The organism is Alkalihalophilus pseudofirmus (genome assembly GCF_029094545.1).
In the GTDB taxonomy this organism is placed as follows: domain Bacteria; phylum Bacillota; class Bacilli; order Bacillales; family Bacillaceae_D; genus Alkalihalophilus; species Alkalihalophilus pseudofirmus.
Window position 1 is genome coordinate 403,700 of record NZ_CP117835.1, and the last position, 115,343, is coordinate 519,042.

Sequence of the window (115,343 nt, forward strand, 5' to 3'; positions counted from 1 at the left end):
CCGAAGAAATCGTTTGAAGCATTAAATGAAGCGAAAAGCGAGGCGGGGGAAGAGAAATTTGCTAACCCTCGTAACGCAGCGGCCGGATCTTTGCGCCAATTAGATCCTAAAATTGCGGCGAAAAGGAACTTGTCGATCTTTATTTATGCGATCGGTAACGCAGAAGGCCAAGACCTTGCTTCTCATCACGAAGGCCTCGCTTACCTAAAAGAGCTTGGATTTAAAGTCAATAATGAAAGCAAGCACTGTCCGACAATTGAAGAAGTCATTGAGTATACAAATGAGTGGTTAGATAAACGTGCAGATCTCCCTTATGAAATTGACGGGATTGTCATCAAGGTTGATTCCATCGAACAACAAAAAGAGCTTGGATTTACAGCGAAAAGCCCTAGATGGGCAACTGCGTTTAAATTTCCAGCAGAAGAAGTCGTAACAATTCTTCGTGATATCGAGCTTAGTGTAGGCAGAACAGGGGTTGTGACACCGACGGCTATTCTTGATCCGGTTGTTGTAGCTGGTACAACAGTTAAGCGCGCATCCTTACATAATGAGGACTTGATCCGTGAGAAGGATGTGAAGCTTGGAGATACAGTGATCGTGAAAAAAGCAGGCGACATTATTCCTGAAGTAGTGAATGTGCTGACGGACCGCCGTGACGGCAGAGAGAGGGACTTCAGCATGCCTACTCATTGCCCGGAATGTGAAAGCGAGCTAGTTCGTTTAGAAGGGGAAGTGGCACTTCGCTGCATTAATCCTGAATGTCCGGCACAAATTCGTGAAGGCTTAATTCATTTTGTTTCAAGACAAGCGATGAATATTGATGGATTGGGAGAAAAGGTCATTGCTCAATTATTTGATCATAAATTAATTCACACCGTCGCAGATCTCTATCAATTAGATCGTTCTGAGCTGTTAAAGCTTGAACGTATGGGGGAGAAGTCTGTTGATAATTTACTGAAGGCGATCGAAGCTTCAAAAGAGAACTCGCTTGAAAAGCTGTTGTTTGGCCTGGGGGTTCGTTTTGTCGGCTCAAAGGCAGCAAAGACGCTTGCGATGGAATTTGAATCAATTGAAGCGATTATCGAAGCAGATGAAGCGGCCCTGGTCGCTGTAAACGAAATCGGCGAGAAAATGGCGGCATCCATTGTGCGCTTTTTTGAAACAGATGAAGTAAAAGAGTTAATCAAACGTTTGCAATCATATGGGGTAAATACGAGTTATAAGGGACCTAAGCCAGTTAGTGGTACGGAGGCTGCTGAAAGCCCGTTTGCCAATAAAACAGTTGTATTAACAGGGAAGCTTTATGAGATGACACGTGATGAAGCGAAAGAAAAAATTGAAACACTTGGTGGAAAAGTCACTGGCAGTGTTAGTAAGAAGACTGATATAGTGATTGCAGGCGAAGATGCCGGCTCAAAGAAAAAGAAAGCCGAAGAGCTAGGAATTGAGATTTGGGATGAGGCTGCATTGTTAAAAGGGCTTACGTAGTCTTTTTTAGTGCAGGTGTAGAGGAGGAAAGTTACAATGGTAAGACGTTTGGGGCTGGTCTCCTTAACGGGACTATTGTTTTTAACGGGGTGTTTCCCGATGTTTCAGCAAGAACCCGATGAAGTCGTTGTAGAAGAATCGCAGCAAGAAGAACAGGTGGTAGATATTGTTCCACGTGTGTCAACACCTGAGAATTACTACCAAAGTGTGCTTTATGATGGATCATATTTACACGGCCAGTCTAGAGGTTTTGGTAATGCGGTCGTTTACAACCGCTTAGACCTTGATAACTTAGAAATGGGGCTTACGCAAATTGCGAAAGAGCAGTTTGATCCAGAAAACTATTTCTTTCGTGAAGGACAGTTTATTAATAGAAATGAGATTAACAGCTGGTTAATGCGTTATGACCAAGTAGAAAATCAACAAGGGTTAAACCCAGAGCTTGGCGAAGGGGAGACCTTACGTGAACAAGAGGAGAATCAGCCTCGTTATTTATCACATATTTTAGAGCATAATTATTTAGTTAGAAGTGAACAGGGGAATTATGAACTTGGCGGTATCGTTATTGGCCTATCTATGAATAGTGTTTATAACTTCAGGGTAGAAGATGAGCAAGGGCGCTACTATTTCTATGAAACACCAATCAGCCAGGAGAAAATGGAAGAAGAGGGGCAGCGTATCGCTGACTTAATCGTGCAAAGGCTGCGTGATCCTAACCGCGAAGATGGCGTGTTTGACAGGGTACCGATTACAGTAGCGTTATTCCGCGAGCAGCCTCGTCAATCCACCATTCCAGGAAACTATTTTATGCAGGCAACGGCACAGCCAGGGGAAGGCCTTGAGCGGTGGCAGCGCATGAATGAACGGTATTATTTGTTCCCATCAAGTGCTGCTAATGAAGATGTAAGCAATGATGCAGCTTCTTTCGGTCAAATTAAAGATGATATACAAAGCTTCTTTGATACGTATGTCGGGGTAGTTGGCCGCGGCTACTACGTGGATAATCAATTGCAGGAATTAACGATTGAGGTGCCGCTGCGTTTTCAAGGGAAGGCTGAGATTGTAGCATTAACTCAATATGCGGCAGATGTGATCAACCAGCGTATTAACAATCAAAATGTAAAAGTGAATTTATATGTGACCTCAGTTGGCGGACAGCAAGAAAGTATGGTTGTCCGAAATCCGGGTGAGGAACCATTTATTCATGTATTTGAGTAAATCGTGTATAAATGAATCATTCGAAGACTCCTTATGTAAGGGGTCTTTTTTTACTATAAAGACACTCTATATCTATTTATTACCATATAGATAACACATTGAATTCGCTTTCTCGGATAAAGTGTGTCAAAAACCTGTGAACAATGAAAAAAAGTATTTATTATTGTCTAAGATCATGATATATTTATGACGTTTGGTGATGGTTGTTCACAGAGATAAGAAGTCTGATGTCTTACCAACGCCAAGCCTGCAAGATAGCGCTTACAAAATAGATGGACAAGCAGGGTGAAAGCGGGTATGATCGTTCTTAGGTCATGGCTAAATAATCCTGTTAATATGCCATACTAATTTGTGTGCTCTCATGCAAACATTTATAAGGGGGAAATAAAATGAAAAAGTGGTTACGTACATTATCACTGTCTGTTGCTGCCGCTGTTGCTCTTGCTGCTTGTGGATCAGGTGATACTGCAGAAGAAACACCTGCTGATGGTGGGGATGACTCATCTGAAGAAGCAGTTGAAGCTGGAGATTTTAAAGTAGCAATGGTTACAGATGTTGGGGGAATTGATGATAAATCATTTAACCAATCAGCTTGGGAAGGTTTATCTGCATTTGGTGAAGAAGTTGGACTTGAAGAAGGAACTGGCTACCGTTACCTTCAATCACAAACAATGGATGATTTCGAGCCAAACTTACGTAACTTAGTTCGTGAAGATGCTGACCTTGTATGGGGTATTGGTTTCTTAATGGAAGATGCGATTCGTACAATTGCTGAGCAAGTTGAAGATGCGCAGCTTGCTATTGTAGATACAGTGGTTCTTGATGCTGAAGAAAAGACGTATGACAACATTGCTAACGTAACATTTAAAGAGCATGAAGGTTCTTTCCTTGTTGGTGTTATTGCTGGTCTTCAAACAGAAGGCGATAAAGTAGGTTTCATCGGCGGAGTTGAAAGTGGTCTAATCAAGAAGTTCGAAAATGGATTCAAAGCTGGTGTTAAAGCAGTAAATCCAGATGCTGAAATCCTAGTTCAATATGCAGAGAGCTTTAACGATGCATCTCGTGGTTCTCAAATCGCAAACACAATGTACAGCCAAGGCGCTGACATCATCTATCACGCTGCAGGCGGAACTGGTAACGGATTATTCACAGAAGCAATCAACCGTGCACGTAACGGAGAAAATGTTTGGGCAATCGGTGTTGACCGTGACCAACACGAAGAAGGCGAATACGGCGATGGTCAATCTGTCACTCTTACTTCAATGGTTAAACGTGTAGATACTGCTGTTGCAATCGTTTCTGAGCAAACAATGAATGGAGACTTCCCTGGCGGCGAAATTCTAGAGTATGGTCTTGAAGAAGATGCTGTAGGTATTGCTCCTTCTACAGATAACGTTTCTGAAGAAGCTTTATCTGCTGTTGAAGATTACAAAGGACAAATTCAATCAGGTGATATCAGCGTACCTCAAACAGATGATGAGTACGAAGAGTACCTAAACGGCTTAGAATAAGCAACGATATAGTTATACAGAAGCAAAGGCTAGTATTACACTAGCCTTTGTTTTACCTTAAAGAGTCAGATGGTATGAAATGACAATCTCTTAGTACGAAGGGACAATGACGGATTGCTGTTTGCCCAATCCATCATTGCCTCTTTTTTGGCTAAACGATCAAACATGCAATCAGCGATTAACATACCTTCTCTTAAATATGTAAGGAGTGAATCCAATGAGTTATGTTATTGAGATGAATAACATCCGTAAAGAGTTTCCTGGCATTGTAGCCAATGATAATATTACACTCCAGCTTAAAAAGGGTGAGATTCATGCCTTACTTGGTGAAAATGGAGCTGGAAAATCAACACTGATGAACGTGCTGTTCGGCTTATATCAACCTGAGCGCGGGGAAATTCGCGTACATGGTGAAAAAGTTGAAATTACAGACCCTAACATTGCCAATCGTCTTGGAATTGGAATGGTGCATCAGCACTTTATGTTAGTAGATAAATTTACAGTTACTGAAAATATTGTGATGGGAAATGAACCGACTAAATTTGGAGTCGTTAATATTAAAAAGGCTGCAAAAGAAGTTAAAGCGATCTCAGAGCGTTATGGTCTTTCGGTCGATCCTCATGCGAAGATTGAAGACATTTCAGTCGGAATGCAGCAGCGTGTAGAAATTTTGAAAACGCTGTACCGCGGCGCTGATATCCTTATCTTTGATGAGCCGACAGCTGTCTTGACCCCTCAAGAAATTCAAGAGCTGATTGGAATTATGAAGACCCTTGTAGCAGAAGGGAAGTCAATTATTTTAATTACTCATAAGCTTAAAGAAATTATGGCTGTATGTGATCGTTGTACGGTTATCCGCCGTGGTAAGGGGATTGGAACAGTTGAAGTAAGTGAAACAGATCAGGATAAGCTTGCTGCTATGATGGTAGGACGCGAAGTTAATTTTAAAGTGGATAAAACACCAGCAGCTCCTAAAGAAACAGTGCTTTCTGTAACAGACTTAACTGTTAAAGATTCACGCGGTGTGGATGCTGTAAAATCCCTTAACCTTGAAATTAAAGCTGGAGAGATTGTCGGTCTTGCCGGGGTAGATGGAAACGGGCAATCTGAATTTATTGAAGCCATTGCGGGCTTGCGTAAAGCCGATAAGGGCTCAATCAAATTGAACAACAAAGAGTTAGTTGGCCTAAAACCACGTAAGGTAACAGAGTCTGGAATCGGGCATATTCCTGAAGATCGCCATAAGCACGGGTTAGTCCTTGATTTTGCGATTGGTGAAAATATTGTTTTGCAAACATATTACCAAAAGCCTTACTCAAAAAATACCGTATTAAATTATCCAGAAATTTATAAGAAGGCGAAAGAATTAATTGAAGACTTTGATGTTAGAACGCCTTCAGAATACACACCGGCACGTGCGCTTTCGGGCGGTAATCAGCAAAAAGCAATTATTGCTCGTGAAGTAGACCGTTCGCCTGACTTCTTAATTGCGGCACAGCCGACACGTGGTCTTGATGTAGGGGCAATTGAATCTATTCATAAGCGGCTGATCTCAGAACGTGATAAGGGACGTGGAGTCTTATTAATGTCACTTGAGTTAGATGAAGTCCTAAATGTGAGTGACCGGATTGCGGTTATGTATGAAGGACAGATCGTCGCGATTGTTGATGCAGATAAAACAAATGAGAAAGAGCTCGGGCTGCTTATGGCAGGCGGGAAGAAAGAGAAAGCGGGTGAAGCACAGTGATGGCGAAGTTGCTTCCTAAAGGAAGGTTATTGTCATGGTCTGTCCCTTTGATTGCCGTTTTTCTAGGTATTTTTATTGGGGCAATCATTATGTTAGTAAGTGGTTACAATCCTATTACGGGCTACTCAGCGCTAATTAGAGGGATCTTCAGCGATACGTATTATCTTGGTGAAACGATTCGTATGATGACACCGCTCATTCTTGCAGGTTTAGCGGTAGCATTTGCCTTTAGAACTGGATTATTAAATATCGGGGTTGAAGGACAGCTGATTGTCGGATGGCTGGCGTCGGTTTATGTGGGGATTGCTTTTGATCTTCCGGCAGTGCTTCACCTGCCAATGGCGATTTTAGCTGGTGCCCTTGCTGGTGCACTTTGGGGCTTTATTCCAGGTTTGCTTAAAGCTAAATTTCAAGTGCATGAAGTTATTGTTACAATCATGATGAACTACATTGCGCTTTATACAGCGAATGCTATTATTCGTTCTTATTTACTTGTACCGGGTGAGAGAACTGAATCGATTAATCAGTCTGCTTCTCTTTCCTCTCCATTTTTACAATCACTAACAGACTTCTCACGTTTGCACTGGGGATTTGTTGTTGCGATCTTAGCGTGTGTAATCATGTGGTTTATTTTATGGAGAACTACAAAAGGATACGAACTGCGTGCGGTTGGACTTAACCAACATGCCTCCCAATATGCGGGAATGAATGTTCAACGCAATATTATTTTATCGATGTTAATCAGCGGCGGGTTCGCTGGTGTGGCTGGAGCTATGGAAGGACTTGGAACATACGGCTACATGAGTATCTTATCCGGCTTCTCAGGCTTAGGGTTTGACGGAATCGCTGTTGCCCTTCTTGGTGCAAATACAGCAATTGGTGTAGTACTTGCTTCTTTCTTGTTCGGTGGATTAAAAATTGGTGCCCTAAACATGCAATCACAGGCTGGTGTACCAACAGAGTTAGTTGAAATTGTTATTGCCTTAATTATTTTCTTTGTGGCATCAAGTTACATCATTCGCTGGGTCATGAACCGTGTGAAGAAGGAGGACATCTAATGGATATCATGCAAATTCTTGGGCTTGTTATACCAGCTGCCATTTTTGCAGCGGCCCCGCTTATTTTAACTGCATTAGGTGGACTATTCAGTGAACGTGCGGGTGTTGTAAACATCGGTCTTGAAGGACTGATGGTGATGGGGGCTTTCACAGCCATTATTACGACGTTAACGTTAGAAGGGATGGGAATGGGCGGCCCAGTCGTTATTCTCCTTGCTTTAGTTATTTCAATTTTAATTGGGTCACTTTTCTCTTTATTTCATGCAGTTGCATCCATTACATTCCGTGCGGACCAGATTGTCAGCGGGGTTGCACTGAACTTCCTTGCTGTAGGGTTAACGGTATTTATTGTTCGACTTCTTTATAACAAAGGACAAACGGATTATATTTCTAACCGTATTTACAGAATGGATGTCCCGCTTTTAAGTGATATTCCGTTTATTGGACCACTATTCTTCTCAAGTGCATATATGACTTCGTATGTCGCGATTCTTTTAGCGGTCATTGTGTATTTCGTTATTTTCTACACACCATTCGGTCTTCGCTTACGTTCTGTAGGGGAGCACCCGATGGCAGCTGACACGATGGGGATTAATGTCAATCGTATGCGTTATATCGGTGTTATGCTAAGTGGTGCGTTTGCAGGACTTGGCGGGGCAGTATTTGCTTTAACGGTTACAGGTAACTTCTCAGCAACGACCATCGTTGGACAAGGATTTATGGCGCTGGCAGCCCTGATCTTTGGTAAGTGGAATCCGCTTGGAGCACTTGGAGCGGCGTTATTCTTTGGTCTTGCTCAAGCTTTAAGTATAACTGGTCAGCAAATTCCTTTACTATCAGATGTTCCGCCAGTATTCTTATTGATTGCACCTTACGTGTTAACGATCTTAGCTCTTGCTGGATTTGTTGGACGTGCTGAAGGGCCAAAAGCGATTGGTAAACCGTATATTAAAGGATCGAGATAAGTGATTTGGGCCTGCCTTTTAAAAGGTAGGTCTTTTTTATATTATGTAAAGGTTTCAGGACATGAAAAACCTGCGGAATAAAGCCGGATAAAAGAGGAAAAATAAGATACAGCCTCGAATAATAATTGACAGCTTCTGTAGGATAATGGGAAATACTATAAGTCCTTTATCCTAATAAAGAAATTAATGATCATTTATTTTCATGAATATATATGTCTATATAGTGGATAAAACGGTTACATGAACAGTAATGTTGTATATTTATACATTTGGAGATTTTAAAAATAAAGAACTGAATGTTCTGAATAGGATAGTGTGTTATGATTGCTTTCGGAAATGCTGTTATGACCTTCGCGGGTTGTCAGCAGACGGGGCATGAACAAAATAATAAATGCATATTCATTGTATAAATGCTATTTATTAGAATGGAGGTGATTGGATGGATTACGGATTAACAACAGCTACTTGGTTGCTTTTGTATATCCCCATGCCATTATTAATTTTGTTTTCATTGGTTTCGTTACTGAATAGAAGGAGAGGATAACGTTGGAATTAGCTACGATTATTACATTTATCGTGTATTTAGTTGGTATGCTCGTTATTGGTTTAATAGCATACAAAATGACAAGTAATTTATCAGATTATGTTTTAGGTGGTCGTCGATTAGGCGGAAGTGTTGCTGCACTTAGTGCGGGGGCATCTGATATGAGTAGTTGGCTATTACTAGGTCTACCGGGCGCTATGTATGTTGGTGGTATGAGTGAAATATGGCTCGCGGTTGGTTTAGCAGTTGGTGCATATTTAAATTGGCAGTTTATGGCGGCACGTCTTCGTAAGTACACAAAGGTTGCGAATGATTCCATTACTCTACCAGATTTCTTAGAGCATCGTTTTAAAGATAGCTCTAAGTCGCTTCGTATTATTTCAGCACTCGTTATTTTAGTATTCTTCGCTTTCTACACGTCTTCAGGACTTGTAGGAGGGGCATTGTTATTTGAATCATCATTTGGAATGACGTATACTCAAGCACTTTGGATTGGTGCCATTGTTATTATTTCTTACACATTCCTTGGTGGTTTCTTAGCAGTCAGCTGGACAGACTTTTTCCAAGGGATCTTAATGTTCTTAGCATTAGTCATTGTTCCGATTGTCGCTATTTCTGAGATGGGCGGCTGGAATGAAACAGTTAATGCGGTAGGTGCCATTGATCCATCTTATCTTGATGCCTTTACAGGAGTTGGAATCATCTCGATTCTATCACTTCTTGCTTGGGGACTTGGTTACTTTGGCCAGCCCCATATTGTAACTCGCTTTATGGCGGTTAAATCCGTTGATGAAATTCCTAAAGCTCGTTTTGTAGGGATGACATGGATGGTCCTTGCACTATTCGGTGCAATCTTCACTGGTTTTATCGGTATTGCATACTTCTCTGTAAATGGTCCTGCTGGTGCAGCGATCGGAGAAGGAGCTCATGAGACGGTGTTTATCTTATTTACGCAAATTCTATTTAATCCATGGGTATCAGGTTTCTTATTAGCAGCGATTCTATCTGCAATCATGTCAACGATTGACTCACAGCTGCTTGTATCATCAAGTGCGCTTGCTGAGGATGTGTATAAAGGCTTCCTGCGTAAAGATGCATCTCAAACGGAGTTAGTTTGGGTCGGCCGTATCGGGGTCGTTGTGATTGCTTTAATCGCGATTGCATTAGCTTATAATCCTGAAAGCTCTGTTCTTGAACTGGTAGGATATGCGTGGGCTGGTTTCGGTGCTGCATTCGGTCCGGTTCTGCTTCTTGCATTGTTCTGGAAACGTATGACGCGTAACGGGGCACTTGCCGGTATGATTGTCGGTGGTGTGACTGTTATCGTTTGGGCAGAACTTGATCGCTGGTTTGGCTTAAGTGCTGATCAGTTCCCAATCCTAGGTCTATATGAAATCATCCCAGGTTTCATTTTTGCGTGGATTGCAGCAATGGTCTTCAGTATCCTTGATAAAGAACCATCTGAAGAGATTCAAGCTGAATTTGATCAAGTAAATGAAGAATTAAAATAATAGAATGACGAGAGGGCTGATCCGATGCAGATCAGCCCTTTTTTTTATTATCTAAATATAGTATATGAAGCTCCTTTAAAGTAATAAAGAGGCATTGATACTATTGGGCTTTGTTGCCTATAGGTATGTAATTTGGTATCATTATGAATATTGTCTACATGCACGAAAACTTAGTGGAGGTGATTGAGATGTCACGAATCTCAACGGATGAAGTAAAGCACGTTGCTAACCTAGCAAGGCTCGCTATTACTGAAGAAGAAGCGGAAATGTTTCAAGGACAGCTTGATGCTATTATCACATTTGCAGAACAGCTGAATGAACTCGATACAACAGGAGTAGAACCTACTTCTCACGTTCTTGATATGAAGAATGTATTACGCGAAGATAAGCCAGCTGAAGGATTGCCAATTAAAGATGTACTTAAAAATGCACCAGATCATGAAGATGGCCACATTAGAGTGCCGTCTATTATGGATTAGCAGGGAGGGTTCGCTTCATGTCATTATTTGATCATAAAATGAAAGATTTACATACGATGCTTCACAATAAAGAAGTCAAAGTTTCAGAGCTTGTTGACGAGTCGTACAAGCGTATTGCCCAAGTCGATGACAAAGTAGGTGCTTTTTTAGCGTTAGATGAGGAAAAAGCTCGTGCCTATGCAAAAGAGCTCGACGAGGCACTAGGAACGGAAACATCTCGCGGTTTATTATTCGGTATGCCGATCGGCGTTAAGGATAATATCGTCACAAGAGATTTACGTACGACTTGCTCAAGCCGTATTTTAGAAAATTTTGATCCAATCTATGATGCAACGGTTGTTCAGAAGCTAAGAGACGCGCAGTCTGTAACGATCGGTAAGTTAAACATGGATGAATTTGCGATGGGCTCATCAACAGAGAACTCTGCCTATAAAGAAACGAAAAATCCATGGAACCTTGACTACGTACCAGGCGGGTCAAGCGGTGGTTCAGCAGCAGCTGTTGCAGCAGGCGAAGTTCCTTTTACACTAGGTTCTGATACGGGCGGTTCGATTCGGCAGCCGGCAGCCTATTGCGGAGTCGTTGGATTAAAGCCTACATATGGACGAGTTTCACGATTTGGATTAGTAGCATTCGCTTCATCACTTGATCAAATCGGTCCTGTCACTCGTAATGTTGAAGATAATGCCTACTTACTGCAAGCAATATCAGGTGTCGATCCAATGGACGGCACATCTGCTCCAGTTGATGTACCTGACTTTTTATCAGCTCTTACAGGAGATGTTAAAGGGCTTAAAATTGCTGTGCCTAAAGAGTATTTAGGCGAAGGCGTAGATGAGAACGTCAAGCAGTCTGTTCTTGATTCCTTGAAGGTTCTTGAAGCCCAAGGTGCAACATGGGAAGAGGTATCTCTTCCGCATTCTAAATACGCTCTTGCAACGTATTACTTACTCTCTTCATCAGAGGCATCAGCGAACCTTTCTCGCTTTGACGGGGTACGTTATGGCTACCGTACCGATAATGCCGATAACTTAATTGATATGTATAAACAAACACGTGCAGAAGGCTTCGGTAACGAGGTGAAGCGCCGTATCATGCTTGGAACCTTTGCTCTAAGCTCTGGATACTATGATGCTTACTACAAAAAAGCCCAGCAGGTTCGTACGTTAATCAAGCAGGACTTTGATAAAATATTTGAAAATTACGATGTTATTATTGGACCGACAACACCGACGCCTGCTTTCAAGATCGGTGAGAAAACAGACGATCCGCTAACGATGTATGCCAACGATATTTTAACTATCCCAGTGAACTTAGCTGGTGTACCTGGTATCTCTGTGCCTTGTGGCTTCCAAGACGGTCTTCCTTTAGGCCTGCAAATTATCGGAAAGCACTTTGATGAGAGCACAATCTACCGTGTGGCGCATGTGTTTGAACAAGCAACGGACTATCATACAAAGAAACCAACATTGTAAGGGGTGAGATCAGCGATGAATTTTGAAACAATTATTGGTCTTGAAGTACACGTAGAATTAAAAACAGAATCAAAAATTTTCTCATCAAGCCCGAACCACTTCGGTTCAGAACCTAACACAAATACAAGTGTCATCGACCTAGGCTATCCTGGTGTGCTGCCTGTGTTAAATAAACGCGCAGTAGAGTATGCGATGAAAGCAGCAATGGCGCTAAACTGTGAAGTGGCAACAGACACTAAATTTGACCGTAAAAACTACTTCTACCCAGATAATCCGAAAGCCTATCAGATTTCGCAATTTGATAAACCGATTGGGGAAAACGGATATATTGATATCGAAGTAGACGGTAAAACAAAGCGTATCGGTATTACGCGACTGCATTTAGAAGAAGATGCTGGTAAGCTGACTCACTCGGGCAGCTATTCGCTTTGTGACTATAACCGTCAAGGAACACCTTTAATTGAAATTGTATCTGAGCCGGACATCCGCACACCAGAAGAAGCGTATGCGTACTTAGAAAAGCTGAAGTCCATTATTCAATATACAAGTGTATCTGATTGTAAAATGGAAGAGGGTTCTCTGCGTTGTGACGCCAATATCTCTCTGCGCCCGGTAGGACAAGAAAAGTTTGGAACTAAAGCAGAGCTGAAAAACTTAAACTCCTTTAACTTTGTACGCAAAGGACTGGAGTATGAAGAAAAACGTCAAGAGCAAGTGTTGCTCTCAGGCGGCATCATCGAACAGGAAACACGCCGCTTTGACGAAGCGACAGGAAAAACGCTTCTTATGCGTGTAAAGGAAGGTTCAGATGACTATCGTTACTTCCCAGAGCCAGACTTGATTCCGCTTTTCATTGATGATGAGTGGAAAGAGCGCATCCGTGCTGAAATTCCGGAGCTTCCTGATGCAAGAAAGAAGCGTTATGTAGAAGAGCTTGGGCTGCCAGAATACGATGCAGGCGTATTAACTGTAACGAAAGAAATGGCTGATTTCTTTGAAGCAACGGTTGAACAAGGCGGAGACGCCAAGCTTGCTTCAAACTGGCTGATGGGCTCAGTAAATGAGTACTTAAATGCCGAGCAGAAAGAGCTTGGAGACGTAGCTCTAACTCCAGATGGTCTTGCGAAAATGATCCAACTGATTGAGAAAGGCACCATTTCATCTAAGATAGCGAAAAAAGTCTTCAAGGATTTAATCGAAAAAGGCGGAGATCCTGAACAGATCGTTAAAGACAAAGGTCTTGTGCAAATCTCTGATGAAGGCGAGCTTCTTAAGATGGTAACTGAAGTTCTTGATAACAACGATCAATCCGTTGAAGATTTCAAAAACGGAAAAGAACGCGCGATCGGATTCCTAGTCGGCCAAATTATGAAAGCCTCAAAAGGAAAAGCCAACCCGCAAATGGTAAACAAGATCTTATTAGAAGAAATCAAAAAGCGCTAATCAGAGCGTTATATCAAAACGTTAATCTCCTGCAACGGGGACAAGCATAAAGCGAGTGGAGAACCTGTGCGGTTAGCCGCTCGCTTTTTTCTGAGAGGAAGTGGACGAATGATTTACGGCTATATTTTAGTCGGACTGTTAATTATCGTTGGCTGGGTGTATATCATTAAGAAAAATAAACAATAAAAAAGAGTTAAGGTGCTTGTCATGGACCTGATATTTGTTCATACAATGTAGGTAAGCAATATTAATTGTCCTTTTCTTCTTAATTAGGTTACAATACAAGCATAAATAAGCTGACAAATAGTGGATTTGGGTAAAGTTAATTTAATTAAAGTAGGGGATCTCAATGAAAAAAGCACGTCTTATCTACAACCCGACGTCTGGACGTGAACAGATTCGTAAAAATTTAGCCTACGTTCTAGAACGTTTAGAGAAGGCAGGGTATGAAACGTCTGCTCATGCGACAACAGGAGAGGGCTGTGCCAAAAGAGCAGCTAAGCTCGCGGCTGAACGGGGAACTGATCTCGTCATTGCGGCAGGCGGAGACGGGACAATATTTGAAGTGGTAAATGGATTGGCCGAACTAGATGAGCGTCCAATGATCGGTCTGATTCCAGCAGGGACGACCAATGATTTTGCACGGGCTCTTCATATTCCAAAAGAAATTGAAAAAGCATGCGATGTGCTGTGTGACGGCCATATTGAACCAATTGATATTGGACGAGTGAATGATAAATACTTTATTAATATCGCAGCAGGCGGAACACTGACTGAACTCACATATGAAGTGCCTAGTAAGATGAAGACAATGGTCGGCCAGCTTGCCTACTACATTAAAGGGCTCGAAAAGCTGCCGCAAATTGCACCGACTCACGTTAAGATTGAATATGATGGAAAGCTGTTTGAAGGAGAAATTATGATGTTTCTCGTTTCCAATACGAATTCTGTCGGAGGGTTTGAGCGTCTCGCACCAAAGGCTTCGCTGCAGGACGGGATGTTTGACTTTATCGTTGTTAAAAAGATCTCTTTCCCAGAATTTCTGCACCTGACCACACTTGCGATGCGAGGAGAACACCTCAACCATCCAAAAGTAATGTATGTTCAGGCAAACCGTATTAAAGTGCAAGTGGAAAGCGATATGCAGCTGAACCTAGACGGTGAATACGGAGGCGTCCTTCCAGCCGAATTCGTGAACCTCTATCAACATTTTCAGATGCTTACACCGAAAAACCGGAAAAAACGTACGTAATATGTGAAGGCTGCGGGATACCTGCAGCTTTTTTGTGTTGTCGGGGTGTGGTTATAGAGGTAATTCGAATGCAAAGAGCATTATTTCGAACAAAGTGGAGCATTTTTCAATCAAGTTATCAATTATTTCGAACACAAGCCTCATTTTTTCGAACAAATCCATCAAGAATATGGAAATTCATATCCGCGCAGAACTTCCATTTCGTAATCCAATCAAACCATGCTACAATCACAAAAGGAAGAAAAGTGAAAAGGACGGCTATATTATGAGCAAACAACAAGCACCAGTTGATAAAAATCAAATCATTGAGGTTAAAATAGAAGATCTTACCCATGACGGAGCAGGTGTCGCGAAAGTAGACGGCTATGCGTTGTTTATTCCAAAGGCGCTGCCAGGGGAGAAAATTAAAGCTAAAGTAGTGAAAGTTAAAAAAGGCTACGGCTTCGCCCGAGTGATGGAGACAATTGAAGAAAGCCCGCACCGCACAGAGCCGCCATGCCCGATCTACCATCAATGCGGAGGCTGTCAGCTGCAGCATATGAGCTACGAGGCGCAGCTTACCTATAAACAAAAGCAAGTGAAAGATGTGCTCGCGCGAATCGGACAAATCACCGACATTCCCGTTCATCCGACACTCGGCATGAATGATCCGTGGCGCTACCGCAATAAAGCGCAAGTGCCGGTAGGAGAAGAGGAAGGCGGACTGATTGCTGGATTCTATCAAGAGCGGAGCCACCGTATCATCGATATGGATGAATGCTTAATTCAACATCAGGAAAATGATGATGTGGTAAGTAAAGTGAAAGAAATAGCGAAGAAATACGGTATTCGCGGTTATGATGAGGACAAGCATAAAGGAACGCTCCGCCACGTCGTTGCACGCTACGGGAAACAAACTGGAGATATCATGGTTGTGCTCGTCACAAGAGGCAAGGAGCTTCCAAATAAAAAGAACATCATTGAAGAAATTAGAGAGTCGATTCCAAACGTAAAATCGATCGTACAAAACATCAATCCAAAACGCACTAATGTCATCTTCGGTGATCAAACGATTGTCTTATGGGGAGACGAATACATTTATGATTCAATCGGGGATATCCGATTTGCGATATCTGCCCGCTCATTCTATCAAGTCAACCCGGATCAAACGAAAGTGCTGTATGATAAAGCGTTAGAATACGCTGATTTAAAAGGTGACGAAACCGTGATCGACGCCTATTGCGGCATCGGAACGATTTCACTGTTCCTCGCTCAAAAAGCAAAGCATGTCTACGGCGTGGAAATAGTCCCAGAGGCGATTTCTGATGCTAAGAAAAATGCTGAGATTAACGGCTTTACGAATGTAGACTTTGCAGTAGGTGAAGCAGAAAACGTCATGCCATGGTGGTACGCACAAGGCATCCGTCCAGATGTTATCGTCGTCGACCCGCCGCGTAAAGGCTGTGATGAAAAGCTTCTAGAAACAATTTTAAGTATGAAGCCAAAACGCGTTGTCTATGTATCCTGTAACCCAGCCACTCTAGCGCGAGATTTGCGAGTGTTAGAAGACGGAGGATATAAGACGAAGGAAGTGCAGCCAGTGGATATGTTTCCGCATTCAACACATGTAGAGACTGTTGCGGTACTAGAAGTAAAGAATTAATTAAAAGAGCCCAAGCTGGGCTCTTTTTTGAGTTTGTAGGGTTTTTTGGTCTATAGCATTAGGTTTCTATTTAATGTAAAGAAGACTCCTACTGTGTATTGCTAATAAGCGTTATTGATAAACATATTGGGCATGAGAATGTGAAAGTAATAACTGCATCTTCTATTGGGGATAACTATCATGAAACTCAGGGAGCAGATCTTCTTCTGCTTATGTACTCCAAAAAGAAAGGTGATTAGATATATGGAGGTCTTAAAAGAGTCAAGTATTATATTAGTGAGAATTATTACGATTTTCCCTTTATTTTTATTAATCACCCAGTATATGGGGAAGCGTTCCATTGGGGAAATGCCTATTTTCGATTTTCTTATTATTATGACCTTAGCCAATGTGGTAGGAGCTGACATTGCTGATCCAAGTGTAGATCACATTTATACTTATTTAGCTATTATCGTTATTCCACTAATACAAAGGTTTACTGCCTACTTATCGATTACGCACCGGAAAATAGGGAAAAAAATCACGTTTGAACCTACGTTGGTTATTCAAGATGGTAAGCTTTTAGTGGAAAACTTAAAAGGTATTAGATATACCATCGACAACGTGCTGCAAATGTTACGACAAAAAAATATATTTGATATAAGTGAAGTGAAAATTGCCATTATTGAAGCGAATGGGCAAATAAGTGTGTTGAAAAAAGAAAATAAATTAGGAGTAACCATTGAGGACTTTAATATAAAAAAGAAAAGTAAAAGTTTGTCTTATCCCTTAATCGTTGAAGGGAAAATTTACGAAGATATCTTAACTTATTTAGGTTTAAATCGACAATGGTTAATTTCTGAATTGCAAAAAAGAAGGGTTGCACAAGTCAATCGTGTCTTTTTCGCTTCCATTAATGACGACCAAGAACTCCACGTTTCTCTAAAAAATGAACAGCAGCAAATGCCGCCTATTTACAACTAACGGAGGGTATAGGTTATAATTTATTATTTTCAACCTTGTACAAAGATAGGGTTAATAGGAGGGGACTATTAGAGAAACGATTGCTTTTAAGGCAATCGTTTTTCATAATGGGTTCCTATTCTGTACCAATGAATGAGATTGTAGTTCATATTGTTTGCTTAAATTAAAAAGGACCTACGAAAAGAAGGGTACGTTTTATAAAGACAAAACTACTTCGTATAAACGAATGATATATTATCATGACTAAAGAATTTTATCCTGCAAAATCGTGCACAGAATGTCGGATGTCTAGATTAAATTCCTGCTATTCTATTGATGAAAGGGGGCATATAAATGGATTTGCTTCACCACATGAATACTGCAATGAAGTATATCGAGGAAAACCTTACTCGTGAGATAGACTTCAAGGTGGTGGCAAGGTTAGCTCACTGTTCTGAATATCATTTTAAAAGAATGTTTTCTTTCCTTGCACGAATATCGTTATCAGAATATATACGTCGCAGAAGACTAACATTAGCAGCATTAGAATTTCAAAATCATAACGTAAAAGTAATTGATGTTGCGATGAAATATGGGTACAACTCACCGGACTCTTTTACTAGAGCGTTTCTTAATGTACATGGAATCACACCATCAGAAGCAAGAAAAAACGGTAGGCAATTAAAAGCATATCCACCCATGACCTTTCAATTATCAATAAAAGGAGGAACTGAAATGAATTATCGTATTGTTGAAAAAGAAGGGTTTAACGTGGTTGGTGTTAAATTTGAAGTTGTGATGATTAATGAGATTCTAACACCAACTTACGAAAGTATGATATCAGCTATCAGTGATACTGAAATGAAAGAGTTAGAAGCTAGTTCGAATATAGAACCTTATGGTGTCGTTCATGTATCAGTAAATTACTCTGAAAGTAAGGAAGGAAAGGCAACTTTTAATCAATATATTGGAGCCGCTACATCAAAAGAGCCGCTAGAAAAATACTCTGTTTTAGAAGTACCTAGCTTATTGTGGGCAGTCTTTGAAATTGATGGGAACTGGGAGCATGTTGAAGAACAGTGGCAACGCATATACTCAGAGTGGCTACCTTCATCCTTATATGAATTGGCAGAAGGACCAGAAATACTAGCTAGCAAAGACCAAAAAAGTGAGATATGGATCTCTATTAAGGAAAAATAGGTATTTCTTGCTTTTAAGTATAAACATTGAGAGAAGCTGGTGAAACGGCTTCTCTCTATAATTGTTGACCCTTCTGCTTTGTCTCACTTTATTTGTCATAGATAGAACGGATCTGTGACCTGATCTCACGTCCATTTGTTGTTTGAAGAGCAAAAAACTTCGGCGGGGCAGGAATGGAGAAGCGTACATGGGAATGTGACATCTCCATAAGAAGTGTACCGATCTCCTTATGCTGACTATTTTTTATCGTAAGCCAAAATACTCTCTTTTCGTTCGCAGGTGTGCCCCATTGTTCTTTTTCAAGAGATTGGCGGAACAGAAGGAAACCAGCAATCACAAAATCATCCGCTTTCACTTCGGCTGCAGAATAGAAACCTGAATCTTCCACTTGCCGCCAGATAGGTCCCAGTAATTTTTCTGCGTACATACCGTAGGTAGCATCTTCATACTCTGGAAATAAGGTTTCAAATTCCACATGGTTGTCTTCAAGGATTCTCTCCCAGTTAGCTTCAACTTCTTCATTCAACGTTTTCTCAATTTCAGTTATGCTCATGTTCTGGCTCAATAAAGTCATAGGTTAATCCCCCTTCTTTTTGATTCATCCTTATCGTACAACCTTAAAGCAAATTGCAAAGTTTGTTATAATGAATAAGGAAGGTTAGTTAGGTTTAGAGGTCAAACCTTGCAAGTAAATTGAAGGAGATCATGCAATGGAGATACTTAAACCTGCCGACATTGCGGCGAAATTAAACGTAAGTACAAACACACTGCGTAACTACGAAGCTAAAGGACTTGTCCCTTCACCAAAACGAACAGCAAGTGGGTACCGTATTTACTCGAGTGTTCATCTTATCTATTTTTCGTGTGTAAAATCACTTTCTGATGGGTTTGGGATGGATGTAGCAGTGAAAGTTATGAAGAGCATAAGGGGTATGAAAATCGATGAAGCTCTTTGGACTCTTAACGACGAGCTGATTCGTAGGGGAGAAGAAAAAAAGTTTGTAATAGAAGCGGTTAAACTAATTGAATACTCGGAGAAAAATTCTTGTCTCTGGTCGTTAGGGGAAGCAGCAGAAAGAATGAATGTTTCCCGAACAGCCATCAGATATTGGGATAAAGAAGGGTATATACGAGCTATCCGAGATTCAGACAGCGGCTACCGTACATTTGATGGTCTTCAATTGGCTAAAATAAGCCTGCTTAAAGCGATTAATCACCGATATTATACGGATGAAAATGCAAGGATGAAGGACAGGTTCGAGGGAACTGAGGGGGCAGAGGCATGTCGAAAGCTTGCTTCTGAGGTTCTAACATTGCTAGGCATACGGAATAGAAGACAGTTGAAAGCGATGGCCTATGTAGAAAAACTTCTGGAGGTAATTGAATTTGAATAAGCTCGTTGCAAAGGAAATGGAGATGATTTTATGGCGAAAAAAATAATATTAAATCAGACTGTGATTAAGGTGCAGAGTTTCAAAGAAAGGAAAGTAAATAATAACCATGAAATTTCAGTTGTCTTTCACGTTACGAGTGAAGAGTATCATGATATAGCAACGTTACTATATCAAGGGACATTTGATGTAAAAGTACCTGAGAGAAGCTTATCGTTTAGAGGAAGCATCGTGCAATATTCTACTTCAATTACAAATTTATACGAAAAAGGGCAAGTCGGGAACTATTCATTAACTTTGCTTGAAAACGCTAAAGAAACGGATGCAGCCATAAAGTGAAGTGTTTGCGTGTTTGAATCTAATAGAAATAATAAATATCACCTTTGGGTATATGAGAAGGTAAGGAGTGACATTAGCCAGATTCTATTAGATAACTAGAAACAGAAAGGATTAAAAATGACATTACAACAACTAAAATACGTAATTGAAGTAGCAAGATGCCGTTCCATTAACAAGGCTGCACAGAAGCTTTTTATTAGCCAACCCAGTCTATCAAATGCACTAAAAGAGCTGGAAGAAGAAATCGGAATCACGATTTTTTCACGAACTAATAAGGGAATTGTCGTTACTCATGAGGGTTCGGAGTTCTTAGGTTATGCAAGGCAGGTGGCAGAGCAAGCAGAACTTTTAGAAAACCGTTATACTAAAACTTCCTCAAAGCAACAAAGTTTCTCTGTGTCTGCCCAGCATTATGCCTTTGCCGTTAGTGCTTTTGTGAGGCTGCTTAAAGAGTATGACCGAGAGGAGTATGAGTTCACCTTACGAGAAACAAGAACATATGAAATTATTGATGATGTGAGGAACCTCCGCAGTGAAATCGGTATTTTATACCTGAATGATTTTAATCGAAATGTGCTTCGAAAATTTTTGAGAGAAGGAAATTTAACGTTTCATGAGCTTTTTATCGCAAAGCCTCATGTTTTCATTAGTTCCACCAATCCACTGTCTGAAAAGGACTTTGTTACATTAGATGACTTGATTCCTTATCCTTACCTTTCTTATGAGCAGGGGGACTATAATTCCTTTTATTTTTCAGAGGAGATTCTAAGCACGCTTTCGAGGCAAAAAAATATACGGGTGAGTGATCGCGCCACTTTATTTAACTTGCTGATAGGATTAAATGGCTATACCATTTCCACTGGTGTGATCAGTCATAAGTTAAATAGCAAAGATATTATTGCTGTTCCGTTAAGAGTAGAAGAACAGATACATGTCGGTTATATTACTCATAAACATTTGACAACGAGTACGTTAGGCAGGATCTATATTCAATATTTAAAGGAAACAATTGAAGAAGAATTACAGCAGTTATAGCTTGAAACTATAACAAGGAATAGATTTAATGTCTTACATTATAATAATCTCCCCATGCTACACTTATCCTAGATCAAGCATTGAGAATATTAAATCTTTTAGGAAGTGGGAGAATATTAATGACTAAAACTATTGTTCGAGCACCATTTAGAGCTGATCATGTGGGAAGCCTATTAAGACCAGAAAGAATACATACTGCAAGAAAAGATTTCCAAAGGGACAAGATTACCGCTCAAGAACTCCATCAAATTGAAACAGAAGAAATTAAAAGGATCGTTGACAAGCAAATCAAAGTAGGACTTCAAGCTGTAACAGATGGAGAGTTCCGCCGTAGATTTTGGCATACTGATTTCCTTGAGCATTTGAATGGCGTAGAAGGATACGTACCAGACTACGGATTTGCCTTCAAAGGGGAGGAGACAGAAAGATATGATGTACGTGTTACTGGAAAAGTCTCATTTAACCCAAACCATCCTCATATTAAAGACTTTATCGAATTTAAAGAAATTGTGGGCGGACGTGCTGTCGCAAAATTAACTATACCAAGTCCAAACCAAATGTTTAACGCAGGCATCCGCAATGTAGACATTTATCCAGATATCGAAGAATATACAAAGGATATTATTCAAACCTATCGCGAGGCAATTAAAGCCTTTTATGAAGCCGGATGTCGGTATTTACAATTAGATGATGTTTATATTGCTGGGCTGAACGCATCAGAAATTCCGTTTAATGACAGCGGGTATTCACGTGAGGAATTAATAGACTTAGCTTTACGTGTAGTAAACGGAGTATTAGAAGATAAACCGGAAGATTTAATCATCACCACACATCTTTGCCGTGGAAACTACCGCTCTAAATGGGCCTTTGAAGGGAGTTACGCACAAATTGCTCCAACCTTATTTGCAAAAGAAAAGGTAAACGGATTTTTCCTCGAATATGATGATGACCGTTCTGGTGATTTTGGTCCGTTGGAATACATTCCAACAGGCGGTCCACAAGTAGTGCTAGGCGTGTTCACATCAAAACATGGTCAATTAGAAGACAAGGAAACGATTAAAGCTCGTGTTGAAGAGGCTGCAAAATATGTGCCACTAGAACAATTATGTATTAGTCCTCAATGTGGCTTTGCCTCAACTCATCATGGAAACATTTTAACAGAGGAAGAGCAGTGGACGAAACTTAAATATATAGTAGACATTTCAAAAGAGATTTGGGAATAAGGGTTTTAACAAATTGCATTTTAAATACTAGGTGCATAACGATTAGGAGGTGAACCAGATATTATTGGTTCATCTTTTTTATGCAGGGTTAATGATATAAGTATTAGGATAGTACAAACTGGTTCATAGTGGATATAATAACTAAGTAATCTAACTTAAATTTGAAACGGCTGTATAAAAAGGAGAAGAACATGGACATTATTGATAAGTTAAAACTGGATAAATATCAAAATATGGTCGTGCTACATCAACCAAATGATTATGACATGTTTAAAGGATTTAATTCGGAAGTATCAGGAAAGCATGATGCTATCTTCATCTTTGTTGAAACCATTGAAGAAATAGTAAATGAAACTCAAACAATACTTAATGAGCAAAACTTACTAGATAAAGGATATTTATTTTTTGCTTATCCGAAAAAAGGGAACAAGAGATATAGTACGTTTGTTCATAGAGATGAAATTTTTCCCGCATTGAAAGTAGGGGAAGATGGATATGTGAAAAATAGTGATTTGAAATTTTCGCGAATGGTAAGTATGGACCACGTATTCACAGTGGTTGGATTAAAGCATGAAAAAAAACAACTTAAAAAGTCACCCTCTGCAAGTCAGTGTGTTGCAGATTATGAGGAGAATATTAAAGAGGTAGAAAAGTTATTAACCATGCATCCAACTGAACTTAAGTTTTATCAGAGTTTAACTCCAGGTTACCAAAGGGATTGGGCTCGCTACATCTTTTCTGCTAAGCAACAAAAAACTCGTGATAAACGCCACCTCCAAATGGTTGATATCTTATCTCAAGGATATAAGTCGATTGATTTGTTTAGACAAAAGAAGTAATTTACTGTAATGATGTAACGTAAAGTTACAGAGGGAGTGCTGAGGCCACTCCTTTTTTACTGAAAGAAACTCAGGTTTCTAAAGGAAAGGAAATTTCCTTTTCCTTGTTTATCAACATATAGAAGTAATGGATTGATGAACATAAAATTATAATACTGGTAATAACTTGAACATTCCTTTTTCCGTTTGATAAAAAATGCATAAGCATGGTATAAATTTAAAAGATACTTGGACATTCTACTTCTGAATTTTGGGGTCTCGGCTTGGTCTGATATTCCAACAGGAGAGAGTTTGACTATAAATATGGATGTGAAGAAAATGAACTTAAATATAAATAAGGGTTCCAACACAATGAAAGATAACTTCTGGGCTGATCTACCGCGTCCTTTCTTTATCCTGGCGCCAATGGAAGAAGTGACGGACGTTGTTTTTCGTCATGTAGTAAGTGAGGCGGCTAGACCGGATGTGTTTTTCACTGAGTTTACAAACAGCGAGAGCTATTGTCACCCGGATGGGATGAAAAGTGTCCGTGGGCGTTTGACTTTTACAGAGGATGAGCAGCCGATTGTCGCTCATATATGGGGGGACAAGCCTGAATACTTCCGTCAAATGAGTATTGGGATGGCGGAGCTTGGCTTTAAAGGCTTGGACATTAATATGGGCTGTCCTGTACCTAATGTGGTACAGAACGGGAAGGGAAGCGGCTTGATCCGCCGTCCTGAAGTGGCAGCCGAATTAATCCAAGCAGCCAAAGCTGGCGGGCTGCCTGTAAGTGTAAAGACAAGGATTGGTTTCGCCGAGGTAGACGAATGGCGGGACTGGCTGACTCACATTCTTAAGCAAGATATTGTGAACCTTTCTATTCATCTGCGTACAAGGAATGAAATGAGTAAAGTCGATGCTCATTGGGAGTTGATCCCTGAGATTAAGAAATTGCGTGACGAGGTGGCGCCTCATACACTTCTCACGATTAATGGAGATATCCCTGACCGTCAAACTGGCTTGAAGCTTGTTGAGCAATATGGGGTTGATGGTGTGATGATTGGGCGAGGTATTTTCCATAATCCATTTGCCTTTGAAAAGGAACCGAAAGATCACAGCAGTAAGGAGTTACTTGATCTCTTAAGATTGCATCTAGATCTCTATGATAAATACTCACATTTAGAGCTGCGTCCGTTCAAGGCTCTTCACCGCTTTTTTAAGATTTATGTCAAAGGATTTAGAGGTGCGGGTCAATTAAGAAACGAACTAATGAACACCGAATCAACAGATGAAGTACGTGACTTGCTTGATCAATTTGAATCGGTGAATTTGGAGAGAATGAAGGAAGAGTAGAAGGTCACATTCAAGTGAATAAAAAGCAGAAAGAGTCTTTCAAATGAAAAGGCTCTTTTTTTATGAATGAACATCAACACAATTGACGCAGAGTCTTACTAGTATGACTATGATCTTGAACTTAATATATAGCTTTATGTTTTAAATAGCTTTAGAGGAGAAATAGGCAGGCTAATCCTTTGGTGTGTAGGGGTTTTCGAGAAGTGTACGCTTCTTTAATTTTTCAAACAACGCTCCTTCAAAACACTTAGGTATCACCGTGGGAAAGTTACAATAATATAATCACGAAAAAGACCTAGTTGCTGCATGGTTTAACCCTCTCTAATAAAAAAGAGTATACTCAGCATAAATCATGAAAATAAAACCAGCAAAAAAGCAAAACGTAAAAATAAAAACGACGAAATGCGTGTTACAGCCTTATTAAAAGGGAAAAGCGACAAAATCTGAGCAGAAAAAAGAGGTGTTTTGTAAATACAAATGTTTTTAAAATCAACCATACTGTTTCCTGTTTTTATAGAGACCATTATTAAGAAAATGGTCTTTTTTGTATGGAGGGCATCTACAAAAGTTTGGAAAATAGACAATTGAATATTGGATATTTATGTTAAAATAGTAAGGTGTTGTTAGTTATATTTAGTAGTAGAAAGGATGATGGAACGTGGCTGTTTTCCAATGGCTCGACCAATGGTTAGCTAGTGACCCAACAAATTTTAATTTGTTTATTATGATTTCAACAATCATTGCACTTTCTTCGGTCATTGTCCTGACAGTAATGATTAAAAAGATAGGCATTGAGCACTTACATATCAAATTAAAGATCGATCGGGCGATGTTTGTATCCTTACTTATTTTAATTACCGGATTTGTCCTTTTTGTCCCTGTTGAAATGATTTTTTATAAACAATATGTAGGCTCAATGGTAGTCATTTCTATTCTTGTAGGTGCGGTCGTCAGCAGTTATTTCTATTTGAAGCAGAAGACTGTGTAGGAAAGAATGATGGAGATCTCATTGATCAGACATGGCAAATCACAATTTGATGATAAGAAGAGAGTAACCTGTGCAGAGTTTGAGAGTTGGGTAGATAACTATAATGCCAGCGGAGTCCATAGACAAGCAAATTATCCTTCTGAAACACTCTTGAAAAGCACCTCTTCCAATCTTTTAATCACTAGTGACTTAAAAAGATCGATTGACTCAGCAGCCATCCTCCACCCAGAAGGAATAACAATCACCCATTCTTTGTTTCGAGAAACGGAGCTTCCAACTCTACACGCGAAGCACTTCCCTATTAGATTAAAGCCAAGCACTTGGGCTGTATTGTTAAGGCTTTTATGGTTTGCAGGATATTCTAACGGTTGTGAATCAGTGAGTGAGGCAAAAGGAAGAGCAGTTATAGCGACCGATCAATTAATCGCCTATGCCAAGGAATCTCAATCCGTAGCAGTCGTGGGCCATGGTTTTTTTAATAGGTTCATCTCTAAAGAATTGCAAAGGCGAGGATGGACGGGGAAGAAGAGGGCAGGGACAAATCATTGGAGTTGTACGACCTATACGATAACTGATTAGATAGATGTATAAAAAGGTCATATGTTTAGAGTAGGAATTGCCAAATAGACAACTCCTATTAGCATATAAATCATCACAAAAATAGGAGGCCAGCTGATGGATAATCAATATGTTGTAGGCTGGGGTACATTGGCCTTGATTAATGCGGCACTGGCGCAAGGGAAAAATCGAACAGGGCTCAACTGGTTTCTGCTTTCGCTAGTATTAGGCCCTGCGGCAACATTTATTTTGTTATTTGTTGAAAAGAGAGAGTATAAAACGATTCGAGAAAATGAATAAACAATTGAAATTGCGAGGACTCATCCATGACCTTTAAACGTATTTTGTTATTTTGTAGTTTTACTTGGCTGTTCTTTTTAGCATCTGCTTGCAGCAACCAAACGATGGAAGAGGCTAAGAAAGAAGTGGCATCAACAGATCTATCAGATGAACATATTGATGGAATGAACGTTGGCATGTTCATGACGGACGATTCTTTTGGAAGACGATTCGAGGATATTGAACGGTATCCTGCAAATGACCAATACGCTGATCAAAGAAACTATGATCAATATAGGAATGAAGATTTCATATGGAGTGTAGATCGACATACAATGGAAGTTTTACAAATTAGTGTTTTAGAAGAAAATGATACGTCCGCAAGTTCAAAGGGTATTAAAAGAGGCTCACCTATTGAAGAAGTAATCACACGTTATGGGGAGCATTACTATACGTATGAAGATCATGAACAATCGATCTTTATGATAGGGTTTGTGGACCATCAAAATAACTTGGACCTATCATTTATACATGATGAGAAAAACGTAACAGGAATAAGTTTGAGCTATGCTTTTGACATAATGAAGTGGGAAACGGAAGAATAGTTTAAGAGAAATCTTACTGGGAATCTGGAGGTGTTCATATGAGTGAGAAGAAAGAGACTCCAGAAAGACAAAGAGAAAGGCTGAGACAAGAAGAGTTAAAAAGGAATAGATCCGGTTCTATGAGCGATGGTTTCAACCGAGCAAGCAGCGGAAGCTTGGTCGATTTGGTTAACAGCTTAGGATGGAAGGGAACAGGAATTCTTATTATCATCATCATCCTCTTATTTACAATAGGGTCGTTCGTATTTAACCGTTAATATGTAAAAGCTCCAGGAGCAACTCCTGGAGCTTTCCCTATTACAATGACATCTTAATCACTTTCTTATAATAAAGCACTGATAATATCCCGAAGATCGAGTAGAGTACTGCATATAATCCCATAACAATAATCATCGGTGTCCATAGCTCAGTGCCAAAGAAGAACCAGCCTGATTTGACAGCAAAGTAGCTGTGAACAAGTCCTACAATGAGAGGGATTCCGAAATTAAAGAGCTGTTTTCCGAGTATACCTTTTAGCAGGTCTTTTTCGGTAAAGCCTAGCTTGCGCAGGATCTTGTAATTTGGTTGTTCCTCGTCGCCTTCTTCTACTTGTTTGAAATAGAGGATACAGCCTGAGGTAATTAAGAAGGTGAGACCAAGGAATCCTACGATGAACATGATCAGTCCCATATTCTGTTTTTGGATACGTTCTTCCGTGTAATGAGAGCTATTGCCAAACTCATCTTTGAATGGCATGCTGTTAAACAATTCATCAGCAACTGCTGCAGTCGCTCTATCATCTAATGTGAAGCCAATATAAGTTGAGGATTCTAGTTGAATGTCTGGGTCTAAGTCTGCAGCAAGCTGGGTATAGATCGACTCATCCACGATAGCGGCAGTTAACCCGCCCGTAAAATAGAGTGGCAGCACGTTTTCTTTTGCTAACCCTAGATATTCTTGTTCAATAGTGGTCGTGAGGCCGTGAAAGGTAAGTGTGCCTGAATCCTGTAAGTTTAACAGCGTTTGCATCGCATCACTAAATCCTGCGAATGTCGTATCACCATCGCTTACATTGGTTTCCCTCACCTGATGATCACTAATGACAGCCATCCTCATTTTATTAGACTCAAATTGAAAGTTCTCCATATCTCTTCCTACAATCTGTTCTACATCAACTTCCACTTGAATGACATCAATTGCTTTTTCACTGTAACCAATTCCGCTATCTTGTAACACTTCACCGAACATTTCTGCATTCTCTGTGGTGATAAATGCAAAGTCGTCAGGAGCCGTGCTCTCTGCTGTTTTTTCAGCAGAATAATACGAAATATAGCTTAATGATAAGAGGCCAATTGCTAAGGCAGATACCGTTGTGATAATGGTAAGCAGCATCGCATTTGATTTCATGCGGAACATAATCGACGATAGCGACATGACTTCGTTAATATTTAAGTATCCACCTTTTTGTTTTCTAATTAGATTCGCAATAAACCGGACAGAACCTTTGTAGAGAAAATAAGTCCCGATAATAACGGAAGCCAAAATAAAGATCATCGCAATAAATAAATAGTTCGTAGTGACGAAGCTTCCATCAAAAAGCCTAGCAGATACGTAATAACCAGTGGCTATCAACGTGATACCTAAAATTCCCATCAAGATTTCGAGGATTGAAATCTTTCTTACTTGGCTTTCGGTTTTACTCTTTACTTGAAAAAGAGACAGGATGCTTTGATGTTTGATATACAGATAGTTCATCAGCATAATGAAAAGGTAAATGCCTCCGAACACGAGCAGTGTTTGAATAAATGCATTTCCTGAAAAGTAAAGAGAGGCAACAGCTTCCACACCCGTTATTTTAAATAAGATCATCGCGACTAATTTTGAAGCGGCAAAACCGATAAAGATCCCGATTACTAAGGACCCGAAATAAAGCATTAAATTTTCAGCACTTAGAATCATGAAGATACGGTTCTTCGTCATCCCAATCAGCTGAAACAACCCAATTTCTTTACTGCGTCTCTTAATAAATAAGTTATTTGCATAGATTAAAAACACAGTTACGATCGCAATAAGAAGCACGGATGCTGTCTGTATGGCTGCTAATCCTCTAAGTGACCCAGATGCCTCGTCCATTGCAGGGTCATACTGTAAAGTAACAAAGGCAAAGTAAAGAGCTGCACTAAACATCAAAGCAAATACATATAAATAATAGCTTTTGACATTCTTTTTAAAGCTGCGGAGAATTAACTGATTAATGCTCATAGTGCACCCCGCCTAAAACTCCTTGTGTCTTCATAATATCTTTTAAGAAGGTGTTGCGGCTCTCTTCTCCTTTATTCAACTGGGTATAGATTTGGCCGTCTTTTATAAAAATGACACGGCTGCTGTAACTCGCTGCCACTGGATCATGTGTCACCATGACAATCGTTGCTTTTCTTTTTTCGTTTAAGCTGCTTAATTTACCTAATAGGTCTGACGCTGCTTTAGAATCAAGAGCACCTGTCGGCTCATCGGCGAAAATAATGCTTGGCTCGTGAATAAATGCGCGTGCAGCAGACGTTCGCTGCTTTTGCCCTCCTGATATCTCATTAGGATATTTATCGGCAATTTCCGCAATACCTAGCTCTGCTGCCACTGATTTGAATTTCTCGAATGCTGCTTTTTTAGAAGTATTTGTGATGGAGAGCGGCAGCATAATATTTTCTTTGACGGTTAATGTATCAAGCAGGTTATAATCTTGGAAGATAAATCCTAAATGATGTTTTCGAAATTCTGCTAGCTTCTTTTCTTTGCTTTTCGTTAGTTCCTCACCATTAATTATCAGTGAACCGTGGCTTAGGCGGTCAATCGTTGACAAGACATTTAAAAGAGTGGTTTTCCCGGAGCCTGATGCCCCCATAATTGTTAGAAATTCTCCCTTTTCAATGCTAATATCAATTCCTTTTAATACCTCTTGTTTTGTGAATTTATTTCCATAGCTTTTATGGATTTTTCTAGCTTCAAGTATATTCATAACAAAATTCCTCCATCTATTAAGATACCCTTATTGTATAAACTCTTGCACTAAGAGTCCTTTGATTCTCCTAACAAAAAAGCAAAAGCGAGTGACATTTTTGTCACACGCCTTGAATCTGGAGAAATTGATTTTCTTGTGAAAAGGTGAGGGTAAAGGTTGTCCCGCTGCCAACAGTTGATTGAACGGAAATATGGATGCCAAGCGGAGCGGCAGCCTTTTTTGCTAAGTATAAACCCATGCCAGTTGCATGCTGATCTTGATGCTGACTAGTAGAGGTAAAACCTTTATCAAAAATTCTTGAAAGATCCCTTGGGTCGATTCCGCGGCCGTTATCTGCTACAGTTAGGGTCGTTTGTCCTTTTTGTACAGAGGATTGGATCCTAATTTCTGAGCCTTCTTCGCTGTATTTAACGGCATTAGTTAAGAGCTGGCGTAGAATAAAGGCCAGCCATTTCGCATCAGTGAGTACTTCTGATGAAGCTAATTCAACGTCAAAGCCAATTCCTTTCTTTACACACCACGAACGCAACGTGTGAATCTCGCTGTAAAGCAGCGGCTCAAGATCAACTTTTTCAATAAACAAATCATTTTCAATAAAAGGAATACGCTTTTGATGCAGTTGTTGATCGAGCAAAAAGTGAATTCGCAACCATTCATGCATAAGCTCTGATTTTAATGTTGGATCATTCGTGCGATCAATAATTAATCGCAAAGCAGTTAAAGGTGTTTTCACCTCATGGATCCAAGAAAGCAGCTCATCTTTCTCTTGTTCAAGCAATAATTGATTTATAGAGGCTTCTTTTTCTAATTGTTCAACCGGAGAGGTAATCTGTCCATAAACGAGCGCTTCAAAAGGACTGTTTGGCTGAGGTAGAGTGGTTATATCAGTTGTAGAATCACGAGCATCAAGCTCCTTAAAAAAAGCTGTTTCTCTAAAATACCGAATAATGACAAAGAGGCTTGAAATCACGAGTGAGAGAAACATGTAATAAAGCATTGACTCTAGCGAGAGAGAGGGATCTAGGTAAGCCATGAATAAACCAAGCAGCTGCAAAAGTACAATCAAAAAGATCCAGCTGATTCTCTCCTTAATGAATGTCCTGATCATTTTCTCACCTCTCTATCGCCATATATCCTTGACCGACTTTTGTCTCAATTCCTGCTCCGAGGCCAATTTCAGCTAACTTTTTACGAAGCCTGTTTACATTCACAGTTAACGTATTATCGCTAATAAAGCGCTGATCGTCCCATAAAAGGTTAATTAACTCCTCTCGGCTGACGATTTTATTCTTGCGCTCAACAAGCAGCTTTAAGATAAATATTTCATTTTTAGTAAGCTCGATCATTCCATCATCATTAGAGATACGGTTTCTCTCAAGATCAATCGTTGCACCCATCCATGTCTTTAGATCGGGTGCGGCCGTACTATAGTTATAAACACGGCGCAGAATGGCTTGGATTTTTGCAATTAATACTTCAAAATGAAACGGCTTTTGAACAAAATCATCAGCGCCTAAATTCATCGACATCACCATATCAGTAGGATGATCACGTGAAGATAAAAAGATAATCGGTACATTCGAATGCTCCCGAATCATTCGGCACCAATGAAATCCGTCATATTTTGGAAGCTGAATATCAATGATCACTAAATCGGGTTGAACCTCTGCAAAGCTCTCCATCACTTTTTGAAAGTCCCGCACCCCATACACTTCATACTCCCAAGCGGTAAGCCGCTCTTTGATCTCTTTAAAAAGAGAAGCATCATCTTCTATTAAAAAAATCTTAAACATTCAAATCACCATACCTTCCTTAAAAGTATAGCAAAATGTGATGAGAAAGGGGAATGATGGAAGTAACCTATGGTAAAATTTTACTTGAGTCATAAAAAGAATGGGGGATACGGAATGGGAATTGATTTTCACAGTAAGGAAAACCAACAAAGCTATACCACAAGAAATGTTCATTCTATATGGAGTGAGACGATACAGAGCTTAGTACCTTTCGATCACGTGTCGACTGCACTGGATGTTGGGTGCGGTGGGGGCATTTACTCCAAGGCTCTTTCTGATATGGGCGTAGATTCAATCATAGGAGTAGATTTTTCTCACGCCATGCTTGAAGGGGCAAAGGAAAATTGCAAGGGCTACCCGAGAATTTCATTTACACATGGTCATGCTTTTGACACTGGAGTGGAAGGGGAAAGTATCGATTTATTGCTGGAGAGAGCATTGATTCACCATCTCCAAGATCTTGCCTCCTGCTTTAAAGAAGGGCATCGAGTATTAAAGGAAGAAGGATGTTACATCATCCAAGACCGTACACCAGAAGATTGTTTAGTAGAAGGAAGCGACGAACATATAAGAGGATATTTCTTTAAGCTGTTCCCTAGATTAATTGACAAAGAAACGAGCCGCCGACATACTAGCCAAACAGTCATCCACCATCTAAAAGCGGCTGGCTTTAAAGAAATCGAGGAAAGAAAGCTGTGGGAGATCAGAAAAGTTTATAATCATAAAAATCAATTACTACAGGACCTTAAGGAGAGAGTAGGGAGAAGTATTTTACATGAGTTAGATGATAACGAATTACAGCATCTTATTCAGTTTATTGATAGAGCATTGCCATCTGAAGGTCAGATTGTTGAAAAAGATAGATGGACGATATGGAGGGTTGTTAAATAAGAGGAGATGGTAATTTATGGACGAACAGTTGTTAATTCGGGAAACTAGGATAGAGGATGTTGAAAAAGTGTCAGGGCTCTTAAATAAGGTAACCAAAGACTTAATTAAGAGAGGATTTAACCAATGGGAGTACCCCTTTGATAGGGAGCTGCTGTTAGAGCAAGCTAGACATCACCATTCATATGTCGTAACAACCGAAGAAAAAGAAATCATAGGGACCTTTTGTATAAAGGATATTGAACAGATCAATGATTTATCGTTGAAAGGTCTAAATAAATACCTTTACCAATTAGCTATCATACCTGATTATCAAGGAAAGAATGCAGGGGCTGTTGTATTGCGTTTCGCTTATAAGCTGGTTGAGAATTTGAATACGGCTCTCTATCTAGATTGTTGGGCAGGAAACGAAAAGTTAAAGAAATTTTATCTGAGAAATGGGATGTCTTATATAGGTGACTTTCAAGAAGAAGGCTATTTTATAAGTGTGTTTATCTATAACCATCCCCAAAAGGGTTAACGTGAGAGGAGAAAGCATGAAAGAATTATTATTACGATCACACTGCGTGTTCCCGACACCAAATATCATCAAAACAGCCAACTACTATGAGCAGAAAATGGGATTTAAAGCTGTACATTATCTGGACGCCAGTGAGCCGCATATTTGTCTGTATCGCGGCACAACAGAGATCATCTTAACGAAAACGAATGGGCAAAAGGTTATTCCGAATCGAACGCTGTATGGTTATGGGTATGATGCCTACTTCATTACAACGAATCAAGAAATGCTGGAAAAAGAGTTCAAGCAATCCGGCGTAAAAATCGTACGGCCCTTACAAAATACCGATTATCAAAATATAGAATTTGTTGCAGAAGACATTGATGGAAGGTGGGTAGGGTTTGGTGTAAAGGTGGATTCAGATAAAGAAAATATTGGTCTATTAGATAATTAGAAGTAAGCTGTGATTTGACAGCTTTTCTTTTTTACTACTATAATCGTAATGATTACGATTTAAAAGTAAAATTATGAATAATATATAAGAGAAAAGGATATGAATGGTTTATAAATCGTAATTATTACGTTTTGGAGGAGTGTTTTTATGGCTACTTGGGACCTTAGTCAAACGAAGCACCACGTACTGTTTTGTAATGGTGGGAGCTGTAATAAATGGGGCGCTGAAGAGGTTACGCAAGCAATTAGGAATGAGATTTCAAAAAGGAATTTAGATGATCAAATCCACACAACAAGGACGCGCTGTAATGGACGTTGTGATGACCGTTGTGTAGCAGTCGTTTACCCTTCTGGTGAATGGTACAAGGGATTAAACCCAGAGGATGCGGGCACCTTCGTTAATTCACTTGTGTTGAATCGAGATCTTACAGGGAAGGTGAGTCACACCTATACAGGAGATGGATTTATAAGAGAAGAGGGCATAGCGAAAGGAATCTCTAAAGATCCTCAAAAAGTGAAGAGAGTATCAAAACAATATTAAGAAAAGAAGTGATAAGATGGTTTTTGCGAAGCAGCCAAAGATTCCAGTTACCATATTAACAGGTTACCTAGGAGCAGGGAAAACAACGTTGCTCAATCGTATCCTTACTGAAAAGCATCAGAAAAAGATAGCTGTCATTGTAAATGAATATGGAGAAGTAGGAATTGATAATCAGCTAGTGGTGGATTCTGAAGAAGAGATAGTAGAGATGAACAATGGATGCATCTGTTGTACAGTACGGGGCGATCTAATTAAAATCTTACGAACCTTACACTATTCAATGGAGCAAGGCCGTATGCATTTTGATCAGGTGATTATTGAAACGACCGGATTAGCTGATCCAGCACCTGTAGCGCAGACATTTTTCGTTGATGAAGTATTAAGTGATGTCTTTGAGGTAGATAGTATCATTACAGTTGTTGACAGTAAACATATTACGAAGCACTTAGATAAAAAGGATGAAGCGCAGGAACAAATTGCCTTTGCAGACGTCATTATTTTTAATAAACAAGATTTAATCAGTAAAGATGAAATAAAGAAACTCGAAGCAAGAGTTAGTCAAATGAATCCAACAGCCAAACGACTTTATGCAGAAAATTGCCAAATCCCTTTAAATGATATTTTAAATATCCATACTTTTAATGTTGATCATAAGCTGAATGTAAACCCTCACTTTCTTGATGATCATCACCATCATCATGATGACCGCGTATCATCGATTGCCTTTACAGAAGAGAGGCCTCTTGATATGAGTAAAGTTGATCGTTGGATGAGTTACTTGGTTCAAGAAAAAGGAGAAGATTTACTTCGTTATAAAGGAATTCTTAATATCGAAGGAATGAAGGAACGAATAGTGTTTCAAGGGCTGCATATGTTGTTTACAGGCAAACCTGATAAGAAATGGAGTGAAGGGGAAAAAAGAAAAACAGAGCTCGTTTTTATTGGTCGGAACTTAGACAAAATAGAACTAGAGAATCAATTTAGAGAGTGTATTAGCAGCCGATAGGAGGCCGCTAATACATTGCCATTAGTATACTTGTTACATAGTTAACAGAAAAACAACCTTTAAATCGTAATGATTATGATTATCATCAAAGGGGGAGGGCGTATGGAAACTTGGTATAAAGAGCATTTTAATGAAGATTACTTACGAATATACAAGCATCGCAATGACAATCTAGCTCATCAAGAATTAACTCAATTGATGAAGTTTGTTCCGGTTGTTCAAGGTCAATCTTTACTAGATTTATGTTGTGGAAACGGTAGGCACAGCAGGTGGTTTGCTAAGCAGGGCTTTCGCGTAACAGGGGTTGATCTATCACCTGTATTATTGGGAGAAGCTCGAAAGGGTGAGCACGCTGAAGATATTCATTATGTTCGTTCTGATATGAGAGATCTCTCGTATAAGGATAATTTTGACCTGGTTGTTAATCTCTTTACGAGCTTCGGCTATTTTAAAGAGGATGAACAAAATAAGAAAGTATTACAGAATGCTTATGATGCATTAAAGCTGAATGGGTATTTTGTTTTTGACTATCTGAATCCATCCTTCCTTGAAAATAACCTTGTTCCTTTTTCAAAGGATATCATTGATGATCTTTCTATTCTTCAGTATCGGATGATTGTTAATAATACCGTTGTTAAGAAAATCAAGGTAGAAGATAATGGCGCATTAAGAGAGTATGAAGAACGAGTAAAATTATATGAACGAGCCACCCTGGATGTGATGTTAAAAGAAGCAGGGTTTACGATTATTCACACATTCGGGGACTATGATGGGAGCGAGTTTCAAAGTAGGGAGTCTTCTAGATTAATATATATTTGCCAAAAGAGAAGCGTTGCACCAGATAACCATGAAAACAATTGAGGTAACAAATCGTACGAATCACCTGCTAAAACTCGATTTCAAGTCTCCTGTTATTTTATCAGTGTCGATGTTACTAATTCTAGTCATATCTATGACTGCATCTGTGATGATAGGGGCAGTTTCTATTTCTCCTTTAACAGTATGGAAGGTCGTCTTCTCTCAACTTTCTTTCATCGAAGCCCATATGATAGCAGATTGGTCATTGGCTGAGCAGCAGATCATTTGGGAGATTCGGTTTCCACGAGTGATACTAGCAGCTGTAGTGGGGGCAGGGCTGGCTCTGGTTGGGGTTGTGATACAGGCACTTGTTAGAAATTCATTAGCCGACCCTTTTATATTAGGAGTCTCTTCAGGCGCATCGGTTGGGGCGACACTCGTAATCATCTTTGGGGCTTTTTCGGCTTTTGGACAATGGGCTTTATCAATAGCTGCTTTTGGGGGTGCCTTACTTTCGGTACTGCTTGTTTTCCTTTTATCACAGGTACAGGGCCGAATTTCAACCGTTCGACTTTTATTAGCCGGAATTGCTGTCTCAATGATGCTTTCAGCAATTACAAGCTATATTGTCATATCTGCCCCACGGGAAGAGGGGATTAGAGATGCGATGTTTTGGATGATGGGCAGTGTGGCCGGTGCAAAGTGGTCTCAGCTGCCTATTCCAGTAGTGAGTTTCCTTTTTGCATACATAATACTCATATTGCTTGCAAGGCCCCTTAATTTGATGCTGATGGGTGAGAGTACAGCAGCAACTTTAGGAGTAGATAGTCAACGTCTAAAAAAATGGCTCATATTAATAACTGCACTGCTGACAGGTGTGTTGGTTTCTGTTAGTGGAGCGATTGGGTTTATAGGACTGATGGTTCCTCATATGGTTCGTTTAGTTATAGGCTCGAATCATCGGTATGTTCTTCCGCTTAGTGCATTAACGGGTGCCGTTTTTTTGATCTGGGCTGACTTAATCGCACGAACAATCGTAGCACCGCAAGAGTTACCAATTGGCATTATAACGGCATTATGTGGTGGTCCTTTCTTTATATGGCTGCTAAGAAAAAGTACATACTCATTTGGTGGAGGTGAGGATCATTGAAATTAGTCGTGGATGAGATAGGTATGGAATTAAACAAAAAATCGCTTGTGAAGGACATTAGTTTTCATGTAAATGAAGGGGAATATGTCGGAATCATAGGACCAAACGGCAGTGGGAAATCAACACTCTTAAAAACAGTCTATCGGGTCTTGGATCCAACTTCTGGTGTGGTGATGCTTGATAATGAAATCCACACTTCTTATTCTAATAAAGATTTTGCCAGAAAAGTAGCAGTGGTAGGACAAGAGAGTTCAGTCCCTTTTGATTTTTCAGTTGAGGATATTGTTCTTATGGGAAGAAATCCACATAAACGGTTTCTTGAACATGAAACCCATATAGATAGGGAGATTGCTAGGGAAGCACTTGAAGATGTTGGGTTGCATGGATACGGGCAGCGAAGCTTTACTACCTTATCTGGGGGTGAAAAGCAGCGCGTTATTATTGCTAGAGTGATTGCTCAACAGCCTAGCTTTTTTATTTTAGATGAACCTACCAATCATTTAGACGTACACCACCAGCTTCATATTCTTGATGTATTAAAGCAGTCTAAGTTGACGGTGCTCACTGCATTGCATGATTTAAATCTAGCAGCCTCTTATTGTGATCGCCTCTTGGTAATGCAGGATGGTAAGTTAATAGCAAATGGATGTCCAAGCGAAATACTCACAAAGCAGTTATTAAAGGAAGTATTTCAAGTAGACGCTACGATATGGACACACCCCATCACAAATAAAGTACAAGTTATGTATGTCTCACAAGTGATGAGGCAGGAGGCATATGAGAAGGAATTGAAAAAATGGCTTCAAAGGTAAGAGAATTTTAAAAGTTATCGAATTAATAAAGTCTTTGCCGAGTGATTACTTAGGAAGGCAGGAAAAGAAATGAACAATATATTTATTAAAGTCATCGTAGGGTTGGTGTTAGCATTCATATTAACGGCTTGCACTGAAGCCGAAGAAGCAAATCAAGTCGGGAGTGCAAAAGAATCTTCGCAAAATGAAGTAGTTGAAATTGAAAATGGTGATCAGATATTAACCATTTCCGAAGTGCCCGAACGTGCAATAACTTTAAATCAACATGTAATGGAAGTAATGCTAGCTCTTGGGTTAGAGGATCATATGATTGGAACGGCGTACTTAGATGATGAGGTGATGCCTGAATGGAGAAAAGCGTATGATTCTATTCCGGTATTAGCAGACCAGTACCCCTCTCAAGAAGTGTTTTTGGATGCTGAGCCGGACTTTGCTTATGCTGGTTGGAGCAGTGCTTTTAATGAAGAAGCTATTGGGTCAATTGAGCAGCTCAAGAGTTATGGAATTAACGCTTATCTTCACCAATCCTCTACAAAAGTGGGGCCTGCACTAGAAGATATCTATATGGATATTCGCCATATTGCCAAGATATTTAATGTGGTTGAGAGGGGAGAGGATTTAATTAGTGAACTAGACAATCAGATTGAACAAATAAAAGAACAAATACCAAGTGACCAACCTAAAAAAAGAGTTTTTGTTTATGATAGCGGCGATACAGCCGCATTCACTGTAGGTCAGAACTTTTTGAACCAACTGATTACAATGGCAGGTGCGGAAAATATCTTTTCTGATTTAGATAAAAATTGGGCAGAAGTGAGCTTTGAAGAAGTCGTTCAACGTGATCCAGAAGTGATTATTATTATTGATTATGGTGAAACATCTGCTGAGCAGAAGCGTCAGCAATTAATGACCCACCCTGCACTGACTGGTGTGACAGCCATTCAAGAAGAAAATTTTATTGTTCTTCCCCTTTCTTCAGCCGCTGAAGGAGTACGAGTAGCGAAAGCTTTAGAGGTTATCGTTGAAGGGTTGTATTAAAGGAAAACATGCATTATGCTGTTATCTAAATCGTAATTATTACGAAATGGGAATTTGTGAAAGGTGATGATTCTATGTTTCAAGACCTTTATCGTAAAGTGGTAATGGACCATGCGAAGTATCGTCGCAATACAGGGGTGCTAGACGGTGAGCAAGTAAGGAAGGTGCACTATAAAAACCCGACATGTGGCGATGTTATCACCTTGTATATAGAAACGGATGGTAATCTAGTTAAGGATGTTTCTTATGAGGGAGAAGGCTGTAGTATTAGTATGGCGTCTTCCTCGAGGATGACAGAGTTAATTAAAGGAAATAGTATTGATTCCATTTCAAAAATGAGAAATGAGTTTGAGCATTTGATTCGAAAAGGCAAGCAACAGGATCCTGCAATAGATCTGCAGGATGCGATGTCCTTAGAAGGGGTTCATAAGCTAAGAGCAAGGCATAACTGTGCATTAATGGCTTGGCAGGCATTAGATAAGCTTTTAAAAGATGAAGAGGGATACCAGGAGATAAAAAGACAACGATGAGGTGGTTTGATGAAGAAAAAAGTAGAGGTCATTATACTAAGCGGGTTTTTAGGTAGTGGCAAAAGTACATTACTTTCACGTCTTCTTTCATATGAAAAGAAGAGAGGGCGTAAGGTAGCTGTTCTCATGAATGAGCTGGGTAAAGTGAGCATTGACTCTTCTGTTGTTCCTTCAGATATACCTCTAAAAGAAATGCTGAATGGCTGCATTTGCTGTTCCATTCAAGGAGAGCTAAGCGTCCAATTAAAGGAATTGACCGAAGAACACACATTAGATGTGATTTATATCGAGGCTACTGGTGCCGCTCATCCATTAGATGTACTAGATGCGTGTACTCATCCTTTACTATCAGCATCCATTCAAATACAAGCTAGCATTTCAGTTGTAAACTCAAAACAATGGTTAGAACAGAAGATGAGTAATATGATGAAGAAATTGATAACTCATCAAGTGAAATTTGCAGACATTGTGTTAATTAACAAAATTGATCAAATAACCGAAAATGAATTAACAAAGGTAAAAGCCACAATTGAGAAAGAGAATCCGTCAGCTATAAAACAAGCAGTTACCTTCTCTCAAATGGATATGAACATTCTTCATGATAGGAATAGTCAACTAGGTAAGTTAAGTGAAAAACAGCGTGACTTCAATACAGATGTTAAAAGTCTTCATTTAAAAACATGTGCGATTCCTATAGAAGGTGCGATAAATCGTATTCAATTAGAAGAATTTCTAGAAGAGAATCAAGCGCAGCTATTAAGAATGAAAGGCTTTATTAGGCTTACTGATAGTCCTGCAATATACTTATTTAATTATGCATATGGATTTCCTATGTATGAAAGGGTGAAATCTGAGGTTCAAGTGAGTCCTGTATTAGTGTGTATTGGCGAGGAGATCATTCAAGAAGAGTTGGAAGAGAAACTCAAAGAACGAGGGATAGTAAAGGTATCACAAATTGGTTGAATGCGGAGCGATTACATTTTAAAAGTAATCGCTCTTTTTTATTTGTTGGATAAGAGTGCTTGGGTTTAATATTGACCAGAGCAACTTGAAGAATATGTTCGATTTATCTTATTATCTAGAATGCGAATTAATCCTATCCCGCTTTTTACTAACCAAAAAGTCATGGTAAGAACAGAGAACGTATACAGGCTGTTCCACCCCTTATGATACTCAACTAAATTTGTATGCTGCTCAAGCCAATCTTCTAACAATGTCATCGGGCCGCTAAAAAGGAAAACGCTCAAAATAGATAAGAGCGGCTTCATTTTATAGGTGAATTGGTTATAGATCACACATGATAACGGGAATAAGATATATAAAAATACAATGTTAGAATCAAATAATTTTGGGAAATAACGATTTGGGTACTTTACATATTTTCTCTTGATAACAGGGCCATCGATTAAAGTAGAAACAAGCGTCTTAATAAAGAAAATAAGAAACCAGTCCTTGGAATCGCCTTTTCTTCTTAATAAAACAAAAATAGTTGTCCCTAGACCAAGCAGGGTTAGTATATTTAATATATGTCGATCTTTCATATATACACCTCCACATTTATATGATGACCGGTTTCAAATGTATTATGTGACTTTAGTGTAAATCGGACTATATGTAACCTATTTTCTCTAATGACCGTCTTATTGGTAACATGAAAAAAGGAGATGCTTATATGAAAATGACTAAAATAATTATTCTTGCTCTAGCTGTCTTATTGATTGGCGGTACAGCTGTTGCAACAACATCATTTTTAAATAGTGGATCAAAAGAAGAAGAGCAGGTTCAGCCAGCGTTTATACGTGTAACCGGGATGATTGAAAGCGTAGAAGAACGTGATGGAACCTTATACTATTTGATTAATGAAGGGCAGGATGAAACAAGCTATATCATTGTTTCCTCTGACACTGCTGTATTCGACAATACGGGGGACGTTACAGAGCTTGAGCCAGGTGGTGAGATAACAGCTTACACCTATGCGAATAAGCCAATGCCGCTTATTTATCCGCCGCAGTACAGCCCAGAAGTTGTTATTGTTGATACGGACCTAATGGGGAGTGCGGCAGTCGGGACATTTAATGACGAGTTAGTTGATGAAACCTTGTCGTTGAAATTGAATGTAAGTGAAGAGACGGAGCTGTCAAGTCTCACAGGGAAAGATGTGGGGGTTGAAGACCTGGCAGGGCAAGATTTGCTTGTCTTTTACTCCATCACCACAAAGAGTATTCCAGCGCAAACAACTCCGGAAAGAATTATTGTGCTGGACGGGGAGGAATCTTAAGAGCAGGAGAGGAAAGGGAGGCAGGCGTCTGTGTGAGCATTTAATTGTATACTTTAGGACCATTTATGCGCCGGTGTGAGAGGTGATTGCGCTCATCTATCGTACGATTGCGTCGGTTGCGAGAAGAATTGCGCCGATTTCCTTTAATTGCGCCGCTTCAAACGCTATATGTGTCAGTGTTCAGGACAATTATATTCATTTGCAGAGCAATTGCGTCACTTCACCCGGCACACTTCCTCCCCGCACAGACGAAAGAAGCTGCTCCCGCCAAATGCGGAGCAGCTTCTACTAGTTTAAAGCTTAAATGAACTCTTCAATGAGACAATTAAGTTAAATACTGGATTGTCTTTTGTTGTTTCTTTTGGATCGACGTTGAAGTAGCCGTGTCTGAAGAATTGGAACTTGTCTTGCGGGCTGACTTCTTTCATGTTCGGTTCAACGAAGCCTTTTAACACTTCTAGAGAGTTTGGATTTACTTGGTCTAGGAATGTTTTTTCTGCAGCAGCTGGCTCTGTTGTATCTTCTTCCAGCTCTTCAGGATCTTCATTTAGTAATAGCGGTTCATATAAGCGGAACTCTGCAGGTACAGCTTGAGTTGCTTCGACCCAGTGAAGGGTTCCTTTTACTTTACGGCCGGTGAAGCCTGACCCACTCTTTGTTTCAGGGTCATACGTACAGTGGATTTCAACAACATTTCCATCTTCATCTTTAATCACGTCTTCACATTTAATGAAGTACGCATGCTTTAGACGAACCTCGTTGCCTGGGAAGAGACGGAAGTATTTCTTAGGAGGGTTCTCCATGAAATCTTCTTGCTCGATATAAATTTCTCTTGAGAATGGGATTTGTCTTGTGCCCATTTCAGGATTTTCTGGATTGATTTCCGCCTCAAGCATTTCTACTTGTCCTTCTGGATAGTTCGTAATCACAACTTTTAATGGACGCAAGATTCCCATTGTGCGAGGAGCCTTCATTTTTAAGTCTTCACGTACAAAGTAATCAAGCATTTGTGAGTCGACAGCACCTGATCCTTTTGAGACACCCGTTTCACGTACAAATGTGCGGATCGCTTCAGGTGTATAACCTCTTCTTCTAAGACCAGAAACCGTCGGCATGCGAGGATCATCCCATCCGTCTACAAAACCTTCGTCCACAAGCTGCTTTAATTTACGTTTACTCATCACAGCATTCGTAATATTTAAGCGGCCGAATTCGATTTGCTGCGGAACGCTTTCTGTTTCACATTCACGGACAATCCAGTCATACAGCGGGCGTTGATCTTCAAACTCCGTCGTACAGATTGAATGCGTCACATCTTCAATCGCATCTTCAAGCGGGTGAGCAAAAGCATACATTGGGTAAATGCACCACTCATCCCCTGTATTATGGTGTGTCGTATGTGAAATACGATAAATCACCGGGTCTCTTAAGTTAATGTTAGGAGAGCTCATATCAATCTTCGCTCGTAACACTTTCTCTCCGTTGCCAAATTCACCTTTACGCATACGCTCAAATAAATCGAGGTTTTCCTCAATAGAACGGTCACGGTAGGGGCTGTCTTTTCCAGGCTCAGTTAATGTGCCGCGGTATTCACGGATTTCATCTGCTGAGAGATCATCTACATAAGCTTTACCTTTTTTAATAAGAAGCACTGCTTTTTCATACATCTCTTGGAAGTAATTTGAAGCGAAAAAGAGGCCGTCCCAGTCATAGCCAAGCCATTTTACATCTTCTTTGATGGCATGAACATATTCAGAATCCTCTTTAAGAGGGTTCGTGTCATCAAAGCGCAGATTGGTTTTTCCGTTAAATTCATCTGCAAGGTCAAAGTTAATAACGATTGATTTTGCATGTCCAATATGTAAATAGCCGTTTGGTTCTGGTGGGAAACGAGTCGTCACATGAGTGCGTTTGCCGGACTCTAAGTCTTCTTTTATGATGTTTCGAATAAAATTGGAAGAAGTATGTTCCATATTTTTCACGCCTTTTCTTAGATTGAATTGTGTATAGAATGTTTTTCCATCATACATCGTTTAATAGAGAATATTGTATCACAACTCACTGGCGGAACAAATGCCAGGCTTTTTATTTAACAGGGTTTTCACCGTTTTTTAGTGAAGTAGAGTGGTTTATGGTGCCCTGTTAAAAAAACGATTATGCAATCACTCCATTAAAAGTAGCAAACTTCCATTTTGCCCATAGGATAGGGATAGGAGTCTAGGGAAAGTGAGGCGTATGCGATGTATTATACAAGGGTTTCAAATGGCCAGCCGCAAGTGATTGCTTATGCACAAGGGGATGTGACCGGAGACGGGGTGCTAGATCAAGTTTATTTAACAGGAATACAAACACCAGATAGTCCTTTTGTACAAAACATCACCTTAGTTGTGCAAGACGGGAATACAGGCTACATGTCCAGTGTCGCGCTTAGTGACAATACGGGTTACGATCCGACTTTGTTTTTAGGGGATTTTAGCGGTAATGGTGTAGATGATATTATGATCAGCATTAACACAGGCGGCAGCGGGGCCATTATGTATCATTATATTTATTCATACTTAGATAACATGGCTCAGCTGATGTTTGATTTTAATGTTTATAATGATGAGTATCAGTATGAAGTCACATATCAAGATTATTATAAAGTAGAAGTAATCAGTCAAAAGAACAATATGAAATACATGATTGATATTTCGACCAGGGACAGCGAGTATTTAGATGAAATTTATGATCAGAATGGCCAGCTGATTAGTCCGATAAGCGGATTTGTTAACCCATTGAGCGGACTGTATCCGGTTGATTTTGATTCGAACGGTGTATATGAACTGTTGGCTTATCAGAAAATTGCTGGAAGATATAATGCAGATGGTCTTGGCTATATGTTAAATACGTTAGGCTGGCAAGGGGATGGCTTTAATCTTCAAAATCAAAATGTAGCCATTTGGGGTACGGAAAACATTGAGTAAAGGGCAGAATGTCTGTCCTTTTTGTGCTTTTAAAAGAGGTATATAGAGTGGTTTAACGTGTTTCGTTAAAAAACTTAGGGTATAGTAAGGGAAAAGAAGAGACATTCTGACTAACTAAACCTTCAAATAAAGGAGTTCTTTATGCCACATCAAAATGAGAATTCAAAACGAGAATGGAATCTAGAGAATAGTTATGCGGAACTGCCAGATATGTTTTATAAGGAGATTGAACCGAATCCTGTCAGGGACCCAAAGCTGGTTGTATTTAATGAAGAAGTCATCCTGATGCTTGGCTTAGATAAAAGCGAGCTTCAAAGTGATACTGGAATAAATATATTAGCTGGCAACAGCGTTCCAAAGGGGTCGCATCCTATTGCACAAGCATATGCGGGGCACCAGTTTGGACATTTTACAATGCTTGGAGATGGACGGGCGTTGTTGTTTGGAGAGCAAAAGACACCAACTGGGCAGACCTATGATATTCAGCTTAAAGGCTCAGGGAGAACGCCATTTTCCCGTGGCGGAGATGGTCGTGCTGCTCTTGGTCCGATGCTGCGAGAATATATCATAAGTGAAGCTATGTATGGTTTGAACATCCCTACAACGAGAAGCCTCGCTGTAGTGACGACAGGGGAGCCGGTGTACCGTGAGAGAGAAGAGATCGGGGCTATTATGACTCGTGTTGCCTCCAGCCATCTTCGTGTCGGAACATTTGAATATGCTTTTCGCTTTGGCGGTGTTGAAGGAGTGGAGAAGCTTGCTGATTATACAATAGACCGGCATTATCCAGATGCTAGGAATGAGGGAAACCCTTATCTTTCCTTATTAAATCGAGTCATCCATCGTCAAGCTGAGCTTGTTTCCAAATGGCAGATGGCAGGCTTTATCCACGGGGTTATGAACACAGATAATATGTCAATTTGCGGAGAAACCATTGACTATGGTCCTTGCGCGTTTATGGATACGTATGATCCTAAAACCGTATTCAGTTCGATTGATATACAAGGCCGCTATGCGTATGGAAATCAGCCATATATTGCCGGGTGGAATTTAGCCCGTTTTGCCGAATCCTTGCTGCCGCTTCTTGACGACAATAAAGAACGTGCAGTCGAGCTAGCACAGGATGCAATCTCTGGATTTAGCCATTTATATAAGAAGTATTGGCTTAAAGGAATGAGATCAAAGCTTGGACTCTTTAATGAAGAACAAGAGGATGAAGCGCTAATTGAGAGCCTCTTGGGCATGATGCAGAAATCTGGTGCTGATTTTACGAATACATTTAGAGCATTGACATTAAATGAGTTTGAGAAAAGCGAGTTGAGTAAAGCTGCTGAATTTACACAGTGGCAAGAGCTGTGGATGGCAAGAAGAGAAAGACAGGATGAATCTAAAGAAGCATCCGTCAAACTGATGAAAGAAGTCAATCCAGCGGTCATCCCTCGTAATCACCGGGTAGAAGAAGCTCTACATGCAGCTGAAAATGGAGATTACAAAGTAATGGAGAAGCTGCTGCATGCCTTAAAAGATCCTTATGCATATTCAGCCGAACAGGAAGAATACTGTTCATTGCCGCCTCAAACAGATCAAACGTATCAAACATTTTGCGGAACGTAAGGAATATAACAAGAAAAAGCCGCCTTTATAAATAAAGGCGGCTTTTGTGCGTATTGCGGCGAGAGACAGCACTCCACATAGTGCCTTGCCTAAAAGGCGCGTCAATCTCGTCTTATGCAAATTAGCTCATCGCTAGAACAGTATATCATCAATGTGACTGATAATGGAAGGTAAATATTTTACTCTGTATGTTTATTTTTGTCATTGTACATCCTCTTCTCTTCATAATCTGAAAAAGTGTAAATAATCGGAGGAGGGTGGATCAGGTGGTTTATTATAATCATCCGAAATGGCAAGGAAATTTGTATAGAAATAACCCGTTTAATGGCTATCAGTGGCAGGGGACAGAGTATCCCTTTTTTTCTCAGCAGTCATACAATCCGTACCTAATGCAGCCATTTCAAACTCCAGGTTATACTTATCAGCCGTATCAATGGGACCAGCAGCAATATGATCCCTACACATCTTATCAGTGGGACGCGAGCCAATCTTACTGGCCCGAGCAGCAGTACAATCCATTTGCCTTGGGGCAGCAGAACCCCGCTATATTTAACGGTGATTATGAAAGCGATACCTATGATTGGCGTCAAGGGTGGAGCGGCTGGGAGGATCTTGGAGCGCCAGGACGAGGCTTCATAGGTTCGCCTGCTTCAGCCTCGTGGCAGGCAAACAGAATTGATACGTTCGTGCGCAGTAGAAACAACCAAATGTGGCATAAATGGTGGGACGGTGCAGGATGGAGCAGATGGGAAGATCTTGGTTCACCGCAAGGAGGATTAAGAAGCTCGCCAGCTGCTGTCTCATGGGGACCGAATCGTATTGATACGTTTGTGCGAGCTGGAAGAAACACCATGTGGCATAAGTGGTGGGACGGTGCAGGGTGGAGCAGATGGGAAGATCTCGGTGCTCCAAGACCAGGGTTTGTTGGGAAGCCAGGTGTAGCTTCGTGGCAGTCAAATCGCCTCGATTGTTTTGTACAAGGAAGAGATAATAATCTGTGGCATAAATGGTGGGACGGCTCAAGGTGGAGCGGCTGGGAAAACCTAGGTGCACCGCGAGGCGGTTTGAATGGCTCGCCGTCAGCTGTCTCATGGGGACCAAACCGGATCGACTGCTTTGTCAGAGGACGTAACAATCAAATGTGGCATAAATGGTGGGACGGCCGCAGATGGAATGAGTGGGAGAATCTTGGCTCGCCGCAAGGAGGATTTGAGGGCTCTGTCGGAGTATCATCTTGGGCACAAAATCGAATCGACTGCTTTGTCAGGGGACGTAACAATCGGATGTGGCATAAATGGTGGGATGGCCGCAGGTGGAATGAGTGGGAGAATCTCGGCTCACCGCAAGGAGGGATACGATCCTCGCCAAGTGCTGTGTCATGGGGCTTAAATCGAATCGACTGCTTTGCAAGAGGCAGAAATGACGGCATGTGGCATAAGTGGTTTACGTAATAAATACAATTTTTTTCAAAAAAGATATGACACTTGTCATATCTTTTTTTTGACGTTCATGACTTCTCCTAAAAATGGTCATCTTATATGATGAAAGTATTCAATTCCCAAGTTCGTGAATAAATACCGTTTCTCAAGGGGGAAGTTATGGCTCAGCAAAATTTATCAACGCTCAAAAAAAGCATTGCACCATTTGAAAAATCTGATACGAAATCAAGTGTGAGACAATTATTGAATACGGTTCCACCGTTCTTTCTATTGTGGTTTTTAGCCTATCAAAGCCTTTCTGTATCGGTTTGGCTGACCTTTGCCTTTGCTGTTGTCGCAGCAGGGTTTGTTGTGCGCATCTTTATTATTTTTCATGATTGTTGTCACGGATCATTTTTTAAAAACAAAAAGTTAAATAACATAGTTGGTACGATTACCGGAATTATTACGATGTTTCCATATGAAAAATGGAAGCGCGAGCATTCAATCCACCATGCAACAAGCAGTAACTTAGATAAGCGCGGCACAGGTGATGTATGGATTATGACGGTTGATGAATATGTCTCAGCATCGTTTAAGGAGAGACTTCAATACAGACTTTACCGCAACCCGCTTGTGATGTTTGGTCTTGGACCGCTTTATCTGTTCCTAATTACGAATCGAATGAACCGCAAGGACGCTAGAAAAAAAGAGAGAATGAATACACATGTAACGAATATTTCAGTTGTTGTGATTTATTCGCTTATCATTTGGTTAATTGGCTGGCAGGCATTTTTGCTTGTGCAGGCACCAATTTTATTCGTTTCAGGTTCATTAGGCATTTGGTTATTTTATGTCCAGCATCAATTTGAAGATTCCTACTTTGAAGATGAAGGTGACTGGGATTATGTGAAGGCAGCAATTGACGGCAGCTCGTATTATAAGCTTCCAAGAGTACTCCAGTGGGTAACCGGGAATATCGGGTATCACCATGTCCATCACTTAAGCCCAAGAGTACCGAATTACAACTTAGAAAAAGTACATGAGTCAACACCGCCGTTGCAACAGGCAACGACGATTACAGTAGGCTCAAGCTTGCAGTCCATTCGTTTTCGTTTGTATGACCAACAAAGAAAAACATTTGTAAGCTTCAAGGAAGTAGCTCATCTTTTATCAAAGCCTCGTGGCAATGTTGAGCTTAAGAAAGACTCGACAAAGCTTTCACGTGCAAAATAATGTTCAGAACCATTCAATTTGACGATTGGATGGTTTTTCTTCATATTTTGAGGGGAAAGTAAATTGTTGATTAACAGCAATGGCAAGTTGAATATTGTATGATAAAGAAAAACAGAAAGGAGCGCTACTTTGCAAAATTGGTATAATATTTTCCCGAAAAATACGGGACTTAGTGTGTATGTATGGATTATTTTTTGTCTCCTGCCTTTTTACTTTATTTTTAGATCCTCATCTCTTTGGGAAATCATCTTTGGAATTTTAATGATCGTTCTATTTTTTGTGTCGTACCGTTTATCCTTTATCACTAAGGGAGGGCTTGTCTACCTTTGGGTCAGTATTGAAATGGCTATAAGCATCGGGATGACGTTGTTTTACGGATATGTGTACTTTGCTATTTTCTTAGCTTTTTTTATCGGGAACATTCAAAGCAAGGGCGGCTTCATTACTCTTTATGTTGTTCATTTAGTCACGACGATTATTGCTGTCATCTTGAGCTTCTTTACTCAGCAAGAATTATTTCTCGCCCAGTTTCCGTTTATCATCATTTCTGTCATAGGTGTCATTTTACTGCCGTTTAATACGTATAACCGCAATAAGCGTGAGAAGCTAGAAGGGCAGTTAGAAGATGCGAATAAACGAATCTCTCAATTAATTGTGATGGAAGAACGCCAGAGGATTGCTAGAGACCTTCATGACACGCTTGGCCAAAAACTTTCATTAATCGGTTTAAAAAGTGATTTGGCTCGGAAGTTAATTGATATAAACCCAGAATCTGCTAAAGTAGAAATAAGTGATATTAATCAAACTGCAAGAACGGCCTTAAAAGAAGTCCGTGAGATGGTCTCTGATATGCGCGGGACTAAATTAGAAGATGAAATCGTTCATTTAGAGCAGATCTTAAAGGCTGCAGAAATGGAATTCATTTTTAAAGGAAACGCGAAGCTTTCAAACACACCCTTACTAGTAGAAAATGTGGTAACCATGTGCTTGAAAGAAGCTGTCACGAATGTGATTAAACATAGTGAAGCGACATCTTGTAAAGTGGTTATTAAAGAACTGCCGGAAGAGTTGCAAATTACCGTCCAAGATAATGGGATTGGCATCAATGACAAGGAAGAATCTAATGATGGAACTGGACTTTTAGGTATAAGAGAGCGGCTTGAATTTGTCAATGGAAGCCTTGAGATCACTGCAGTGGACGGGACGACTCTTGATATTCGCGTGCCAAATGTCATTAAACAATCGATTAGGGGGGATTGACTTGATTCGTATTGTAATCGCCGAAGATCAGCGGATGCTGCTTGGAGCGCTTAGTTCGCTCTTGGACTTAGAAGATGATATGGAAGTCGTGGGAAAAGCGAGAAACGGAGAAGAGGCGCTCGCTTTAGTACAAGAGCATAATCCTGATATTTGTATTATGGATATTGAAATGCCGGTAAAAAGCGGACTAGATGTCGCAGAAGAGCTCGTCGATCACCCTTGTAAAACTATTATTTTAACGACATTCGCCCGCGCTGGTTATTTTGAACGCGCTCGTAATGCAGAAGTCAGCGGCTATTTGCTCAAAGACAGTCCAAGTGAAGAATTAGCAAGTTCGATTCGAATTATTATGGATGGAAGACGTATTTATGCTCCTGAATTAATCGACCTTGCGTATGACAATAAGAACCCGCTTACGAACCGTGAGAAGCAGGTAATGGAGCTGATCGCTGAAGGGAAAAGCACAAATGAGATTGCCAGTGAGCTTTATTTGACGAATGGAACGGTGCGTAATTATATTTCTGTCATATTAGATAAGCTTGATGTAGGGAATCGAATTGAAGCCATCTCTAGGTTTAAAGAGAAGGGCTGGTTTAAATAACAGAATGCTTAGATCGGAGTAGTGATCTGAACTGAAGATTGGCCAGCAGCAATTGTCTGTTTTCATGCGGTATATGCGTTAGTTAAAGAAGGTATTGGACGCATTCATCTGGTAAATGCGTCGGTTGACGAGATATTTGCGTCTATCTGCTTTTATTGCGCCTATTTAACAGCTAACTGCGTCGGTGTTTAGCGGAATTATATTCTTCTAAATTAGAATTGAGTCATTTATAAAAATAATGACCGAAAGCTATTCTATTTTTAAATAGGGTAGCTTTTTTGTTGCTAAAGAAAGTAAGACTGCCTCCCTTCAATAGAGCATATAGTTTTATAAAGGTCTAATTTCCAAAGTTCTATTTTGTGTATTCTACTTTAGTAAAGAGAGAACAGGCAGGGGGCGATGACATGAGCAACAAGAAGAGGAAGAAACCGAATATTCTTATCTTGATGGTGGACCAGCAGCGGTATCCTGCAGTGTATGAGACAAACGAAGTAAAGAAATGGTGTGAAGAGAATTTATGCGCTCAGCAGATGCTTAAGAAAAATGGGATGGTATTTACCAATCATTATGCGGCAAGCACCGCCTGTTCTCCAAGCCGAACCACTTTATATACAGGCCAATATCCTTCCCTTCATGGAGTCACCCAAACGACAGGAGTGGCTAAAGGAGCTTTTGATCCAGATGTTTTTTGGCTTGATGCGAATACCGTACCGACAATGGGTCATTATTTTCGCACTGCGGGCTATGAAACATTTTGGAAGGGGAAATGGCATGCGTCAGATGAGGATATTTTCATTCCTGGAACCCATGATGCGTACTCAAGCTATAACCTAGACACAGGTGTCCCTGAAAAAGACAAGGTGAAAATGTATAAGCAAGCAAACAGGCTGGATGCGTTTGGCTTCTCTGGCTGGATTGGGCCTGAGCCTCATGGAACGGACCCTCGGAATTCGGCTTCTTCTGCCGCAACTGGTATGAGCGGCCGGGACCAAGTGTATGCAGAAGATACAGTGAAGCTGCTCCAAGCATTAGATAGGAAGAGTCAGAAAGAAGAGGAGCACAAGCCGTGGTTTGTGATGTGTTCCCTTGTTAATCCTCACGATATTGCCTTGTACGGCGTGCTAACTGCTGTGCAGCCGAATTATCATTTTGAGGTAGACCAGACCTTGCCATTTATTCCGCCTGCGCCTACTGTAGAAGAATCCTTATCGACGAAACCGCGTGCGCAGGAGAGCTATCGGTATACGTATCCGAGAGCGCTTCAGCCGATTATAGATAATAATTTTTACAGACAGCTCTATTACAGCTTGCAAAAGAAAGCAGATCAAGAAATGGAAAAGGTCCTTAAAGCGCTGCAGCAATCTAGTTTTTATGAAGATACGATTGTGCTGTTCACTTCAGATCATGGAGAGCTGTTAGGGGCACATGGCGGGTTGTATCAAAAGTGGTATAACATGTACGAAGAATCGATCCACGTGCCGCTCATCATCCATAATCCGCTGCTCTTTAACTCTCCTGAGGAGACTGGTATGCTGACGAGTCATGTGGATGTGCTGCCTACATTACTCGGTTTAGCGGGGGTAAAGGTAGAAAAAGTGCAAGCTAAGCTTTCAAAGAATCATACGGAAGTGCGTCCATTGGTTGGTAGAAATTTAAGCAAGTTAATCAAAGGCTCTGATGAATTTCATGAGGCAGATGAGCCGATCTATTTTATGACAGATGATGATGTGACAAAAGGGCTGAACCAAACAACTGCTAGAGGTGAACCTTATCAATCTGTTCTGCAGCCGAACCATATTGAAGCAGTGATTGCAACACTTCCTAGCGGCAAAGGGAGTAAGAAAGAAGTTTGGAAATATGCTAGATATTTTGACATCCCCCAATCAGATGGCGACCAAGAAAGAAAACATGTCCTTGATGAATTTGAATTGTACAATCTGACGCAAGACCCGCTGGAAGAAAGAAATTTAGCGCATCCACAATACGCAACCGAGCTCACAGGGCGTATTCAAAAAGTACTGAGTGCGATCCTAGCTGAGCAATCGAGGCAGAAAAGACTTGTGCCAAAAAAGAGTGAATAAGCAGGTTACTAACAGCCCTTTATCATCCTAGATAAAGGGCTGTTACGTGTGCACTGAAAAATTGTTTGTTTAATAATGAGGTATATGGAAATAAATACATAGAGAGTGTAATGATAGAATACTTGATAGTTAAAAAGGAGGCACCTATGGAGACACCAAATACTAGAAACAATATTAGAGAGAATAATTATTCTCGGCGTAATCTCTGGTCTGGGATTTTATTTGGAATTGGACTCATTGCTTTTGTGGATGAGATGGTCTTTCATCAGCTTTTACGCTGGCATCATTTCTATGATTTATCAACAACAGATATCGGCTTAATCTCAGATGGGTTATTTCATGCGTTTAGTTGGTTTGCTACAATTGGCGGACTGTTTTTATTTGCTGATCTAAGGCGGCGTCATGCTGTGAATATTAAGCGATGGTGGGGCGGTGTATTTCTTGGTGCCGGAGCGTTTCAGCTGTATGACGGAATCGTTCAGCATAAAATGATGCGCATTCATCAAATTCGCTATGTGGAAAATGTGATTGTGTATGATTTGGTTTGGAATATCGGGGCGGTTGTCATGATCATCATAGGAGTCGTTCTAGTGAAACGCTCTAGTCACTCAAGGAAAAAGGGGGAATAAGTGATGGAAGGAAATCATCATCACCATCACCATCACCACGCTATGGATGGGACCTCGTTTGTGATGGCTGAGTGGATTTTAGCCACGCCTTTTATCATTTTGTTGGCAGCCTATTTAACCGCTGTCATCATTTCAAATCGAACGCATAAAAAATGGCCCGTTTATCGAGTTGTATTATGGATTGCGGGTACGGTTTTAGCGATACTTTCTGTCTTAGGACCACTAGCTCAACTCGCTCATGGGGATTTTGTTTGGCATATGGCCGGCCACTTATTCTTAGGCATGCTAGCCCCGCTATTCATGGTTCTTGCGGCGCCGATGACTTTGTTTTTACGGACTCTCCCTACACATGCTGCTAGAAAAGTAACAACCATTTTAAAATCAAAATTTGCTGTGTTTTATACTGACCCTATTGTCGCTTCTATATTAAATATAGGAGGACTTTGGATTCTCTACACCACAGAGCTGTATACGCTTATGCATGAGTATGTCATTCTTCATATTTTGATTCATTTCCATGTCTTTTTAGCAGGATATTTATTTACCCTCTCTATGATTTATATTGACCCAATGCCGCATATAAGAAGCTACCTATACCGTGCTGTTGTCCTAGTCTTAGCATTAGCAGGACATGGCATTCTATCAAAATATATTTATGCCAATCCTCCAGAAGGTGTTCTAAGAGCGCAAGCGGAAGCTGGGGGAATGTTGATGTATTACGGCGGAGATGCTGTAGATGTGATTATTATTTTTATCCTGTGCCTGCATTGGTATAGAGCGACTAAGCCTAAATTCCAGCAGATGAGGAGGCAGGCTGCGGCTGAAAGTATGTAAATTGTTCATCTTGCGTTCATAAACTTTCTTTATAATAGAAGGAGCACGTATTCTAATTAAAATAGAGGGAAGAAGATGAAACATAAGGCGTTGAGTGTATTAATTATTGAAGACGATCCCCACATTGCAGAGTTGATACAGTTATATATGGAGAAGCTGGGCTATTTGACGCAAGTGGCCTATGACGGTGAAGCTGGGCTTGAAGCCTATTACGAAACCTATCCTGATTTTATCTTTCTAGATATTATGCTGCCTAAAATAGACGGGTGGGAGTTATGCAAAGAAATTAGATGGGATAATAAAAAAATACCGATCATTATGCTGACAGGAAAAGGAGAAAGCCAGGATAAGATTAAAGGTCTTGATATCGGGGCAGATGACTATGTTGTGAAGCCTTTTGACCCTAATGAACTGGTGGCTAGAATGAAGGCAGTTATGAGAAGAGCTGATCTTCTAAATGATGAAGATCAAGTCGTTTCCCTTTCAGGTCTTGTGGTTGATAAGAAGGAGTATAAGGCAGCTGCGGGTGACAAGGAGATTATGATGCCGCCTAAGGAGCTTGACTTGCTTTATTATCTTGCCAGCTACCCTAATCAGGTGTTTACTCGACAGCAGCTGCTTGATCAGATTTGGGGTTATGCGTTTGAAGGAGATCCACGAACGATTGATGTTCATATTAAACGAATACGTGAGAAGCTGACAGAGGCGGATGCAAAATGGACGATCAAAACGATTCGCGGAGTGGGGTACAAGTTTTTGGAGAAGGAACATGAGTAGACAGCAGAACATTTTCACAAAGTTGTTCGTCACTTATTTTGTCATTATCTTGATTTCATTCTTCTTATTTAATTCCATCTTTCTCTACCTTTTTCATGTGAATATGTATGATGATTTTAAAGAAGGGTTTGCGTATTCTAAAGAGAAGATTGAAGCACATTTTGAGCTTGCTGACAGCGAAGATTGGAGCGAGGAGCTTCTTGATGCCTCACTCGACATAAGTTTGAGCCAAATGAATAACAGCATCTATATCTACAGTTCAGGTGCAGAGCGAGTTTACCAATCGAGCTATGACCAAGCCCCGAAACTTCAGGTTGATCGATCAATGGTTGAAGATGTGCTTCGCGGTGCGGAACTAGCTGAGGGAATGAGGGTGGATAACCGGCTTGTTTATACTATAGCTGAGCCGATTGATGTCACTGCGGGCACGCCTCATGTGATGGTCATGGTCTACTATGAATTAGATCATCAGTACAAACAGGTGCTGATCATGATTGGTTTAACCTTTACGATCACCATGGCGCTCACAGGATTTATCCTTTGGTTTATCTCAAGAAGGCTGACTGCTCCGCTAAGGGAGATGAATCGAATTGCTCTTCAACTTGCTAAAGGAGATTTTTCTCAGCATGTACGGGTCAATTCTAAGGACGAGATTGGCCAGTTAGGCTCAACCTTCAATTATATGGCCAAAGAGCTTGAAAATATTGAGCAGATGCGGACAGACTTTATCACCAATGTGTCTCATGACTTAAGGTCGCCGCTTACATCGATTAAAGGGTTTCTAACTGCACTCCTTGATGGAACGATTGCCGATCATCGAAAAAACCATTATTATACGATCATGAAAAATGAAACGGAACGCTTGAGCAAGCTGGTAAATGATTTATTAGATATGTCACAGCTTCAGCATGGTCATATTACGATTAAGCCGACCACGTATAATTTGAGTGAACAGGTTCGTCTGGTCGCCGCAAAAATGGAACCGCAGCTTCAAGCTTCAGACCTTTTTATCGAGCTTGAGGAAGGAGCGGGAGATGTGTATGTATTTGCAGATAAAGACCGAATTGAACAGGTGTTGATTAATCTAATAGAGAATGCGATTCATCACTCACCGCCAAAAAAACCTGTTTATGTTCACCTATTGCAAGAAGCTGAACAGGTGAAAGTGAGCATTGAAGATTTCGGTGAGGGCATTAAAGAAGAAGATCTTACCTACATTTGGGAGAGATTTTACAAAACAGATAAAGCTCGTTCCAAAAAAACGGGGACAGGAGTTGGTCTCTCCATCGTAAAATCGATCATTGACCTTCATCAGTCGTCCATTCAAGTGAAAAGTGAGGTTGGTATAGGTACGACGTTTATATTTACTTTACCGCAATCGAATAGTAAAGACATAGAGTAGAAAAGGTTGGCTTTATAGCTGGCCTTTTTTTGTTCATCTTGTGTTCATATAAGCGTGATACTCTAAATTTGCAGGCAGTTAACAAGAGAGTCATTCACTTTAACTGAAATACTGCTTAACTAAAATTAAATCAAAGAAAAGAGGAGTATAGATGAAAACGATCGCTGCATTTGCCTCAAACCGTAAAGGGGTGTGGATCATTTTACTAGCCTGGGTCATTATAGCAGGAGCCCTCGGCATGGCCCCTTCTGCCAATGATTATACGGTAAATACAGGTGAAAATGATCTGCCAAAAGAAGCACAGTCGGTTATTGCTAAGGAAAAAATTAACCACTATTTCCCTGAAGACACAGGAATGCTTGGACTGCTCGTTTTTCAAAATGGTGCCGGATGGGATGAATCAACCTTAACTGAGGTGGATCAAGTAAGTGAATGGATAGGAGAAGAAATCCCAGAAGAACGTTTAGAGTCTTTGATTCCATTTCACCAGTTTCCAAGTCATGCAAAGGAAATGTTTTTATCGGAAGACAGTACAACCCTTGTCCTGCCTTTAATGCTTGCTGACCAACTTGAGATGGATGAAATCAATGAGACTGTCATAGCTATAGAAGAGTACAGTTCAGAGGTTCTTGAAAATGGGACATTGATGATCACTGGACCAGCGGGAATTGCTTCAGATACGATTGCTATTTTCTCAAATGCTGACCTCGTTTTATTATTTTCTACGATTGCATTAGTGCTCGTTTTACTTATTGTTATCTACCGCTCGCCGTTGCTCGCTGTTATTCCGTTAGTGGCAGTTGCGTTTGTGTATCAGGTAGTTGACCGAGTGCTCGGTATGCTTGCTGCCTCGGGGGCCTTGACGATTGAATCACAATCATTATCCATTGTGATGATCCTCTTGTTTGGGGCTACGACAGACTACAGCTTATTTGTCTTCTCACGTTTCCGAGAAGAGCTGCGAAAGCGAGAAAACAAACATGAAGCCATGGATGCGGCAGTTAGAGAAGTGGCCGAGCCGATCTTCTTTAGCGGAGGAACAGTATTTGCTGCGATGCTTGTGTTATTACTAGCTCAGTACGGTCCATATCAAAACTTTGCGCTCGTTTTTGCAATTACAATTGCGATTGTACTGATTGCTGGATTAACACTCATTCCAGCTCTATTCACGATTGTCGGACGCCGCTCGTTCTGGCCGTTTATTCCGAAAGTGGGAGAAGAGACATTGGAGAAAAATCGTTTCTGGTCTGCGATTGGATCTTTTGTCACTAAAAAACCGGTCATAGCAGGTGGACTAGTGCTCATCTTCCTGCTAATAAATGCGTCAAATGTGTTTAATACTCAGTATTCATTTAACATTATTCAATCCTTTCCTGAGGATATGAAGTCCCGTTTAGGGTTTGAACAATTAGAAGAAAGCTTTCCTCCAGGTGAGCTGGCACCGGTCTCTATATTAATAGAGGCAGAGGATGGATTTACACTAACAGATTCAGAGCTTGATTCTATTGAAACGTTAAACGAACAACTCCTCAGTCTAGATGGAATAGATTCCACCTCACTTCCGGATAAAGAGCAGATTAGAGAAGGTAGTGAACATGGCGGAAATGTGTTAAACGAAACGGGTGAAGCGTTGAAGTTTGATGTAATTTTAAGCATGAATCCTTACGATCAGGCATCACTCGATATTGCAGATGAACTAGTCGACAGGAAAGAGGAATTGCTGGCAGATAGCGGACTTGGTTCAGAGTATGAACTGTATATCGGCGGCGAAACAGCTAAATCTGCGGACATTCGTGCACTGAGCAATTGGGATACGTTCGTTATTGTAGTAACTGTCACACTCGTTATTTTTGTGATGCTTATCTTCCACACGAGATCGCTCGTTGCACCGATCTATATGATGGCAACCATCCTTCTTTCCTATGCTTCAGCCTTAGGGTTAAGCTGGTTCTTCTTTGAGAATGTGTTTGGTTTTGAAGGGATGAGTTACCGAATTCCGCTGTATGCTTTTGTTTTCTTAGTAGCTCTCGGGGTTGATTACAACATCATGCTCATTTCAAGAATTCGAGAAGAAAACCGAAGCTTTGGTATAAAGGAAGCGACAAAACGCGGTGTAGCATTAACAGGCGGTGTGATCTCATCAGCTGGATTAATCCTAGCAGCAACGTTCGGTGTATTAATGACACAGCCGATCTTAGAGTTATTTATGTTTGGATTTATTGTCTCGATAGGAATCATGCTCGATGCTTTTCTAGTGCGAGGCATGCTTGTTCCAGCGATTGTTACCTTGTTAAAACAATGGAACTGGTGGCCTGCTGAGGCTAAGAAAGAACAAACAAAAGAGGTGTCAAAATGAATAAAACAAAAGTATTATTAAGGTTTTCAGCGCTTTATGCGTTAATTGGAACATTTTTAGGAAGTCATATGGCAGGAGCAGGTTCGATGTTATTTAGAGCTATTCACGCCCACATTTTACTTGTGGGCTGGCTTTCTCTATTTGCTTTTGCCATCTTCTATGCCGTCTTTGCTATTCCAAAGCATTCCAAACTAGCGAAAGCCCATGTATGGACAGCACTAATCGGCAGCTTTGGCTTAACATTCGGCATGTGGATGCACTACTTCAAGCCTGACTGGGCGTCAGAAACGTTCAGCCTCATTTTCTACATTGTCGGAGGAACCGTATTAATTATCAGCTTTGGACTATTCGCTGTAATGACGTTTGTGTATGGACGTTATTTTGGAGATAGAGGGTAGTAAAAAAGCGGTGCGCATAAGGTGAAATCTCCCTATGAGCTCCGCTTTTTATTTAATTTATCCTACTATAAAATGAACATTGCTGTATGTGAAGTTGCTCGTGTGAATTTTATTGCCAATTTGAACATGCCCATTTACTTTAATCGTTGAACCATTATTTGTCGTAAAAACGGTATTTTCATTAAAATAGGCATTGCCTTCCACGAGAATAGAAGAGCCACCATTTAAAGTAACGCGTGGCGGGCCAAAAAGGTGGTGAGATACAGACAATTGACTTGCATTGTCTAATACTAAATCGCCGTCAAATCGAGCACTTCCTTCAATTTTAAGTTTTGATTGAGTGTTTAAATGCGTACTTCCTTTTACAAAGAAATTTTGTTGTACAATAACATTAGCTCCATTTTGCGGAAGATTATTGAAGAAGACAGCATTACCTTTAACCGTAATCTCTCCGCCGCTGTTAAGGCCCCAACTTTCTTTTCTTACAAAGAAGTTATCCGTGACTGTAATTTTATAGCCACCATTGAAACCTAACCCTTCCGAGAAAAACACACCACCATTAATATAGGTATGTGTACAAGGAGCCCAATCGAAATTTCCTGCAAAATTAGAGTTTGATAATTTTGCATTTCCGGTGTACTCACACTGGTGTTTCGAAAACTTCTTCTCAGGATAATCCTCGGGTTTAAATGAAATTGAATCAAAGGAATCCTTATCAGTAAAAGCACTATCGTTAGGCGGCAGAGGTTCATCGGAATCTGGATTGCTAGGGTTATCTGGATTTGAAGGTGCTCCACAATCAGGATCTACATAAGGAATAAACCCCTCATCACCAGCTGTAAAAACATATATTTCTCCTTGAGAGCTGCTTCCCGGTGCAAGTTTATGTTCACCGCTAACATGTACAATGGAAGTATCAATGATATGACCGCCGGATTGGTGATCAAAGTCACCTTGAACATGTAAGGTGGCCCCTGAAACTTTTCCGCCGTGTTGTACCGTTAAATTACCCGTAATGTAAATAGAGACATTATCCTTGCTTATTCCTTTTAATTCTTTGCCATTTGGAATGATTAAATTACCCTCAATCAGAATCGTGGTATTAGCTGGAATTGGATCAGGCAGATCTAAAGCTGATCGTATTGTATCCCAATAATTAGTCGATCCGGTATATATAGAACAGACTTTTCCATTAGGAGGAGGCAGATCAATTCGATCTATATTACTGGCATATCTTTTTTCAATAATGGTATCGATCTCAAACGTTTGGTTTTGCTCGTCATTTAACGTAAACGCCACATATAAATGTTCCTCTAATTTAGGGGAGATCGGACCGTTAAGAAGTGATTCACCGTTGATGAAGACCTGTTCAAAATGAACATCACTTCGTCCTATTAGATTGTCTGCATGTAACTCATAAGGCGTATCAGCGCTATGTTTCTGTCTAAGGTGAGAGAGGATGATATTAGCCTCTTGTCTTAGGTCAATATGAGACTGTGTTTTGTTTGTATGGGTAACTGATGTTGTAAGAAGATTAAAAGTTACTGCGCCAACTATCCCTAGCAGAGTCAGGACAGCTAACACTTCGAGTAGGGTAATTCCCCGCTCGTTTTTTAAAAGTTTTAAAAGCAATGTAATCACCTGCTTTGTTAGTTGAAGTAGTCGTTAATGTTGACAATGTACTCAGGGTGGGTTTGAGGTTTACCATTTACAGTAGTGATAATTTCAAAAGAGAAATTAGTTCCCGATACAACTGGTTCTGTAATAATAAAGTGTTGTAATCCTAGGGGTACTTCATATGGAACTTGTAAATTCTCTTTAAAAAAACCTACTAAATCTTCTGGGTCTGCCTCACTTCTAATCGATTCAAAAGCTTTATCTATATAAATATAAGCCATGTTCGCCAATTTCTCATGCTGCATTTGTTCTTCAACCATACTAAATTGTTTGGAACTAGATAAAACATTGTTCACTAGAATGGGGGCAAAAATGCCGATGACAGTGATGATCAGCAAGACGACTAACAAGGCATATCCATGTTGATTTTTTATATAATTCACCTGTAAATCCTCCTTAATTATTCTCAATATAGCCGTAAAGCCTAGTAGTGTCTTTTTCATTAAAATCCTCTGAGATTGACACATCTACATAGAAGGGGATTAAATTTAAATGAGTTTGATCCGGTACTTCTTCAGCTTGAATGTAATAATATTTATTGTTTATTTGAAAATAGTGATTTCCTTCGTCTGATGTATCATATTCCCCTAATTCAATAGATTTTGCCGTCCGCACATCAACCAGCACCTTCTCAGCCAGGTTAACAGCTGTTAACCGGTCCTCAACTTTGTTTGAAAACATCATAGATTGTGAGAAAAAGGTCATAAAACTAATAATGACTATGCTAAGGATCACCATGGATGCAAGCACTTCTATTAAGGTGAGTCCATTGTTATTTATGCGAAATCGAGGTCTGTGCAATAAAACCACCTCATTTATAGGATGAATTAAGTACTATATTCTTAATTTACATGATGTCTTCCTAGAATACTATCGGAATGTTTGTGGACAGAGTTTGTTTTTTAGTCATTATTCTTAAAATGTTCATATGAAAGTGGCTTACCATCGGAACTCTCACCACTCGCTTATTGTAGTTATCTCATGAATCTGAGATAATAAATGAATAGTACATTGGCAGAAATGTTAATAAAGGAAGGTACATATGTCCGAGCAGAATATTACAAGGATTCATTTAAATGGAAAAGAACTTATTTTAATAGGAACGGCTCACGTATCGAAGCAGAGTGCAGAAGAAGTGAAGCAAGTGATTGAGGCGGAGCAGCCTGATTCAGTTTGCGTAGAATTGGATGAGCAGCGCTATCAATCCATCACTGCCGGTAACAAGTGGAAGGACATGGACATTTTCAAGGTTATTAAGGAAAAGAAAGCAACTCTTTTACTGATGAACCTATTTATTTCCTCCTTTCAAAAACGTATGGCTAAGCAGTTTGATATTAAGCCTGGGCAAGAAATGATACAAGGAATTGAATCAGCAAAAGAGACTGGAGCAGAACTCGTACTTGCTGACCGTAACATCCAAATCACCTTCTCTAGAATTTGGCACGGAGTCGGTTTATGGGGACGTGCGAAACTTCTGATGTCTATTGTTTACAGCGTATTTAATAATGAAGAGATTTCAGAAGAAGAGCTTGAACGTTTAAAGACTGAAGATATGTTAAATACGATGCTTCATGATTTGACGGTCTCATTTCCGAGGTTAAAGAAGCCGTTAATTGACGAGCGCGACCAATATCTGGCACAAAAAATTAAAGAAGCACCGGGAGATAAGGTGGTAGCTGTGTTAGGGGCTGCTCACGTTCCTGGAATTAAAGAACAAATTAAACAAGATCATGACTTAGATCGATTAAATGAACGTCCAAAAAAATCGATTGCCCCGTCCATTATTGGCTGGATGATTCCAATTCTAATTCTTGGAATGATTGGGTATGCTTTTTATACAAACCCTTCCGTAGGTGCAGATTTAACCTTGAGCTGGGTTCTGTGGAATAGTGCGTTTGCAGCGATTGGAGCAGCGATTGCGTTTGGTCATCCGTTAACGATTTTAACCGCACTCATACTAGCTCCACTGACCTCATTATATCCGCTGCTAGCTGCTGGCTGGTTTGCAGGCCTTGTTGAGGCGTATATCAGAAAGCCAAAAGTAGCGGACTTTGAGAGTCTATCGGATGATGTCTATTCGGTAAAAGGATTCTGGAGCAATAATGTGACTCGTATTCTGTTAGTCGTTGTCTTGACTAACCTTGGAAGTACGTTAGGCACAGTAATTGGCGGAGCTGACGTTGTACGCCAGTTTATGCAGAATATTTTTGGGTAAACGAATCTCTGTTATGTAGAGGGTAAGGTGATTAAATGACAATCGTTGACTTTAAAGCGGCACAAAAGTGGGCAAAGATTCCTAAAGACTTTCAACAACAGTTGTTAGAAAATGTATTTTGCCGAAATTGTGGTGTCACAAAAATTGTAGATTACGGAATAGAAACTGATAAATTCGGTATCGTACTCACTGGCAAGTGTAAAAAATGCGGTGCAGATGTGGCACGAGTGATAGAAGATTAGATTTAACGAGCAAAACTCCTCGCTAGGCAGGCGAGGAGTTTTTTATTGTATTTTTCTCTGTCTTTATTGTAACTCTTCCTCAACGGATATACGCGGATTCCGCTGTTATATGCGTCAGTTGAGAGGATAATTGCGCTGCTGTCAGGTAATTGCGTCATTGTAGAGAAGATTTGCGTTCATCTTGAGCACAATTGTATTATTCTCTGCAATAATTGCGCCGCTTCGCTACACAGCTTCGCCTCAGCACTCAGCTTCAATACAGCATCCCCGCCCAACAAAAAGCGCCTCACCAAGCCGGTGAGGCGTTTCTCTTATTCTACGTTGGCGATTCGCTCTAAAATATCTCCGTATTGTTCTTCGTATTTTTCGTAAACAGGCTGAACCTGCTCGCGGAAGGCATCTAGGTCTAGTTCGTCGGCTGAAATGATTTCAACCCCGTTGTCTAGCAATTGCTGCTTCTGTTCTTCTTCAAGAGTTTGTGAGATCTCTCTTTGAGTCGCAGCGAATTCTTTTCCAAGAGTAACCAAGGTTTCTTGAATGTCTGCAGGTAAAGACTCATATAGATCATCATTCATTAACAATGTAGCAGAAGCATAGTAAAGTCCTGCCTCCGTAAAATGATCAACTTGCTCATAGACATTCGTACTTGAGATGACACCGTATGAGAAGTCAGATCCATCAATAACACCTTGCTGAAGGCCGCCGTACACTTCCGGAAAGGCCATTGGTGTCGCATTCGTTCCTAGCGCACTATATGTATCTAGTAATAGGTCGCTTTCAATTGTACGCATTTTTAAGCCTTTTAAATCATCAGGCGTTTTGACAGGCTGCTGGTTATTCGCAATATGGCGCTGTCCATTTTCCCAGAACGAAATTCCTTTTAGGCCGGCATTGCTCATTGTATCTAATAATTCCTGGCCAATGTCGCTATCTAATGTTTGGTATGCATGATCAAGGTCTCTGAATAAGAATGGAAATTCAATAGCCGTTACTTCTGGAACAAAGTTAGTGACAACCCCCGTTGTGATCACACTCATATCCAAGTTTGCCAATTGAACACCTTCTAATAGTTCACGTTCTCCGCCTAAAGCACCGTTGCCGAAAATTTCAAACTGAACACGGCCGTCCGTTGCTTCTTCTACAGCCTCAGCGTAAGCATCAAAGCCTAATGCGTATGCTTCCTCAGGCGGTGCGATATGACCGACCTTCAAGGTAATCACCTCATCTGATGCAGGTGCCTCGGCCGCTTCCGCTTCTGATGAGACTTCATCTGAGCCCCCACAGGCTGTTAACCATAGTAAACAAGCAGTTGTTGATGCGATTGATAAGATTTTTCTCTTTTTCATCTTCTCTCCCCCTACTGAATCTTTAGCGCTTAAAAGCGTTGAATTAATAATGTATTGCCTATTATAAACCATGTCAGATCATTTTACACTAATTTTTTAGAATTTTTTGTTTATTTATTGTGAAATGACTACTTTATTTCGGTAAGCAAACTATTTGAAATGAAGATATAAACCTCCTATGATAGAACAAACGTTGTAGATGATTAGAGGAGGTACTAGAAATGAACAACCAATATACTTCTATTTTCAAGGATTACACATTTAAACGTGGGGTGACATTGAAAAACAGAGTGATGATGGCACCGATGACTAATTTTGCGTCTGATGAAGAAGGTAAGGTGACAGATGAGGAGCTTGCCTATTACAAAGTTCGTTCCGGTGGAGTAGGGGCGGTTATTACAGCCGTTGCGTATGTTACTCGAGATGGAAAAGGGTTTCAAAATGAAATAAGTGCCGATTCAGATGAGATGATTCCTAGCCTGAAGCGATTGGCAGATACGATTAAGGGAGAGGGAGCAAAAGCGATTTTGCAAATTTTTCATGCAGGTAGAATGGCTCCAAAAGAAGAACTAGTCGAAGATCGTCCGGTTAGTGCAAGTGAAGTAGCAGCACTAAGACCAGGTTCAATTACTCCAAGAGAGCTTACAGAAAGAGAGATTGAGAACATTATTGAGGCATTTGGCGCAGCTGCAAGACGTGCGATTGAAGCTGGGTTTGATGGTGTGGAGATTCACGGTGCCAATACGTATCTTATCCAACAATTCTTCTCGCCTCATTCTAACCGTCGCACAGATAAATGGGGAGGCACGTTAGAAAAGCGCATGACGTTTCCTCTTGCCGTCATTGATAAAGTAAAAGAGGCCGTCAATACACATGCCAATGAGCCGTTTATTGTCGGATATCGAATTTCACCTGAAGAAATTGAAAATCCAGGTATTACAATGGAGGATACACTTTCCTTTGTAGATGTTCTAGCAGAGCAGGACCTAGATTATCTGCATGTCTCCGTCCAAGACTTCTGGCAAGGATCAATTAGAGATGATCAAGATAAAGAGTCGAGAGTTACTATGATCCAAGAACGTGTAGGAAATAAGGTTCCAATCATTGGCGTAGGTTCGCTTCATACGGCAGATGATGTGAAAAAAGCATTGGATACAGGGGTTCCTTTTGTCAGTTTAGGAAGAGAACTAATTATGGAACCAAAATGGATTGAAAAAGTTCAGTCAGGGAAAAAGTCTGATATCGCTACGACATTATCAAGAAAAGACCAAGAAACATTAGTCATTCCAGATGTATTGTGGAGTGCTATCACAAATACACCGGGCTGGTTCCCAGTTGAAGATTAAAATGGATTGGTTTGATCCGCATAGTCTTTTTATGCGGATCTTTTTTGTGCCTTTATGGCTGTTTCGAAAATAGGCATTAACCATTGGGAGATTACCTACATATGTTGCATTAAAAGGGTTGGGGAGGGTGATTGAGTGAAAGGAACAATTCGGAACTACTATGCAGGGGGAAATACAGCTAAAGGGTTTTACAGTCTGTACGATTCAGCCATTGATGGATTAGATCGTTTATTTATTTTAAAGGGCGGTCCGGGTACCGGTAAATCAACATTAATGAAGGCAATCGGCCAAGAAATGGTTGATAAAGGGATGGATATTGAATTTCTCCACTGCTCGTCGGATACGAATTCAATTGATGGAATTATTGTTCCCGCTTATAAAATTGGAATTGTGGATGGAACGGCTCCGCATGTCATTGAACCAAAGGCCCCAGGTGTCATAGAGGAATATGTAAACTTAGGAGTGGCTTGGGATACGGAGAAATTAATGCCGCATAAAGAGGAGATTTTAGCCCTTTCAAAGAAAATCTCTCATGCTTTTCACACTGCGTATGATACGTTTAGTGAAGCGCTGAGTGCTCATGATGACATCGAAGACATTTATATAAGCAATATGGACTTTGCGAAAGCAGATCAATTGGCAGAGGAGATGATTGATTTATTTTACGGAGATTTGACGCTAGAGAAAACGGCTTGTGTGAAGCACCGGTTTTTAGGGGCAGCAACACCAGTAGGAGCCGTTGATCATATTCAAAATTTAACCGCAGATATCACTGACCGCTATTTTATTAAAGGTCGTGCCGGATCTGGGAAATCGACGATGCTGAAGAAGATTGCAAAAGCGGGAGAGGATAAAGGCTTTGATGTAGAGGTCTATCACTGCGGCTTTGATCCTAACAGCCTTGATATGGTAATCATTAGAGAAAAGGGCATTGCCATCTTTGACAGCACGGCCCCTCATGAATATTTCCCTGAACGGTCAGGTGATCATATCGTTGATGTGTATGAGCGTTGTATCACACCTGGAACGGATGAGAAATTTGCTGATGACATTGCCCGTACCACTAAATCGTATAAAGACAAAATGAAAGAAGCGATCACTTATTTAGCTGATGCAAAAGTGTTAAGAGATCAGCTCGAGGCCATTTATATACAGGCAATGGACTTTAGTAAAGTTGATCAAATAAAAGAAGAGCTGTTACACGCATTCAATCAACATATATCTAAATAATGATCAGGAGCTCGGATATAACTAGTGGTTCACTAAGAATAAAAATGAAGCTCTATTTAGCGGATTTACTATAGACTGTGGGAGTTAAAGAAAGTCACTTGAAAAGTATATCCCTACAGTAGTTGTCGCTTTCCGCTGCAGGGACTCGCTTTCCGCGGGCGGTCCGGAAGCCTCCTCGTCGCACGCTCCTGTGGGGTCTTCCATGGCCACGCACATCCCGCAGGAGTCGAGTCCCTTCCGCTTCAATCAACGGAGCAAATAGGTAGTTAAGTAGCTCCCTCATTGAAAGCTGGCCGTCAATGACTTGGCTTTTAGTAAAGATGTTTAATTGATGTTTCGATTGGTCTGACCCCAAAAGAAATCATCTAGTAAATCCATTACAAAGCACATAACCTAGCGGATGAAATATATGTAGACTTCTGCAGGGACTAGAGCAGGAGTGAGATCCCACAGGGCAAAGCCCGAGGAAGCTCACTAGCTCCCCGCGAAAAGCGAAATATATTTCAGGAGCGGCGAGCTTACACCCCACCCATATTTATTAATTTTTCAGTTCGTTATTTTAGATGTATTTAAATAAGTTTAAATTACTATTTTCCCAGCCGTTTTTTCGTCTAAATTAAACGTTTGTTTAACGAGATGAATTCGGTTTCTAACTATGGTAAGATTTGTATAAACTTTAGAAGAAGAGGAAAACTCATGTATGATCCAACAATATTTGAAAATCTTAAAGTAGCAATAGAAAATACGGTTTATGACTTAGATAATATCGATCAACTAATTGAGGTCAGCGGCAGAAAAGATTTAATGGATATGGCTGTTATGTCAAGGATGCTTGAGCTGTCTTTTTATTTAAAAAACCAGACCCAAGTAGAAGCAACGATTCACTTAGATGCAGCTATAGAAGATTTAGCGGCAGAAATCCTAGAAGAAGAGGATCAGCAGATTGGCTGCGTGTTGAGAGTTTCATTTCAGCTAATGGTTAAAGATCCTGACATAAAGTGCATGATGATTAATGAACTGCTTAAAGATATATGGCAGCCTGAATTAGCTATTTCTCAAAAGGTCGCCTGCCACTATCCATGTGAAGAAGGACAAGCATATGAGAACACGGTTACTATTCTTTTTCCTCGAAAAATTAATGAAGACCAGATGGAGCAGCTGCCAGAATTTATAGAGCATATCTTAATCAGCCTTGAGAGATTAAATGATCTAGAGTAAAGAGGAGGGAAGAGAGTGATCACGAGGGCAATAGAGCGTATAAAAACAGCTGAATATGCTTTTAATGATCCAAAGCTTGATCTGCAGTCGGAGGTCAACACCTACCTTGATTATTACGGGCTCCCACGGGGTATGGCTGATCATACATATGGCTATCTCGACATTAAAGGAGAAAAGATTTTTCTCCAATCCTTTAGTCCAGAAGAGCCGATTGCTGACGTGCTCGTTGTCCATGGATATTTCGATCATACTGGTTCTATGAGTCATTTAATCCATTCCCTTTTAAAAGCCCGGTGCAGAGTATGGAGCTATGATTTAACTGGTCATGGGTTGTCTTCAGGAGAAAGAGCAGCAATTGAAGACTTTTCGGATTACCTCGCAGTCTTTAAAGAAGTAAGCGGGTATGTCACGGCTGATTCTTTGCCTGCCTATGTCATTGCACACAGCACAGGAGCAGCGATTGTACTGGACCATCTGTTACATTTTCGATCTTCTTTTGAAAAAACAATACTGCTCGCACCACTAGTGCGTTCCTATGGATGGAAGCTCTCGGTGCTAGGCCGTATGATATCACCTGCCTTTTTTCAAACGGCTAAGCGAGTGTACCGTAAAAACACCTCTTTAGCTGGATTTCAAAAGAAAGTTATTGAAGATCCTCTTCAGCACAACCGTCTATCTTTAAGTTGGGTAGATGCTTTAATTTCGTGGAATAAAAAAGTACATGTAAAAGGTTCATGCAAGGAGAAGCTGTTAATCATTCAAGGCGATCTAGACCGGACGGTAGATTGGAAATATAACTGTCGTTTTATCAATTATAAATTTCCAAGTGCAAATATCATTTTAGTTAATGGGGCGGATCATCAATTGATGAATGAAACAATCGAGGTGCGAGAGCTGGTCTTTTATTTAATTAATAACTATATAGGGAGCAATAAAGACCATTAGTAAGGGCCTTCCGTATGCGGACAGGCTTTTTTCTTGTTTTTTAAAATCATAATCAGGGGATAATGTAATGGTTCATCCTCTATTTGCTTTTATATTGTCTAACAATTATAATAATTTTAATGATTAAAAGTGGAATATCTGTTCCGAATAATGGAATGAGGAGGGGAGATATGAGAAACGAACAGATTTTTATTCAACCGCTAAGTGATACATCGATTATTATTACGTTTGGAAATGAAATTGATGAGAAGATTCACCTGCAGGTACAATCGTTAAGCAAGTACCTTGAACAAAATCCTTTTAAAGGGTTTGTGGAATATGTTTCTGCTTTTACAAGTGTGACTGTTTTTTATGATCCGCTAGAAGTTCTAGAAGGAAGTAACAATGAGCACTCGCCTTATCAAATCGTACACCAAACCATTACTAGTGCACTGGGAAAACTGCAGACAGAGGTTGGTCATTCTTCAAGAAAGATCGACATTCCTGTTTGTTATGGAGGCGAGTTTGGTGAGGATTTAGAAGTTGTAGCTGATCATAATAATTTGACTACAGATCAAGTCATTGAGATTCACTCTAGTGGTGATTATCTTGTTTATATGATTGGATTTGCACCAGGATTCCCTTATTTAGGAGGGATGTCAAAGTCTATTGCTACTCCAAGAAGGTCAAATCCGAGAACATCGATTCCAAAGGGGTCTGTCGGTATTGCCGGCGAACAGACAGGAGTTTACTCTCTAGACACACCTGGCGGCTGGCAGATTATCGGGAAAACTCCGCTCGATCTGTTTCGTCCTGAAGATGATACGCCTAGTTTGCTGCAACCGGGAGATAGAGTTCAATTTAAACCGATAACGGAAGCAGAATATCACAAGTACAAGGAGAAGATTACATGAGTATAAAAGTACTTCGCCCTGGACTGCTCACCACTCTACAAGATCTAGGAAGAGTTGGATATCAGAAATATGGTGTCATCGTCAGTGGGGCGATGGATCCCTATTCCTTGCGTATCGCCAATCTATTAGTTGGTAACCGAGAAGATACAGCGTGCCTGGAGATGACGATGCAAGGAGCGACACTTGAAGTAGAACAAGATACACTGATGGCCTTTACAGGCGGGCAGTTAACACCAAGCATCGGGAATTACCAGATTCCTTTATGGAGACCTGTTTTCGTTAAACGTGGAAGCGTCATTCGATTTGGAAACTGTGCTAGTGGCTGCCGGACGTATGTTGCAGTGGCAGGAGGATTTGACATATTGCCTGTGATGGGAAGTCAAAGTACATACTTACGGGCCAAAATTGGCGGGCTGGATGGAAGAGCGCTGCAAGAAGGCGATGTTCTGCCCGTTTCAAAAGAACTCTCTGATCACGCCAAATATTTCATGAACCTTTTTAAAGAAAAAGCCGAGAAGTCTTTTTACCTTCCAGATTGGAGGGTAAGAACGTCCGTTACTCTCCCTAATAAAGAAACAGTGATACGGATCCTGCCTGGCACGCATTACGATACGTTTACAGAGGCGTCAAAAGAGCGTCTCTACAATGATGCGTTTCAAATCTCGCCTCAGTCTGATCGCATGGGGTACCGGCTAGATGGATCAGAGCTTGCACGGAGTGAGGCTTCTGAAGTTGTTTCTGAAGCGGTTGCGTTAGGTACTGTTCAAGTGCCTGCAGATGGAAACCCGATTATCTTACTTGCAGACCGTCAAACGACAGGCGGTTATCCGAGGATCGCGCAGGTTATTTCGGTGGATATTCCGAAACTCGCTCAAATGAAACCTGGCGATTCGATTCAGTTTAGTGAAGTGACGCTAGAGGAAGCACAACAATTATATATGGAACGAGAAAGCGAATTAAAAAAGATAAAGAAGGGACTCTATGTAAAAAGGCATGAAAAAACCCCTTCTTAAAGATGGGGCTCTTTGTAGCCAAGTTCTTTCGATATCTCATAGGATGCTTGTTTGAGTTGATTGATCATCTGTTGGATCTTATCGTCGCTAAATCGCTCAGAGGGACCGGCAATGCTCAGGCCGCCAGCGATTTCGCCCTTGAAATCAAAGATAGGAGCAGCAACAGATGTGGTACCGTTCTCAAGTTCAGAGCGGCTGATTGCTATTCCTTTCTTTCGTGAGTCAGATAGAATATCACGGAGTTTTGCAGCGTCGGTTATTGTTCCATTTCCGTATGATGTTAGCTTTTGCTCTTGTAGATACGTCTCTACGTCTTCTTCTGTCATATGAGCTAAAATGATGCGTGAGCAAGCTCCGGCATATAAAGGTGAACGTCTGCCTACTTTCGTAAACAACCTGACCGGATGGGTCGTATCAAGCTTTTCGATATAGAGGGCCTCTGATTGATCTTTTATGGTAAGGTTAACGGCTTCTCCGATTTGATCACGAAGCTCTTTCATATAAGGCAGGGCGATCTTTCTCAAATCCATTCGTTCCGTAACAAGCTGTCCGAATTCTAGAAAAAGAAGTCCTAATTTATACGAACCTGCCCCGTCTCTTTGCAGAAGGCCGGCTTCTTCTAATGAGGTAACCATTCGGTGCACAGACGTTTTCGGAAGTCCTGCTGCATCGACCATTTCATTTAAAGTAAGGGTCGGATTTGTACGGAATAAATGTAGGAGCTTCATCGATTTAATGACTGTTTTATTCGTGTTTTGCAAGAGAAACGCTCCTTTTTATGTATGAGTAGTTCCTCTTTATTGTATTAAACGTGTTCGTAGCTGTCTACATCATAGAGGTGAAGTCACTACATAAACAACTAAGGTGAAAGGGTGATACATATGAATCAAAATCCAATTGACGAACAGCAAGGAAAAATGACAGCGAAGCAGCGTTTAAGCGCCATGATGGGAGCGGCTTTCTTAATGGCCACCTCAGCGATCGGGCCCGGCTTTTTAACGCAGACAGCTGTATTCACCGAGCAGCTGTTAGCTAGTTTTGCTTTTATTATTTTAGCTTCAATTATTTTAGATATTGGTGCTCAAATGAACATCTGGCGTATTATTGCTGTTTCAAAAATGCGCGGACAAGAGATCGCGAATGCCGTTCTGCCTGGCCTTGGCTACGTTGTTGCTTTCTTTATTGTGCTAGGAGGCCTTGCTTTTAATATCGGAAATGTCGCTGGGGGCGGACTTGGGGTCAATGCGTTAATGGGGCTTGACCCAAGAATCGGTGCTGTGATGACTGGTGTGATTTGTATCGTTATTTTTACGCTTAAAGAAGCGAATGTAGCGATGGATAAAATTGTTCGTTATTTAGGCGCAGTTATGATTTTACTAACTCTTTATGTGATGTTTGTAAGTAATCCTCCGTATGCAGAGGCAGCTCTCCGCACAGTGGCACCACTTGAAATTGATTTTCTTGCGTTAATTACAGTCGTAGGAGGTACGGTTGGAGGTTATATTACTTTTGCAGGGGGACACCGTCTTCTTGAGGCTGGTATTTCTGGTAAAGAAAATATTCGCCATGTTACAAATACGGCAATTTCAGGAATTGTGGTTGCATCTATTATGCGATTTATTTTATTCCTTGCCGTCCTTGGGGTGGTTTCAGCAGGCTTTGCTTTAAATGCAGAGAACCCTACTGCTTCTGTATTCCAAATAGCTGCAGGTGAGGTTGGTTACCGCATTTTTGGTTTAGTGTTATGGTTTGCTGGGATTACGTCTGTTATTGGTGCAGCTTATACATCTGTATCCTTCTTAACAACATTCCATAAAAGCATTGAGAAAAATAAAAATTACTGGACGATTGGATTCATTGTTTTCTCAACAGCAGTCTTTGCCTTTATCGGCCGCCCTGTTACCTTGTTAATTTTAGCAGGGGCATTCAATGGTTTAATTCTTCCATTAACGTTATCATGTGTGCTTCTAGCAGCACACCGTTCACGAATTGTCGGCGATTATAAGCACCCAATTTGGATGACGATCTTTGGTGCGATCATTGTTATTTTAACAACATACTTAGGTATTCACACGTTGACTCAAATGATTCCACAACTATTCTAATGATAGAGAAGAAGTGAACTTTTTTAAGGGAGTGAGAGGATGACGAGAGTAGATCTAAACTGTGATTTAGGGGAAAGTTTTGGAGCTTATAAGATAGGGCAGGATGAATTTATTTTAGATCATATCAGCTCGGCAAATGTGGCTTGCGGCTACCATGCTGGTGATCATAATGTGATGGCAGCAACAGTTAAGATGGCTAAAGAAAGAGGGGTGAGCATTGGAGCTCATCCTGGCTTTCAAGATTTAATGGGCTTTGGCAGACGGCAGATCCAAACGAGCCCAGAGGATATTTACCATTTTGTCATCTATCAAATTAATGCCTTGAAAGGTTTTTGTCATTTGAATAATGTCTCAATGAAGCATGTTAAACCGCATGGTGCACTATTTAATATGGCGGCAAAGGATCCTGTGATGGCAAAGGCGATCGCACAGGCTGTCTATGATACGGATCCGTCGCTTGTGTTATTTGGCCTATCAGGAAGCGAGCTTACAAAGGCGGGGGAAGAATTGGGATTAACGGTGGCAAATGAAGTATTCGCTGATCGTACCTATCAGCCGGATGGATCTTTAACACCGCGCACAGAAGCGAATGCATTAATCCATAATACAAATGCAGCGGTAGAACAGGTGCTGCAGATGGTCAAAGAAGGCACCGTTACAGCAGTTGACGGCTCAACCGTTAAGATTAAAGCAGACACAGTATGTATCCACGGAGATGGTGAGAATGCATTATCTTTTGCACAAACCTTACGAGAGGTTCTCACAAACGAAGGGGTTACGATCGCTCCTGTAAACACGTAAAGAAGAGAGTCCGTGGACTCTCTTTTTTGTGTTATATGAAATAGTTAGGTGATTATTGCTTTAATTTATAAGCAGTTAACTGATGAACTTCAGTAAATCCCGCTTTTAGATAAGAATGAAGTGCAGCTTTTTGATTATTATTGACACATAGAGTAATCTCCTCGATCTCCTCGTAAGAAAATAATGCTCGTATCCCGCTTTTCAGCAATTGTGCACCGATTCCTTTTCTTCGATAAGCCTCATCAACAGCTAAAAAGTGGATATCCCCTTCCTTAAAAGAGGGGCTCGCCGTGACATAAATATAACCAACGGTCTGTCCTTTTTCTTCTGCAACTAGAAGCTGATTGGTGCTGGATTGTGTCTCCCACATCTCTTCAGCGCTGAAGTAAGTGTTAGGAAACGTTTTATCGTGCAGTACTTTAAAAGAGGCAAAATGATGCTTAGCGGGCTTTTGATAGGCAGCACTCCTATCACCTAGAGAAGCCTCATTTTTACGTACAGTCAAGATCGTATGCTGTCCAGTTTTTTTTGCACCGATATGGGTCATAAAAGGATGAGCATAATGATGAGCGTGATTGTAGAAGCCATTATAGGTTAGCGAAGGGAGTTCAGCTGTTAGCTGCTCCCACATCGCATAAGCAACTTCTTCCCAATCTTGAACAGATATGAAAGGTCCCCAAATTTCTGCTTCATTTTCATTCAGATCAATATCTAGACCTAGAAAGCCAGCCATTTCTCCATCTTCAAAAGCCGCGATGCAGCAACGTTCTAATGGCAGGTCTGAGAATTCTTGTTCCATAGTATGGGCAATTTCATCAGCAGATTCTCCACAATAGCCGACATGATGTTCCTTTAAACCATTTAATCTTGCAAGAAAAGAAGCGGCTTCCTTTCTTGCAAATTGACGGGTAAACGTAATCAACATTTATCACTCCTAGAACCTTCATCCAGTGCTTAAATCGTAGCAAATATTGGTTATAATCTGTCTATTTTTTAACAATAAAGACGGTCAAAACTCGAATTGGTGCTAAGGTCTTAACTAATGAAGGCAATTTAATCCATTTATCCCATTGGTTTATAAAATGAGCGTGCTATAGTTAAAAAGATGCTAATTATGGTGAATAAATAACGATTTCTAAAGAAGTGGAATATAAGGGAAAATCTAAAAATAAATCGTAAACTGGTTAAATGTAATAAGCGATTTTAAACAGAAACGTCTCTTTAAAAAATCTAAAGTGGGTGATGGGGGAAATGAAAGTATTAGATGTGAGTGCTCTTGATTTTGCCATTGATGAAACAAAACGCACTCTCACAAAACAAAGCGAACAGATCCAGCAAATTGAACAAGCAATAAAATCATTCACATCACTTCAAGATTCCTTTAAAGGGAGCGGGGCTGATGCTATTCGTTCGTTTTACGAAGAATGCCACCAGCCATTTTTATTGTTATTCCAAGCCGTCATTGATGAGTATTCTTCGATTCTTGATCAGATCAAAGGGGCAATGTATTCGTTTGAGCCAGCACCGAATGGTTTTATTCATCAACAATTTCTAGACGATGACTTAAACCAAGGATTAGAGCAGGCAAGAAATACAACCATGTATCTGACTGATCAAGCGAATTCGATTATGCAGCGTGTATCAGATATTCTACACCTGCCGCGTGTAAGCGATGACGATGTGCTGATGCATATTGATCAAGCGAAAAAGCATGTGATTGAGACAAGTGAGAACATTATGCACTTCGACTATGAACAAACGAATTCCTTGCATACAGTAGAAGAAAGTTTACGAATCATGAGTCAATACCTGACAACGATCTCCAATATGTTTGCCCAGCAAGGATTTGCGATCTCATCCTTTATATCGGGTCAATTAAAGGAAGATGTTAGCTATAAAATGGTAAATGAAACGCTTCTATCGAAAACGGGTCAAAGTATAGAACAAAGTACACAAAATAAAGAAGAATCACCATCTTGGGTAGGAAGAGTGCTAGACTATTTTAATAGTGCGAACCAAACGATCGGGTTCTCTGATTTAGCTGTAGTCGGGTCACAGTTTGCGATGTCGACTTCTACCATCTATTTAACGAGAAAATTAAAAGTTAAGTATCTACCTGATAAAACACCGAGTATTATGCAAAGATTAAGAGGAGACTATCGTTTTTCGGTGGGTGCTCATGAGTCGTGGACGAGTAAAAGCAAGCACAGCTCGAAAACAGCAAAGTTCTTACTAGACTTCTCAAGGTCACAGCAAACCAATCCAATGGCACAAGGACTGCAGCGGTTTGCAGCAAGCTACAACAGCCCGTCGCATATGCTGAGCCATCTGGCGGGGTTCCCTAAAAACCACACAGGCTCCATTGTCGGATCAACCTTGCAAACTACGTTCCAGTCAAGAATGACAACAGGAACGAAAGAAATTGTAAAGCAGGTTTTTGATGCAAAGGGTTTGCAGACTGTGGGGAGAAGGGTTCCGATTGTAGGGACAGCGGTTTCGTTTGTAGGGCATTTATCAGAATTTACTAGTCCAAATAATGAAAATAAGTCTTTTGGTGAAAAGTTGGGAAGAAGTTCAGCGGGATTTTTAGCGGATGCTGGAGCAATAACTTTAGGTGCGAAAACTGGGGCTCTCATAGGAAGTGTTGGTGGTCCAGTTGGAGTGATAGTCGGTGGTGCAATAGGGGGGGTAGCAGGAAGTGTTATTAGTTTAGCGGCAGGTGACAAGGTTAAGAACTTAGGTGAGAGAGTAGGTTCAGCAACCGAATCAACATATAAAAATATCAGTAAAGGATTTTCCTCCACAACAATAGGTAAATGGTTTAATTAACTAGTACTAAGCTGAAGAGTAGTAAATGTAGGGGGGGAATTTATATGTTGTCGGAAGGTGTTATTGAGTGGTTTGAGTTGTTTTTTTCATATATTATTATGGCGCAACTCTCTTATGGATTCCTCGTTTTAATATTAGGGGCAACTATCATTGAGTATTACGAGTGGGGAATCTTTAGACCAGCTGAAACGAAATTTCAAAAAGCGACCAATTTCTTTTTAAAATCGATTATAGGTATAGGTCCGTACTTCTATCATCGTTTTTCTAAATACAGAGTGCTAAAAAGTAAACTATATTATTTAATTACATTAATAGGGTTGACTGTGCTTGGTTTAATATTAATTGGTGTAATAAGGTTAATAGGAAGAACAATTGTTAAAATATTTATCTGATCAACCTTAAGTATACAAATATTTAAGAATTACTTATTTAATAACCAGGAAGAGTACTATGACTGAATCAGAAGTATCAAATTTAATTATTATCATTGCCTCGCCTATTCTTTCACAGATTAGTTATGCGTTCTTGGTTTTAATTTTAGGGTCTGTCATAGTGGAGTATTATGATTAGGGAGTCTTTAGACCAGCTGAAACTAAGTTCCAAAAGTTCACGAACTTTATTATGAAAGGTATGTTCGGAGCAGGCTTTTATTTTTATCATAAGTATAGTAAGCATAATTGGCTAACAGCAAAAGTCCTATACTTTTTTACTTTTATAAGCATATGTATTGGAGCATTTGTTGCATACAGATTACTTTGGTTTATTCTAAGAACTATAGTAAAGGTGCTAGGGATTGAGTTGTATTAAGTAGATTGAAGGAGTTCAGATGTTAGCAGAAATCATTACCTTTATAGATAATCTTTTATTAATGCTCATTGCCTCACATTTTGGATTTGGCCTTGGGATAATGTTTGTTGGTAAATTATTAGTCGATTATTACGAGTGGGGTATATTTGATCCTCCGGAAACTAAGTTTCAGAAGGCAACAAATATTTTTATGAGGTCAATAGTAGGTTTATGTCCTTACCTTTATAATAGATATAAAAAATATAATTGGTTAGTAGCTAAGTTGTTATATATAGTCTCTTATCTACTGTTAGGGATATTAGCATTAATTTTGTATCAAATTCTCAGCGGTTTATTAAATTTATTAGTATAAAATAAGTATATAAATATATTATGTAGTATCATCTACATATCTTTATTTATTTGATCAGTTTTAAATTAAAAAGCTTATTGATACGTAAACGATGAGCAATACCGAAGGATGTGTTATAGGCAAATGAATTTTGTAATGAAGTGTTCGACTGAGGAGCTGGCGCTGCTCGTATCGTTAACCGGATATCCGAATGTAGCAAAAGGAATTCTAGAGACAGGACTAGGGAGGAAAACTCAACAAGAGTGGGATGCTGTGATGGAAGCGACAGCTCATCAATTAATGGTAAAAGACCTTTGGGTAGAAGTTGCTGAACGTAACGGGGACATTCCATTAAGTGAGGAAATGCAGATGTTTATCAAATCCTATGTTGAGTCAAATTATATGATTCGTATTCCTGATGCGCCAAATCAACATGCGGCAATGCTGCATCATATCCAAGGAGATACATGGCTGCTTCACTCAATCGACCGCGATATCATTCATGAATTTGCTTATATGACTGTAGATGAAATGCCTCAGATGATCAAAGATTATTATGCAATTAGCGAGAAGCAGCCGGACGAACAAAGAACATTTGCCCTATCTGATGAAACGTTTGACTTACTAAGTGTGCGAGATAATGTAAAGAAGGTACAGATGCTTGCAGATCTCGCGCCTGAAGAAGAAATACACTTCCAAGCGTTTTTAACAGATCTAGATCACCATGCATGGACTCTTCATAATATCTCATTCTTTCATATTCCTTCGATTGATAAGGATCCCTTACTAGAGAACATCACGTTCTTCTTGCCGGGTAGTGAAGGGGTCTGGGTCGTAAGCTACCAAGATGGCGAAGAACTTCCTGTTCGAGTGACGCTTGAATCAACGGAAGAGTGGAATGCAATGGCAGAAGGTGTAGCCGTTGTTGCTAGACAAATAAGTGAATAAAGATAAAAAGCATTCAACTATTATTTAGGTGAATGCTTTCTTTTGTTTCTCCTAATACAATTTGCCATCACACCTAGATGATCATTTAATCGTTTAGTGAAAAGTAGATTCCAAGTAGGAATGCGGATCTCTTCATCATTTTTTAAATGGAGGTTTAGCGAAAACGGTGGCTGTGCTCCAAATGAGAAGTAAGTCATGTCATGAAAATAGAAGGTTTGATCGTTGTAAATCAATTTGTGCTGATCATACCTAAAAAGAACCGTATCTCTTCTGAACAGCCAAATAGTAGTGTAGAAGATACGTATCAAAAAACGGTAGATTCCAAGTAACACTAAATATCCAAAGGTTAAGGAAATAAATAAATTAAAATCAACTACCACTAATATGTACATTATGAAACCAAATAGAGCAAGAATCGCAAATTGAAACAATAGATTTAAGACTCCCTTTATCCGGCTGTACGTCACAATGATGGTTTCACCATCATTAAGATATAACTGTGGTTTTTCTTTTTCTACTTTTTTATGCTTTTCATAATCCTTTTTTCTTTCTACATAAAGCTTATACCAATCATCATCTGATAAAGTCATCTCTGAATGGTGGATATCTCTCGTGAAAATAATAATGTCCCACTTTGTAAATAGCCAAATATGAAGCAGCAGGAAGCCAATGAAGAATAAAATGTACAAGTGGAAAGAAAACGGAATAATAGAAGCAAGTGAGTTATAAGCAATCGTGATAGGAATGGTGAGTGAGAGAAAAATAGTTACTCCATGAACCACGCGTATAATTAAGCTGTCAAGAAAATTGAGCGTATAAGAAGTTAACCTCTTTAACGTTGCTGCAAATAGATAGCTAATAATTAAAATGAAAAATATATAGCCGAGAAGTGTACTTATGTCAGCTGCTTTTTCCACGAAAAATTCGCTCGCTGTGATGTAGGCGATAAATATAATGAAGAAAGCTGACAAGAACATGCCTGCAAATAATAATATTTTCATAAATGCTTGTTTTATAATGAACGCCTCCCACCCAATTAAAAATCTACCAGAAAAAGTATTGCACCAATTACTAGCCTGGTCAAGACATACGCACAAAAAAAGCCAAGAGGTCGACTTTTATCAAAAGCAGACCTCTTGGCTTTTTTTAGTTCTACATGATTACTTCTGTGTAGATACAACCTCTTTCTTAGCTTCCTCTAACATATTGTTAATTGATTGGATATACTCTTTTAAACTCATGATAACTCCTCCTTGTGTATGTAGTGTTTTTATATTTAGTATTTGTTTTTTGTTTTTTGTTTTGTTACCTATATATTTGCCAGTTTCTCTTTTCTATAAACCTATCAATCTATAAATGAGTAAATAGTCTTATGAGCGGATTAGGAGAAGGTTATCTCAACGGAAGATGGTCTTATCTTTCTGGTGAAAAAGTTGGTTAAGCAAGGGGTTTTCAGGGAATCAATTAAGTATACAGGGGAGGAATAAAGATGAATCAAATAAAAGAAGATATTAAGGATTATTTAGAAAAGATCATAAAAGAAGAAAAGCAAGCAGCAAGGGACGGCAAGATCCCTGAATATATTGAAAAAGTAGACAATGAAGATCATGGAGCAGTATCTATGGCCATGATGGGACTAGATGGCAGATACGTACAAGCTGGTGATGATGAAGGGACCTTTTCAATCCAGAGTATATCTAAAATCATATCACTCGCTGTGGCTTTAATGGATCAAGGAGAAGAAAAAGTATTTAAGCATGTCGGCAAAGAGCCGACTGGAGACCCTTATCATTCACTAAGCAAGATGGAGCTGCAAGAAGACGGCGGGCCGTTGAATCCGATGGTAAATGCGGGGGCGATTGCTGTTGTCGGTCAAGTAAAAGGAAGTTCCGTGGATGAAAAATTTGGCAGGATCCTTGATCTGACAAGGAAGCTTGCTGGCAACGACAAAATTGATTATAACCCCGAGATTGTAAAAGCAGAAGGACATGACCTTAATCGTGCCTTATTCTATTATAATCGCTACGGCGGATATATAAATGAGAAGCATGACCTTGAAGATGTGCTTCCTGTCTACTGGCGGATGACATCGATTGAAATGAATATTAAGGAATTATCAAGGATTGCTGCTGTCATTGCCAATTATGGCGTAGATATTGAAACGGGTGAGGAACTGATTCCAAGAGATGTTGTGAGAGTGTTAAAGACATTTATGGTTACTTGCGGGATGTATGATCAATCCGGTGCGTTTGCTGTAGATGTAGGAATTCCAGCTAAAAGCGGAATCTCTGGAGGAATCATGGCAGCCATACCAGGCAGAATGGGAATTGGTGTACTTGGCCCGGATTTAAATGAACACCGCAATAGTATTGCCGGTATACGTTTATTAAGAAATATATCAGAACGCTGGAATTTAAGTTTATTTAATCAGTAGCAAGAAGGCTTGGATTAGAGTGATGGAGAGTGCATGGAAAACGATCTGATAAATAATGTAAAACAAGGCGACATTCATTAAATGGGTGTCGTCTTGTTTAGTTTTAAATTGCTTTTTTAGAATACAACTCTAGTATGTTAGAGTTGAATCGCCGCTCCTGAACTATGCTTCGCTTTCTGCGGTGAGCTGCTGAGCTTCCTCGGGCTTTGGCCCTGTGGGATCTCAGCCCTGCTCTAGGCACCGCAGGAGTCTTCGCATATTTCATCCGCTGGGTTGTTGCTTTATGTAATGATGATGTGGAGCGAGCTAGTAGTGGTTCGTTTCAAATCTAAAAAAGCAGACATCCGTGGGCCATCTGCAAAGAACACTTAACAGATGCATATAGAAAGGGAGCACTTACAATATCCCTCCTCCGTTGATTGTAGCGGAAAGCGTGCGCTTGCAGCGGAGATCAACACTTATGGCAGGAGGGACTCTTTCAATGTGCGCGTGTCCAGCGGTGTCCTTCTGGCTTTTTAGAACAAAAAAGCGCCCTGATGAAGGCGCTCAAAATAGGAGGTCATGACGGAGGTTTGGCGGAGAAAGTTTTTATGCAGCAACGCATAAGTCAAAATAAAAGAATAATAGAGCGTTTGCTGATCCTTGATGTTTCTCACGTTCATCAAGAATAATACAGTGTACGTAGATTCAGCAGATTTGCGTAGACTAACCGACAGTATTTAAATAAAATCCGCTGATGATGATAGGGCCATATCATTGGCATACTAAGCAAATGGTTGAACTCTCTCGTTATAACGAGAAGTTCTCTTTTTATGCAAAAATGTATTATCTATTCAAAAATGAATAAAGCCAGTGTACAATAAGATAAATTCTGAAAATACATAAAAATAAAATAATTAATTATTCATAGATGAATAAAACTCAGGAGGATAGAACATGAGGATGAGAAAAGCGGAAGAAAGCGAAGAAATTTTAAACGCACTGAAAGATGATTTACTAGTAACAGATAAAAATGGTCAAATCTTAAGGGTGAGCGAAGAAACAAAAGCATTATATGGAATAGAGGAGAGAGAGATTGTAGGGGCTTCTGTATATGACCTAGAAAGACAAGGGGTTTTTACTCCAATCGTGACTCCTCTTGTGTTAAAAAAGAAGGATCGTGTCAATATTATTCAAACGACAAACAAAGGTAGAAAGTTGTTAATAACCGGAGTGCCTGTTTTCGATGAAGAAGGCGAGGTATACAGAATTGCATCGTATTCTCATGACATTACTGAAATGGTGAATATGAAGCATTTTTTAGCTGAGATGCAAGATGAGATGGAAAGGGTAAAAAATGAAATCGAGGTACTGCGTAATCAGCAGATGAAAAACACTGGCTTTGTTGGGAGCTCTTATGAAATGAAAAAATGTTTATCTGTCGCAAAACAGGTGGCGGAAGTTGATGTGAACGTTCTCATTCTAGGAGAGTCGGGTGTAGGGAAGACTCATTTAGCAAAGCTTATTCATAGAGAGAGCGGGCGTTGTGATAAGCCGTTTATTGAAGTGAACTGCGGTGCTATTCCTGAAAGTCTTTTTGAATCAGAGTTCTTTGGGTATGAAGCTGGGTCTTTTACCAGTGCAAATAAAAAAGGAAAGCTTGGTTTAGCAGAGCTAGCCGAAGGGGGAACGCTTTTTTTAGATGAAATAGGAGAGCTGTCCCTTCCATTACAAGTAAAGGTCTTACGTTTTATCCAAGAAAAACAGTTTTACCGGGTAGGGGGTACGAAGCCGAGAACAGTTGATTTCAGGCTGATTGCTGCAACAAACCAGCCGTTAGAGCAGTTAGTTCAAGAAAAGAAGTTTAGAGAAGATCTTTATTTTAGATTGAATGTTGTTCCAATCCGTATACCGCCGCTAAGGGAGCGAACAACCGATATTCTCCCCCTGCTAGACCATTTTGTTGAACAGTTCTCAAAGAAATATAACCGCAGCAGGCTGCTTGATGATGCGGTGAAACAGCAATTATTTAAGCAGCCGTGGCCAGGAAATATTCGAGAACTCATTAATTTAATCGAGAGGCTCGTAGTTGTTTCTACTTCAGAAATCATTACAATTAATGATTTGCCTGAATCTTATTATCTTCCGTATGGACAAGCTTTAGAGCTAGAAGAGAAGACGCTGCCTGAGATCCTTGAAGGAGTCGAGAGAGAGGTTCTCCAAAAAGCTAAAACTCAATATAGGACCACTGTTGAGATGGCAAAATATTTAGGTGTCAGTCAACCTACAATAGTCAGAAAATTAAGCAAATATAAAATAAAATGATTAATTGGTACATTTATTGCATTATAAAAAGTTACACATCTAGAGAAGCATGTAGGTCTAAAACTAAAGGGTAAGGTGAGGTGCTTTTATGGAGTTAGAGAAAAAGGAGATTTTAGTTTCAGAGTTTGAACGAGAAGAAACGATGACCACAACCAACAAGTTGAAATTCATTATCCCATCAATAGTGGGCTTGTTTCTATTTCTTATTCCATTAAATTATGGTGGGAAATGGACCATTGGAGTCGGAATTTTAGCTGAAACTGCTCAGGGAATAACTGCTGATTATCTCCCAGCCTTTATGGTAGCAGTGCTCTTGTTATCGGTTGTATTAACAATCGCAGCAAACGTAGCCAAGCCTCAATGGATCATGAACTCTGCTTTTTTAAAAGGCTTGTTTCATGTCAGCGGCTTTTGGCTGGTGATGCGAGCAGCAGGGGCATTGTTTGCCGTTATGGTCATTTTTGAAATAGGACCTGCCTTTATCTGGGATGCTTATACAGGAGGGACAGTTCTGTATGAATTAGTTCCTGTACTCACGATGTGGTTTCTATTTGCCGGCCTTCTTATGCCTTTATTGCTGGAGTTTGGATTAATGGACTTTATTGGAACTTCACTTAGAAAAGTGATGCGCCCTTTATTCCGTCTTCCTGGCAGGTCCTCCATTGATGCGGTTGCTTCTTGGATGGGAAGCGGTACGGTAGGGGTGCTTATAACCACAAAGCAGTATGAGGAAGGATTCTATACAAAACGCGAAGCAGCGGTCATTGCGACGAATTTCTCTGTTGCATCAATCGCGTTTAGCTTAGTCGTCATCAGTTTTATCGGTCTTGATTATATGTTTATTCCATTTTATTTGACGGTTATCGTGGCAGGGTTGATTGCAGCCATTATCTGTCCTAGAATTCCGCCGCTCTCAAGAAAAGCGGATACGTACTATGAGGGGGCTGGGAAACAAATTTCAGAAGAAGTGCCTGAGGGGAAAACGAGCAGACAGTGGGCGTTAGAAAGAGCTGTAGCTACAGCTTCAAAAGTGAAAAGTGTGAAAGGTGTAGCAACAAAAGGTTTTCAAAATGTCTTAGATATTTGGTTTGGGCTCATCCCGCTTGTCATGGCATTAGGAACGATTGCTTTAATTGTTGCCGAATACACATCTGTCTTTACTTATTTATCCTATCCTTTTGTACCGATCCTAGAATTACTTAGAATCCCTGAGGCGCAAGCTGCTGCCCCGGCGTTACTCGTAGGCTTTGCAGACATGTTTTTGCCTGCTGTGGTGGGGAGCGGTATTGAAAGTGAGTTAACGCGCTTTGTTATTGCAGCCGTTTCAATGACTCAGCTTATCTATATGTCTGAGATTGGAATTTTACTGCTTCGCTCAAAGATTCCTTTGAGCCTGCTTGATCTAGTCATTGTATTTTTTCAGCGTACGATTATTACATTGCCGATTATTGTGTTCATGGCGCATGTCTTTTTCTTCTAAGTGAACGGATCATCAATTATTTATGAAAGGGAGCGAGGCATATGAGTACTGCGGATTGGAGTTACCTGCGAGAAAAGTCAGCTGAACGATTAGCACCAAGCATGGCAAAAGATCATCCTAATTTGCCTGTTGTAAAGGAAGAGGGCTGTTATTACTACGGGGTAGATGGCGTGAAATATTTGGATTTTACATCAGGAATTGCGGTGACGAATGTGGGACACCGCCACCCGAAGGTTGTTCAGGCTATTAAGGAAGCGGCTGATCAATTAACACATGGGCCGATTGGTGTCGTTCAATATGAATCGATTTTAAAATTAGCAGATGAACTCGCTGATATCCTGCCGGGTGATCTTGATTGTTTCTTTTTTGCAAACAGCGGGACTGAAGCGATTGAAGGGGCGTTAAAATTAGCTAAATTTGTGACAAAGCGGCCCTATGTCGTTTCATTTACAGGATGCTTTCACGGCCGGACACAAGGGTCACTTGGGGTAAGCACATCTAAAAGTAAGTATCGAAAATTCCTTCAGCCAAATGGGTTAACTTACCAGGTTCCTTATTTTAATCCGTCTGATCCAAGAATTCTTGATGAGGAAGGTGAAGTGGTAGAATCGTCAGCGTGCGCGCTGCTAGAAGAAGAATTTACGAGCCTGTTTAAATTTCAAGTATCACCTGAGGAAGTAGCAGCGGTGATCTTAGAGCCCGTTCTTGGAGAAGGAGGATATATAATCCCGCCTGCCTCTTGGTTAGCTAAGGTAAGGGAGATTTGTAACCGTCACGATATACTGCTGATATTTGATGAAGTCCAAACAGGGTTTGGCCGCACAGGAAAATGGTTTGCGGCTCAAACATTCGGGGTCACTCCAGATATTATGGCAATTGCTAAAGGAATTGCTTCAGGTTTGCCGCTTAGTGCAACGGTAGCAAATCACAAGCTCATGCAGCAATGGCCGCTTGGAAGCCACGGAACAACCTTTGGAGGAAACCCGATAGCTTGTTCAGCTGCATTAGCCACTTTAGACGTTCTAAAAGAAGAAAATCTATTAGATAACGCCAGAGAAGTCGGTGCCTATGCAAGAGAGAGGCTCAATTTATTAAAAGAGAAGTATGAGATGATTGGAAGCATTCGTAGTGTCGGGTTGATGATTGGGATAGAAATCATTGAGCCACACACAAAGAAGCCAGATGGAGCTGCAGTGCTGAGGATATTAGATTTAGCCCTGCAGGAAGGTGTTTTATTTTATCTATGCGGCAATGAAGGAGAGGTCATTCGAATGATCCCGCCGCTTAGCGTGACAAAAGAGCAAATTGACGATGGCTTAGATATGCTTCAGCGCGCGTTAGTAAAGTATAAAGAAGAAACGCATCAGCCGGCATCCCTCTAGTAAGCCTTCATTTAAGGCCTGCCTTCTAGTAATAATTGTTTTATCTTGTACTTACCGCAAAGACATGATATCAATAGATTATAAAACTATTTACCTATATCTATTGTATGGTGTAAAAGTGGATGAGGTGGAAGAATGAGTACGGGTAAAACAGATCAAGAAATATTAGATTCCATTGTAACAGCAGCTCCATTTATTCAAAAGGCGGCTAAAGAAGAAATTGCCATATCTATATGTGACCATGAAACATGGTTGTTGCAGCTAGATCACCCTAATCTAGTTCTTGGTAATAAAACCGGTGACCCTGTATCTAAAGAAGATCCAGTCATTCAAAGTGCTTTAAATGGAAAGGGCGAGATGGGGCGGCCTCCGTTTGAGGTTTACGGCATTCATTTCTTTGGGAAAACGACGCCGATCATGAACGATGGCAGAGTGATTGGGGCCATAGGGATGGCTTATAATATTGAAGTATTAATGAAAATGGAGAAAAATGTAGAGAAGCTCAATGACATAACAGTGAGCATTCAGAAGTTAATTGAACAGATCATTTCTCAAGCTGATCAGCTTCAAGAGACGAATAATGAATTATATCAGCTGTCTGAGAGATCAAAAGAGAATTCTGAAGAGGTTAATCATATTCTTGAATTGATGAATAAGATCTCCAGACAGACGAATATTTTAGGTTTAAACGCTAATATTGAAGCGGCACGAGCTGGTGATGCTGGGAGGGGATTCTCTGTTGTTGCAAATGAAGTTCGTACGATCTCTAAGGAGACAGCAGCTTCCTCAGATAAAATTAATGAATCCATTACACTCATTAAAGGAAACTTAGAACAGATGATTGATAGTTTATCGACGATAAGAGGGCTGACAACTGAGCAGACTGAGCTTGTTAAGAATGCTGCCCAAACGCTTGATACTCTATCAACCATTATCTATCAGCTGCATGATTATATGAAGACATTAGGCTAAGCGAAAATACTCTATCAGGTGATGATAGGGTATTTTTTAGTCTGTTTGAACCAAATCGGACTAATTGTTAAATGATCTGACACCACAGACGCTATCTAAGGCAGTCATTTTTACAAAGTGTCAAATCATTCTCGTTATTTTAGAAACATCTTGTACAATTAAATATTTGAATATTTAGAATAGAATAAAGGTAACACTTTTATTGGGGGGATCAGAATGAAAACCACATACACCGCTTCAAACTTAACCGTAAATAAGGAACGACTCCAGTCACGCATTGAGGAGCTCGCTGAAATTGGGAAGATTGCTGAAACTGGAGTATGCAGACTTACCTTATCAAAAGAAGATAAAGAAGCTGTCCTAAAAGTAAAAGGCTGGATGGAAGAAGCTGGTCTCGAGACGAAAATAGATGATTTTGGGAACTTAATCGGGCAATGGGCAGGCGCTGATGACAGCCTTCCGATCCTAGTCGTAGGCTCTCATATAGATAGTCAGCCGTATGGCGGCAGATTTGATGGAGTCATTGGAGTTCTTGGTGCTCTTGAAGTTGTACAAACAATGAGAGAGAAAGGGGTCCAGCCTAATCGTACAATAGAGGTTATCGCATTCAGTGATGAAGAAGGATGCCGCTTTGATAAAGGCTTGTTCGGAGTAAGAGGCATCTTGAATCAGCTAGAAAAGGGAGAGCTTGATCGGGTGGATAAGGACGGGATTTCACGCAGAGAAGCCTTAATTGAGTTTGGGTGCAATCCAGATGAATTAGCAAAATCTGTTTACCCAGAGGGGCGGATTGGTGAATTTCTTGAGCTGCATATTGAACAAGGACCGATCCTTGATCGCAGCGAGGTGCCGGTTGGAATTGTGACAGGTATATCTGGTCCGCTCTGGCTGACGTTAGACATTCAAGGGTTTGCCGGACATGCGGGCTCTGTTCCAATGTCTTATCGTCAAGATGCACTCGTTGCGGCAGCTGAAGTTACTCTGACGTTAAATGAGCTTGCAACAATGGATCCGGAAGCACCGACTGTAGCGACGGTTGGAAAAATGGAGGTATTCCCTAACTCGAGAAACATCATTCCAGAACGAGTTCGGATGACCATTGATCTGCGTGATATTGACCTCGAGAGAAGGAGAGATATTGAAGCCGCTCTTTATCAATCCATTGATCATATTTGTGAGAAACATCAAGTAACCCATACGATCCGTGTTGATACAGAGAGTGATCCTAGATATTGTGCAGAAACGATTATGAATGATATGCGTGCTTCTGCGATTGAGATGTTTGGAACTTCTGTCCCTGAATTAATGAGCGGACCATTCCATGATGCTTTAGCGATGTCGACCGTATGTGATTACGGCATGATCTTTGTCCGTTGTAAAGATGGGATCAGTCATAACCCAAAAGAGAGTGCAGAATTCGATGATATTACACTTGGTACAGAGCTATTGTATCAGACGGTTTTAAAAAGAGCTGCGAAGTAGAGCACTTCATTTAAGGGGGGACGGTTGATGTTTAAACGATATCCTAAAAAGAAGAAAATCTTGTACAGCTTGATCATCCTATGCTTTATCGTACTTGAGACGCCGCTTATCTTATTAGCGAATACGACGGAACCGTTTGTTTTAGGAATGCCATTTTTCTTGTTTTGGAATTTAGTATGGTGGTTTGTACTCACCGGATTATTTTTCATTGGCTATATGACAAATTGGGGCAGTGCTGAAAGTAAAGAGGCTGATATCAGTTGAGATGTAGGGGGGATGCAAGTTGACTATAGGCGTATTAATTATTGCGGCATTTATGATTATTCCGCTTGTCGTTGGGTTCTTCGCTGCAACGAAATCGACCAAGACAAGTGAGGATTTCTTTATTCAAGGCAGGGGAATGGGTGCGATTGCAGTCTTCTTTACCGTAGCAGCAACTTGGTGGAGCTCCTTTGCGTTTTTAGGTTCAAACGCTACGTTTTATACAAATGGTCCTGTTTATTTAACCGCTCTTGCTTGGAATTTACTCTTTGGGTTTATGTACTATTGGGTTGGAAAACGGGTCTGGTTCTTAGGGAAGCGATTTAATTACATCACCGCATCAGATTTATTAGGGGATTTCTACAATAATGAAAAGCTGCGGATGATCGTCGCTGGAATCTTGCTCGTATTTACGATTCCTTATTTGCAAATTCAATTAACCGGGGGCGCCTACTTGATTGAGGTAGCTTCAGGCGGAGTTATACCTTTTTGGTTAGCAGCATTAATGTTTTATTTCATCATCGTAACCTATGTATGGGTAGGTGGAATCCGCGCCGTTGCTTGGACCGATATTATTTACGGAGCGCTGTTATTCTTTGGGATGATGTATGCGGGATTTTATATTTCGCAGCATGTCGGCGGGCCGAGCGGTTTATTTGAGGGCTTATTAGCAACAAGTCCAGAACACCTCACGCTTCCTGGCCCGCAAGGTGCGATGGGCTATCCGATGTGGTTCAGTTTATTCGCAGTGACAGCAATCGGAGCGTTTATGGGACCGCAGATTTGGCTTAGAATGTATTCGGTAAAAAGCGGGAAGCTGTTTAACCTAATGCCGTTTTTATTAGGCTTTGCGGCCATTGCCTATATGGGATCGCTTCTTGCGGGTTTTACAGGGGTGCTGCTCGAGCCGGGGCTGGCAAACCCAGACCAAATTCTTCCGGTCATGTTGATGGAGTATGCGCCATTTGCCTTGGCATCGCTTATTTTAGCAGCTGGTGCAGCAGCAGCGATGTCGACAGCGAACTCACAAATCCATGCAATCTCAACTATTGTAACAATGGATATTTATAAACGTTATCAAAATCCTAAAGCGAGCCAAGAAAGTATCATTAAAGTAGGCCGCTGGTCATTAATTGTCTTCTCACTGATTGCATATGTTATGGCTCTTGTTGTACCAGGAGTTCTTGTCACGATTGGGATTGCAGCACTTGCAGGGACGGCTCAGCTCTTAGTACCTACCATTGGAGCAATCAGCTGGCGTCGTGCTCATCCTACAGCGGCGATCTGGGGGCTTGTAGTCAGTATTGCAGTCGTTCTCTTATTCACATTTGTTCCAGTATTAAAAAATCCTCTCGGGTTCCATGCCGGTGTGTGGGGATTACTAATTAATACGGTTCTCTTTATAGGAATCAGCTTGATGCTTAAGCGAACAGACAAAGAGGTAGTCAGTCGATTTGATACGGCTAGAAACGAATACAACAAATTGTATCATCCTGAGCTTGCAGATGATGAAATCGATACAAAAAGAGAAGCTCTATAGGAAATACAAAATGGAGTGGTGATAAGTGTGAGCGTAACAGAAGTCGTAAACTTAACAAGGGAACTCATTCAAATCCCTTCAGAAAACCCAACCGGAAATGAATTGGCTTGTGCGAGATATATTGAATCGTGGTTGAGAAGAATTGATGGCATTGAAGTGAGTGTTCATGAGGTAGAAGAGGGACGGTGTAATATTATCGCCGCTTATCACGCATCGGTGAAGACGAGTCGTCCCCTGGTCTTCATCGGTCATATGGACACGGTGCCGGTTGAAGGAGATTGGACGTACCACCCTTTTGGCGGTCAAATTGTGGATGGGAAGCTTTATGGAAGAGGCGCCTGTGATATGAAAAGCGGTTTAGCTTGTGCCTTAATAGCTTTAAAGAATCTAGCTGAGACGAAGGTTGAATTAGAACGGGATGTCGTTGTTATCGCAAGCATTGATGAAGAAGGTCCTTATATGAAGGGGGCTGTCGCTTTAGAAAAAGAACATCTCATTCCAGAGGATGCTCTATTAGTAGCAATGGAGCCAACGAGCCTCACCATGTCGACCTCACATAAAGGAACGATTTGGTATGAACTCAATGTTGAGGGAAAGAGTGCGCACGGCGGCAATGCCCACTTAGGAGCAGACGCTGTACATGCTGCTTCTGAAGTGATCAGCCGCTTAAAGCAGCAGGTCGCAGCACTCCCTTATGATCATCTGATATTCGGTAAGCCAGCGATCTCAGTCGGGAGTATCAGCGGGGGGCATAAAACCAATATGGTCGCAGGGTCATGCCGCGTCGAACTGGATTTCCGCCTCGTCCCGCCGATGACAAAGGAAGAAGCAAATGCCATTATGAAAGCATGTGTAAGGGAAGGGTGCGAGTCCGTACCAGGAACGAAAGCACTCATCAAGCATTACGGCTGGCAAAGGCCTCCTATTGAGACGGATGCTGACAGCCCGCTTGTTAAAATGCTTTCACAGAGCTATGAAAAAATTAAAGGCGAGCGTATCAAGGAAACGGGATTTCCTGCTTATACAGATGTCAGCATGATCAGCTTACGAAATGGAAATAAGGACATTATTGTCTTTGGACCAGGTGATTTAGATCAAGCACACGCTGTGGACGAATATGTTGAAATTGATCAGCTTGAAGTTTGTACAGAGGTATTAATGGAATTGGCCCGATCACAAGAGTGACCGGGCTTTTTTTTGAGCATTTTTCGATTAAACAATTCCTAACGTATTAATGAATACAATGATAATTACGATAGGGACAATATATTTCATTAAGAAGATCCATAAAGAAAAGAATCCTTTAGCTAAACCATTGCCGCTCAAAAATTCCTGCTCCATTAAACGCTTCTCCATTTTAAAGGAAATGAATAAAGCGATGAATAAGCAGCCAAGCGGCAGCATGATATTACTTACTAAAAAGTCGGTCGCATCAAAAATCGGTCTTCCAAAGAACGTGACATTTGATAGCAAGCCAAATCCGAGAATGGTTGGAATCCCTGCTAGAAATACAACCAGTCCAGTATATCCAGTTACTTTCTTTCGACTGCGCTGATTGCTTTCTGTAAAAGCAGAAATGATGATCTCAAGTAAGCTAAAAGAAGAAGTAAGGGTAGCAAAGAGAAATAACAGCAAAAATAAAGCTAAGAAAAGTTCACCTAGAATCATTTCAGCAAAGACTGCAGGCAGGACAATGAACAATAGACCAGGTCCTTCTGTAGGCTCAAACCCCAAGGCAAAGATAGCCGGGAAAATAGCAAGTCCTGCAAGTAAGGAGACAAATAGGTTCATTCCGACAACAGACGTAGCTGCTGATGGAATGCTTTCTTTTTTATCAAGGTACGAACTATATGTAACTAAACATGAAAACCCGACAGCTAAGGCAAAAAAGGATTGTCCTAGCGCATAAAGCACACCTTCGCTTGTTATTTTAGAGAAGTCTGGCTGTAAGAAGAAACGAACCCCCTCACCTGCGCCTTCAAGGGTCAGTGAACGTGCAACTAAAATAAGAAAGAATACAAACAGCAAAGGCATAAGAAACTTATTTGCTTTCTCAATTCCGTTTTTAATACCTAAAGACAAAACGAGTACATTAATAAGCATGAAAGCAAAGAGCCCGAGTAGTCCTATCCATGCTGTACTGGTAACCATGCCGAATAAAGCCCCGTAATCAGGTGTATTGCCGATAATCTGACCTGTAACGGCAAGGACTGTATAGGTTAATACCCATCCTCCCACCACACTATAAAACGAAAGAAGGAGAAAGCAGCCTAGCACACCGAACTTACCAATCCATGTCCAGCCGCTGTTTGGTGCAAGCTTTTTGTACGCTGTAACCGCTTCCTTTTTTGACCCGCGTCCAATTACAAATTCCGCAATCAGCATAGGAAGTCCAATCAGAAGTGTAAAGGCAATAAAGAGGAGGAAAAACGCTCCTCCGCCATTCGTGCCTGTTACATAAGGGAACTTCCATATGGCGCCAAGGCCGATCGCGGCCCCGGCTGATGCGAGAATAAATCCTAGTTTAGATGACCATTGCTCTCGATGTTCTCCCATCTTATTTCCCCCTTAGTATGTTTTTAGATTTCAGTTCGTAAACTCCATAACTCAGGGAAGAAACGTTGATCAAGAACTTTTTTCAAGTAATTAACCCCGGAAGATCCACCTGTTCCTACTTTAAAGCCAATGATACGTTCTACGGTCTTCATATGACGGAAACGCCATTGCTGCAGCCAATCTTCAATGTCTACTAACTTCTCAGCAAGCTGATATAAATCCCAATAATTTTCTACATCACGATAGACAGTAAGCCAAGCATCTCTTACGCTGTCGTCTTCTTCATATGGTTTTGAGTAATCACGATTCAACACTTCAGGATTAATCTTAAATCCAGCTTCAGCCAGCGCATCAATAGCTACATCATACAGTCCAGGACCTTCGTAAGCCTCTTTTAATTGCTTGTGAAGCTCAGCATCTTTTTCATAAATCTTCAAAATATGAGGCGTCTTGTAGCCAAGAGCAAACTCAATTAAACGGTATTGATACGACTGGAAGCCTGAAGCTTGACCAAGTGAATCTCTGAATTCCATATATTCAGCTGGTGTCAGAGTAGATAATACATCCCACGCTTGGATAATTTGTGATTGAATTTTAGATACACGAGCAAGCTGTTTAAAGGACGTCTGCATATCACCTGATTGGATAGAGTGAATCGCTGCATTTGTTTCATGCAGAATAAGCTTCATCCAAAGTTCACTGACCTGATGAATGACAATAAATAACATTTCATCATGATGGTCAGATAATCGCTCTTGTCCAGATAAGATTTGATCGAGTTTAAGGTATTCACCATATGTCATATTATTAATGAAATCAGTATGGATGCCTTTTTCATTGGCTGTCGTTTTAGTTGAATAAGACTCTTTTGTCATGTTCATTCTCCTTTAGAATCTAAGATTGTTTGCGGATAACTGCCCGTACAGGACTTCCATCCCCTTCTCTAATAGGAAGAGGAAGGGCAATTAATTCATAATCACCGTCTTCTACATGATCGAGCATAATATTTTCTAAAATCGCAATATCATTTTTAAGCAAGGCATGATGTCCTTCTAGCTCCTTACTAACCGGATGGTCCACTGACGGCACATCAACGCCGATTAATTGGATCCCGCATTGTTTCAGGTGGTCGGCCCCGCACGGAGTCACGTACGGAAAGTCTTCTGGGAAGTGAGCAGGATTATTAGGAACCGATGTTTTAACAAGGACTCTTGTGACACCTGATAAGTCAAATTGGCTGAAGGCATGCTCGTCTAATTTCTCAAAAGCAGATGCATTAATCACACGAGCAGTGCCTGTATACCGGTTAATATCAAGGTTAAGTACGCGAGCCCCGTCATTATCAAAATGGAAAGGGGCATCAATATGTGTACCAGAGTGTAAGCTCATTGTCAGCTTCCCAATATTCACTGAACCTGTTTGCTCTTTTGTATATTCGGTCACATAGTGAAAAGGGGTATCGCCAGGCCAATGGGCGAGTTTCTCATCTAATGGCTGTGAAATATCAATCCATTGATTATCCTTCATCAGGCCACGACACCTCGCTTGTTTTCATACTTTTTATAGAGTTCATTGTCCATAATTTCTTTTAAGATCTGCACGCTGGTCCATACATCCATATAGGAATTGTAGAGGGCTACAGGTGCTAAACGAATTCCGTTAGGCGAACGGAAATCAGGGATTACTCCTTTATCTTTCAATGCCTTACAAATACGAGCGGCTTCTGGATGTTCAATATATAAGTGGCCTCCGCGGCGCTCGTCTTCATCCGGGTTTCTAAATACAAAGCCGTGCCCATCAAGCTCTTGGATCATGACATCTTTCATAAATCGAGTCATCTTTAGTGATTTTTCTCTAATTTGTCCAATGCCTGCTTCTTCAAATATTTCAAGAGAACCGAGGATCGGCGCAACACTTAATACGTGAGGAGTTCCAATTTGGAAAGCACCTGCATCATCAGCTGGTGTAAGGGTATGCTCCATATCAAACTGCTTTTCTTTATGTGAGCTGAACCAGCCTGCTAACCCTGGCATTGTACCGAAATGCTTCTTATTCACATATAGTGCTCCAACAGAGCCCGGGCCGCCATTTAAGTGTTTATAGTTGCACCAAAAAGCAAAATCTACATCCCATTCGCTTAATTTATGAGGGATCGAACCAATCGAGTGGCAAAGGTCAAATCCAATAAGGATGTTGCGCTTATGAGCCTCTTTGGTCAAACGTTTCATGTCTAGAATCTGCCCGCTCCGATAAAGAATACTTGGAAGCAAGATTAACGCTATGTCCTCAGTCATCGCTTCTATAATGTCGTCTTCATTTAAAGTGTGGCCGTCTTTACTCTTCACTTCAATTAAATGATCGTGGTAGTCTAGACCCTTTAACGTAATTTGACTTTGCAGCGCATAAATATCACTTGGGAAGTTCAATTCATCAGCCAATATTTTTGTACGACCTTCAACCGGCTTATAAAACGTAGAAACTAATTGATGCAGATTGGTTGTTGTGGAACCGGTTACAATCACTTCTTCAGGTGCTGCTCCGACTAATGGAGCCATCTTATCTCCTACTGTTTCTGATAAATAGAACCAAGGATTGTTCCCATCAGTCCATCCGTCTATTCCCAGTGTCTTCCATGAATCTAACAGGTCCAGCAGGCTTTTTTCTGCCCGCTTAGATAGTAGTCCTAACGAGTTTCCATCTAAGTAAATGCTGTTTTTATTTAAATAAAATTCTTCTCTGAAACGTGCAAGTAGATCTTGTTGATCAAGCTCTAGTGCGTTGTTGGATGTTAATTGTTTTGTCATTATGGTCCTCCTTATTTCACTGATAAACTTATCGAGTGAAAAGTAAGAATACTTTTGATATTATTGTATAAGAGAAACTGACATGGCGTCAATGACATTATGTCAGTTAAATGAATGAGAGAGTTATTAGGAGGAAGACTGCAATGAAGAAACGATCTGCAAGGGAAGAGAAGGCGATTCAGACACGAGGGCGCCTGCTTCAAGCTGCCGAAGACGTTTTTATTGAACAGGGATTTGTGAAAACGACCATTTCTCAAATTATTAAACATGCCGGATTAGGATATGGCACTGCGTATGTTTATTTTCGGAATAAAGACGAATTATTTATAGAGCTTGTTGATGAATTAATGGATGCCTTTTATGAAGTGGGAGAACGTTCTTTTACACCCGTTTCAACTAAAGAAGCAGCAAGTAGTATTAGAGAACAGGTTGAATTGTTTCTCACACTTGCCCAAAAAGAAAGCCGCTTAATGAGCGTATTAAAAGAGGCAAGAGGCTCATCTGAAGTCATTGATGAAAAGTGGAATGAGATCCGTGAGCGTTTTATTAAAAGCATTACAAAAGATATCACCTTCGCTCAGACAAATGGATTAGCTTCGCCGCGTCTTGACGCAGCGCTTATTGCAAGGGGATGGTTTTATGCCAATGAGATGTTCATGTGGGAATGTGTCACAGGACAATGTCGTCATTCAATTAAACAGTTAAGCGAACAACTGACAGAGCTTTATATGAATGGTCTGTATAGGAGCTAGCTGAAAACATAACTCATGAATTAGCGCACGGCCTCATATTCTGTTATATCGACTATTGGCGGGATGGAGGGAGACCTATGCTTGTTCGGGTTAGACGAGGAGATAATTTATGGTACTACAGCCAGTTGTTTCGGCTTCCGCTCCAATTAGTGATTGATTCAAATGGTGGGGTAAACCCTAATGCCTTGCAGGTTGGAGCACTGGCAAGAATCCCAGGATATACGATACAATCTTACACCATTCAATCAGGAGATACATTTTGGACGCTTTCAAGAGAGTTTGGTCTGCCAATCGATTCTATCTTTCTGCTAAATCAGCAAACGAACCCTACTATGCTTCAAGTTGGAACTAATTTACTTCTTCCAAGAAGAGTCACAGCTAAAATAGCTGATATAACAGATGACTATCGCTTCTCTAAAATGACTGCAGACTTGGATCAATTAACTGAGATCTACCCCTTTATCAGAAGAAGAGTGATAGGAAGGAGTCTCATGGGAAAACCGATCGAAGAAATTAAGGTGGGTAATGGTCCAAAACGAGTTCATTTGAATGGCTCTTTCCATGCTCATGAATGGATTACAACGCCTGTATTAGTAGATTTCTTAAATGAGTACCTGCTTACCATGACGAATCAGCAAACGATAAGAGAGATACCTGTTCTGCCATTTTATAATGAAGTAGAATTATCGATTGTCGCAATGGTTAATCCTGATGGAGTCGATTTAGTCATTGATGGGCTTCCGGACGAGGAGCCATATAGAAGCGATGTGCTTGAAATAAATAACGGGAGTACCGATTTCTCCGGCTGGAGAGCCAATATTCAGGGAGTGGATTTGAATAATCAGTATCCAGCTAATTGGGAAGAAGAAGCTGCGACAAAGCCTGCTCAGCCTGCACCTAGAGATTTTCCTGGGTATGCTCCATTAACAGAACCGGAATCAATAGCTATTGCAGAACTTACAATAGAAAGTGATTTTAGCCGGGTTCTCGCTTTTCATACACAAGGAGAGGTTATATTTTGGGGATTTCAAGGGTTAGAACCGCCTGAGTCTGAAGTGATGGTAGGAGAGTTTGCAAGGGTTAGCGGATTTAGACCAATTCAATATGTTGATAGTTATGCAGGGTACAAGGATTGGTTTATTGAGCAGTGGAGAAGACCTGGGTTTACAGTAGAGCTCGGATTAGGGGAAAACCCGCTTCCTTTTTCTGATTATCCCAAGCTATATGGAGATGCACAAGCGATTATTCTTGCTTCTTTGTATATGTAAGAGAAGTGATCAGGCTCCCATTGTCTGATCACTTTTCTGTGTATTCAAATTAGTGGAAATCTTTATTTTGAGGTATGATAGAAAATAATCTTTCGTTTTACTAAGAAAAAGCTGGGGTGTCTGAACATGAGAAAGATTTTTACGTTTATTAAGCCATACCGATTCCCGATGTGGATTGCCATTGTACTAATGTTAGTAGAGCTAGCAGTTGAACTTTTTCATCCCCTTCTATTAGCAAGGATTATTGATGAAGGTGTTGTTGCTGGGGATATAGATATTGTTATAAGGTGGGGGCTTATTATGATAGGAATGTCATTTTTGGCTTTTCTATCAGGAGTGATTAATTCTTTTTATGCTGCCCATGTGTCGCAAAGCACAGGGTTTGATTTACGACAGAGCATGTATACAAGAGTACAGTCATTTGCCTATTCTAAACTGCAAAATTTTGAAACCTCGTCTCTTATTACAAGAATGACAAATGATGTGACACAAATTCAAAATACGATATTTATGAGTTTGCGAATTATGATGCGAGCCCCGTTGCTGGTCATTGGAGGCACCATTATGGCTTTTGTGGTGAATGCAAAGCTTGCGTTATTTCTTGTGGTCACAATCCCAATTCTTATCTTCTTTCTTATTTGGATGATGAAAAAGGGCGGCAGCATGTTTCGTGAAGTACAAAATAAGCTGGATCAACTGAATCATGTCATGCGCGAAAATTTAAAAGGGATACGTATTATAAAAGCTTTTGTACGGAGAAACCATGAAGGAAAACGATTTAACAAGGACAATGAACAATTAAAAGATCAGACGATAAAAGCGCTGCGGTTAATGGAAGTGACCATGCCTGTCCTTTTATTGTTAATGAACGGTACGATTATTGGAGTGCTCTGGTTTGGAGCGATCGATGTTGGAGCTAATCAAGCTCAAGTCGGTGAAGTAGTGGCAATTATTAATTATGCAACAAGAATTACTTCAGCTTTGACGGTATTTTCAATGATCATCATCGTCTTTTCAAGAGCAAGAGCTTCAGCGGCCCGTATTGATGAGGTTCTCTCAACTGAAACAGGAATGGAAGACGGAGATATTGAGACAGCTATTGAACAAAGTAAACAGAGTGATAAACATATCGAATTTAATCATGTAACGTTTAACTATCCAAGAAGCCAAAAAGATGTATTAAAGGATCTTTCCTTCTATGTGAAAAGAGGGGAAACAGTCGCTATATTAGGGGCAACGGGTTCAGGGAAGTCGAGCTTATTCCAGCTCATTCCTAGGCTGTATGATCCACAAAAAGGCTCCATTTCTATTGACGGGATCGACTTGCGGGAATGGGAAATGGGTAAGCTGCGCCAGATGATGGGTTATGTGCCGCAAGAATCTCTTTTGTTTACAGGTTCTATAAAAGAGAATCTAAGCTGGGGGAGAAAAGAGAGCACAGAAAGAGAGATGGAGGCATCTGCGAAAGCGGCTCAAATTCACGATACGATTACTGCTCTACCAAAACAATATGAAACAAGAATTGGGCAAAAGGGTGTCAATCTCTCTGGAGGGCAGAAGCAAAGGATTTCGATTGCCAGAGCTCTTATCCGGCAGCCGCGTATCCTGCTGCTCGATGATAGTACAAGTGCGCTTGATATGAAAACAGAAAGAAAGTTTTTGAAAGCATTAGAAGAATACCCTTGTACGACCCTTATTATTACACAAAAAATAAAGACCGCGATGGCAGCTGACCGGATTTTCCTTTTAGATCAAGGCCGGATGCTTGCTGAGGGATCGCATGAAGAACTGTTAAAGTACTCAGATCTTTACCAACAGATCGCTCAATCTCAGCTAGGAAAGGAGGAGATACACCATGTTTGATCCTTTGACTCGGCCATTTAAGTATCAACCAATTGATTGGAGAGCGAGTGAACCAGCAACAAAGGGCAAGAAAAAGGAAAGAGCGAAGGATTGGTCAGGCACATTGTCTAGGCTTTGGTCTTATTTAGCCGTATATAAGGGCAAGCTTTTCCTTGTTGTGCTTATGGTGGTAGCAAGTTCGGTACTGAGCTTGCTTGGTCCTTTTCTAGTCGGAGTTTCGATTGATCGATTTATTGTGACAAATGAATTAAACGGTCTAACGACACTGCTGGTATTCTTATTTCTTATCTATATTGGGCACTCAGTGAGCATTTGGCTGCAAAATTACTGGATGGTGGAGGTAGCACAGAAGTCTGTGTACGAAATAAGGATGCACCTATTCACACATCTTCAAAAGCTGCCGATTCCGTTCTTTGATAAGAGGCAGCACGGGGAATTAATGAGTCGTGTCACAAATGATATGGAAAATGTCAGTTCTACTTTAAATAGTTCCGTGATCCAAATTCTCTCAAGTGTATTAACGTTTATTGGCATCCTAGGAGTGATGATTTACTTAAGTCCATTAATGACAGTCTTGACACTTCTAATTATTCCAGTAATGGTGCTTGGGCTGAAATGGATAACAAGAAGAACAAGTGTCTTTTTTAAAGAGCAGCAGCGAAATATAGGTGATGTAAATGGATTTATTGAGGAAACTGTATCAGGGCAATCCATGGTGAAGGTGTTCTCTCAAGAAGAGAGGGTCATTGGCGAGTTTGAAGAGAAGAACCAGAAATTAAAGCAATCTGGGTTTTGGGCTCAAACGTACTCTGGATTTATTCCAAAGGTAATGAATGTACTTAATAATTTGAGCTTTGCAGTCATTGCAGGTGTTGGCGGTGTGCTCGTTCTTCAAGATGCAATTACGATAGGGGTCATCGTTATTTTTGCTGAATATGCTAGACAGTTTACTAGACCGTTAAATGATTTAGCTAACCAGTTCAACACGCTTCTCTCAGCAGTTGCAGGGGCTGAGAGAGTCTTTCAAATCATTGATGAGCCGGTAGAAAAAGATCAAAAAGACAGCCTGCCTGTACCTCAGTTTAAAGGGAATGTAGACTTTAGGAATGTCTCGTTTTCTTATGAAAAAGATGAGAAAATTATTGATGACATTAGTTTCACTGTCAAATCAGGTGAAACCGCTGCGTTCGTAGGGCCGACCGGAGCAGGGAAAACAACCATTATTAATATGATCTCTCGTTTTTATAACCCGGATTCAGGGGAGATCTTGTTTGATGGAGAACAGGTGAACAGGTATGACAGAGAAGAAGTAAGGAGGCAGCTGGGTTATGTTCTTCAAGACCCGTTTTTATTTGAGGGAACGATTAGAGAGAACATTCGGTATGGGAGATTAAATGCGACTGATGATGAAGTCGAACAAGCAGCCAAAGAAGCAAATGCTCACTCCTTTATTTCTCACCTAGAGGAACAATATGACACGATCCTTTCTCAAGACGGGGGAGGAATCAGTCAAGGGCAAAAGCAGCTTATATCGATTGCTCGTGCTTTATTAGCTGATCCCTCGATCCTGATTTTAGATGAAGCAACGAGCAGTATTGATACTGTCACAGAGTTGAAGATACAAGAAGCGCTCTTTAGATTAATGAGGGGAAGAACGAGCTTTGTTATTGCGCACAGATTGAATACAATTGAGAAGGCAGATAAAATTCTTGTGTTAGTAGATGGAAAGATTATTGAACAAGGAACGCATGAAGAACTTAGACATCAAAGAGGCTACTATCAGAAATTATACGAAGGGGATTAAAAGTAAGGCTGTACGCCTAATACTTCATAAAAAAATAGAGTCCATATCCTATGATCAAAAGAGCTGTGCTTTAGGGCAGCTCTTTATTTTAGGACCTTAGTTTCAGAATTTGTCGAAAATTGTGTGAGGAAAGTTAAAGGAATCACTCACTCTATGTCGAATGTACGAAAAAGAAAAATATAAACTAGGGGTATTGAGAGATGATCATAGAGAAGTTATTACTACAAGTTCTAATTGTTTTATCTCCTGTTCTAATATATAGTGTCATTTCAAATGGAAAAAAAGAACCTCGCTTTCCTTTTTTGATGATATTTTACATGCTGGCTGGAGTATTATGCATCGTATTTTCCTACCAAACATTCGGTTTGTATTGGGACCTGCGCTATGTGATTGTCGTCTGTGCTTTTTTGTATGGAGGAGTGAGGACAGGCTGGGTGGTATTCGCTGTTTTAATGCTGACAAGAACCATTTACGGCGGAGACCATTTACCATTTGCCTATCTTTGTATTACATCTGCTGCACTAGCCGCCTATTTTTTTCAAGCCAAGTATCAGCAAGTGGTGACAAAATGGAAAAAGGTATTATTTACGATTGCGCTCTCACTTGTCCCGGTAGTTATACAGGTGACGATTACAATGATCTTAGTTAGTCAGCATGCGTTGCCGGTTATGGACGAATCGGTCTTAGCAAGCTACTTATTTTATTATGTATTGGTGATAATCATTGCGGCAGGATTCATCACACTCTTGCATGAAGCCGTTAATGAACGAAGACGAATGCAAGAAGAAATTATTCGTGCGGAGAAATTTAACACATTAGCGGGACTCGCCGCATCGATTGCTCATGAAGTGAGAAATCCTCTAACGGTAGTGAAAGGATTTCTGCAGTTAATGAAAGAAGATGACAAGAGCACGAATCAACAATATTTTTCTTTAGTACTCAATGAATTAGGTCGGGCAGAAAACATTATTAATGACTACTTGAGCTTTGCGAAGCCAGAATTGAAAAGTGTTGAAAATGTGAAGCTGCTAGAGACTGTCCAAGAAATCCAGGCACTGCTTCAGCCGTATGCGATTAAAGAGGGAGTACATTTAAATGAACTGCATGATATTGAAGAAGGGCTTTTAGTTAAGGCAGACAGAAATCAATTGAAGCAGGCTTTAATTAATTTTGTCAAAAATGCGATTGAGGCGACCCCTAATGGCGGGAATGTCAGTTTGATTGTTCAACAGACTGGTAACATGGTGACTGTTCATATCTCTGATACAGGAAAAGGAATGAATAAAGAAGAGCTTAGCAGGATTGGTTCTTTATTTTACACTACGAAAGACAAAGGAACAGGCCTCGGGACAATGGTATCGATTCGCATTATTGAGGCGATGGCAGGGATGGTTACCTTTAAAAGTAAAGAATTAGTAGGTACCACAGTCTCTGTTTCTCTACCTGTTCAAAAAGAGCCAGCAACGATTCATTCAATTAATGATAAGAAAAAAGAAGCAATGTAGTGAAGCGAAAATATTGTTATGGAAAACAGGAGAATTGGTGATAAAAACCAATTCTCCTGTTTGTATTAAGTTAATCCTAATTCGATTCTTTCTTCGTTTGTGAACACTCGTGACCGCGTTAGAAACCTTTTACCTTCAGGTCCTTCTAATGAAAACATGCCGCCACGGCCTGCCACAACATCAATAATAAGCTGCGTATGCTTCCAATATTGATATTGATCTTTGGCAATGTAGAAAGGACAATCGGCGATATGGCCGAGCAGTACATCTTGATCGCCAATATTCAATTCTCCTTGTTGGTAGCACATCGGGGAGCTGCCATCGCAGCATCCCCCCGATTGATGAAACATCAAAGGTCCGTGAATGTCTTTTAGGTAGTGTATGAATTTTAGAGTCGCGTCGGTTGCTACAACACGCTCAACCATCAGCATCCCTCCGTTCTAGATTTAAAAGAATCCAAGTGCATCTTCGCTGTAGCTAACGAGCAGGTTTTTCGTTTGCTGATAGTGGCTTAGCATCATTTTATGATTCTCACGACCAATACCTGACTTTTTGTATCCGCCAAATGCAGCATGAGCTGGGTAGGCGTGGTAGCAGTTCGTCCAGACACGTCCAGCTTGGATTTCACGTCCGAAGCGGTAGGCTGTGTTTATATTTCGTGACCATACACCTGCTCCAAGACCGTATAACGTATCGTTAGCAATGGCTAAAGCTTCTGCATCATCTTTAAATGTAGTAACTGAAACGACAGGGCCGAAAATTTCTTCTTGGAAAATACGCATATTATTTGTTCCAGCAAAGACAGTTGGCTGAACATAATAACCGTTAGCTAGATCGCCTTCAAGCTGGTTGCGTCCGCCGCCGGCAAGGCAAGTGGCGCCTTCTTGTTTTCCAATATCCAAGTAAGAAAGGATTTTTTCAAGCTGCTCTTGTGAAGCTTGTGCACCCATCATTGTATCTGGGTCTAGCGGGTTTCCGGTTTTGATTTCTTTAACACGAGCAATGACACGCTCCATAAATTCATCATAAATGGATTCGTGAACGAGGGCGCGGGACGGGCATGTACATACTTCACCTTGATTTAGGGCAAACATGACAAAGCCTTCTACCGCTTTATTTAAGAACGCATCATCCTTATCCATAATATCGGCGAAGAAAATATTTGGAGATTTGCCGCCAAGCTCTAAAGTGACCGGAATAATATTTTCAGAAGCATACTGCATAATTAAGCGGCCGGTTGTTGTCTCTCCAGTAAATGCTACTTTAGCAATACGGTTGCTTTGAGCAAGCGGCTTACCTGCCTCAACACCAAAACCGTTAACTACGTTTAATACCCCTTTTGGAAGCAGATCTTCAATCAGCTCTAATAAAACAAAGATTGAAACAGGAGTCTGCTCGGCTGGCTTTAATACAACGCAGTTTCCTGCAGCAAGCGCCGGTGCCAATTTCCAAGTTGCCATAAGAAGAGGGAAGTTCCACGGGATGATCTGTCCGACAACGCCTAAAGGCTCTTGGAAATGGTAAGCGACTGTATTCTCGTCAATTTGAGAAATGCTTCCTTCCTCAGCACGAAGGACGCCAGCGAAATAGCGGAAATGATCAACAGCAAGCGGGATATCGGCATTTAAGGTTTCACGGACAGCTTTACCGTTTTCCCATGTTTCACTTACAGCAAGCATTTCAAGGTTTTCTTCCATACGATCAGCAATTTTATTTAAAATATTCGCACGTTCTGCCGGAGACGTTTTCCCCCAGCTGTCCTTTGCGGCGTGCGCTGCATCAAGTGCTAGCTCAATATCTTCAGCAGAAGATCTAGCAACCTCGCAAAACACCTGTCCGGTTACAGGAGTAATATTTTCGAAGTATTTCCCACCTGCAGGAGGTGTCCATTCTCCGTTGATATAGTTTTCGTAACGATCCTTAAAGTGAATGAGTGCGCCTTCAGTGTTTGGGTTTTTGTAGACCATGTAAACTCCTCCTAAGTAAGTTGATATAAATGTATTGAACATCGCTTGTCCAAGATTTAATTTATGAAAGCGGTTGCAATAATAGACGTATAAACAGAGATCACATTCACATGATAAAATAGATCGAGACCCTTTATAAGAGAGGACCTGTAAATGTGAGAATTCAATTATATATGAGCAACACTGGTTATTGCTCAAGAAGAGAAACAGAAAGGCTATTGGCTGCTGGTCGAATAACGGTTAATGGTAAAACAGCGACAAAAGATACATTTGTTGATACAGATGACTGTATTTTATTAGATGGTTCGCCGGTTCCGATGAAGGAACGAAATATTTACCTTTTGTTACATAAACCAACGGGCATTGTATGTACGGCCCAAAGGCAGGTCAAAAATAATCTGATTGATTACATGAATTATCCTGAACGGATTTTTGCTGTTGGACGTCTGGATAAAGATTCTGAAGGCCTGCTTCTCTTAACGAATGATGGTGATATTGTAAACAAAATCATGCGAGTCGAAAATGGTCACGAAAAAGAATATATTGTAACCGTTGACCGTCCTTATCCTGATTCATTTTTAAAGGGTATGGCGAGTGGTGTTGAGATTCTAGATCAAGTGACAGAGCCATGTACTGTTACGAGAATCGATGAAATGACGTTTCGAATTATCTTAAAGCAAGGCTTAAATCGTCAAATTAGACGCATGACAAAAGAGTTCGGATATTATGTGACAAGACTTCGTCGCGTTCGAATTATGAACCTTTCAATAGATAGACTGCCATATGGACAATGGCGTGAATTAACAGATGAAGAACTTAATGTCTTGATGAAGGATCTTAGATGAGGGATTAGAAGTTGTTCGTACCACCTCCTATAAATAGTAGTGTACTAGAGATTCATAAAAAAGTCGAATATTATTTTATTTTTCTGAAAATATATTCCTTTTCTTAAAGACCTCTTTACAAGATTCATAGAGTCATGTATATTATAGGCAAGTTTATATTGAAGCTGATGAGTTCAATTGAGAGGCAGCTTTTTGCGAGATGTGATCTATTAAGATCGTACCTCGCAAAAAGTTGTCTCTTTTTTTGTACCCATCGGTAACCGCTTCCAAGAAAGGGGAGAGATGTATGAGTGTCTATTTAGCTGAATTAATTGGTACAATGGTTTTAATTATTTTTGGTGGAGGGGTTGTAGCCGGCGTCGTACTTAAGAAGTCAAAAGCTGAAAACTCAGGCTGGATTGTCATTACATTTGGATGGGGATTTGCCGTAGCTTTTGCTGTATATGCAGTCGGCGGAATCAGCGGAGCACATTTAAATCCTGCTGTAACGCTAGGGCTCGCTTCGGTAGGAGAATTTTCTTGGAGTTTAGTTCCAGGGTATATCATCGCTCAAATTATTGGTGCATTTATTGGTGCGTGCATTGTCTTTATTCATTATCTGCCACATTGGAGAGAAACAAAGGATCAAGGGGCAAAATTAGCGGTTTTTTCAACAGATCCAGCAATTGCGCATACGCCATCTAACTTAATTAGTGAGGCGATTGGAACGGCTGTATTATTGTTTGGGCTGCTTGCTATTGGAGCGAATCAATTTACAGAAGGATTAAATCCTTTAATTGTCGGGTTCCTTATTGTAGCCATTGGGTTGTCATTAGGAGGCACTACTGGTTATGCTATTAACCCGGCAAGGGATCTTGGGCCTCGTTTAGCACATTTCTTTCTTCCGATAGCAGGAAAAGGCTCATCGAACTGGAAGTATGCATGGGTGCCGGTTGCAGGACCTGCAATTGGAGGTGTGTTAGGAGCACAGTTCTATCACATTATGTTTAACGGTGGATCAGTTGTACCGTTATTTATTCTTATTGCACTTCTTATCATGATTAGTGCAGCGTCAAAATGGATGCCATCTGAATCAAAGGTAACAACACATTATCAAAATAACGCAGAAAACGTTTCATAACATTTAAAGGAGAGGGAAGACATGGAGAAAACATATATTCTATCAATCGACCAAGGAACAACAAGCTCACGTGCTATCCTATTTGATAAAAAAGGAGGAATTGTTCATTCTGCACAAAAGGAATTTACACAGCACTTTCCAAAGCCAGGCTGGGTAGAGCATGATGCGAATGAAATTTGGGGTTCGGTACTTTCGGTTATTGCAAGCGTTTTATCTGAAGCGGATGTGACACCTGGAGAGATTGCTGCGATCGGCATTACAAATCAGCGCGAGACGACCGTTGTATGGGACAAGCATACTGGAAAGCCTGTCTATAATGCAGTGGTTTGGCAATCAAGGCAGACAGCAGACATTTGTGAAGAATTGAAAGCAAGCGGGCATAATGAGTTATTCCGCAGCAAAACTGGATTGTTAATTGATGCGTACTTCTCCGGTACGAAAGTAAAATGGATTCTTGATAACGTGGACGGTGCAAGAGAGAAGGCGGAAGCTGGAGATTTACTATTCGGTACAATTGATACGTGGCTGATCTGGAAATTAAGCGGCGGCAAGGCGCATGTTACAGATTACACAAACGCATCTCGAACACTAATGTACAACATCTATGACTTAAAATGGGATGATGAGCTGCTTGAGATATTAACGATTCCAAAAACGATGCTGCCTGATGTTCGCTCTTCTTCTGAAGTATACGGGGAAACGGTTGATTATCATTTCTTTGGAGAACAAATTCCCATTGCAGGTGCTGCCGGCGACCAACAAGCGGCACTCTTTGGACAGGCTTGCTTTGAAAAAGGAATGGCTAAAAATACGTATGGTACAGGCTGCTTTATGTTAATGAATACAGGAGATAAAGCCGTACCATCTGAGAGCGGTCTTTTAACAACTATCGCTTGGGGGCTAGATGGAAAAGTTGAATATGCGCTAGAAGGAAGTATTTTTGTTGCAGGTTCTGCTATTCAATGGCTCCGTGATGGGATGCGCATGGTTAATCAAGCATCGGATACAGAAGGATATGCAGCTAAAGTAGACTCTACTGACGGAGTGTATATGGTTCCCGCTTTCGTTGGTCTTGGAACGCCATACTGGGATAGTGAAGCTCGCGGGGCAGTGTTTGGGTTGACTCGAGGCACTACGAAAGAACACTTTATTCGTGCGACGCTTGAGTCATTGGCATATCAAACAAAGGACGTTCTGCAAGCTATGGAAGCGGACTCTGGCATTCAATTAAGAAAGCTTCGTGCAGATGGCGGAGCGGTTAAAAATAATTTCTTAATGCAGTTCCAAAGTGATATTCTAAATGTGCCTGTTGAGCGTCCGGTGGTTAATGAAACGACTGCTTTAGGTGCTGCTTATCTTGCTGGACTTGCTGTAGGCTTCTGGGAAGATAAACAAGAAATCGCCGATAATTGGAAGATCGACCGCTCGTTTGAAGTAGAGATGGACGATGACGTGAGGCAGCCTTTATATGATGGCTGGAAGCAAGCTGTTAAATCAACAATGGGATTTAAACCAAAAGCAAAATAGTTCCTGCACTCTGACGCCCATAAAGCCGGTTATTATTTACGTGATAAATAAGACTTGCTATACTTGGGGTAAGTTAATAAAGAGTCTATGAGGAGAGGACTGCAACTTTTTTGATTAATGATTTTCGTTAAGTGATACGTTAATGAATTGATCAAGTTTAGTTGTGGTCCTTTTTTATCTTGCTTCAATTAATTATTACGTAAAGTAAGGGTGAACCATATGAACTTTAACGGTCAAAAAGTGCTGCCGGCCATCAAGCGGATGAAAGATTTTGAAAAGGTGTTATCTAATAATGACGAATATATGGTCATGCTAGATCTTCATATTGCTCAGCTTGGTGCAGTCATGAATCAAACGAAAAGGGCTAATAAAAAAGTGATTCTTCATGCTGATATGATACAAGGGCTCAGAAATGATAAATATTCCACTGAGTTTTTATGTCAGCAAATTAAACCGGCCGGTCTTATTTCAACGAGAGGCGATGTGCTTAGAACAGCTAAAAAAAATAACGTATTAGCTATCCAGCGTTTATTTTTATTAGATACGATTGCCCTAGAGACAAGCTATAAGCTGGTTGAACAGATAGAGCCCGATTTTATTGAAGTCCTTCCAGGAGTGATTCCTCACTATATCGAGAAGGTCAGAAAGGACACGAAGACTGAAGTTATAACGGGAGGGTTAATTGAAACAGAAGAGGATGCCACGAGAGCGTTTGAGGCAGGAGCGGTAGCCATTACAACCTCTAGAGAAGACTTATGGAAATTTAATATAGGCGACTAAAAAGGCTGCGAACTAACTCGCAGCCTTTTCGTTTGCCTGAATCTTGCCAGAGGCGGTCTTTCGGTTACCAACCATAATTCCTAGAAAAATAATGATGACACCGAGCCATTGAAAAATGGAAACCGCTTCGCCAAGTACGAAATAGGACATTATAACAGCGACAGGCAGTTCAGCCGACGTTAAAATGGTCCCAAGACCGGAGCCGACATGCGGCATGCCAACAGAAAATAATAATGGCGGCAGGGCGACTCCAAATAAACCTAACATTAATCCATAGAACACAATGTCACTTGATAACGGTGTGTGAAGAACGACCATCGGCGGAAAAATAAAGAGAACTAAAATGAAGCTTCCTGTAGCAAATAGTGTACTGCGCTGAATAGCAGGAAGATGTGTGCCTGCTGAACTGCTTAAGTACACAAATAAAGAAAAGGTGATGGATGAAAGAAATCCCCAAAAGGCTCCGATCCAAGTAAAAGATGAGCCTCCGTTTGTCCCAATCCCAGCTGCAAGAAAAGATCCAGCTAACAAGACAGCAATTGAAACCAGCTTTACTTTGCTCGGACGCTTATTTTGTAAGAGCCATTCAAGTAAGGACCCTACCCAGACAAATTGAAAAAGAAAGATGATAGCAAGGGAAGCATCCAGTGTTTCTAGAGCTTGATAATAAAATAAGCCTGTTAAAGCCATTGGTATACCTGCTGCAAACATTGTCAAAATGGATGTAATAGGCAGTTTAACTTTTGGAGAAAAGAGGAAAATAACCCAAAGCAAAACAATGCCGAAAGTAAATTGACTTAGTGTCACAATACTAAGGGTGTATCCTGCACCATATGCCAGCTTAACGAACGTTGATAAGATCCCTAAACAGCATCCGCCGATTAAGATAAGAATGGGGTATATCCATGATTTCATATCTCGAAACTCTCCCTTCAAAATAAAAAAGCCACACATCTGCCAAAAAGCAGTTGTGTGGCGAAAATAAGAGATGATCCTCTTAGAAAAATCCACTTCCTATAAACTAGGTTTTGATATAAAAATGATTGTCTTATGTGTTCATCTGTTAATTTTATTGTAAGAGGGGAAGATAGACCTGTCAATATAAGGGTTGTGTATTTTGAAATTTCAGAAAAATATCGTTTTACAGAATGCTTGTTTATAATAAACAAGATACTAAATTAAAGAGGTGAGTAAATTTGGAGAGTATTTTAAACGGGTTAAACTGGATCGTTGATGGCGGAAATAACCTGCTGTGGACGTACGTCTTAATCGCATTGCTGCTTGGCCTTGGCGTATACTTCACCATTGTTACGAAGTTTGTACAAGTAAGACTTTTTGGTGAGATGTTCCGAGTGATCACAGAGAAAAAAGATGGTAACAAAGGAATATCTGCTTTCCAAGCGTTTACGATCAGTACGGCTTCCCGTGTAGGAACTGGTAACTTAGCAGGGGTAGCGATTGCGATTGCGCTTGGAGGACCTGGTGCGATTTTTTGGATGTGGGTTGTAGCACTTATTGGTATGGCAACAGCTTTTATTGAAAGTACGTTAGCACAAGTGTATAAAGTTAGAGACGGCGAGCAGTTCCGCGGCGGGCCGGCTTATTACATGGAGAAGGCTTTAAATAAACGCGGCTTAGGAATTATTTTTGCTGTTTTAATCACTCTATGTTTTGGCTTAATCTTTAATGCGGTACAAGCTAACACAATTACGCTGGCTTTTGAAAACGCATTTAATTTTGATCGTTTTGTGATTGGAATTATTGTTGCGGTATTAGCAGGCTTAGTTATTTTTGGCGGCGTTAAACGAATTGCAAGTGTGACACAGATTGTTGTTCCAGTGATGGCTATTATTTATTTAGTGATTGCCTTCTTTATCGTTATTACAAACTTTACGCAAATTCCAGCTGTTTTTAACTTAATTATTACTAATGCATTTGGAATTAATGAAATCATTGGAGGAGGAATCGGTGCTGCAATTATGCAAGGGGTACGCCGTGGTTTATTCTCGAATGAAGCCGGTATGGGTAGTGTGCCGAATGCTGCAGCAACGGCAAATGTAAGCCACCCTGCTAAACAAGGATTAGTACAATCCCTTGGAGTATTTGTTGATACGATGATTATTTGTTCAGCAACGGCTTTCATGATCCTTCTTACAGATGTGTATCAAACAGGTGAATCAAATGGAATTGTATTAACGCAAAGTGCACTAACACAGCATATTGGCTCGTGGGCTCCAAGCTTTGTAGCGATTGCTATCTTATTGTTTGCCTTTAGTTCAATCATCGGTAACTACTACTATGGTGAAACAAATATTGAATTCATTCGCGAGAGCTCTGCGTGGAAAACCGTTTATCGTGTAGCTGTATTACTAATGGTTCTGTTCGGCTCTGTTGCAGAGATTATTCTTGTGTGGAACATGGCAGATTTATTTATGGGATTAATGGCTGTATTAAACTTAGTCGTGATCTTCCTAATTGGTAAGGTAGCGCTCGATGTGTTGAAAGATTACACGGCACAGCGCAAGGCAGGGAAAAATCCTGTGTTTTATGCAAGAAATATTACTGGTTTGAAAAATACAGAATGCTGGGATGAACAAGCGGAGAGAGACCGTCAGTAAACCTATCTAGACACCTACTCATATGGTAGGTGTTTTTTTTGATTGTAAAAAGCGCCCATATTTTCTCTACTTGTCTCATATATAAGAAGGTGAGGGAGTGGGGCTTGTATGAATACGTTTGTTAAAGGTGCTGTTTTACTGATTATTGTCGCGTTTGTTGGTGAGTGCTTAGAGTTTTTGATTAATCTGGTGCTTGCAAGAGAATTAGGGGAAGAAGGACTTGGGTTATATATGTCAATCCTTCCTACCGTTTTATTTGTCGTCGTCATTGCCAGTTTAGAGCTGCCTATATCTATTTCGAAATTTGTAGCGGAAAAAGAACCCATTTACCACCGAAGCATGCTTTCTCATGCCCTGCGTTTTGCTTCAGTATGTACTGTCGTTTTTGTCGTACTAGCTTTTGTGATTTTGCCGATGATACCTGTTTTTGACCACTATCATCCGGCTACACCAATGTTATTTATTATTTTAATCCCGATTATTGCCTTCTCCTCTGTTGCTAGAGGGTATTTTATGGGTGCTCAGGATATGAGAAAAGTGGCTGTGGCCAACTTTTTAAGGCGAGCTGGCCAGCTTGTGTTGTTAGTTCTAGTTTTTTCTTTGTTCTCATTTGAAGCGGGTACGGCAATTTTTGTTTCATTATGTGCGCTTATAGCTACTGAAATGATTGTACTCACTTACTTGCTTATTTCTTTTTACTTACAAATGAACACGTTAAAAAAGCAGCCGCAAGCAAAGCTCTCAGGAAGCTCTGTACGCAGATCACTGCTTCAAGTTTCCTTGCCGACCACAGGGCTCCGGATTTTTCACGCTGCTTCTTTTGCTGTTAAACCGTTTCTCATTAAAGAAGCGTTAGTTAGAGCTGGAATGATAGATACCATGGCTATGGTTCAGTACGGTAAACTTGCCGGCGTTGCCTTTACAATTGGCTTTTTCCCAGCTTTCATTGCTCATTCATTATTAATTGTCCTTATTCCCGCTGTGTCAGAAGCCTATTCTAAAGGAGACATAGAGAGGCTTCAGAAATTACTTAGACGTGTGATGCTGACGACTTTTCTATATGGCATTCCTGCTGTTTACGTCTTTTATTTCTATGCAGAACCCTTGACTAGTCTCTTTTTTGAAGATTCTCCTGCCGCAGGATATTTACAGCTGCTCGTCCCTTACTTTTTATTTCATTACTTTGTGATGCCGATGCAGGCGTACTTAATTGGACTCGGACTTGTTAAAGATGCTTTCTGGCACGCCGTATGGGCTACCACTTTATCGTTTATTTTAATGTTTGTATTAGGGTCCCGTCCGGAATTTGGAATGGGCGGAATTATCATCGGTATGAATTTAGGGGCGGTATTACTCACCTTGATGCATTATATGACGATTACCAAGAAGATTCATTTGACGGTACTGCTTAGAAAACAAGCTTAATACCTTTTTATTTTGATGAGCACATTTGTGTTCATCTTTTTTATTTAGGGTAAAGAGAAGAAAGTGAAAAAAATGTCGAAAAAAATGATTGACGAAGTTGTATATACAAGATAAAATGAAAACGTAATCACAACATGTATATACAAATAGAGACAAGACACATATTTATTTGTAGTTAAGAAACACTATAGGAAAAAACGACGTCATTTTTCATTTTTACGAAGGAAATGAAAACGTTAACAGAGGGGGAAAGAAAATGAGTGCTAACAAAGAAGCTGCTAAGCAAATACTTGAGGCTATCGGTGGTAAAGAGAATATTGCTTCAGCTACACATTGTGTAACTCGTCTGCGTTTTGCTTTACATGATGAAGGGAAAGTGGACAAAGAAAAACTAGAAAATATCGACATTGTTAAAGGTTCATTTTCAACAAATGGGCAGTTCCAAGTTATTATTGGACAAGGCTTAGTCGATAAAGTATTTAAAGAATTAGTTGTCCTTGCTGGTATTTCTGAAGCATCTAAAGAAGAAACTAAGACAGCAGCGGCTAAGAATCTAAACCCCATACAGCGTGCTATAAAAGTACTGGCCGATGTGTTTATCCCGATCCTTCCTGCGATTGTTACAGCTGGTTTATTAATGGGGATCAACAACATTCTAACAGCACCTGGGATCTTTGGAAGTGAATCGGTTGTTGAGATGTTCCCGCAATGGGCAGACTTTGCCAACATCATTCACCTAATTGCTAATACCGCCTTTGTCTTCTTGCCGGCACTAATCGGTTGGTCAGCGGTCAAGCGGTTTGGCGGGAATGAACTCCTCGGGGTTGTACTCGGCTTAATGCTCGTTCACCCAGATTTATTGAATGCTTGGGCTTACGGGGAAGCACTCGAAGCAGGAGAAATTCCTTATTGGAACTTGTTTGGACTTGATATTGCGCAAGTTGGATACCAAGGTCAGGTTCTTCCGATCTTAATTGCATCATTTGTCCTTGCAAAAATTGAAATTGCCCTTAAAAAACGTATTCCTGATGGATTCCAGCTATTAGTTGTAGCACCTATTGCTCTTCTTGTTACTGGCTTCTTATCTTTCATTGTGATTGGTCCGATTACATTTGCGATTGGTAATGGGATTACAGATTTATTTGTAGGTATTTTTGATAACTTCGCTGCGATTGGCGGCTTGTTATATGGTGCGATTTATGCGCCGCTTGTTATTACAGGTATGCACCACACATTCCTTGCGGTTGATCTTCAGTTAATCGGAAGTACAGGTGCAACATTCTTATGG

Annotated in this window: 106 protein-coding genes (2 of these 106 running past the window's edge); 85 read left to right on the plus strand and 21 right to left on the minus strand. The window is 40.5% G+C overall.

Annotated elements, in window-relative coordinates:
* The 14 genes from ligA to PQ478_RS02205 all read left to right on the plus strand — a co-directional run.
* On the plus strand, positions 1 to 1,488 hold the 3' portion of the coding sequence (gene ligA / locus PQ478_RS02140) for an NAD-dependent DNA ligase LigA (protein WP_289235674.1). 519 nt of this gene lie to the left of the window's left edge; the window shows 1,488 of its 2,007 coding nt (coding positions 520-2,007); its start codon lies off the left edge, out of view; its stop codon occupies positions 1,486 to 1,488.
* Between the two features lie 36 nt (positions 1,489 to 1,524).
* Positions 1,525 to 2,706 (plus strand): CamS family sex pheromone protein, encoded by a 1,182-nt coding sequence (locus tag PQ478_RS02145; protein WP_289235675.1) that lies wholly within the window; start codon positions 1,525 to 1,527, stop codon positions 2,704 to 2,706.
* Between the two features lie 389 nt (positions 2,707 to 3,095).
* Entirely contained in the window at positions 3,096 to 4,217 is a 1,122-nt protein-coding gene (locus PQ478_RS02150) for a BMP family lipoprotein (RefSeq protein ID WP_289235676.1), read from the plus strand.
* Between the two features lie 217 nt (positions 4,218 to 4,434).
* Positions 4,435 to 5,964, plus strand: a complete 1,530-nt coding sequence (locus PQ478_RS02155; protein ID WP_012957396.1) for an ABC transporter ATP-binding protein — start codon at positions 4,435 to 4,437, stop codon at positions 5,962 to 5,964.
* Positions 5,964 to 7,022: an ABC transporter permease gene (locus tag PQ478_RS02160; RefSeq protein WP_012957397.1), complete on the plus strand. Its 1,059-nt coding sequence runs from the start codon at positions 5,964 to 5,966 to the stop codon at positions 7,020 to 7,022. The genes PQ478_RS02155 and PQ478_RS02160 overlap by 1 nt, the downstream gene beginning before the upstream one ends.
* Positions 7,022 to 7,987 carry an ABC transporter permease gene (locus PQ478_RS02165; RefSeq protein WP_289235677.1) on the plus strand — a complete coding sequence of 322 codons (966 nt, stop codon included), beginning with the start codon at positions 7,022 to 7,024 and terminating at the stop codon, positions 7,985 to 7,987. The genes PQ478_RS02160 and PQ478_RS02165 overlap by 1 nt, the downstream gene beginning before the upstream one ends.
* A 546-nt stretch (positions 7,988 to 8,533) precedes the next feature.
* On the plus strand, positions 8,534 to 10,042 hold the full coding sequence (gene putP, locus PQ478_RS02170) for a sodium/proline symporter PutP (RefSeq protein ID WP_289235678.1): 1,509 nt from the start codon (positions 8,534 to 8,536) through the stop codon (positions 10,040 to 10,042).
* A gap of 188 nt (positions 10,043 to 10,230) precedes the next feature.
* A complete protein-coding gene (gene gatC / locus PQ478_RS02175) occupies positions 10,231 to 10,521 on the plus strand; it encodes an Asp-tRNA(Asn)/Glu-tRNA(Gln) amidotransferase subunit GatC (protein WP_012957400.1) in 291 nt (96 codons plus the stop codon).
* Between the two features lie 17 nt (positions 10,522 to 10,538).
* Positions 10,539 to 11,996, plus strand: coding sequence for an Asp-tRNA(Asn)/Glu-tRNA(Gln) amidotransferase subunit GatA (gatA, locus tag PQ478_RS02180; RefSeq protein WP_289235679.1), 1,458 nt, complete (start codon positions 10,539 to 10,541; stop codon positions 11,994 to 11,996).
* Positions 11,997 to 12,011: 15 nt separating this feature from the next.
* Positions 12,012 to 13,439, plus strand: a complete 1,428-nt coding sequence (gene gatB, locus PQ478_RS02185) for an Asp-tRNA(Asn)/Glu-tRNA(Gln) amidotransferase subunit GatB (RefSeq protein WP_289235680.1) — start codon at positions 12,012 to 12,014, stop codon at positions 13,437 to 13,439.
* Positions 13,440 to 13,788: 349 nt separating this feature from the next.
* Positions 13,789 to 14,691: a diacylglycerol kinase gene (locus PQ478_RS02190; protein WP_289235681.1), complete on the plus strand. Its 903-nt coding sequence runs from the start codon at positions 13,789 to 13,791 to the stop codon at positions 14,689 to 14,691.
* A gap of 265 nt (positions 14,692 to 14,956) precedes the next feature.
* Positions 14,957 to 16,333 (plus strand): 23S rRNA (uracil(1939)-C(5))-methyltransferase RlmD, encoded by a 1,377-nt coding sequence (gene rlmD / locus PQ478_RS02195; protein WP_289235682.1) that lies wholly within the window; start codon positions 14,957 to 14,959, stop codon positions 16,331 to 16,333.
* Positions 16,334 to 16,576: 243 nt separating this feature from the next.
* Entirely contained in the window at positions 16,577 to 17,296 is a 720-nt protein-coding gene (locus PQ478_RS02200) for a DUF421 domain-containing protein (protein ID WP_289235683.1), read from the plus strand.
* Between the two features lie 333 nt (positions 17,297 to 17,629).
* Positions 17,630 to 18,475, plus strand: coding sequence for an AraC family transcriptional regulator (locus PQ478_RS02205; RefSeq protein WP_289235684.1), 846 nt, complete (start codon positions 17,630 to 17,632; stop codon positions 18,473 to 18,475).
* Positions 18,476 to 18,563: 88 nt separating this feature from the next.
* Here PQ478_RS02205 and PQ478_RS02210 read toward each other — a convergent pair whose 3' ends face one another.
* Positions 18,564 to 19,049, minus strand: a complete 486-nt coding sequence (locus PQ478_RS02210; RefSeq protein ID WP_289235685.1) for a DUF6022 family protein — start codon at positions 19,047 to 19,049, stop codon at positions 18,564 to 18,566.
* 136 nt (positions 19,050 to 19,185) lie between these two features.
* Here PQ478_RS02210 and PQ478_RS02215 point away from each other — a divergent pair, with 136 nt between their 5' ends.
* The 11 genes from PQ478_RS02215 to PQ478_RS02265 all read left to right on the plus strand — a co-directional run bounded on the left by PQ478_RS02215 (position 19,186) and on the right by PQ478_RS02265 (position 27,324).
* Positions 19,186 to 19,869, plus strand: coding sequence for a MerR family DNA-binding transcriptional regulator (locus PQ478_RS02215; RefSeq protein ID WP_289235686.1), 684 nt, complete (start codon positions 19,186 to 19,188; stop codon positions 19,867 to 19,869).
* A gap of 30 nt (positions 19,870 to 19,899) precedes the next feature.
* Positions 19,900 to 20,205, plus strand: a complete 306-nt coding sequence (locus tag PQ478_RS02220) for a DUF3219 family protein (RefSeq protein WP_289235687.1) — start codon at positions 19,900 to 19,902, stop codon at positions 20,203 to 20,205.
* A 117-nt stretch (positions 20,206 to 20,322) separates the two neighbouring features.
* Positions 20,323 to 21,240, plus strand: coding sequence for a LysR family transcriptional regulator (locus PQ478_RS02225; protein ID WP_289235688.1), 918 nt, complete (start codon positions 20,323 to 20,325; stop codon positions 21,238 to 21,240).
* A gap of 119 nt (positions 21,241 to 21,359) precedes the next feature.
* Positions 21,360 to 22,463, plus strand: a complete 1,104-nt coding sequence (locus PQ478_RS02230) for a 5-methyltetrahydropteroyltriglutamate--homocysteine S-methyltransferase (protein ID WP_289235689.1) — start codon at positions 21,360 to 21,362, stop codon at positions 22,461 to 22,463.
* Between the two features lie 191 nt (positions 22,464 to 22,654).
* Positions 22,655 to 23,302: a YdeI/OmpD-associated family protein gene (locus PQ478_RS02235; protein ID WP_289235690.1), complete on the plus strand. Its 648-nt coding sequence runs from the start codon at positions 22,655 to 22,657 to the stop codon at positions 23,300 to 23,302.
* A 351-nt stretch (positions 23,303 to 23,653) separates the two neighbouring features.
* A complete protein-coding gene (locus PQ478_RS02240) occupies positions 23,654 to 24,637 on the plus strand; it encodes a tRNA dihydrouridine synthase (protein WP_289236927.1) in 984 nt (327 codons plus the stop codon).
* Between the two features lie 658 nt (positions 24,638 to 25,295).
* Positions 25,296 to 25,625, plus strand: coding sequence for a hypothetical protein (locus tag PQ478_RS02245; RefSeq protein ID WP_289235691.1), 330 nt, complete (start codon positions 25,296 to 25,298; stop codon positions 25,623 to 25,625).
* A 21-nt stretch (positions 25,626 to 25,646) separates the two neighbouring features.
* Positions 25,647 to 26,204, plus strand: coding sequence for a histidine phosphatase family protein (locus PQ478_RS02250; RefSeq protein WP_289235692.1), 558 nt, complete (start codon positions 25,647 to 25,649; stop codon positions 26,202 to 26,204).
* A 96-nt stretch (positions 26,205 to 26,300) separates the two neighbouring features.
* Positions 26,301 to 26,483, plus strand: a complete 183-nt coding sequence (locus PQ478_RS02255; RefSeq protein WP_289235693.1) for a hypothetical protein — start codon at positions 26,301 to 26,303, stop codon at positions 26,481 to 26,483.
* 26 nt (positions 26,484 to 26,509) lie between these two features.
* Positions 26,510 to 27,067: a hypothetical protein gene (locus PQ478_RS02260; protein ID WP_289235694.1), complete on the plus strand. Its 558-nt coding sequence runs from the start codon at positions 26,510 to 26,512 to the stop codon at positions 27,065 to 27,067.
* Between the two features lie 38 nt (positions 27,068 to 27,105).
* On the plus strand, positions 27,106 to 27,324 hold the full coding sequence (locus PQ478_RS02265) for a DUF6366 family protein (protein ID WP_289235695.1): 219 nt from the start codon (positions 27,106 to 27,108) through the stop codon (positions 27,322 to 27,324).
* Between the two features lie 40 nt (positions 27,325 to 27,364).
* Here PQ478_RS02265 and PQ478_RS02270 read toward each other — a convergent pair whose 3' ends face one another.
* From PQ478_RS02270 to PQ478_RS02285, 4 genes are all read right to left on the minus strand, one after another.
* The gene (locus tag PQ478_RS02270) at positions 27,365 to 29,308 is read right to left on the minus strand and encodes an ABC transporter permease (RefSeq protein ID WP_289235696.1); all 1,944 of its coding nucleotides are present in this window, start codon (positions 29,306 to 29,308) and stop codon (positions 27,365 to 27,367) included.
* Positions 29,298 to 30,059 (minus strand): ABC transporter ATP-binding protein, encoded by a 762-nt coding sequence (locus PQ478_RS02275; protein WP_289235697.1) that lies wholly within the window; start codon positions 30,057 to 30,059, stop codon positions 29,298 to 29,300. Before PQ478_RS02275 ends, PQ478_RS02270 begins: the two co-directional genes overlap by 11 nt.
* A gap of 103 nt (positions 30,060 to 30,162) precedes the next feature.
* Entirely contained in the window at positions 30,163 to 31,170 is a 1,008-nt protein-coding gene (locus PQ478_RS02280) for a sensor histidine kinase (RefSeq protein WP_289235698.1), read from the minus strand.
* 4 nt (positions 31,171 to 31,174) lie between these two features.
* On the minus strand, positions 31,175 to 31,855 hold the full coding sequence (locus PQ478_RS02285; protein ID WP_012957418.1) for a response regulator transcription factor: 681 nt from the start codon (positions 31,853 to 31,855) through the stop codon (positions 31,175 to 31,177).
* A 114-nt stretch (positions 31,856 to 31,969) separates the two neighbouring features.
* Here PQ478_RS02285 and PQ478_RS02290 point away from each other — a divergent pair, with 114 nt between their 5' ends.
* The 11 genes from PQ478_RS02290 (at position 31,970) to PQ478_RS02340 (ending at position 40,533) form a co-directional block, all read left to right on the plus strand.
* Entirely contained in the window at positions 31,970 to 32,746 is a 777-nt protein-coding gene (locus PQ478_RS02290; protein ID WP_289235699.1) for a class I SAM-dependent methyltransferase, read from the plus strand.
* Positions 32,747 to 32,762: 16 nt separating this feature from the next.
* Positions 32,763 to 33,263: a GNAT family N-acetyltransferase gene (locus tag PQ478_RS02295; protein ID WP_289235700.1), complete on the plus strand. Its 501-nt coding sequence runs from the start codon at positions 32,763 to 32,765 to the stop codon at positions 33,261 to 33,263.
* Between the two features lie 16 nt (positions 33,264 to 33,279).
* Entirely contained in the window at positions 33,280 to 33,696 is a 417-nt protein-coding gene (locus PQ478_RS02300; RefSeq protein WP_289235701.1) for a VOC family protein, read from the plus strand.
* A gap of 147 nt (positions 33,697 to 33,843) precedes the next feature.
* The gene (locus PQ478_RS02305) at positions 33,844 to 34,236 is read left to right on the plus strand and encodes a (2Fe-2S) ferredoxin domain-containing protein (protein ID WP_075683293.1); all 393 of its coding nucleotides are present in this window, start codon (positions 33,844 to 33,846) and stop codon (positions 34,234 to 34,236) included.
* A gap of 16 nt (positions 34,237 to 34,252) precedes the next feature.
* Positions 34,253 to 35,242 carry a CobW family GTP-binding protein gene (locus tag PQ478_RS02310; RefSeq protein ID WP_289235702.1) on the plus strand — a complete coding sequence of 330 codons (990 nt, stop codon included), beginning with the start codon at positions 34,253 to 34,255 and terminating at the stop codon, positions 35,240 to 35,242.
* A 102-nt stretch (positions 35,243 to 35,344) separates the two neighbouring features.
* Positions 35,345 to 36,103: a class I SAM-dependent methyltransferase gene (locus tag PQ478_RS02315; protein WP_289235703.1), complete on the plus strand. Its 759-nt coding sequence runs from the start codon at positions 35,345 to 35,347 to the stop codon at positions 36,101 to 36,103.
* Positions 36,090 to 37,190, plus strand: a complete 1,101-nt coding sequence (locus PQ478_RS02320; protein ID WP_435521069.1) for a FecCD family ABC transporter permease — start codon at positions 36,090 to 36,092, stop codon at positions 37,188 to 37,190. Before PQ478_RS02315 ends, PQ478_RS02320 begins: the two co-directional genes overlap by 14 nt.
* Positions 37,187 to 38,002 carry an ABC transporter ATP-binding protein gene (locus PQ478_RS02325; RefSeq protein ID WP_289235704.1) on the plus strand — a complete coding sequence of 272 codons (816 nt, stop codon included), beginning with the start codon at positions 37,187 to 37,189 and terminating at the stop codon, positions 38,000 to 38,002. The genes PQ478_RS02320 and PQ478_RS02325 overlap by 4 nt, the downstream gene beginning before the upstream one ends.
* A 69-nt stretch (positions 38,003 to 38,071) precedes the next feature.
* Positions 38,072 to 39,040: an ABC transporter substrate-binding protein gene (locus PQ478_RS02330; protein ID WP_289235705.1), complete on the plus strand. Its 969-nt coding sequence runs from the start codon at positions 38,072 to 38,074 to the stop codon at positions 39,038 to 39,040.
* Positions 39,041 to 39,114: 74 nt separating this feature from the next.
* A complete protein-coding gene (gene sufU / locus PQ478_RS02335; RefSeq protein WP_289235706.1) occupies positions 39,115 to 39,570 on the plus strand; it encodes a Fe-S cluster assembly sulfur transfer protein SufU in 456 nt (151 codons plus the stop codon).
* Between the two features lie 9 nt (positions 39,571 to 39,579).
* Positions 39,580 to 40,533 (plus strand): CobW family GTP-binding protein, encoded by a 954-nt coding sequence (locus tag PQ478_RS02340; RefSeq protein WP_289235707.1) that lies wholly within the window; start codon positions 39,580 to 39,582, stop codon positions 40,531 to 40,533.
* A 65-nt stretch (positions 40,534 to 40,598) separates the two neighbouring features.
* Here the strand turns inward: PQ478_RS02340 and PQ478_RS02345 are convergent, their stop codons facing one another.
* The gene (locus PQ478_RS02345; RefSeq protein ID WP_289235708.1) at positions 40,599 to 41,111 is read right to left on the minus strand and encodes a CBO0543 family protein; all 513 of its coding nucleotides are present in this window, start codon (positions 41,109 to 41,111) and stop codon (positions 40,599 to 40,601) included.
* 131 nt (positions 41,112 to 41,242) lie between these two features.
* On the opposite strand from PQ478_RS02345, the gene PQ478_RS02350 reads away from it, so the two are divergent.
* Positions 41,243 to 41,848 (plus strand): hypothetical protein, encoded by a 606-nt coding sequence (locus PQ478_RS02350; protein ID WP_289235709.1) that lies wholly within the window; start codon positions 41,243 to 41,245, stop codon positions 41,846 to 41,848.
* Positions 41,849 to 42,141: 293 nt separating this feature from the next.
* Here PQ478_RS02350 and PQ478_RS02355 read toward each other — a convergent pair whose 3' ends face one another.
* Entirely contained in the window at positions 42,142 to 43,821 is a 1,680-nt protein-coding gene (locus PQ478_RS02355) for a glutamine--tRNA ligase/YqeY domain fusion protein (RefSeq protein ID WP_289235710.1), read from the minus strand.
* Positions 43,822 to 44,088: 267 nt separating this feature from the next.
* On the opposite strand from PQ478_RS02355, the gene PQ478_RS02360 reads away from it, so the two are divergent.
* The 13 genes from PQ478_RS02360 (at position 44,089) to PQ478_RS02420 (ending at position 59,420) form a co-directional block, all read left to right on the plus strand.
* Complete coding sequence (locus PQ478_RS02360) at positions 44,089 to 44,814, plus strand: YybI family spore inner coat protein (protein WP_289235711.1); 726 nt, start codon at positions 44,089 to 44,091, stop codon at positions 44,812 to 44,814.
* Positions 44,815 to 44,955: 141 nt separating this feature from the next.
* A complete protein-coding gene (locus tag PQ478_RS02365; RefSeq protein ID WP_289235712.1) occupies positions 44,956 to 46,428 on the plus strand; it encodes a protein adenylyltransferase SelO in 1,473 nt (490 codons plus the stop codon).
* 266 nt (positions 46,429 to 46,694) lie between these two features.
* Positions 46,695 to 47,879, plus strand: coding sequence for a PLL family lectin (locus PQ478_RS02370; protein ID WP_289235713.1), 1,185 nt, complete (start codon positions 46,695 to 46,697; stop codon positions 47,877 to 47,879).
* Positions 47,880 to 48,026: 147 nt separating this feature from the next.
* Positions 48,027 to 49,082, plus strand: coding sequence for a Delta(5) desaturase DesA (desA, locus tag PQ478_RS02375; protein WP_289235714.1), 1,056 nt, complete (start codon positions 48,027 to 48,029; stop codon positions 49,080 to 49,082).
* 129 nt (positions 49,083 to 49,211) lie between these two features.
* On the plus strand, positions 49,212 to 50,342 hold the full coding sequence (locus PQ478_RS02380; RefSeq protein ID WP_012957427.1) for a sensor histidine kinase: 1,131 nt from the start codon (positions 49,212 to 49,214) through the stop codon (positions 50,340 to 50,342).
* Position 50,343: 1 nt separating this feature from the next.
* A complete protein-coding gene (locus PQ478_RS02385; protein WP_289235715.1) occupies positions 50,344 to 50,943 on the plus strand; it encodes a response regulator transcription factor in 600 nt (199 codons plus the stop codon).
* 404 nt (positions 50,944 to 51,347) lie between these two features.
* On the plus strand, positions 51,348 to 53,024 hold the full coding sequence (locus PQ478_RS02390; protein ID WP_289235716.1) for a sulfatase family protein: 1,677 nt from the start codon (positions 51,348 to 51,350) through the stop codon (positions 53,022 to 53,024).
* Positions 53,025 to 53,170: 146 nt separating this feature from the next.
* Positions 53,171 to 53,653, plus strand: coding sequence for a DUF2243 domain-containing protein (locus tag PQ478_RS02395; protein ID WP_289235717.1), 483 nt, complete (start codon positions 53,171 to 53,173; stop codon positions 53,651 to 53,653).
* Positions 53,654 to 53,656: 3 nt separating this feature from the next.
* On the plus strand, positions 53,657 to 54,487 hold the full coding sequence (locus PQ478_RS02400) for a cytochrome c oxidase assembly protein (protein ID WP_289235718.1): 831 nt from the start codon (positions 53,657 to 53,659) through the stop codon (positions 54,485 to 54,487).
* Positions 54,488 to 54,562: 75 nt separating this feature from the next.
* Positions 54,563 to 55,264, plus strand: coding sequence for a response regulator transcription factor (locus PQ478_RS02405; RefSeq protein ID WP_075683311.1), 702 nt, complete (start codon positions 54,563 to 54,565; stop codon positions 55,262 to 55,264).
* Positions 55,257 to 56,666, plus strand: a complete 1,410-nt coding sequence (locus PQ478_RS02410; protein WP_289235719.1) for a sensor histidine kinase — start codon at positions 55,257 to 55,259, stop codon at positions 56,664 to 56,666. Before PQ478_RS02405 ends, PQ478_RS02410 begins: the two co-directional genes overlap by 8 nt.
* A 151-nt stretch (positions 56,667 to 56,817) precedes the next feature.
* Complete coding sequence (locus tag PQ478_RS02415; protein WP_289235720.1) at positions 56,818 to 59,022, plus strand: MMPL family transporter; 2,205 nt, start codon at positions 56,818 to 56,820, stop codon at positions 59,020 to 59,022.
* The gene (locus PQ478_RS02420) at positions 59,019 to 59,420 is read left to right on the plus strand and encodes a hypothetical protein (RefSeq protein ID WP_289235721.1); all 402 of its coding nucleotides are present in this window, start codon (positions 59,019 to 59,021) and stop codon (positions 59,418 to 59,420) included. Before PQ478_RS02415 ends, PQ478_RS02420 begins: the two co-directional genes overlap by 4 nt.
* Positions 59,421 to 59,477: 57 nt before the next feature.
* Here PQ478_RS02420 and PQ478_RS02425 read toward each other — a convergent pair whose 3' ends face one another.
* From PQ478_RS02425 to PQ478_RS02435, 3 genes are read right to left on the minus strand one after another with little or no spacing between them, the layout of a single operon-like run.
* A complete protein-coding gene (locus PQ478_RS02425) occupies positions 59,478 to 61,052 on the minus strand; it encodes a type II secretion system protein (protein WP_289235722.1) in 1,575 nt (524 codons plus the stop codon).
* A gap of 17 nt (positions 61,053 to 61,069) precedes the next feature.
* Positions 61,070 to 61,480, minus strand: coding sequence for a type II secretion system protein (locus PQ478_RS02430; protein ID WP_289235723.1), 411 nt, complete (start codon positions 61,478 to 61,480; stop codon positions 61,070 to 61,072).
* 13 nt (positions 61,481 to 61,493) lie between these two features.
* Positions 61,494 to 61,898, minus strand: a complete 405-nt coding sequence (locus tag PQ478_RS02435; RefSeq protein ID WP_289235724.1) for a prepilin-type N-terminal cleavage/methylation domain-containing protein — start codon at positions 61,896 to 61,898, stop codon at positions 61,494 to 61,496.
* Between the two features lie 241 nt (positions 61,899 to 62,139).
* On the opposite strand from PQ478_RS02435, the gene PQ478_RS02440 reads away from it, so the two are divergent.
* On the plus strand, positions 62,140 to 63,312 hold the full coding sequence (locus PQ478_RS02440; RefSeq protein WP_012957442.1) for a TraB/GumN family protein: 1,173 nt from the start codon (positions 62,140 to 62,142) through the stop codon (positions 63,310 to 63,312).
* Between the two features lie 35 nt (positions 63,313 to 63,347).
* Positions 63,348 to 63,554: a hypothetical protein gene (locus PQ478_RS02445; protein WP_289235725.1), complete on the plus strand. Its 207-nt coding sequence runs from the start codon at positions 63,348 to 63,350 to the stop codon at positions 63,552 to 63,554.
* Positions 63,555 to 63,865: 311 nt separating this feature from the next.
* Here the strand turns inward: PQ478_RS02445 and dctP are convergent, their stop codons facing one another.
* Positions 63,866 to 64,900 carry a TRAP transporter substrate-binding protein DctP gene (dctP, locus tag PQ478_RS02450; RefSeq protein WP_289235726.1) on the minus strand — a complete coding sequence of 345 codons (1,035 nt, stop codon included), beginning with the start codon at positions 64,898 to 64,900 and terminating at the stop codon, positions 63,866 to 63,868.
* A gap of 221 nt (positions 64,901 to 65,121) precedes the next feature.
* On the opposite strand from dctP, the gene PQ478_RS02455 reads away from it, so the two are divergent.
* The 6 genes from PQ478_RS02455 (at position 65,122) to PQ478_RS02480 (ending at position 71,545) form a co-directional block, all read left to right on the plus strand.
* Positions 65,122 to 66,246 (plus strand): NADH-dependent flavin oxidoreductase, encoded by a 1,125-nt coding sequence (locus PQ478_RS02455; RefSeq protein WP_289235727.1) that lies wholly within the window; start codon positions 65,122 to 65,124, stop codon positions 66,244 to 66,246.
* Positions 66,247 to 66,381: 135 nt separating this feature from the next.
* Positions 66,382 to 67,476 (plus strand): PRK06851 family protein, encoded by a 1,095-nt coding sequence (locus PQ478_RS02460; protein WP_289235728.1) that lies wholly within the window; start codon positions 66,382 to 66,384, stop codon positions 67,474 to 67,476.
* A gap of 696 nt (positions 67,477 to 68,172) precedes the next feature.
* Positions 68,173 to 68,694 carry a hypothetical protein gene (locus PQ478_RS02465; protein WP_289235729.1) on the plus strand — a complete coding sequence of 174 codons (522 nt, stop codon included), beginning with the start codon at positions 68,173 to 68,175 and terminating at the stop codon, positions 68,692 to 68,694.
* A 15-nt stretch (positions 68,695 to 68,709) separates the two neighbouring features.
* Positions 68,710 to 69,639, plus strand: coding sequence for an alpha/beta hydrolase (locus PQ478_RS02470; RefSeq protein WP_289235730.1), 930 nt, complete (start codon positions 68,710 to 68,712; stop codon positions 69,637 to 69,639).
* Between the two features lie 170 nt (positions 69,640 to 69,809).
* Positions 69,810 to 70,532 carry a 5-oxoprolinase subunit PxpB gene (pxpB, locus tag PQ478_RS02475; protein ID WP_075683324.1) on the plus strand — a complete coding sequence of 241 codons (723 nt, stop codon included), beginning with the start codon at positions 69,810 to 69,812 and terminating at the stop codon, positions 70,530 to 70,532.
* Positions 70,529 to 71,545 (plus strand): 5-oxoprolinase subunit C family protein, encoded by a 1,017-nt coding sequence (locus PQ478_RS02480; protein ID WP_289235731.1) that lies wholly within the window; start codon positions 70,529 to 70,531, stop codon positions 71,543 to 71,545. The genes pxpB and PQ478_RS02480 overlap by 4 nt, the downstream gene beginning before the upstream one ends.
* On the opposite strand, the gene PQ478_RS02485 is transcribed toward PQ478_RS02480, so the two are convergent.
* Positions 71,542 to 72,306, minus strand: coding sequence for an IclR family transcriptional regulator (locus tag PQ478_RS02485; RefSeq protein ID WP_289235732.1), 765 nt, complete (start codon positions 72,304 to 72,306; stop codon positions 71,542 to 71,544). The two genes, PQ478_RS02480 and PQ478_RS02485, sit on opposite strands and share 4 nt — an antisense overlap.
* A 120-nt stretch (positions 72,307 to 72,426) precedes the next feature.
* On the opposite strand from PQ478_RS02485, the gene PQ478_RS02490 reads away from it, so the two are divergent.
* Both PQ478_RS02490 and PQ478_RS02495 read left to right on the plus strand, forming a co-directional pair.
* Positions 72,427 to 73,650, plus strand: a complete 1,224-nt coding sequence (locus PQ478_RS02490) for an NRAMP family divalent metal transporter (RefSeq protein ID WP_012957454.1) — start codon at positions 72,427 to 72,429, stop codon at positions 73,648 to 73,650.
* 39 nt (positions 73,651 to 73,689) lie between these two features.
* A complete protein-coding gene (locus tag PQ478_RS02495) occupies positions 73,690 to 74,451 on the plus strand; it encodes a 5-oxoprolinase subunit PxpA (RefSeq protein WP_289235733.1) in 762 nt (253 codons plus the stop codon).
* Between the two features lie 52 nt (positions 74,452 to 74,503).
* Here the strand turns inward: PQ478_RS02495 and PQ478_RS02500 are convergent, their stop codons facing one another.
* Positions 74,504 to 75,376 (minus strand): GNAT family N-acetyltransferase, encoded by an 873-nt coding sequence (locus tag PQ478_RS02500; RefSeq protein ID WP_289235734.1) that lies wholly within the window; start codon positions 75,374 to 75,376, stop codon positions 74,504 to 74,506.
* A 326-nt stretch (positions 75,377 to 75,702) separates the two neighbouring features.
* Here PQ478_RS02500 and PQ478_RS02505 point away from each other — a divergent pair, with 326 nt between their 5' ends.
* The 4 genes from PQ478_RS02505 to PQ478_RS02520 all read left to right on the plus strand — a co-directional run bounded on the left by PQ478_RS02505 (position 75,703) and on the right by PQ478_RS02520 (position 79,366).
* Positions 75,703 to 77,280, plus strand: coding sequence for an LXG domain-containing protein (locus tag PQ478_RS02505; protein WP_289235735.1), 1,578 nt, complete (start codon positions 75,703 to 75,705; stop codon positions 77,278 to 77,280).
* A 44-nt stretch (positions 77,281 to 77,324) separates the two neighbouring features.
* Positions 77,325 to 77,672 carry a hypothetical protein gene (locus PQ478_RS02510; RefSeq protein WP_289235736.1) on the plus strand — a complete coding sequence of 116 codons (348 nt, stop codon included), beginning with the start codon at positions 77,325 to 77,327 and terminating at the stop codon, positions 77,670 to 77,672.
* A 434-nt stretch (positions 77,673 to 78,106) separates the two neighbouring features.
* Entirely contained in the window at positions 78,107 to 78,439 is a 333-nt protein-coding gene (locus PQ478_RS02515; RefSeq protein ID WP_289235737.1) for a hypothetical protein, read from the plus strand.
* A gap of 123 nt (positions 78,440 to 78,562) precedes the next feature.
* Positions 78,563 to 79,366: a YfjC family protein gene (locus tag PQ478_RS02520; RefSeq protein ID WP_289235738.1), complete on the plus strand. Its 804-nt coding sequence runs from the start codon at positions 78,563 to 78,565 to the stop codon at positions 79,364 to 79,366.
* Positions 79,367 to 79,386: 20 nt separating this feature from the next.
* On the opposite strand, the gene PQ478_RS02525 is transcribed toward PQ478_RS02520, so the two are convergent.
* Positions 79,387 to 80,337, minus strand: coding sequence for a hypothetical protein (locus PQ478_RS02525; RefSeq protein ID WP_289235739.1), 951 nt, complete (start codon positions 80,335 to 80,337; stop codon positions 79,387 to 79,389).
* Between the two features lie 518 nt (positions 80,338 to 80,855).
* Between PQ478_RS02525 and glsA the strand changes: the two genes are divergently transcribed.
* The 9 genes from glsA to PQ478_RS02570 all read left to right on the plus strand — a co-directional run bounded on the left by glsA (position 80,856) and on the right by PQ478_RS02570 (position 92,406).
* On the plus strand, positions 80,856 to 81,800 hold the full coding sequence (glsA, locus tag PQ478_RS02530; protein ID WP_289235740.1) for a glutaminase A: 945 nt from the start codon (positions 80,856 to 80,858) through the stop codon (positions 81,798 to 81,800).
* Positions 81,801 to 82,736: 936 nt separating this feature from the next.
* On the plus strand, positions 82,737 to 84,104 hold the full coding sequence (locus PQ478_RS02535) for a sigma-54 interaction domain-containing protein (protein ID WP_289235741.1): 1,368 nt from the start codon (positions 82,737 to 82,739) through the stop codon (positions 84,102 to 84,104).
* 88 nt (positions 84,105 to 84,192) lie between these two features.
* The gene (locus PQ478_RS02540) at positions 84,193 to 85,584 is read left to right on the plus strand and encodes a YjiH family protein (RefSeq protein ID WP_022629768.1); all 1,392 of its coding nucleotides are present in this window, start codon (positions 84,193 to 84,195) and stop codon (positions 85,582 to 85,584) included.
* A gap of 41 nt (positions 85,585 to 85,625) precedes the next feature.
* On the plus strand, positions 85,626 to 86,966 hold the full coding sequence (locus PQ478_RS02545; RefSeq protein WP_289235742.1) for an aspartate aminotransferase family protein: 1,341 nt from the start codon (positions 85,626 to 85,628) through the stop codon (positions 86,964 to 86,966).
* A gap of 135 nt (positions 86,967 to 87,101) precedes the next feature.
* Complete coding sequence (locus tag PQ478_RS02550) at positions 87,102 to 87,938, plus strand: methyl-accepting chemotaxis protein (protein WP_289235743.1); 837 nt, start codon at positions 87,102 to 87,104, stop codon at positions 87,936 to 87,938.
* A gap of 216 nt (positions 87,939 to 88,154) precedes the next feature.
* Positions 88,155 to 89,420 (plus strand): M20 family metallo-hydrolase, encoded by a 1,266-nt coding sequence (locus PQ478_RS02555; protein WP_289235744.1) that lies wholly within the window; start codon positions 88,155 to 88,157, stop codon positions 89,418 to 89,420.
* A 27-nt stretch (positions 89,421 to 89,447) separates the two neighbouring features.
* Positions 89,448 to 89,684 carry a DUF3311 domain-containing protein gene (locus tag PQ478_RS02560; RefSeq protein ID WP_012957467.1) on the plus strand — a complete coding sequence of 79 codons (237 nt, stop codon included), beginning with the start codon at positions 89,448 to 89,450 and terminating at the stop codon, positions 89,682 to 89,684.
* Between the two features lie 19 nt (positions 89,685 to 89,703).
* Positions 89,704 to 91,221 (plus strand): sodium:solute symporter family protein, encoded by a 1,518-nt coding sequence (locus PQ478_RS02565; RefSeq protein WP_289235745.1) that lies wholly within the window; start codon positions 89,704 to 89,706, stop codon positions 91,219 to 91,221.
* Between the two features lie 27 nt (positions 91,222 to 91,248).
* Complete coding sequence (locus PQ478_RS02570) at positions 91,249 to 92,406, plus strand: M20 family metallopeptidase (protein WP_289235746.1); 1,158 nt, start codon at positions 91,249 to 91,251, stop codon at positions 92,404 to 92,406.
* 27 nt (positions 92,407 to 92,433) lie between these two features.
* On the opposite strand, the gene PQ478_RS02575 is transcribed toward PQ478_RS02570, so the two are convergent.
* The 4 genes from PQ478_RS02575 to kynU are packed head-to-tail and all read right to left on the minus strand — an operon-like array spanning position 92,434 to position 96,581.
* A complete protein-coding gene (locus tag PQ478_RS02575; protein ID WP_022629775.1) occupies positions 92,434 to 93,777 on the minus strand; it encodes a sodium-dependent transporter in 1,344 nt (447 codons plus the stop codon).
* Between the two features lie 23 nt (positions 93,778 to 93,800).
* Positions 93,801 to 94,652: a tryptophan 2,3-dioxygenase gene (gene kynA / locus PQ478_RS02580; protein ID WP_012957471.1), complete on the minus strand. Its 852-nt coding sequence runs from the start codon at positions 94,650 to 94,652 to the stop codon at positions 93,801 to 93,803.
* Between the two features lie 19 nt (positions 94,653 to 94,671).
* Positions 94,672 to 95,304 carry an arylformamidase gene (kynB, locus tag PQ478_RS02585; protein WP_289235747.1) on the minus strand — a complete coding sequence of 211 codons (633 nt, stop codon included), beginning with the start codon at positions 95,302 to 95,304 and terminating at the stop codon, positions 94,672 to 94,674.
* Positions 95,304 to 96,581 (minus strand): kynureninase, encoded by a 1,278-nt coding sequence (gene kynU / locus PQ478_RS02590; protein WP_289235748.1) that lies wholly within the window; start codon positions 96,579 to 96,581, stop codon positions 95,304 to 95,306. The genes kynB and kynU overlap by 1 nt, the downstream gene beginning before the upstream one ends.
* A gap of 143 nt (positions 96,582 to 96,724) precedes the next feature.
* Here kynU and PQ478_RS02595 point away from each other — a divergent pair, with 143 nt between their 5' ends.
* The 5 genes from PQ478_RS02595 to PQ478_RS02615 all read left to right on the plus strand — a co-directional run bounded on the left by PQ478_RS02595 (position 96,725) and on the right by PQ478_RS02615 (position 103,773).
* A complete protein-coding gene (locus PQ478_RS02595; RefSeq protein ID WP_289235749.1) occupies positions 96,725 to 97,333 on the plus strand; it encodes a TetR/AcrR family transcriptional regulator in 609 nt (202 codons plus the stop codon).
* A gap of 77 nt (positions 97,334 to 97,410) precedes the next feature.
* The gene (locus tag PQ478_RS02600; protein WP_289235750.1) at positions 97,411 to 98,601 is read left to right on the plus strand and encodes a M14 family metallopeptidase; all 1,191 of its coding nucleotides are present in this window, start codon (positions 97,411 to 97,413) and stop codon (positions 98,599 to 98,601) included.
* 126 nt (positions 98,602 to 98,727) lie between these two features.
* A complete protein-coding gene (locus tag PQ478_RS02605) occupies positions 98,728 to 100,464 on the plus strand; it encodes an ABC transporter ATP-binding protein (protein WP_289235751.1) in 1,737 nt (578 codons plus the stop codon).
* Positions 100,457 to 102,268, plus strand: coding sequence for an ABC transporter ATP-binding protein (locus PQ478_RS02610; protein ID WP_289235752.1), 1,812 nt, complete (start codon positions 100,457 to 100,459; stop codon positions 102,266 to 102,268). The genes PQ478_RS02605 and PQ478_RS02610 overlap by 8 nt, the downstream gene beginning before the upstream one ends.
* A 200-nt stretch (positions 102,269 to 102,468) precedes the next feature.
* Positions 102,469 to 103,773 (plus strand): ATP-binding protein, encoded by a 1,305-nt coding sequence (locus PQ478_RS02615; protein WP_289235753.1) that lies wholly within the window; start codon positions 102,469 to 102,471, stop codon positions 103,771 to 103,773.
* Between the two features lie 65 nt (positions 103,774 to 103,838).
* On the opposite strand, the gene PQ478_RS02620 is transcribed toward PQ478_RS02615, so the two are convergent.
* Positions 103,839 to 104,198, minus strand: a complete 360-nt coding sequence (locus PQ478_RS02620; protein WP_289235754.1) for a DUF779 domain-containing protein — start codon at positions 104,196 to 104,198, stop codon at positions 103,839 to 103,841.
* 21 nt (positions 104,199 to 104,219) lie between these two features.
* Positions 104,220 to 105,740, minus strand: a complete 1,521-nt coding sequence (gene adh, locus PQ478_RS02625; protein ID WP_012957480.1) for an aldehyde dehydrogenase — start codon at positions 105,738 to 105,740, stop codon at positions 104,220 to 104,222.
* 155 nt (positions 105,741 to 105,895) lie between these two features.
* Here adh and PQ478_RS02630 point away from each other — a divergent pair, with 155 nt between their 5' ends.
* The 4 genes from PQ478_RS02630 (at position 105,896) to PQ478_RS02645 (ending at position 110,012) form a co-directional block, all read left to right on the plus strand.
* A complete protein-coding gene (locus PQ478_RS02630; protein WP_289235755.1) occupies positions 105,896 to 106,585 on the plus strand; it encodes a pseudouridine synthase in 690 nt (229 codons plus the stop codon).
* A gap of 286 nt (positions 106,586 to 106,871) precedes the next feature.
* A complete protein-coding gene (locus tag PQ478_RS02635) occupies positions 106,872 to 107,705 on the plus strand; it encodes an MIP/aquaporin family protein (protein ID WP_289235756.1) in 834 nt (277 codons plus the stop codon).
* Between the two features lie 21 nt (positions 107,706 to 107,726).
* Complete coding sequence (glpK, locus tag PQ478_RS02640) at positions 107,727 to 109,232, plus strand: glycerol kinase GlpK (protein WP_289235757.1); 1,506 nt, start codon at positions 107,727 to 107,729, stop codon at positions 109,230 to 109,232.
* A 219-nt stretch (positions 109,233 to 109,451) separates the two neighbouring features.
* On the plus strand, positions 109,452 to 110,012 hold the full coding sequence (locus PQ478_RS02645) for a glycerol-3-phosphate responsive antiterminator (protein ID WP_012957484.1): 561 nt from the start codon (positions 109,452 to 109,454) through the stop codon (positions 110,010 to 110,012).
* A gap of 12 nt (positions 110,013 to 110,024) precedes the next feature.
* Here PQ478_RS02645 and PQ478_RS02650 read toward each other — a convergent pair whose 3' ends face one another.
* Positions 110,025 to 110,927 (minus strand): EamA family transporter, encoded by a 903-nt coding sequence (locus tag PQ478_RS02650; protein WP_289235758.1) that lies wholly within the window; start codon positions 110,925 to 110,927, stop codon positions 110,025 to 110,027.
* 281 nt (positions 110,928 to 111,208) lie between these two features.
* Between PQ478_RS02650 and PQ478_RS02655 the strand changes: the two genes are divergently transcribed.
* From PQ478_RS02655 to treP, 3 genes are all read left to right on the plus strand, one after another.
* A complete protein-coding gene (locus PQ478_RS02655) occupies positions 111,209 to 112,630 on the plus strand; it encodes an alanine/glycine:cation symporter family protein (RefSeq protein WP_012957486.1) in 1,422 nt (473 codons plus the stop codon).
* 108 nt (positions 112,631 to 112,738) lie between these two features.
* Positions 112,739 to 114,055, plus strand: coding sequence for a polysaccharide biosynthesis protein (locus PQ478_RS02660; RefSeq protein ID WP_289235759.1), 1,317 nt, complete (start codon positions 112,739 to 112,741; stop codon positions 114,053 to 114,055).
* A 256-nt stretch (positions 114,056 to 114,311) separates the two neighbouring features.
* A protein-coding gene (gene treP, locus PQ478_RS02665) for a PTS system trehalose-specific EIIBC component (protein ID WP_012957488.1) crosses the window boundary here: on the plus strand, positions 114,312 to 115,343 show its 5' portion. 381 nt of this gene lie beyond the right edge of the window; the window shows 1,032 of its 1,413 coding nt (coding positions 1-1,032); its start codon is at positions 114,312 to 114,314; its stop codon lies off the right edge, out of view.

Bases quoted from the DNA above. Each gene is read 5' to 3' on its own strand.
- PQ478_RS02290 (WP_289235699.1), top strand. From the start codon at position 31,970: ATGGGAATTGATTTTCACAGTAAGGAAAACCAACAAAGCTATACCACA.
- PQ478_RS02300 (WP_289235701.1), top strand. From the start codon at position 33,280: ATGAAAGAATTATTATTACGATCACACTGCGTGTTCCCGACACCAAAT.
- PQ478_RS02405 (WP_075683311.1), top strand. From the start codon at position 54,563: ATGAAACATAAGGCGTTGAGTGTATTAATTATTGAAGACGATCCCCAC.
- PQ478_RS02615 (WP_289235753.1), top strand. From the start codon at position 102,469: ATGATCATAGAGAAGTTATTACTACAAGTTCTAATTGTTTTATCTCCT.
- PQ478_RS02225 (WP_289235688.1), top strand. From the start codon at position 20,323: ATGACATTACAACAACTAAAATACGTAATTGAAGTAGCAAGATGCCGT.
- PQ478_RS02600 (WP_289235750.1), top strand. From the start codon at position 97,411: ATGCTTGTTCGGGTTAGACGAGGAGATAATTTATGGTACTACAGCCAG.
- dctP (WP_289235726.1), bottom strand. From the start codon at position 64,900: ATGAAAAAGAGAAAAATCTTATCAATCGCATCAACAACTGCTTGTTTA.
- PQ478_RS02520 (WP_289235738.1), top strand. From the start codon at position 78,563: ATGAATTTTGTAATGAAGTGTTCGACTGAGGAGCTGGCGCTGCTCGTA.
- PQ478_RS02660 (WP_289235759.1), top strand. From the start codon at position 112,739: ATGAATACGTTTGTTAAAGGTGCTGTTTTACTGATTATTGTCGCGTTT.
- PQ478_RS02645 (WP_012957484.1), top strand. From the start codon at position 109,452: ATGAACTTTAACGGTCAAAAAGTGCTGCCGGCCATCAAGCGGATGAAA.
- PQ478_RS02340 (WP_289235707.1), top strand. From the start codon at position 39,580: ATGAAGAAAAAAGTAGAGGTCATTATACTAAGCGGGTTTTTAGGTAGT.
- PQ478_RS02490 (WP_012957454.1), top strand. From the start codon at position 72,427: ATGAATCAAAATCCAATTGACGAACAGCAAGGAAAAATGACAGCGAAG.
- PQ478_RS02390 (WP_289235716.1), top strand. From the start codon at position 51,348: ATGAGCAACAAGAAGAGGAAGAAACCGAATATTCTTATCTTGATGGTG.
- PQ478_RS02305 (WP_075683293.1), top strand. From the start codon at position 33,844: ATGGCTACTTGGGACCTTAGTCAAACGAAGCACCACGTACTGTTTTGT.
- gatB (WP_289235680.1), top strand. From the start codon at position 12,012: ATGAATTTTGAAACAATTATTGGTCTTGAAGTACACGTAGAATTAAAA.
- PQ478_RS02445 (WP_289235725.1), top strand. From the start codon at position 63,348: ATGACAATCGTTGACTTTAAAGCGGCACAAAAGTGGGCAAAGATTCCT.
- PQ478_RS02635 (WP_289235756.1), top strand. From the start codon at position 106,872: ATGAGTGTCTATTTAGCTGAATTAATTGGTACAATGGTTTTAATTATT.
- PQ478_RS02620 (WP_289235754.1), bottom strand. From the start codon at position 104,198: ATGGTTGAGCGTGTTGTAGCAACCGACGCGACTCTAAAATTCATACAC.
- PQ478_RS02150 (WP_289235676.1), top strand. From the start codon at position 3,096: ATGAAAAAGTGGTTACGTACATTATCACTGTCTGTTGCTGCCGCTGTT.
- rlmD (WP_289235682.1), top strand. From the start codon at position 14,957: ATGAGCAAACAACAAGCACCAGTTGATAAAAATCAAATCATTGAGGTT.
- PQ478_RS02155 (WP_012957396.1), top strand. From the start codon at position 4,435: ATGAGTTATGTTATTGAGATGAATAACATCCGTAAAGAGTTTCCTGGC.
- kynB (WP_289235747.1), bottom strand. From the start codon at position 95,304: ATGAAGGATAATCAATGGATTGATATTTCACAGCCATTAGATGAGAAA.
- PQ478_RS02400 (WP_289235718.1), top strand. From the start codon at position 53,657: ATGGAAGGAAATCATCATCACCATCACCATCACCACGCTATGGATGGG.
- glpK (WP_289235757.1), top strand. From the start codon at position 107,727: ATGGAGAAAACATATATTCTATCAATCGACCAAGGAACAACAAGCTCA.
- PQ478_RS02595 (WP_289235749.1), top strand. From the start codon at position 96,725: ATGAAGAAACGATCTGCAAGGGAAGAGAAGGCGATTCAGACACGAGGG.
- PQ478_RS02260 (WP_289235694.1), top strand. From the start codon at position 26,510: ATGACCTTTAAACGTATTTTGTTATTTTGTAGTTTTACTTGGCTGTTC.
- PQ478_RS02310 (WP_289235702.1), top strand. From the start codon at position 34,253: ATGGTTTTTGCGAAGCAGCCAAAGATTCCAGTTACCATATTAACAGGT.
- PQ478_RS02455 (WP_289235727.1), top strand. From the start codon at position 65,122: ATGAACAACCAATATACTTCTATTTTCAAGGATTACACATTTAAACGT.
- PQ478_RS02235 (WP_289235690.1), top strand. From the start codon at position 22,655: ATGGACATTATTGATAAGTTAAAACTGGATAAATATCAAAATATGGTC.
- PQ478_RS02495 (WP_289235733.1), top strand. From the start codon at position 73,690: ATGACGAGAGTAGATCTAAACTGTGATTTAGGGGAAAGTTTTGGAGCT.
- kynA (WP_012957471.1), bottom strand. From the start codon at position 94,652: ATGACAAAAGAGTCTTATTCAACTAAAACGACAGCCAATGAAAAAGGC.
- sufU (WP_289235706.1), top strand. From the start codon at position 39,115: ATGTTTCAAGACCTTTATCGTAAAGTGGTAATGGACCATGCGAAGTAT.
- PQ478_RS02220 (WP_289235687.1), top strand. From the start codon at position 19,900: ATGGCGAAAAAAATAATATTAAATCAGACTGTGATTAAGGTGCAGAGT.
- PQ478_RS02205 (WP_289235684.1), top strand. From the start codon at position 17,630: ATGGATTTGCTTCACCACATGAATACTGCAATGAAGTATATCGAGGAA.
- PQ478_RS02545 (WP_289235742.1), top strand. From the start codon at position 85,626: ATGAGTACTGCGGATTGGAGTTACCTGCGAGAAAAGTCAGCTGAACGA.
- gatC (WP_012957400.1), top strand. From the start codon at position 10,231: ATGTCACGAATCTCAACGGATGAAGTAAAGCACGTTGCTAACCTAGCA.
- PQ478_RS02145 (WP_289235675.1), top strand. From the start codon at position 1,525: ATGGTAAGACGTTTGGGGCTGGTCTCCTTAACGGGACTATTGTTTTTA.
- desA (WP_289235714.1), top strand. From the start codon at position 48,027: ATGGCTCAGCAAAATTTATCAACGCTCAAAAAAAGCATTGCACCATTT.
- PQ478_RS02200 (WP_289235683.1), top strand. From the start codon at position 16,577: ATGGAGGTCTTAAAAGAGTCAAGTATTATATTAGTGAGAATTATTACG.
- gatA (WP_289235679.1), top strand. From the start codon at position 10,539: ATGTCATTATTTGATCATAAAATGAAAGATTTACATACGATGCTTCAC.
- PQ478_RS02420 (WP_289235721.1), top strand. From the start codon at position 59,019: ATGAATAAAACAAAAGTATTATTAAGGTTTTCAGCGCTTTATGCGTTA.
- PQ478_RS02480 (WP_289235731.1), top strand. From the start codon at position 70,529: ATGAGTATAAAAGTACTTCGCCCTGGACTGCTCACCACTCTACAAGAT.
- PQ478_RS02210 (WP_289235685.1), bottom strand. From the start codon at position 19,049: ATGACTTTATTGAGCCAGAACATGAGCATAACTGAAATTGAGAAAACG.
- PQ478_RS02230 (WP_289235689.1), top strand. From the start codon at position 21,360: ATGACTAAAACTATTGTTCGAGCACCATTTAGAGCTGATCATGTGGGA.
- PQ478_RS02275 (WP_289235697.1), bottom strand. From the start codon at position 30,059: ATGAATATACTTGAAGCTAGAAAAATCCATAAAAGCTATGGAAATAAA.
- PQ478_RS02505 (WP_289235735.1), top strand. From the start codon at position 75,703: ATGAAAGTATTAGATGTGAGTGCTCTTGATTTTGCCATTGATGAAACA.
- PQ478_RS02285 (WP_012957418.1), bottom strand. From the start codon at position 31,855: ATGTTTAAGATTTTTTTAATAGAAGATGATGCTTCTCTTTTTAAAGAG.
- PQ478_RS02190 (WP_289235681.1), top strand. From the start codon at position 13,789: ATGAAAAAAGCACGTCTTATCTACAACCCGACGTCTGGACGTGAACAG.
- PQ478_RS02160 (WP_012957397.1), top strand. From the start codon at position 5,964: ATGGCGAAGTTGCTTCCTAAAGGAAGGTTATTGTCATGGTCTGTCCCT.
- PQ478_RS02265 (WP_289235695.1), top strand. From the start codon at position 27,106: ATGAGTGAGAAGAAAGAGACTCCAGAAAGACAAAGAGAAAGGCTGAGA.
- PQ478_RS02465 (WP_289235729.1), top strand. From the start codon at position 68,173: ATGTATGATCCAACAATATTTGAAAATCTTAAAGTAGCAATAGAAAAT.
- PQ478_RS02270 (WP_289235696.1), bottom strand. From the start codon at position 29,308: ATGAGCATTAATCAGTTAATTCTCCGCAGCTTTAAAAAGAATGTCAAA.
- PQ478_RS02415 (WP_289235720.1), top strand. From the start codon at position 56,818: ATGAAAACGATCGCTGCATTTGCCTCAAACCGTAAAGGGGTGTGGATC.
- pxpB (WP_075683324.1), top strand. From the start codon at position 69,810: ATGAGAAACGAACAGATTTTTATTCAACCGCTAAGTGATACATCGATT.
- PQ478_RS02650 (WP_289235758.1), bottom strand. From the start codon at position 110,927: ATGAAATCATGGATATACCCCATTCTTATCTTAATCGGCGGATGCTGT.
- PQ478_RS02610 (WP_289235752.1), top strand. From the start codon at position 100,457: ATGTTTGATCCTTTGACTCGGCCATTTAAGTATCAACCAATTGATTGG.
- PQ478_RS02510 (WP_289235736.1), top strand. From the start codon at position 77,325: ATGTTGTCGGAAGGTGTTATTGAGTGGTTTGAGTTGTTTTTTTCATAT.
- adh (WP_012957480.1), bottom strand. From the start codon at position 105,740: ATGGTCTACAAAAACCCAAACACTGAAGGCGCACTCATTCACTTTAAG.
- PQ478_RS02605 (WP_289235751.1), top strand. From the start codon at position 98,728: ATGAGAAAGATTTTTACGTTTATTAAGCCATACCGATTCCCGATGTGG.
- PQ478_RS02515 (WP_289235737.1), top strand. From the start codon at position 78,107: ATGTTAGCAGAAATCATTACCTTTATAGATAATCTTTTATTAATGCTC.
- kynU (WP_289235748.1), bottom strand. From the start codon at position 96,581: ATGACAAAACAATTAACATCCAACAACGCACTAGAGCTTGATCAACAA.
- PQ478_RS02500 (WP_289235734.1), bottom strand. From the start codon at position 75,376: ATGTTGATTACGTTTACCCGTCAATTTGCAAGAAAGGAAGCCGCTTCT.
- PQ478_RS02555 (WP_289235744.1), top strand. From the start codon at position 88,155: ATGAAAACCACATACACCGCTTCAAACTTAACCGTAAATAAGGAACGA.
- PQ478_RS02550 (WP_289235743.1), top strand. From the start codon at position 87,102: ATGAGTACGGGTAAAACAGATCAAGAAATATTAGATTCCATTGTAACA.
- PQ478_RS02280 (WP_289235698.1), bottom strand. From the start codon at position 31,170: ATGATCAGGACATTCATTAAGGAGAGAATCAGCTGGATCTTTTTGATT.
- PQ478_RS02320 (WP_435521069.1), top strand. From the start codon at position 36,090: ATGAAAACAATTGAGGTAACAAATCGTACGAATCACCTGCTAAAACTC.
- PQ478_RS02540 (WP_022629768.1), top strand. From the start codon at position 84,193: ATGGAGTTAGAGAAAAAGGAGATTTTAGTTTCAGAGTTTGAACGAGAA.
- PQ478_RS02350 (WP_289235709.1), top strand. From the start codon at position 41,243: ATGAAAATGACTAAAATAATTATTCTTGCTCTAGCTGTCTTATTGATT.
- PQ478_RS02255 (WP_289235693.1), top strand. From the start codon at position 26,301: ATGGATAATCAATATGTTGTAGGCTGGGGTACATTGGCCTTGATTAAT.
- PQ478_RS02360 (WP_289235711.1), top strand. From the start codon at position 44,089: ATGTATTATACAAGGGTTTCAAATGGCCAGCCGCAAGTGATTGCTTAT.
- PQ478_RS02535 (WP_289235741.1), top strand. From the start codon at position 82,737: ATGAGGATGAGAAAAGCGGAAGAAAGCGAAGAAATTTTAAACGCACTG.
- glsA (WP_289235740.1), top strand. From the start codon at position 80,856: ATGAATCAAATAAAAGAAGATATTAAGGATTATTTAGAAAAGATCATA.
- PQ478_RS02330 (WP_289235705.1), top strand. From the start codon at position 38,072: ATGAACAATATATTTATTAAAGTCATCGTAGGGTTGGTGTTAGCATTC.
- PQ478_RS02355 (WP_289235710.1), bottom strand. From the start codon at position 43,821: ATGGAACATACTTCTTCCAATTTTATTCGAAACATCATAAAAGAAGAC.
- PQ478_RS02365 (WP_289235712.1), top strand. From the start codon at position 44,956: ATGCCACATCAAAATGAGAATTCAAAACGAGAATGGAATCTAGAGAAT.
- PQ478_RS02395 (WP_289235717.1), top strand. From the start codon at position 53,171: ATGGAGACACCAAATACTAGAAACAATATTAGAGAGAATAATTATTCT.
- PQ478_RS02295 (WP_289235700.1), top strand. From the start codon at position 32,763: ATGGACGAACAGTTGTTAATTCGGGAAACTAGGATAGAGGATGTTGAA.
- PQ478_RS02410 (WP_289235719.1), top strand. From the start codon at position 55,257: ATGAGTAGACAGCAGAACATTTTCACAAAGTTGTTCGTCACTTATTTT.
- PQ478_RS02215 (WP_289235686.1), top strand. From the start codon at position 19,186: ATGGAGATACTTAAACCTGCCGACATTGCGGCGAAATTAAACGTAAGT.
- PQ478_RS02345 (WP_289235708.1), bottom strand. From the start codon at position 41,111: ATGAAAGATCGACATATATTAAATATACTAACCCTGCTTGGTCTAGGG.
- PQ478_RS02560 (WP_012957467.1), top strand. From the start codon at position 89,448: ATGTTTAAACGATATCCTAAAAAGAAGAAAATCTTGTACAGCTTGATC.
- PQ478_RS02240 (WP_289236927.1), top strand. From the start codon at position 23,654: ATGAAAGATAACTTCTGGGCTGATCTACCGCGTCCTTTCTTTATCCTG.
- PQ478_RS02440 (WP_012957442.1), top strand. From the start codon at position 62,140: ATGTCCGAGCAGAATATTACAAGGATTCATTTAAATGGAAAAGAACTT.
- PQ478_RS02165 (WP_289235677.1), top strand. From the start codon at position 7,022: ATGGATATCATGCAAATTCTTGGGCTTGTTATACCAGCTGCCATTTTT.
- PQ478_RS02315 (WP_289235703.1), top strand. From the start codon at position 35,345: ATGGAAACTTGGTATAAAGAGCATTTTAATGAAGATTACTTACGAATA.
- PQ478_RS02575 (WP_022629775.1), bottom strand. From the start codon at position 93,777: ATGGGAGAACATCGAGAGCAATGGTCATCTAAACTAGGATTTATTCTC.